Annotated in this window: 101 protein-coding genes, 2 tRNA genes and 1 riboswitch (1 of these 104 running past the window's edge); of the genes, 38 read left to right on the forward strand and 65 right to left on the reverse strand. The window is 72.2% G+C overall.

What is annotated here, in order from left to right; genetic code table 11:
* Positions 1-100: 100 nt before the first annotated feature.
* The 4 genes from AB0F77_RS00005 to AB0F77_RS00020 form a co-directional block, all read right to left on the reverse strand.
* On the reverse strand, positions 101-1,594 hold the full coding sequence (locus tag AB0F77_RS00005) for a glycoside hydrolase family 3 protein (protein ID WP_361938682.1): 1,494 nt from the start codon (positions 1,592-1,594) through the stop codon (positions 101-103).
* Between the two features lie 8 nt (positions 1,595-1,602).
* Positions 1,603-2,433 carry a carbohydrate ABC transporter permease gene (locus tag AB0F77_RS00010; protein WP_361938685.1) on the reverse strand — a complete coding sequence of 277 codons (831 nt, stop codon included), beginning with the start codon at positions 2,431-2,433 and terminating at the stop codon, positions 1,603-1,605.
* Positions 2,430-3,425, reverse strand: a complete 996-nt coding sequence (locus AB0F77_RS00015; RefSeq protein WP_361938688.1) for a sugar ABC transporter permease — start codon at positions 3,423-3,425, stop codon at positions 2,430-2,432. The genes AB0F77_RS00010 and AB0F77_RS00015 overlap by 4 nt, the downstream gene beginning before the upstream one ends.
* Before the next feature lie 86 nt (positions 3,426-3,511).
* Positions 3,512-4,789 (reverse strand): extracellular solute-binding protein, encoded by a 1,278-nt coding sequence (locus AB0F77_RS00020; RefSeq protein WP_361938691.1) that lies wholly within the window; start codon positions 4,787-4,789, stop codon positions 3,512-3,514.
* Between the two features lie 411 nt (positions 4,790-5,200).
* Between AB0F77_RS00020 and AB0F77_RS00025 the strand changes: the two genes are divergently transcribed.
* The 6 genes from AB0F77_RS00025 (at position 5,201) to AB0F77_RS00050 (ending at position 12,353) form a co-directional block, all read left to right on the forward strand.
* A complete protein-coding gene (locus tag AB0F77_RS00025) occupies positions 5,201-5,965 on the forward strand; it encodes a GntR family transcriptional regulator (RefSeq protein WP_361938694.1) in 765 nt (254 codons plus the stop codon).
* A gap of 231 nt (positions 5,966-6,196) precedes the next feature.
* A complete protein-coding gene (locus AB0F77_RS00030) occupies positions 6,197-6,466 on the forward strand; it encodes a DUF3311 domain-containing protein (RefSeq protein ID WP_361938697.1) in 270 nt (89 codons plus the stop codon).
* Positions 6,463-8,073, forward strand: a complete 1,611-nt coding sequence (gene mctP / locus AB0F77_RS00035; protein ID WP_361938699.1) for a monocarboxylate uptake permease MctP — start codon at positions 6,463-6,465, stop codon at positions 8,071-8,073. Before AB0F77_RS00030 ends, mctP begins: the two co-directional genes overlap by 4 nt.
* Before the next feature lie 92 nt (positions 8,074-8,165).
* Positions 8,166-8,672, forward strand: a complete 507-nt coding sequence (locus AB0F77_RS00040) for a GNAT family N-acetyltransferase (protein ID WP_361938702.1) — start codon at positions 8,166-8,168, stop codon at positions 8,670-8,672.
* Positions 8,673-8,714: 42 nt separating this feature from the next.
* A riboswitch (cobalamin riboswitch) is annotated at positions 8,715-8,849 on the forward strand.
* Positions 8,850-8,970: 121 nt separating this feature from the next.
* A complete protein-coding gene (locus tag AB0F77_RS00045) occupies positions 8,971-11,343 on the forward strand; it encodes a ribonucleoside-diphosphate reductase subunit alpha (RefSeq protein WP_361938705.1) in 2,373 nt (790 codons plus the stop codon).
* Positions 11,334-12,353 (forward strand): ribonucleotide-diphosphate reductase subunit beta, encoded by a 1,020-nt coding sequence (locus AB0F77_RS00050; RefSeq protein ID WP_361938709.1) that lies wholly within the window; start codon positions 11,334-11,336, stop codon positions 12,351-12,353. Before AB0F77_RS00045 ends, AB0F77_RS00050 begins: the two co-directional genes overlap by 10 nt.
* Here AB0F77_RS00050 and AB0F77_RS00055 read toward each other — a convergent pair.
* A complete protein-coding gene (locus tag AB0F77_RS00055) occupies positions 12,266-12,517 on the reverse strand; it encodes a hypothetical protein (protein ID WP_361938712.1) in 252 nt (83 codons plus the stop codon). The two genes, AB0F77_RS00050 and AB0F77_RS00055, sit on opposite strands and share 88 nt — an antisense overlap.
* Before the next feature lie 93 nt (positions 12,518-12,610).
* On the opposite strand from AB0F77_RS00055, the gene AB0F77_RS00060 reads away from it, so the two are divergent.
* The gene (locus AB0F77_RS00060; RefSeq protein WP_361938715.1) at positions 12,611-13,576 is read left to right on the forward strand and encodes a helix-turn-helix domain-containing protein; all 966 of its coding nucleotides are present in this window, start codon (positions 12,611-12,613) and stop codon (positions 13,574-13,576) included.
* A 38-nt stretch (positions 13,577-13,614) separates the two neighbouring features.
* On the opposite strand, the gene AB0F77_RS00065 is transcribed toward AB0F77_RS00060, so the two are convergent.
* The 10 genes from AB0F77_RS00065 to AB0F77_RS00110 all read right to left on the reverse strand — a co-directional run bounded on the left by AB0F77_RS00065 (position 13,615) and on the right by AB0F77_RS00110 (position 23,768).
* A complete protein-coding gene (locus tag AB0F77_RS00065) occupies positions 13,615-14,991 on the reverse strand; it encodes a cytochrome P450 (protein ID WP_361938719.1) in 1,377 nt (458 codons plus the stop codon).
* Entirely contained in the window at positions 14,988-16,073 is a 1,086-nt protein-coding gene (cyc1, locus tag AB0F77_RS00070; RefSeq protein WP_361938722.1) for an epi-isozizaene synthase, read from the reverse strand. Before cyc1 ends, AB0F77_RS00065 begins: the two co-directional genes overlap by 4 nt.
* Positions 16,074-16,346: 273 nt before the next feature.
* A complete protein-coding gene (gene def / locus AB0F77_RS00075; RefSeq protein ID WP_361938725.1) occupies positions 16,347-16,997 on the reverse strand; it encodes a peptide deformylase in 651 nt (216 codons plus the stop codon).
* 121 nt (positions 16,998-17,118) lie between these two features.
* On the reverse strand, positions 17,119-18,099 hold the full coding sequence (locus AB0F77_RS00080) for a hypothetical protein (RefSeq protein ID WP_361938728.1): 981 nt from the start codon (positions 18,097-18,099) through the stop codon (positions 17,119-17,121).
* 170 nt (positions 18,100-18,269) lie between these two features.
* A complete protein-coding gene (locus tag AB0F77_RS00085) occupies positions 18,270-19,631 on the reverse strand; it encodes an HD domain-containing protein (protein WP_361938731.1) in 1,362 nt (453 codons plus the stop codon).
* Positions 19,628-20,932 (reverse strand): HD-GYP domain-containing protein, encoded by a 1,305-nt coding sequence (locus tag AB0F77_RS00090; RefSeq protein ID WP_361938734.1) that lies wholly within the window; start codon positions 20,930-20,932, stop codon positions 19,628-19,630. The genes AB0F77_RS00085 and AB0F77_RS00090 overlap by 4 nt, the downstream gene beginning before the upstream one ends.
* Positions 20,933-21,056: 124 nt before the next feature.
* A complete protein-coding gene (gene rsrA / locus AB0F77_RS00095) occupies positions 21,057-21,368 on the reverse strand; it encodes a mycothiol system anti-sigma-R factor (RefSeq protein ID WP_361938737.1) in 312 nt (103 codons plus the stop codon).
* Complete coding sequence (sigR, locus tag AB0F77_RS00100) at positions 21,365-22,048, reverse strand: RNA polymerase sigma factor SigR (protein ID WP_361938740.1); 684 nt, start codon at positions 22,046-22,048, stop codon at positions 21,365-21,367. The genes rsrA and sigR overlap by 4 nt, the downstream gene beginning before the upstream one ends.
* Before the next feature lie 255 nt (positions 22,049-22,303).
* Entirely contained in the window at positions 22,304-22,951 is a 648-nt protein-coding gene (locus AB0F77_RS00105) for an alpha/beta family hydrolase (protein WP_361938743.1), read from the reverse strand.
* Position 22,952: 1 nt separating this feature from the next.
* Positions 22,953-23,768, reverse strand: coding sequence for an SOS response-associated peptidase (locus tag AB0F77_RS00110; RefSeq protein ID WP_361938746.1), 816 nt, complete (start codon positions 23,766-23,768; stop codon positions 22,953-22,955).
* A gap of 49 nt (positions 23,769-23,817) precedes the next feature.
* Here AB0F77_RS00110 and AB0F77_RS00115 point away from each other — a divergent pair, with 49 nt between their 5' ends.
* The 4 genes from AB0F77_RS00115 (at position 23,818) to AB0F77_RS00130 (ending at position 27,305) form a co-directional block, all read left to right on the forward strand.
* A complete protein-coding gene (locus AB0F77_RS00115) occupies positions 23,818-24,537 on the forward strand; it encodes a M50 family metallopeptidase (RefSeq protein ID WP_361938749.1) in 720 nt (239 codons plus the stop codon).
* Positions 24,538-24,546: 9 nt separating this feature from the next.
* Complete coding sequence (gene aroA / locus AB0F77_RS00120; protein WP_361938752.1) at positions 24,547-25,884, forward strand: 3-phosphoshikimate 1-carboxyvinyltransferase; 1,338 nt, start codon at positions 24,547-24,549, stop codon at positions 25,882-25,884.
* A gap of 10 nt (positions 25,885-25,894) precedes the next feature.
* Entirely contained in the window at positions 25,895-26,905 is a 1,011-nt protein-coding gene (rsgA, locus tag AB0F77_RS00125) for a ribosome small subunit-dependent GTPase A (protein ID WP_361938756.1), read from the forward strand.
* A gap of 76 nt (positions 26,906-26,981) precedes the next feature.
* Positions 26,982-27,305: a multidrug efflux SMR transporter gene (locus AB0F77_RS00130; protein WP_361938759.1), complete on the forward strand. Its 324-nt coding sequence runs from the start codon at positions 26,982-26,984 to the stop codon at positions 27,303-27,305.
* An 83-nt stretch (positions 27,306-27,388) separates the two neighbouring features.
* Here the strand turns inward: AB0F77_RS00130 and AB0F77_RS00135 are convergent, their stop codons facing one another.
* The gene (locus AB0F77_RS00135; RefSeq protein ID WP_361938762.1) at positions 27,389-28,000 is read right to left on the reverse strand and encodes a TetR/AcrR family transcriptional regulator; all 612 of its coding nucleotides are present in this window, start codon (positions 27,998-28,000) and stop codon (positions 27,389-27,391) included.
* A gap of 184 nt (positions 28,001-28,184) precedes the next feature.
* Here AB0F77_RS00135 and hisN point away from each other — a divergent pair, with 184 nt between their 5' ends.
* A complete protein-coding gene (hisN, locus tag AB0F77_RS00140; RefSeq protein ID WP_361938765.1) occupies positions 28,185-28,985 on the forward strand; it encodes a histidinol-phosphatase in 801 nt (266 codons plus the stop codon).
* Positions 28,986-29,134: 149 nt separating this feature from the next.
* A complete protein-coding gene (locus tag AB0F77_RS00145; protein ID WP_361938768.1) occupies positions 29,135-29,527 on the forward strand; it encodes a CBS domain-containing protein in 393 nt (130 codons plus the stop codon).
* A gap of 120 nt (positions 29,528-29,647) precedes the next feature.
* Here AB0F77_RS00145 and AB0F77_RS00150 read toward each other — a convergent pair whose 3' ends face one another.
* Positions 29,648-31,102 (reverse strand): catalase, encoded by a 1,455-nt coding sequence (locus tag AB0F77_RS00150; RefSeq protein ID WP_361938771.1) that lies wholly within the window; start codon positions 31,100-31,102, stop codon positions 29,648-29,650.
* 146 nt (positions 31,103-31,248) lie between these two features.
* Between AB0F77_RS00150 and AB0F77_RS00155 the strand changes: the two genes are divergently transcribed.
* Positions 31,249-31,665 (forward strand): Fur family transcriptional regulator, encoded by a 417-nt coding sequence (locus tag AB0F77_RS00155; protein ID WP_361938774.1) that lies wholly within the window; start codon positions 31,249-31,251, stop codon positions 31,663-31,665.
* A gap of 136 nt (positions 31,666-31,801) precedes the next feature.
* Here the strand turns inward: AB0F77_RS00155 and AB0F77_RS00160 are convergent.
* The 4 genes from AB0F77_RS00160 to AB0F77_RS00175 form a co-directional block, all read right to left on the reverse strand.
* Positions 31,802-31,875, reverse strand: a tRNA-Met gene (locus AB0F77_RS00160).
* 185 nt (positions 31,876-32,060) lie between these two features.
* Complete coding sequence (locus tag AB0F77_RS00165; protein ID WP_361938777.1) at positions 32,061-33,881, reverse strand: tetratricopeptide repeat protein; 1,821 nt, start codon at positions 33,879-33,881, stop codon at positions 32,061-32,063.
* A 223-nt stretch (positions 33,882-34,104) separates the two neighbouring features.
* Positions 34,105-34,178, reverse strand: a tRNA-Met gene (locus tag AB0F77_RS00170).
* Between the two features lie 55 nt (positions 34,179-34,233).
* On the reverse strand, positions 34,234-37,233 hold the full coding sequence (locus tag AB0F77_RS00175; protein ID WP_361939631.1) for a UPF0182 family protein: 3,000 nt from the start codon (positions 37,231-37,233) through the stop codon (positions 34,234-34,236).
* Positions 37,234-37,406: 173 nt separating this feature from the next.
* Here AB0F77_RS00175 and AB0F77_RS00180 point away from each other — a divergent pair, with 173 nt between their 5' ends.
* The gene (locus AB0F77_RS00180; RefSeq protein ID WP_361938781.1) at positions 37,407-37,949 is read left to right on the forward strand and encodes a PPA1309 family protein; all 543 of its coding nucleotides are present in this window, start codon (positions 37,407-37,409) and stop codon (positions 37,947-37,949) included.
* Positions 37,950-38,030: 81 nt separating this feature from the next.
* Here AB0F77_RS00180 and AB0F77_RS00185 read toward each other — a convergent pair whose 3' ends face one another.
* From AB0F77_RS00185 to AB0F77_RS00200, 4 genes are all read right to left on the reverse strand, one after another.
* Positions 38,031-39,125, reverse strand: coding sequence for a PDZ domain-containing protein (locus tag AB0F77_RS00185; protein ID WP_361938784.1), 1,095 nt, complete (start codon positions 39,123-39,125; stop codon positions 38,031-38,033).
* A 51-nt stretch (positions 39,126-39,176) separates the two neighbouring features.
* Positions 39,177-39,359, reverse strand: coding sequence for a hypothetical protein (locus tag AB0F77_RS00190; RefSeq protein WP_361939678.1), 183 nt, complete (start codon positions 39,357-39,359; stop codon positions 39,177-39,179).
* Positions 39,360-39,465: 106 nt separating this feature from the next.
* Positions 39,466-39,927, reverse strand: a complete 462-nt coding sequence (locus AB0F77_RS00195) for a molybdenum cofactor biosynthesis protein MoaE (RefSeq protein ID WP_361938787.1) — start codon at positions 39,925-39,927, stop codon at positions 39,466-39,468.
* Between the two features lie 217 nt (positions 39,928-40,144).
* Positions 40,145-41,257 carry an SDR family oxidoreductase gene (locus tag AB0F77_RS00200; RefSeq protein WP_361938790.1) on the reverse strand — a complete coding sequence of 371 codons (1,113 nt, stop codon included), beginning with the start codon at positions 41,255-41,257 and terminating at the stop codon, positions 40,145-40,147.
* A gap of 192 nt (positions 41,258-41,449) precedes the next feature.
* Between AB0F77_RS00200 and AB0F77_RS00205 the strand changes: the two genes are divergently transcribed.
* Together AB0F77_RS00205 and AB0F77_RS00210 are read left to right on the forward strand one after the other, a co-directional pair.
* Positions 41,450-42,907 (forward strand): zinc-dependent metalloprotease, encoded by a 1,458-nt coding sequence (locus AB0F77_RS00205; protein WP_361938793.1) that lies wholly within the window; start codon positions 41,450-41,452, stop codon positions 42,905-42,907.
* Complete coding sequence (locus AB0F77_RS00210; protein WP_361938796.1) at positions 42,904-43,425, forward strand: NUDIX hydrolase; 522 nt, start codon at positions 42,904-42,906, stop codon at positions 43,423-43,425. The genes AB0F77_RS00205 and AB0F77_RS00210 overlap by 4 nt, the downstream gene beginning before the upstream one ends.
* A gap of 57 nt (positions 43,426-43,482) precedes the next feature.
* On the opposite strand, the gene AB0F77_RS00215 is transcribed toward AB0F77_RS00210, so the two are convergent.
* The 4 genes from AB0F77_RS00215 to AB0F77_RS00230 all read right to left on the reverse strand — a co-directional run bounded on the left by AB0F77_RS00215 (position 43,483) and on the right by AB0F77_RS00230 (position 47,386).
* On the reverse strand, positions 43,483-44,238 hold the full coding sequence (locus tag AB0F77_RS00215; protein ID WP_361938799.1) for an AIM24 family protein: 756 nt from the start codon (positions 44,236-44,238) through the stop codon (positions 43,483-43,485).
* 17 nt (positions 44,239-44,255) lie between these two features.
* A complete protein-coding gene (locus AB0F77_RS00220; protein ID WP_361938802.1) occupies positions 44,256-44,936 on the reverse strand; it encodes an AIM24 family protein in 681 nt (226 codons plus the stop codon).
* 11 nt (positions 44,937-44,947) lie between these two features.
* Positions 44,948-46,627: a TerD family protein gene (locus AB0F77_RS00225; RefSeq protein WP_361938805.1), complete on the reverse strand. Its 1,680-nt coding sequence runs from the start codon at positions 46,625-46,627 to the stop codon at positions 44,948-44,950.
* Between the two features lie 159 nt (positions 46,628-46,786).
* Entirely contained in the window at positions 46,787-47,386 is a 600-nt protein-coding gene (locus tag AB0F77_RS00230) for a M48 family metallopeptidase (protein ID WP_361938808.1), read from the reverse strand.
* A gap of 239 nt (positions 47,387-47,625) precedes the next feature.
* On the opposite strand from AB0F77_RS00230, the gene AB0F77_RS00235 reads away from it, so the two are divergent.
* Entirely contained in the window at positions 47,626-48,843 is a 1,218-nt protein-coding gene (locus AB0F77_RS00235; RefSeq protein WP_361938811.1) for a TOMM precursor leader peptide-binding protein, read from the forward strand.
* Positions 48,836-50,209: an AarF/UbiB family protein gene (locus tag AB0F77_RS00240; RefSeq protein WP_361938814.1), complete on the forward strand. Its 1,374-nt coding sequence runs from the start codon at positions 48,836-48,838 to the stop codon at positions 50,207-50,209. The genes AB0F77_RS00235 and AB0F77_RS00240 overlap by 8 nt, the downstream gene beginning before the upstream one ends.
* 132 nt (positions 50,210-50,341) lie before the next feature.
* Here the strand turns inward: AB0F77_RS00240 and AB0F77_RS00245 are convergent, their stop codons facing one another.
* The 4 genes from AB0F77_RS00245 to AB0F77_RS00260 form a co-directional block, all read right to left on the reverse strand.
* Positions 50,342-50,665, reverse strand: a complete 324-nt coding sequence (locus AB0F77_RS00245; RefSeq protein WP_361938817.1) for a hypothetical protein — start codon at positions 50,663-50,665, stop codon at positions 50,342-50,344.
* The gene (locus tag AB0F77_RS00250; protein ID WP_361938819.1) at positions 50,662-51,030 is read right to left on the reverse strand and encodes a WhiB family transcriptional regulator; all 369 of its coding nucleotides are present in this window, start codon (positions 51,028-51,030) and stop codon (positions 50,662-50,664) included. Before AB0F77_RS00250 ends, AB0F77_RS00245 begins: the two co-directional genes overlap by 4 nt.
* Positions 51,031-51,205: 175 nt before the next feature.
* Positions 51,206-51,526: a hypothetical protein gene (locus AB0F77_RS00255; protein WP_361938822.1), complete on the reverse strand. Its 321-nt coding sequence runs from the start codon at positions 51,524-51,526 to the stop codon at positions 51,206-51,208.
* Positions 51,527-51,688: 162 nt separating this feature from the next.
* Entirely contained in the window at positions 51,689-53,887 is a 2,199-nt protein-coding gene (locus AB0F77_RS00260) for an ATP-dependent DNA helicase UvrD2 (protein ID WP_361938825.1), read from the reverse strand.
* A gap of 183 nt (positions 53,888-54,070) precedes the next feature.
* Between AB0F77_RS00260 and AB0F77_RS00265 the strand changes: the two genes are divergently transcribed.
* Positions 54,071-54,313, forward strand: coding sequence for a mycoredoxin (locus AB0F77_RS00265; RefSeq protein WP_361938828.1), 243 nt, complete (start codon positions 54,071-54,073; stop codon positions 54,311-54,313).
* Between the two features lie 99 nt (positions 54,314-54,412).
* Here the strand turns inward: AB0F77_RS00265 and nudC are convergent, their stop codons facing one another.
* From nudC to AB0F77_RS00290, 5 genes are all read right to left on the reverse strand, one after another.
* A complete protein-coding gene (gene nudC / locus AB0F77_RS00270; RefSeq protein WP_361938831.1) occupies positions 54,413-55,357 on the reverse strand; it encodes an NAD(+) diphosphatase in 945 nt (314 codons plus the stop codon).
* Between the two features lie 154 nt (positions 55,358-55,511).
* Positions 55,512-56,915 carry a dipeptidase gene (locus AB0F77_RS00275; RefSeq protein ID WP_361938834.1) on the reverse strand — a complete coding sequence of 468 codons (1,404 nt, stop codon included), beginning with the start codon at positions 56,913-56,915 and terminating at the stop codon, positions 55,512-55,514.
* A 9-nt stretch (positions 56,916-56,924) separates the two neighbouring features.
* On the reverse strand, positions 56,925-60,395 hold the full coding sequence (locus AB0F77_RS00280) for an ATP-dependent DNA helicase (protein ID WP_361938837.1): 3,471 nt from the start codon (positions 60,393-60,395) through the stop codon (positions 56,925-56,927).
* 90 nt (positions 60,396-60,485) lie between these two features.
* Complete coding sequence (locus tag AB0F77_RS00285; RefSeq protein ID WP_361938840.1) at positions 60,486-63,788, reverse strand: ATP-dependent DNA helicase; 3,303 nt, start codon at positions 63,786-63,788, stop codon at positions 60,486-60,488.
* Between the two features lie 301 nt (positions 63,789-64,089).
* On the reverse strand, positions 64,090-64,473 hold the full coding sequence (locus AB0F77_RS00290; protein WP_361938843.1) for an MGMT family protein: 384 nt from the start codon (positions 64,471-64,473) through the stop codon (positions 64,090-64,092).
* A gap of 186 nt (positions 64,474-64,659) precedes the next feature.
* Between AB0F77_RS00290 and AB0F77_RS00295 the strand changes: the two genes are divergently transcribed.
* The 3 genes from AB0F77_RS00295 (at position 64,660) to AB0F77_RS00305 (ending at position 70,713) form a co-directional block, all read left to right on the forward strand.
* Positions 64,660-67,404 carry a lysylphosphatidylglycerol synthase domain-containing protein gene (locus AB0F77_RS00295; protein WP_361938846.1) on the forward strand — a complete coding sequence of 915 codons (2,745 nt, stop codon included), beginning with the start codon at positions 64,660-64,662 and terminating at the stop codon, positions 67,402-67,404.
* A 72-nt stretch (positions 67,405-67,476) separates the two neighbouring features.
* Positions 67,477-69,015, forward strand: a complete 1,539-nt coding sequence (locus tag AB0F77_RS00300) for an alpha/beta hydrolase (protein WP_361938849.1) — start codon at positions 67,477-67,479, stop codon at positions 69,013-69,015.
* A gap of 135 nt (positions 69,016-69,150) precedes the next feature.
* Positions 69,151-70,713 (forward strand): alpha/beta hydrolase, encoded by a 1,563-nt coding sequence (locus tag AB0F77_RS00305; RefSeq protein ID WP_361938852.1) that lies wholly within the window; start codon positions 69,151-69,153, stop codon positions 70,711-70,713.
* Between the two features lie 89 nt (positions 70,714-70,802).
* Here AB0F77_RS00305 and moeZ read toward each other — a convergent pair whose 3' ends face one another.
* The 12 genes from moeZ to AB0F77_RS00365 form a co-directional block, all read right to left on the reverse strand.
* Entirely contained in the window at positions 70,803-71,981 is a 1,179-nt protein-coding gene (gene moeZ / locus AB0F77_RS00310) for an adenylyltransferase/sulfurtransferase MoeZ (protein ID WP_361938855.1), read from the reverse strand.
* Between the two features lie 63 nt (positions 71,982-72,044).
* Positions 72,045-72,812, reverse strand: a complete 768-nt coding sequence (locus AB0F77_RS00315; protein WP_361938858.1) for a spherulation-specific family 4 protein — start codon at positions 72,810-72,812, stop codon at positions 72,045-72,047.
* Positions 72,800-73,759 (reverse strand): NAD-dependent epimerase/dehydratase family protein, encoded by a 960-nt coding sequence (locus AB0F77_RS00320; protein ID WP_361938861.1) that lies wholly within the window; start codon positions 73,757-73,759, stop codon positions 72,800-72,802. The genes AB0F77_RS00315 and AB0F77_RS00320 overlap by 13 nt, the downstream gene beginning before the upstream one ends.
* A 184-nt stretch (positions 73,760-73,943) precedes the next feature.
* On the reverse strand, positions 73,944-75,086 hold the full coding sequence (locus tag AB0F77_RS00325; RefSeq protein WP_361939634.1) for a hypothetical protein: 1,143 nt from the start codon (positions 75,084-75,086) through the stop codon (positions 73,944-73,946).
* Between the two features lie 260 nt (positions 75,087-75,346).
* On the reverse strand, positions 75,347-77,239 hold the full coding sequence (locus AB0F77_RS00330) for a DUF3492 domain-containing protein (RefSeq protein ID WP_361938864.1): 1,893 nt from the start codon (positions 77,237-77,239) through the stop codon (positions 75,347-75,349).
* Positions 77,240-77,355: 116 nt separating this feature from the next.
* A complete protein-coding gene (locus tag AB0F77_RS00335; RefSeq protein ID WP_361938868.1) occupies positions 77,356-78,966 on the reverse strand; it encodes an ABC transporter ATP-binding protein in 1,611 nt (536 codons plus the stop codon).
* Positions 78,963-79,961 (reverse strand): ABC transporter permease, encoded by a 999-nt coding sequence (locus AB0F77_RS00340; protein WP_361938871.1) that lies wholly within the window; start codon positions 79,959-79,961, stop codon positions 78,963-78,965. Before AB0F77_RS00340 ends, AB0F77_RS00335 begins: the two co-directional genes overlap by 4 nt.
* Positions 79,958-81,055 (reverse strand): ABC transporter permease, encoded by a 1,098-nt coding sequence (locus tag AB0F77_RS00345; protein ID WP_361938874.1) that lies wholly within the window; start codon positions 81,053-81,055, stop codon positions 79,958-79,960. The genes AB0F77_RS00340 and AB0F77_RS00345 overlap by 4 nt, the downstream gene beginning before the upstream one ends.
* 91 nt (positions 81,056-81,146) lie before the next feature.
* Positions 81,147-82,865: an ABC transporter substrate-binding protein gene (locus AB0F77_RS00350; protein ID WP_361938877.1), complete on the reverse strand. Its 1,719-nt coding sequence runs from the start codon at positions 82,863-82,865 to the stop codon at positions 81,147-81,149.
* 193 nt (positions 82,866-83,058) lie between these two features.
* The gene (locus tag AB0F77_RS00355) at positions 83,059-83,154 is read right to left on the reverse strand and encodes an Ms4533A family Cys-rich leader peptide (protein ID WP_361938880.1); all 96 of its coding nucleotides are present in this window, start codon (positions 83,152-83,154) and stop codon (positions 83,059-83,061) included.
* Positions 83,155-83,210: 56 nt separating this feature from the next.
* Positions 83,211-84,866, reverse strand: a complete 1,656-nt coding sequence (locus AB0F77_RS00360; protein WP_361938883.1) for a DUF3152 domain-containing protein — start codon at positions 84,864-84,866, stop codon at positions 83,211-83,213.
* An 8-nt stretch (positions 84,867-84,874) separates the two neighbouring features.
* Complete coding sequence (locus AB0F77_RS00365; protein ID WP_361938887.1) at positions 84,875-85,948, reverse strand: alpha/beta hydrolase; 1,074 nt, start codon at positions 85,946-85,948, stop codon at positions 84,875-84,877.
* A gap of 197 nt (positions 85,949-86,145) precedes the next feature.
* Between AB0F77_RS00365 and AB0F77_RS00370 the strand changes: the two genes are divergently transcribed.
* The 4 genes from AB0F77_RS00370 (at position 86,146) to AB0F77_RS00385 (ending at position 88,022) form a co-directional block, all read left to right on the forward strand.
* Positions 86,146-86,370, forward strand: a complete 225-nt coding sequence (locus tag AB0F77_RS00370) for a hypothetical protein (protein WP_361938890.1) — start codon at positions 86,146-86,148, stop codon at positions 86,368-86,370.
* 167 nt (positions 86,371-86,537) lie between these two features.
* Positions 86,538-87,182, forward strand: coding sequence for a TetR/AcrR family transcriptional regulator (locus AB0F77_RS00375; protein WP_361938893.1), 645 nt, complete (start codon positions 86,538-86,540; stop codon positions 87,180-87,182).
* Between the two features lie 144 nt (positions 87,183-87,326).
* Positions 87,327-87,554 carry a DUF3107 domain-containing protein gene (locus tag AB0F77_RS00380; RefSeq protein ID WP_361938896.1) on the forward strand — a complete coding sequence of 76 codons (228 nt, stop codon included), beginning with the start codon at positions 87,327-87,329 and terminating at the stop codon, positions 87,552-87,554.
* Positions 87,555-87,755: 201 nt separating this feature from the next.
* Complete coding sequence (locus tag AB0F77_RS00385; RefSeq protein ID WP_361938899.1) at positions 87,756-88,022, forward strand: hypothetical protein; 267 nt, start codon at positions 87,756-87,758, stop codon at positions 88,020-88,022.
* Positions 88,023-88,138: 116 nt separating this feature from the next.
* Here the strand turns inward: AB0F77_RS00385 and AB0F77_RS00390 are convergent, their stop codons facing one another.
* Positions 88,139-88,894: a ferritin-like fold-containing protein gene (locus AB0F77_RS00390; RefSeq protein WP_361938902.1), complete on the reverse strand. Its 756-nt coding sequence runs from the start codon at positions 88,892-88,894 to the stop codon at positions 88,139-88,141.
* 467 nt (positions 88,895-89,361) lie between these two features.
* On the opposite strand from AB0F77_RS00390, the gene AB0F77_RS00395 reads away from it, so the two are divergent.
* Entirely contained in the window at positions 89,362-92,028 is a 2,667-nt protein-coding gene (locus tag AB0F77_RS00395; RefSeq protein ID WP_361939637.1) for a DEAD/DEAH box helicase, read from the forward strand.
* A 247-nt stretch (positions 92,029-92,275) separates the two neighbouring features.
* Positions 92,276-93,169: an alpha/beta hydrolase gene (locus tag AB0F77_RS00400; protein ID WP_361938905.1), complete on the forward strand. Its 894-nt coding sequence runs from the start codon at positions 92,276-92,278 to the stop codon at positions 93,167-93,169.
* A gap of 17 nt (positions 93,170-93,186) precedes the next feature.
* Here the strand turns inward: AB0F77_RS00400 and AB0F77_RS00405 are convergent, their stop codons facing one another.
* Positions 93,187-94,080: an NYN domain-containing protein gene (locus AB0F77_RS00405; RefSeq protein WP_361938908.1), complete on the reverse strand. Its 894-nt coding sequence runs from the start codon at positions 94,078-94,080 to the stop codon at positions 93,187-93,189.
* A gap of 171 nt (positions 94,081-94,251) precedes the next feature.
* Here AB0F77_RS00405 and AB0F77_RS00410 point away from each other — a divergent pair, with 171 nt between their 5' ends.
* Positions 94,252-94,404, forward strand: a complete 153-nt coding sequence (locus tag AB0F77_RS00410) for a hypothetical protein (protein WP_361938911.1) — start codon at positions 94,252-94,254, stop codon at positions 94,402-94,404.
* Between the two features lie 142 nt (positions 94,405-94,546).
* Here the strand turns inward: AB0F77_RS00410 and AB0F77_RS00415 are convergent, their stop codons facing one another.
* The 4 genes from AB0F77_RS00415 to AB0F77_RS00430 all read right to left on the reverse strand — a co-directional run bounded on the left by AB0F77_RS00415 (position 94,547) and on the right by AB0F77_RS00430 (position 97,630).
* Complete coding sequence (locus AB0F77_RS00415; protein WP_361938914.1) at positions 94,547-95,152, reverse strand: MarC family protein; 606 nt, start codon at positions 95,150-95,152, stop codon at positions 94,547-94,549.
* A gap of 56 nt (positions 95,153-95,208) precedes the next feature.
* Positions 95,209-96,066, reverse strand: a complete 858-nt coding sequence (locus tag AB0F77_RS00420; protein ID WP_361938917.1) for a PHP domain-containing protein — start codon at positions 96,064-96,066, stop codon at positions 95,209-95,211.
* Between the two features lie 141 nt (positions 96,067-96,207).
* Positions 96,208-96,849 (reverse strand): DUF6758 family protein, encoded by a 642-nt coding sequence (locus tag AB0F77_RS00425; RefSeq protein WP_361938920.1) that lies wholly within the window; start codon positions 96,847-96,849, stop codon positions 96,208-96,210.
* 196 nt (positions 96,850-97,045) lie between these two features.
* On the reverse strand, positions 97,046-97,630 hold the full coding sequence (locus AB0F77_RS00430) for a suppressor of fused domain protein (protein WP_361938923.1): 585 nt from the start codon (positions 97,628-97,630) through the stop codon (positions 97,046-97,048).
* A gap of 499 nt (positions 97,631-98,129) precedes the next feature.
* Between AB0F77_RS00430 and AB0F77_RS00435 the strand changes: the two genes are divergently transcribed.
* Together AB0F77_RS00435 and AB0F77_RS00440 are read left to right on the forward strand one after the other, a co-directional pair.
* Positions 98,130-99,263 carry a magnesium and cobalt transport protein CorA gene (locus tag AB0F77_RS00435; RefSeq protein ID WP_361938926.1) on the forward strand — a complete coding sequence of 378 codons (1,134 nt, stop codon included), beginning with the start codon at positions 98,130-98,132 and terminating at the stop codon, positions 99,261-99,263.
* A 42-nt stretch (positions 99,264-99,305) separates the two neighbouring features.
* A complete protein-coding gene (locus AB0F77_RS00440; protein ID WP_361938929.1) occupies positions 99,306-99,803 on the forward strand; it encodes a hypothetical protein in 498 nt (165 codons plus the stop codon).
* A gap of 101 nt (positions 99,804-99,904) precedes the next feature.
* Here AB0F77_RS00440 and AB0F77_RS00445 read toward each other — a convergent pair whose 3' ends face one another.
* Positions 99,905-100,645, reverse strand: coding sequence for a hypothetical protein (locus tag AB0F77_RS00445; RefSeq protein WP_361938932.1), 741 nt, complete (start codon positions 100,643-100,645; stop codon positions 99,905-99,907).
* A gap of 199 nt (positions 100,646-100,844) precedes the next feature.
* On the opposite strand from AB0F77_RS00445, the gene AB0F77_RS00450 reads away from it, so the two are divergent.
* From AB0F77_RS00450 to AB0F77_RS00460, 3 genes are all read left to right on the forward strand, one after another.
* Positions 100,845-102,155: a CBS domain-containing protein gene (locus AB0F77_RS00450; RefSeq protein WP_361938935.1), complete on the forward strand. Its 1,311-nt coding sequence runs from the start codon at positions 100,845-100,847 to the stop codon at positions 102,153-102,155.
* A complete protein-coding gene (locus tag AB0F77_RS00455) occupies positions 102,145-102,732 on the forward strand; it encodes a DUF1003 domain-containing protein (RefSeq protein WP_361938938.1) in 588 nt (195 codons plus the stop codon). The genes AB0F77_RS00450 and AB0F77_RS00455 overlap by 11 nt, the downstream gene beginning before the upstream one ends.
* A gap of 119 nt (positions 102,733-102,851) precedes the next feature.
* A complete protein-coding gene (locus tag AB0F77_RS00460) occupies positions 102,852-103,985 on the forward strand; it encodes an Mrp/NBP35 family ATP-binding protein (RefSeq protein ID WP_361938941.1) in 1,134 nt (377 codons plus the stop codon).
* Positions 103,986-104,045: 60 nt separating this feature from the next.
* On the opposite strand, the gene AB0F77_RS00465 is transcribed toward AB0F77_RS00460, so the two are convergent.
* The 5 genes from AB0F77_RS00465 to sigE all read right to left on the reverse strand — a co-directional run bounded on the left by AB0F77_RS00465 (position 104,046) and on the right by sigE (position 109,168).
* The gene (locus tag AB0F77_RS00465) at positions 104,046-104,720 is read right to left on the reverse strand and encodes a hypothetical protein (RefSeq protein WP_361938944.1); all 675 of its coding nucleotides are present in this window, start codon (positions 104,718-104,720) and stop codon (positions 104,046-104,048) included.
* 263 nt (positions 104,721-104,983) lie between these two features.
* On the reverse strand, positions 104,984-105,442 hold the full coding sequence (locus AB0F77_RS00470; protein ID WP_361938947.1) for a sec-independent translocase: 459 nt from the start codon (positions 105,440-105,442) through the stop codon (positions 104,984-104,986).
* Between the two features lie 130 nt (positions 105,443-105,572).
* On the reverse strand, positions 105,573-107,375 hold the full coding sequence (locus AB0F77_RS00475) for a trypsin-like peptidase domain-containing protein (protein ID WP_361938950.1): 1,803 nt from the start codon (positions 107,373-107,375) through the stop codon (positions 105,573-105,575).
* A 135-nt stretch (positions 107,376-107,510) separates the two neighbouring features.
* A complete protein-coding gene (locus AB0F77_RS00480; protein WP_361938953.1) occupies positions 107,511-108,458 on the reverse strand; it encodes an anti-sigma factor in 948 nt (315 codons plus the stop codon).
* Positions 108,455-109,168: an RNA polymerase sigma factor SigE gene (gene sigE, locus AB0F77_RS00485; protein ID WP_361938956.1), complete on the reverse strand. Its 714-nt coding sequence runs from the start codon at positions 109,166-109,168 to the stop codon at positions 108,455-108,457. The genes AB0F77_RS00480 and sigE overlap by 4 nt, the downstream gene beginning before the upstream one ends.
* 234 nt (positions 109,169-109,402) lie before the next feature.
* Between sigE and AB0F77_RS00490 the strand changes: the two genes are divergently transcribed.
* On the forward strand, positions 109,403-110,101 hold the full coding sequence (locus AB0F77_RS00490; protein WP_361939640.1) for an O-methyltransferase: 699 nt from the start codon (positions 109,403-109,405) through the stop codon (positions 110,099-110,101).
* A 90-nt stretch (positions 110,102-110,191) separates the two neighbouring features.
* Here the strand turns inward: AB0F77_RS00490 and AB0F77_RS00495 are convergent, their stop codons facing one another.
* On the reverse strand, positions 110,192-110,359 hold the full coding sequence (locus AB0F77_RS00495) for a DUF3117 domain-containing protein (RefSeq protein WP_018544333.1): 168 nt from the start codon (positions 110,357-110,359) through the stop codon (positions 110,192-110,194).
* Positions 110,360-110,755: 396 nt separating this feature from the next.
* Here AB0F77_RS00495 and AB0F77_RS00500 point away from each other — a divergent pair, with 396 nt between their 5' ends.
* Positions 110,756-111,559 (forward strand): enoyl-CoA hydratase-related protein, encoded by an 804-nt coding sequence (locus AB0F77_RS00500; RefSeq protein ID WP_361938959.1) that lies wholly within the window; start codon positions 110,756-110,758, stop codon positions 111,557-111,559.
* 86 nt (positions 111,560-111,645) lie between these two features.
* Here the strand turns inward: AB0F77_RS00500 and AB0F77_RS00505 are convergent, their stop codons facing one another.
* Together AB0F77_RS00505 and AB0F77_RS00510 are read right to left on the reverse strand one after the other, a co-directional pair.
* Positions 111,646-112,236, reverse strand: coding sequence for a DNA-3-methyladenine glycosylase I (locus tag AB0F77_RS00505; RefSeq protein WP_361938962.1), 591 nt, complete (start codon positions 112,234-112,236; stop codon positions 111,646-111,648).
* Positions 112,233-112,586: a DivIVA domain-containing protein gene (locus AB0F77_RS00510; RefSeq protein ID WP_361938964.1), complete on the reverse strand. Its 354-nt coding sequence runs from the start codon at positions 112,584-112,586 to the stop codon at positions 112,233-112,235. The genes AB0F77_RS00505 and AB0F77_RS00510 overlap by 4 nt, the downstream gene beginning before the upstream one ends.
* Positions 112,587-112,711: 125 nt before the next feature.
* Here AB0F77_RS00510 and folP point away from each other — a divergent pair, with 125 nt between their 5' ends.
* Positions 112,712-113,303 carry the 5' portion of a dihydropteroate synthase gene (folP, locus tag AB0F77_RS00515; protein WP_361938967.1) on the forward strand. It continues 269 nt past the right edge of the window, so only the first 592 of its 861 coding nucleotides appear in the window; it begins with the start codon at positions 112,712-112,714; the stop codon falls past the right edge of the window.

A 113,303-nucleotide genomic window follows, 5' to 3' on the forward strand; every position in this document is an offset into this window, starting at 1 on the left:
GGGGGGGGGGGGGGTTTTGTGGGGCACCCCCCCCCCCGGGGGGCGGGCCGGGGGCCCCCCGGGGCCCCCCCCCCCCCCCTTCCGCCGTTCCGCGGACCCGCTACCCGGCCGCCGTGACCGCTTCCGCCGCCGCCAGGGCGCAGACGCGGGCCGCGCCGTGGGTGACGACGTGGAGGGCTCCGCGGGGCGGCGACTGGGGGACGCCCATCTCCACCACGACGGTGTCGGGACGGGCCGCCAGGAGCGTGTCGAGGGCCCTCTCCATCCAGGGGTGCCGGTGCTCGTCGCGGACGACGGCGACCACACGCCGCTCCCCCGCGGCGGTCAGCGCCTCCTGGCCCGCCGTGTCCCCGGTGAAGCTGCCCGTCTCGGTGCCGGGCAGCAGCCGGTTCAGCTCGGCGCCGACGCCCCAGGGGGTCTCGTCGCCGACGGCGATGTTGGCGACCGGGGTGAGGGCGGCGACGTACGGCGGCGCGGTCACGGGCGCGTACGCCGCGCCCCGCGTCACGCGCAGCGCCCGCCGGGCGGCGAGGAGTCCGATGTCCGCGCGCCCGCCGGGCGGGGGCGTGTCGCGGCCGGCGGACGCCGTCCACCGGGCCAGTGCGCGGACCCGCTCGGCCGCGTCCGCCAGCCGTTCCTCCGGGAGGTCGCCCGCGCGGACCGCGCCGACGAGGGCGTCCCGGAGGCGGTCGACCGTCGCCTCGTCGCACAGCCCGCCGCCCACGCAGATCGCGTCGGCGCCGGCCGCGAGGGCGAGCACGCTGCCGCGTTCGATGCCGTACGTCGCCGCGATCGCCCGCATCTCCATGCCGTCGGTCACGATCAGGCCGTCGTAGCCCAGTTCGCCGCGCAGCAGGTCGGTGAGGATCGGCCGGGACAGGGTGGCGGGGTGGTCGGGGTCGAGGGCGGGGACGAGGATGTGCGCGCTCATCACCGCCCGTGAGCCGGCGGCGACGGCCGCGCGGAAGGGGGCCAGTTCCCGGGCCCGGAGCACGTCGACGGGCACGTCGATGCGCGGCAGGGCGAGGTGGGAGTCGACGGCCGTGTCGCCGTGGCCGGGGAAGTGCTTGGCGCAGGCCGCCACCCCGGCCGACTGGAGGCCGGTGACGTAGGCCGCGGTGTGGCGGGCGACGAGGTCGGGGTCGGCGCCGAAGGAGCGCACGCCGATGACCGGGTTGGCGGGGTCGGAGTTGACGTCGGCGGAGGGGGCCCAGTCGAAGTTGACCCCGCAGGCGGCAAGGCGGCGGCCGAGTTCGAGGGCGACCTCGCGGGTCAGCTCCACGTCGTCCACGGCGCCCAGGGCGTGGTTGCCGGGGAAGGACGAGCCGGTGCGCACCTCCATGCGCGTGACGTCGCCACCCTCCTCGTCGATCGCGACCAGGACGTCGTCCCGTTCCGCGCGCAGCCGGGCGGTGAGGGCGGCGACCTGCTCGGGCGAGGCGACGTTGCGCCCGAACAGCCCGACGGTGGCCAGTCCCGCACCGAGCCGCCGCAGCACCCAGTCCGGGGGCGTGGTGCCGGTGAACCCGGGCTGGAGCACGGCGAGGGCGTCCCGGGTGAGGGCGTCCCCGGCGCGCCGCGCGGTCGTGTCCATCGGCCGGGTCATCCCTTCACTGCACCGGAGACCAGGCCGCTGACGGCCCTGCGCTGGAGGAAGACGAAGAGGACCAGGATCGGGACGGCGAACAGGGAGGAGGCCGCCATGGTCGCCCCCCAGTCGTCGCCGAAGGCGGTCCTGAAGCTGGACAGCCAGAGCGGGAGGGTCTGCGACGGGGCTTCCTTGTTGAGGATCAGGACCAGCGGGAACTCGTTCCAGGCGGTGATGAAGCCGAACAGCGAGGTCGACATGAGACCGGGCGCGAGCAGCGGCAGGATGACACGGCGGAACGCCTGAACACGGGTGCAGCCGTCGACCATCGCGGCCTCCTCCAGTTCCCTCGGCACCGCGGCGACGAAGCCGCGCAGCGTGAGGATCGTGAAGGGCAGGATCATCATCATGTAGAAGACCGTGAGCGGGACGAGGCTGTTGAGCAGCGAGGCGTCCCGCACGATCATGTACATCGCGATGATCATGACTTCCCAGGGGGCCATCTGGGCGATCATGAATCCGATGATGAACCCGCGCCGCCCCCTGAACCGCATCCGCGCCAGCGCGAAGGAGCCGGCGAGGGCGATGACCAGGGAGAACACGACCGCGAGGATCGTGACGGTCAGCGAGTTGCCGACGTACGTCCAGAAGTGGTCGACGCCGGTCGCCTTCTTGAAGTGCTCGAAGGTGATGTCCGTCGGGAACCAGACCGGGGTGTCCGAGATGATGTCGCCGGTCGGCTTGAAGGCCGTGGCGAACATCCAGTAGACGGGGAAGACGAAGCCGGCGAACAGCACGACGGCGGTGACGTTGGGCCAGACGCGGCCCATGAGCGTGCGCCTCACAGCGCGGCCTCCTCTTCGCTCTCCTGCTTGAGCACGATCCTGAGGTAGTGGGCGGTGAGACCGAGCAGGATCAGGATGGTCAGGACGGCGATCGCCGCGCCCATGCCGTAGTGCTGGTTGCCGACGCCCTCGACGTAGGCGTAGACGGGCAGGATCTCCGTGAGCCGGTCGGGGCCGCCGGCGTTGATGGTGAAGACCTGGACGAACGCCTTGAAGACCCAGATGATCTCCAGGAAGGTCGTCGCGTAGAGGAAGGGCCGCAGGAAGGGCAGGGTCACGGTGGTGAAGCTCTGCCACGCGCCCGCGCCGTCCAGGGCCGCCGCCTCGTACAGCTCGTCGGGGATCGTGGTGGTGGCCGCGAACAGGTTGATCGCGACGAAGGGTATCGACTGCCACACGATCAGCACGGTGACGACGAAGAAGGTCGCCATCTGGCTGCTGGTCCAGCTGTAGTCGGCCATGGAGTGCCAGCCGAACTTGTCCAGCACGTAGTTGACGACACCGAAGCGCTGGGCGAACAGCCACTGGTAGACGGTCGTGGCGGCGACCACGGGCATGGCCCAGGCGAGCACGAGCCCGATCATCAGGGTGACCCGCATGCGCCGGCCGAGACGGGCGAGCAGCAGTCCGACCAGACCGCCCAGAATCATGATCAGGACGACGTTGACCGCCGTGAACAGGATCGACCGGAGGGTGACGCGCCAGAAGTCCTCACCGGTGAGGACCTCCTTGTAGTTGTCGACGCCGTTCCACTCGGTGACGTGCTGGATCAGCTGCCCCATGTTGAGGTTCTGGAAGGACAGCAGCCCGTCCTTCACCAGCGGCCAGCCGAGCAGCAGCACCGTGGCTGCGCAGGCCGGCAGGAGCAGGAGGTACGGGGCGAACGCGCCGGCACGCGACGCGGCTCTCGGTGTCGGCCCGCCGGACCCCGCGTCGCCCGGCTTGCGGACGTCCGTCGGCTCGGAGGGCGGCCGTTCGGTCTGCACGGTCATGCTCGCCATCTCTTTCTCGACCTACGCGTGGGGGCCGGGGCACGGGGCCGCGGAGGCCCGGTACCCCGGCGTGAGCACGGGCGCGGTTACTGCTGCTGCGCCAGCCGCTTGTTGAACTCGGCCTCGACCTGCTTGGCGGCCTCGGCGGGCGACTTGCCGTTCAGAACGGCGGTCATGTAGGTCTTCACCGGGTTGGGCGCGTTCTCGACCGCGGCCCACTCCGGGATCAGGGGCGTGGTGCCACCGCCGGCGACGGCGGGGGCGGCTGCCTCCGCGGCGGCGTTGCCCGCGAGGTTGGTCTGGAGCGACTCCTTGTTCGGGATGACGCCGTTCTGCTTGGCGAGTTCGCCCTCGTACTGGTCGGAGAGCGCGACCTTCAGGAACTCCTTGGCGAGCGCCTGCTTCTTGCTGCCCGCGGCGACGGCGAGGTTGGAGCCGCCGAGGAAGACGCCCTCGGGCTTGTCGGCCGTGGCGCCGGGGATGGTGAAGTAGCCGACGTCCTTCTCGATCTTCGGGTTGGCCGCGATGGCCGTACCGGCCTCCCAGCCCATGCCGATGATCGCGCCGACGTTGCCCTTGGCGAAGACCTCGCCCTGCTGCGGGGTGGCCTCGTCCTTGTCCTTGGGGGCCTTGGACAGCGCCTGGAACTTCTTGTAGGTCTCCATGGCGGCGGCGACCTTCGGGTCGGCCAGGTTGGAGACGTACTTGTCGCCCTCCTTCTTGACCAGTTCACCGCCCTCGCCGATGGTCAGACCGACGAAGTGGTACCAGTTCTGGCCCGGCAGGTAGATGGGCTCGGCCTTGGTCTTGGAGCCGATCTGCTGGAGGTCCGCGTAGAACTCGTCGCGGGTCTTGGGCAGGTCCTTGATGCCGGCGTCGGCCCAGACCTTCTTGTTGTAGATCACGACGCGGTTGGCGAAGTACCAGGGCGCGGCGTACTGCTTGCCGTCGAACACGGAGGAGTTGTTGAGGGACTGCGTCCAGTCGGCGCCGATGGAGGACTTGAGGTCCGCCAGGTCGGCCAGGCCGCCGGTCTTGGCGTAGGCGGGGGTCTGCGTGTTGCCGATCTCGAAGACGTCCGGCGGGTTCTCCTCCGACAGGGCGGTGGTCAGCTTCTGCTGGATGCCGTTCCACTGCTGGATCTCGAACTTGACCTTGGCCTGGGTCTTCTTCTCGAAGGCCGCCTGCACGTCCTTCTGCCACTGGTCCGGCGAGGAGCCGTCCATCACCCAGACCGTGAGCGTCTGTCCCTTGTAGCCGTCCGCCCCCGCCTTGCTGCCGCCGTCGTCGTCACCGCTTCCGCACGCCGCGATGGAGACCATCATGCCCGCGATACCGATCGCGGCTGTCAGCTTGCGCTTCACGCCACCCTCCTCAGGGATGCCACAATCCCCCCTGCCTCCCCGCGGCGACCGTGAACGCGTCGTACCGCCCATGGGGCCGGGACCTGGACCAATGGTGTAGACCAGTAGGGGGAGCTTGGCCCAGACCAATAGGACTGTCAAGGGTGTTCAACCGGGCTCCTCTCCTCCGTGATGGGACCGAGATATGCAGGGACCTTTCATTCACCAAGTGACAGATCGGACGCACCAGTTGGGCACGTATCACCGCCCAGCGGGTGGACCTATGGACTAGACCAACCCGGGTCGCGACGGTATACAGAGGAGATCAAGGAGCGTGCGGGTGGCGTCCGCCACACCAAGCCGTGCCACGATGTGAGCCCTGGCCGACGCGAGGTCGGCCGCTGTCGGCACCCGGAGCCGGGAAGGCGGAGCATGAGCACCGACGTCAGCAGTGCGGAGAACGAGGGTGGGGCGACCGTCCGTACCGCGCGCGTGCCCAAGTACTACCGTCTGAAGAAGCACCTGCTCGACATGACGGAGACCCAGGCGCCCGGCACCCCGGTCCCGCCGGAGCGCACGCTCGCCGCCGAGTTCGACACCTCGCGCACCACCGTCCGCCAGGCCCTCCAGGAACTCGTCGTCGAGGGCCGCCTCGAACGCATCCAGGGCAAGGGCACCTTCGTCGCCAAGCCCAAGGTCTCCCAGGCGCTCCAGCTCACCTCCTACACCGAGGACATGCGCGCCCAGGGCCTGGAGCCCACCTCGCAACTCCTGGACATCGGGTACATCACCGCGGACGAACGGCTCGCCGCGCTCCTCGACATCACCGCCGGCGGCCGGGTGCTGCGCATCGAGCGGCTGCGCATGGCGAACGCCGAGCCCATGGCCATCGAGACCACGCACCTGTCGGCCAAGCGCTTCCCCGCGCTGCGCCGCAGCCTCGTGAAGTACACGTCCCTCTACACCGCCCTCGCCGAGGTGTACGACATCCATCTCGCCGAGGCCGAGGAGACCATCGAGACCTCGCTGGCCACACCGCGCGAGGCCGGCCTGCTGGGCACCGACGTGGGTCTGCCGATGCTGATGCTCTCCCGGCACTCCCTGGACCGCGGGGGCAACCCGGTCGAATGGGTGCGCTCGGTGTACCGCGGCGACCGCTACAAATTCGTCGCGCGCCTCAAGCGGCCCCAGGACTGAGCCAGGGCGGCCCGGGGCCGGGCCCGAACGCCCCGGGCCCGGACCGGAGCGCCGCCGGCCGCACTCGCACGAGGTCACGGTCCGGAAATGGCTCGTACGAGGTCACGGTCCGGGAAGGGGATGTCTCCGTTCGGGAGAGATATTCCGAAGGGGTCTTCCGTTTCGTTGACACCGTCACCTACATTGCCTGCGCATTACACCAGGTGATCAGCGAGGGGACGGAGCCTAGGCATGTCAGATGCGCCTGAAGTGAAACCACCGGTCGTGACACCGGTCCGCGTAGTGATCGCCCTGTGTCTCGTAGCGCCCTTCGTGGCGATGCTCTGGGTGGGCTCCTACGCCAAGACGGACCCCACGTTCATCGGGATCCCGTTCTTCTACTGGTACCAGATGCTCTGGGTGCTGATCTCCACCGCGCTCACGATGATCGCCTACCAGCTCTGGCAGCGTGACCAGCGCGGCCGTGGCCGCACGGCGTCGAAGGGCGGTGCGTCCGAGTGAAGGACGGCGTGAACGGCGTCGCGCTCGGCGTCTTCATCTTCTTCTTCGTGGCCGTCACGGTCATGGGCTTCCTGGCCGCGCGCTGGCGCAGGGCCGACAACGAGCACAGCCTCGACGAATGGGGCCTGGGCGGACGGTCGTTCGGCACCTGGGTCACCTGGTTCCTGCTCGGCGGCGACCTCTACACGGCGTACACCTTCGTGGCCGTCCCCGCGGCGATCTACGCGGCGGGCGCCTCCGGCTTCTTCGCGGTCCCGTACACCATCCTGATCTATCCCCTGATCTTCACGTTCCTGCCCCGGCTGTGGTCGGTGTCGCACCGGCACGGGTACGTGACGCCGTCGGACTTCGTGCGCGGCCGGTTCGGCTCGAAGGGGCTGTCGCTGGCGGTGGCCCTCACCGGCATCCTCGCGACCATGCCGTACATCGCGCTCCAGCTCGTGGGCATCCAGGCGGTGCTCGACGTGATGGGCGTGGGCGGCGGCGAGAACACCAACTGGTTCGTCAAGGACCTGCCGCTGCTGATCGCGTTCGGCGTGCTGGCCGCGTACACCTACTCCTCGGGTCTGCGGGCGCCCGCGCTGATCGCGTTCGTCAAGGACACGCTGATCTACATCGTCATCGCCGTCGCGATCATCTACATCCCGATCAAGCTCGGCGGCTTCGACGACATCTTCGCCAGGGCGAACGACAAGTTCACCGCGGCGGGGGCGGGCGCGGTCGTCACGCCCCCGGGCGGCCAGTGGACGTACGCCACGCTGGCGCTCGGCTCGGCGCTCGCGCTGTTCATGTACCCGCACTCGATCACCGCCACGCTGTCCTCGCGCAGCCGTGAGGTGATCCGCCGCAACACCACGATCCTGCCGCTGTACTCCCTGATGCTGGGCCTCCTCGGCCTGCTGGGCTTCATGGCGATCGCGGCGGGCGTCAAGGTGCAGAACGGGCAGCTGGCCATCCCGCAGCTGTTCGAGAACATGTTCCCGGACTGGTTCGCGGGTGTGGCGTTCGCGGCCATCGGCATCGGTGCGCTGGTGCCGGCGGCGATCATGTCGATCGCGGCGGCGAACCTGTTCACCCGCAACATCTACAAGGACTTCATCAAGCCGGACGCCACGCCCGCGCAGGAGACCAGGGTCTCCAAGCTGGTCTCCCTGCTGGTGAAGGTGGGCGCGCTGGTCTTCGTCCTGACCATGGACAAGACGGTCGCGATCAACTTCCAGCTGCTGGGCGGCATCTGGATCCTGCAGACGTTCCCGGCCCTGGTCGGCGGCCTGTTCACCCGGTGGTTCCACCGCTGGGCGCTGCTCGCGGGCTGGGCGGTCGGCATGGTGTACGGCACGGTCGCCGCGTACGGGGTGGCCTCGCCGACGCAGAAGCACTTCGGCGGCTCCTCGAAGGAGATCCCCGGCATCGGCGAGATCGGCTACATCGGTCTCACCGCGTTCGTCCTGAACGTCGTCGTCTCGGTGGTCCTGACCTTCGTCCTGCGCGCGGCCAAGGCCCCCGAGGGCATCGACGAGACGAAGCCGGAGGACTACACGGCCGACGCGGGCGACGCGGGCGTCGCGGTGGAACTCCCGCCGGCCACTGCGGGCACCTCCCACTGACACCCGGTAGAGGGCACGAGCACCCCACGACGGGCCGCCGAGAGCGACAAAATCGGCGGCCCGTCGTCCTGTCCGCCCGCACACTCGGTGCCATGGACTTCTCGATCCGCACCGCCGTCCCCGGCGACTACGCACCCCTGGGCGAGATCACCGCCCGCGCCTATCTCCACGACGGCCTCCTCGACTTCGGCGAGAGCGACGCGTACCTCGACGAGCTGCGGAACGTGGCCGGGCGCGCGGCGTCCGCGGACGTCCTGGTGGCCGTGGCCGACGGACACGTGCTGGGCGGAGTCACCTTCGTGGCGGCCGGCGGCCCCATGGCCGACATCGCCCGTCCCGGCGAGGCCGAGATACGGATGCTCGCGGTCGACCACGCCGCCCGCGGCCGGGGCGTCGGGGAGGCGCTCGTACGCGCGTGTGTCGAACGGGCGCGGGGCGTCGGAGGGTGCGGGCGGGTCGTGCTGTCCACTCAGCGGTCCATGCGCGCCGCCCACCGTGTCTACGCGCGCCTGGGTTTCGTGCGTACGCCCGAGCGCGACTGGAACCCCCTGCCGGAGCTCGACGACCTCACTCTGCTCACCTATGAGTTGACGCTCTGAGACCGGGACGACACAACATCTAGGGGTGGCTGCGCGGGGCAGCACAAGATGTATGCTCTTGCTCGCTGTCGCCGCAGGGGAATCCGGTGCGAATCCGGAACTGTCCCGCAACGGTGTACTTGCGTGTTTCCGCACGCCTGTTCAGTCCGAGGACCTGCCGACAGCGCGCCCGGCCGTCCGGTCCGGGTGCCCTGACGTCCGGGCCTCGTGGAATGGGCCGGCGGATGCGACGCCGTGTGCGCTCGTGTGCGTCCCCCTGCCCCCGTGAGGCCCCGTGCCGAGCGAGGGAGAGCCCCACGTGACCATCGCGCCAGCAGACCCGGTCTCAGCCACCGGAGTGACCGCCCCGGCCCCGGAGGCCGACGGCCCCGGCAGCGCCCTGCTGCGGACCCTGACCGAGCTGACCGCCGACCTCCCCGACGCCGACCCCGGCCGGGTCGCCGCCGCCGCGCTGCGCGGCCGGTCGGCCCACGCGGACGGGGCGGAGCTGCGGGAGCTGGCCACGGAGGCGGCCGCCGGCCTCATCTCCGAGGACCCCGCCTACTCCCGGCTCGCCGCCCGCCTGCTGGCCATCGGCATCCGCGCCGAGGCCGCCTCGCAGGGTGTCACCTCGTTCACCGGGTCGGTCGCCGCGGGCCACCGCGAGGGGCTGATCGCCGACCGCACCGCCGCGTTCGTCCGGCTGCACGCCGAGCGCCTGGACGCGCTGATCGACCGGGACGGCGACGACCGCTTCGGCTACTTCGGCCTGCGCACCCTGTACAGCCGCTACCTGCTGCGCCACCCCCACACCCGCAAGGTCGTCGAGACGCCCCAGCACTTCATGCTGCGCGTCGCCGCCGGCCTCGCCGAGGACGACACCGGCCGGGCCGTCGACGAGGTGGCCGCGCTCTACGGCCTGATGAGCCGCCTCGACTACCTGCCCTCCTCCCCCACCCTGTTCAACTCCGGCACCCGGCACCCCCAGATGTCGTCCTGCTACCTCCTCGACTCCCCGAAGGACGAGCTGGACTCCCTCTACGACCGCTACCACCAGGTGGCCCGCCTCTCGAAGCACGCGGGCGGCATCGGCATCGCCTACTCCCGCGTCCGCTCGCGCGGTTCCCTGATCCGCGGCACCAACGGGCACTCCAACGGCATCGTCCCGTTCCTGAAGACCCTGGACGCCTCGGTGGCCGCCGTGAACCAGGGCGGTCGGCGCAAGGGGGCCGCCGCCGTCTACCTGGAGACCTGGCACTCCGACATCGAGGAGTTCCTGGAGCTGCGCGACAACACCGGCGAGGACGCCCGCCGCACGCACAACCTCAACCTCGCGCACTGGATCCCGGACGAGTTCATGCGCCGGGTCGACACCGACGGGCAGTGGTCGCTGTTCTCCCCGTCGGACGTGCCCGAACTGGTCGATCTGTGGGGCGAGGAGTTCGACACCGCGTACCGGTCCGCCGAGGCCCGCGGGCTCGCGAAGAAGACCCTGCCGGCCCGCGAGCTGTACGGCCGCATGATGCGCACCCTCGCCCAGACCGGCAACGGCTGGATGACCTTCAAGGACGCCGCCAACCGCACCGCCAACCAGACGGCGACGCCGGGCCACGTCGTCCACTCCTCCAACCTCTGCACGGAGATCCTGGAGGTCACGGACGACGGGGAGACGGCGGTCTGCAACCTCGGCTCGGTGAACCTGGGCGCGTTCGTCGTGGACGGGGACATCGACTGGGAGCGCCTGGACGACACGGTCCGCACCGCCGTCACCTTCCTCGACCGGGTCGTGGACATCAACTTCTACCCGACCGAGCAGGCGGGCCGCTCCAACGCCAAGTGGCGGCCGGTCGGCCTCGGGGCGATGGGCCTCCAGGACGTCTTCTTCAAGCTGCGGCTGCCCTTCGACTCGCCCGGTGCCAGGGATCTGTCCACGCGGATCGCCGAGCGGATCATGCTCGCCGCGTACGAGGCGTCCGCCGACCTCGCCGAGCGGAGCGGCGCGCTCCCGGCCTGGGAGAAGACCCGCACGGCCCGGGGCGTCCTGCACCCCGACCACTACGGCGTCGAACCCGCCTGGCCCGAGCGCTGGGCGGCCCTGCGCGAGCGGATCGCCGTGACGGGCCTGCGCAACTCCCTGCTGCTCGCGATCGCCCCGACCGCCACCATCGCGTCCATCGCGGGCGTGTACGAGTGCATCGAGCCCCAGGTCTCCAACCTGTTCAAGCGCGAGACGCTGTCCGGCGAGTTCCTCCAGGTCAACTCGTACCTGGTGCGGGACCTCAAGGAGCTGGGCGTCTGGGACGCCCGCACCCGCGAGGCGCTGCGCGAGTCCAACGGCTCGGTGCGGGACTTCACCTGGATCCCGGCGGACGTGCGCGCCCTGTACCGCACGGCGTGGGAGATCCCGCAGCGCGGCCTGATCGACATGGCGGCGGCCCGCACCCCGTACCTGGACCAGTCGCAGTCGCTGAACCTCTTCATGGAGACGCCGACCATCGGCAAGCTCTCCTCGATGTACGCGTACGCCTGGAAGTCCGGTCTGAAGACGACGTACTACCTGCGCTCGCGCCCGGCGACCCGCATCGCCCGCGCCGCGCGCGCCCAGGCCCCGATCCCCGTGCAGCAGATCGCCGACCCCGACGCGGTCGCCTGCTCCCTCGAAAACCCCGAGTCCTGCGAGGCATGCCAGTGACCACCCGCGACACCCGTCTGCTCGACCCCGGCTTCGAGCTGACGCTGCGCCCCATGCGCTACCCGGACTTCTACGAGCGCTACCGGGACGCCATCAAGAACACCTGGACCGTCGAGGAGGTCGACCTCCACTCGGACGTCGCCGACCTGGCCAGGCTCACGCCCGCCGAACAGCATCTGATCGGCCGGCTGGTCGCGTTCTTCGCGACGGGCGACTCGATCGTGGCGAACAACCTGGTGCTCACCCTCTACAAGCACATCAACTCCCCCGAGGCGCGGCTCTACCTGAGCCGTCAGCTGTTCGAGGAGGCCGTCCACGTCCAGTTCTACCTGACGCTCCTGGACACCTACCTCCCCGACCCGGAGGACCGCGCCGCCGCGTTCGCCGCCGTGGAGAACATCCCGTCCATCCGGGAGAAGGCCGGGTTCTGCTTCCGGTGGATGGACTCGGTGGAGAAGCTGGACCGGCTGGAGTCCCGGGCCGACCGGCGCCGCTTCCTGCTCAACCTGATCTGCTTCGCCGCGTGCATCGAGGGCCTGTTCTTCTACGGCGCCTTCGCCTACGTCTACTGGTTCCGCAGCCGGGGCCTGCTGCACGGTCTGGCCACCGGCACCAACTGGGTGTTCCGCGACGAGACCATGCACATGTCCTTCGCCTTCGAGGTGGTCGACACCGTCCGCAAGGAGGAGCCGGACCTCTTCGACGACGAGCTGGGCCGACAGGTCACCGAGATGCTGAAGGAGGCCGTCGAGGCCGAGCTGCAGTTCGCGCGCGACCTGTGCGGCGACGGCCTCCCGGGCATGAACACCGACTCGATGCGCCAGTACCTGGAGTGCGTCGCCGACCAGCGCCTCACGCGGCTCGGCTTCGCCCCGGTGTACGGCTCGGAGAACCCCTTCTCCTTCATGGAGCTCCAGGGGGTTCAGGAGTTGACCAACTTCTTCGAGCGGCGTCCCTCGGCGTACCAGGTGGCGGTGGAGGGCACCGTCGACCTGGACGAGGACTTCTGATCCGTGGCCGCCCCCTCGTGCTCCCGCTCCCGCCGGGCCTCCTCGATCTGCCGGTCGATGCGCCGGTCGCGCACCACCCCGAGCAGCGAGGGGAGGGCCAGCAGGACGAGGATCGCGAGGACGGCGGCCATTCCGACGAGACCTTCGATCTGATTCGTGTTCATGGACACCACTGTCCTGCGGAACACTCCTTACCGTGAGTGGCAGGACTGCCGTATACCCTCGAATTGCTGCCAGCTCCGAGGCACACTGGGAGCATGCTGAAGAACGTGGCCGCCGTGCTGCTCGACGGTGTGCATCCCTTTGAACTCGGCGTGATCTGCGAGGTGTTCGGCATCGACCGCAGCGACGAGGGGCTGCCGGTGTACGACTTCGCCGTGGTCTCGGCGGAGGGCCCCACGCTCTCCACCCATGTCGGCGGGCTGACCGTCGCCACGCCGTACGGCCTCGAACGGCTGGAGGAGGCGGACCTGATCGCCGTCCCGGCCGGTGCCGAGTACGTCGTCCGGGACTATCCGCCCGAGCTGCTGGACGCCCTGGTCCGGGCGGTGGACCGCGGGGCCCGGGTGCTCAGCGTCTGCTCGGGGGTGTTTGTGCTCGGCGCCGCCGGGCTGCTCGACGGACGGCGGTGCAGCGTGCACTGGCGGCACGCGCGGGAGCTGGCCGTGCGTTGTCCGCGGGCGGTCGTCGAGCCCGACGTGCTCTACGTCGACGAGGACCCGGTGATCACCTCGGCGGGCACCGCCGCCGGCATCGACGCCTGTCTGCACATCGTGCGCAGGGAACAGGGCCCCGAGGTCGCCAACAAGATCGCCCGGCGGATGGTGGTGCCCCCGCACCGGGACGGCGGACAGGCCCAGTACATCGAGCGGCCGCTGCCCAAGGAGGCGTGCGACACCGTCGGCGAGGTCCTGGAGTGGATGCAGCGGCACCTCGACCGCGAGGTCACCGTCGAGCAGCTCGCCGCCCGTGCCCACATGGCGCCGCGCACCTTCGCGCGCCGCTTCCAGCAGGAGACCGGCACCACGCCCTACCGCTGGATCCTGCGCCAACGCGTGCTGCTGGCCCAGGACCTGCTGGAGGGCAGCGACGAGACGATGGACACGATCGCGGACCGCACCGGGTTCGGCACCGCGGCCGCGCTGCGCCACCAGTTCGTCCGGGCGCTCGGGACGACCCCGAACGCGTACCGGCGCACATTCCGGGGCCCGGAGGCCGCCTGAACGCGCGCCGGTGTCACCGCGCACCCCTCACTGCCCGCTCACCAGGGCAGGGGCTTCACCATCAGCCGGTTCGGACGGAGCGTGATGCCCACCCGGGGTTCGTCCTTCGACCCGGCGACCTGCTCGAAGCGGTACTTCGCGGAGAGCGCGGCCGTGATCAGGCTGAGCTGCGCCATCGAGAAGTGGTCGCTCGGGCACTTGCGGTTGCCGACGCTGAACGGGCTCATGGCGAACCTGGGCACGTCCTTGGCCCGTTCCGGCAGCCAGCGGTCGGGGTCGAACTCCAGGTTCTCCTCGTACGAGCGGGCGTCGCGCTGGATCGCGTAGGGGCTGTAGACGATGTCCGCCCCGGCCGGAATGCGATAGCCGCCCAGCTCGGTGTCGGTCACCGCGCGCCGCGTCAATATCCATACGGCCGGACGCAGCCGCATGGCCTCGACGATGACATTGTTCGTGTGTGTGAGCCCGCGGACGTGCTCGAATGCGACGGGTCGGCCACCGGTCACGGATTCGACCTCCGCGCGCACCCTCTCGGCGTGATCCGGATGTTCGGAGAGTGCCTGAAGCAACCACATGATGGTGGAAGCCACTGTTTCGCTGCCCGGGGTGAGTATCGCGACGACCTGGTCGTGGATCTCCTGTTCCCCGATGGGCTCGCCATTGTCGTCCTCCGCCTCCAGCAATGCCGTCAGCAAATCATCGGGCCTTTGGCCGGACGCCCGGCGTTCGGTGACGATCTCGTCGACGAGGAGATGCAGATCGGCCAGTGCCCGGTTGAATTCGCGGTTGGCCGGAAGGGGCAGTTTGTACAGCGGTCCGAGGGGGACCACCATGCGCCGGTACATGCCCCGGAAGACCGTGGCGAGCGCGACGCACAGCCGCTCGGCCCGCTCGTCCATGTACTGGCCGCGCAGCAGGCAGCGGGCGGCGATGCGCACGGCGACACGGAACGACTCGGAGGTGCAGTCGATGGTCTCGCCGGGCGTCCAGCGCTCGGTGAGCGCGTGTGCCTCCTCCTCCATGATCGGCCCGTAGGCGGGGATGGCGTCCAGCTTGAACGCGGGCTGGATGGTGCGCCGCTGCCGCCGGTGCAGCGGCCCGTTGGCGGTGGCCACGCCCTCCTTCCCGAGCAGGCCCTCCAGCGACTCCCAGACCGGTCCCGCCACGTGGTAGTCGGGGCTCAGCGCCAGCGCGCCGGTGAGCGCCGGGGCGGTGACGGCGTACACCGTCTTGGGGCCGAGCCTCAGACGTACGACGTCGCCGTGGTCGCGGAGCTGGGACATGAAGGCCAGCGGGTCGCCGGCCATCCTCCAGCCGTGGCCGAGGACGGGGACCCTGCCCCCCGCGAGGGGCGGTTCGCGCAGTTCCGTGGCCGTGTGCGGACCTGCGTCGGGCTGTGCGGACTCCACGGTCATTTCTCACCTGCCGCTTCGTTGTTGACGTACGGGGGCGTGGACCTGTCGTCCCAGCTGTCGACCATGTAACGGCCGGATTCGTGGTGGAACCAGTAGACGGAGCTGAACCAGTTCCGCATATTGGCGAGGCAGGCCCGTACGGCGTCGCTCAGTTCCTTTCCGCGGGGCGTGCCGTCGTCGAGTTCTCTCGCGAACTCCGTCAGATCGCGCTCCGCGTCGAGGAATTCTATGATGCATCTCTCGACGCGTCGCCTGACTTCCACGACGGCTTCCTCCAGATTCAGCCCCTCGTGCGCGATGAGGCTGATTCCGAGATTGTGTACTTCGTCCCCCGCTATTTCTTTCGGAAGTGAGCAGAGGTCGTTGTACCAGGCGGCGAATTCCTGACTCAACAGGGCCGGACGGCGATATGCCGGATGTTTGCGCACGGCGTCCGGTATTTCCGTACCCGCGCTCGGCTCCAGCAGGTCCGTCCAGATCCAGTGGGCGAAGGTCAGGCGCCGCAGGGCGAGGTACTCCTCGACCCCGGGGACACGGCGCTCGGTGCGGTTGCGGAACTCCCGGTCGTAGGCGTCGATCACGGTGTGGAAGTGCCGGGCGAACCGGTCGTTCCACGTCTGCGGCAGGAACGAGTACAGCCGCGTCACGCTGTCCGCGAAGGCCGCCACCAGGGGGTCCGTGTGGTGCAGATGGTGCCGTGGTGCGTCGAGTGCGATGTGGAGCCGCGTCTTCAGCCTGCGCCAGTCGTCCGCGCGGCCGTGCACGATGTCACGGTCGTGGCGGTCGTCCCAGACGAAGAACCACGCGCTGTAGTCGGCTATGGCCTGGAGGACGTCGTCGGGAGCGCCCAGGTAGTATCCCGCCATCAAGTCCGTGTAGCACAGGCCGTCGGCATATTCCGCTACCTTGTCCGCCGGCATGAGCCGCTTTTCGAGCAGCCAGTCCCGAGTTGTCTCCTGGAGCTGCGGCCAATAGGGATGCAGCTGCCGGGGAAACGCGGTCTCGATCACCGGGAGAGCTAGCGACGGTGGGACCGCCACCGTCGTCGGCGTCGATGTGGTGCCGTGTGGGAAAACATGCACGAACAAACCCCTCTCAGCCGCCAGGAACGCACGCCCCTCCCGTTGTGCCGGGCGTGCGCCGTTGCGTATCCCCGCACTCCCCATTCAGCACCACGACTGACCGCTCTGGGAACGGATTCGCTCCCTTCACTACCCCAAGATGCCGAGAAACCCCTCTTGTGTGACTGAATGACGATCACTTGGCATGCATATGGGATCGATTGTGCGAAGGACTGACGAACAACGCCTGGCAGGACCATTCCTGACCAGGCGTCACAGGAGTTGTCGTTCGTCTCAGTCGTTGGCGACGACCGGATAACGCGGCTCGTTCTCGGCCATCTGCCGCAGCGCGTCCTTGCGTTCCCGCTTGGACAGCCGGTCGATGTAGAGGTAGCCGTACAAGTGGTCCGTCTCGTGCTGGAGGCACCGCGCGAAGTAGCCCGTGCCGCGCACCTTGATCGGGTTGCCCTTCTCGTCCTGCCCGGTGACCTCGGCGTAGTCGGGGCGGGCGAGCGGGGCGTACGCCGTCGGCACCGAGAGGCAGCCCTCGTTGCTGTCGTCCAGCCGGCGCCGGTCGGCGGGCAGCTCGACCAGCTTCGGATTGCACACCACGCCCACGTGCCGGGCGCCCTCGTCGTCCTGGCAGTCGTAGACGAAGACCTTCAGGTCGACGCCGATCTGGTTGGCGGCCAGGCCCACGCCCTCGGCGGTGCGCTGGCTGGCGAACATGTCCGCGACCAGCTGCTCCAGCTTCGCGTCGAACTCGGTGACGTCCTTGCACTCCTTGTGCAGCACCGGGTTGCCGACGACGGTGATGGGACGCGAGGTGCCGCGCTCACGCCAGGCGCTCTCGCGCTCCTCCGTGTCCTGGGTGTCGATGACGAAGCCCTCGTCGTCCACGGGGAGCACGCCCGCGTGCTGCTGATCGGTGTCCTGCTGCGCCATGACCGACGTATGCCTTCCTGGAAAACCGGGGGTGATGTTGCTGATACAGGGTACGGGGAAGCGCCCGGTCGGGGTTGCGGGAACGGGGCGAACGGCCGGGACCCGCGGCGGGCGACGACGCCTAGCAGACCTCTTCCAGGTCCCGCCAGTCCCGGGAGTCCGGGCTGTCCGCGACCCATCCGTCCAGCAACCCGCGGACCAGGGAGGCAGGCGCGGCCACCCCGCACTCCCGCTCGGGCACCCACAGCTGCCCGTCCGTCCGGTGCCCGAGCGGCCCCGGATGCCCCGGCTCGCTGTGGTCGTGGGGATCGAGGTGCACCCCGCCGCCCTCGTCGGTCGGCATCCGTGACTCGGAGCACATCCGGCACAGCAGCCGCACGGACGACGACCAGTCCTCCGCGGCGAAACCGGCGTCCGCGGCGAGCTGCTCCAGCGCGTCCCGGTCGGCCTCGGTCGCCGCCTCCAGGAGCACCACCCAGGTGGGGACGGGCGAGGGCGCCCACAGCTCGATCTCGTCGAAGACGGGATAGGCGTGCCCGGCCGCGGTGGTGCGCTCGCCGTGCGGCACCCCGTCGTGCAGCACGACCTCGCCCCAGCGCCGCCCCGACGAGGGAAGCGGGATGGACAGCACCTCGATGCGCGCGGGATCGAGCCGACGGCCCCAGACGACCTCGGCCTCGCCCTCCGGGGACATCCGCACGGCCGCGCTGCCCAGCTCCATCCCGGTCGGCTCCCCGGCAGCGGTGGCGCCTCCCGGCACCCGCAGCCCGTACGCCTGCCAGGCACGGCGGGCCAGCGGCCAGTCCTGGAGCGCGGTGGCGGCGATGCCGACGTTCCACCAGTCGGGCGCCCCGGCCTCACGGTCGAGCAGGGCGACGGCACGCAGTCCGGCCGCGCGGGCCTGCTCCCAGTCGTGCCGGAACTTGTGCAGCAGCGCCAGGTTGAACCAGGACTCCGACAGCCAGGGTTCCAGGTCGGCGGCGCGGGTCAGCAGTTCGCCCGCGTCCTCGTACCGGCCGTCGCCGATGAGCGTGAACGCCCGGTCGGTGGCCTGCCGCCAGGAGGCGGAGGGCCGGTGCCGTCCCTTGCCGAAGATCCTCACGATTCCCGCCTGCCAGTTCCATTTCCGCTCAGTGGGCTGGCCTGTGCCCCCGGACACCCTCTCCCTCGCATCCAACCACGTACGCCGGGAGAGCCGCTCATTACCCATGGGTTACCCAACCAGGGCCCGGCTATTGCAGACCCGGCCGCGGTCCGCCCCGTCCGACGGTCTCATGCCTCGCTCCCCCGCAGCCAGAGCACCCGGGCCAGCGACTCCACGACCTCGGGCGCGTAGTCCCCGGCGGCGCCGAGGCGCAGCTCCTCCAGGGCCTTGAGCGACCCGCCGGGTCCGGCGTCCCTGGCCTTCTCCTCGTACGCGTTCACCGCCCGGACGATGCGCGCGGCCACCGGCTGCTCCGGGTACGGGTCGGCCTGGCTCTCCACGACCACGGCGACCGCGCGGTCCACGCCGGTCTGCCGGACGACGGCACCGCCGAGCAGCGCGATGCGCCGCTGCTCCGCCTCGGGCAGGACGGCGGTGGCGCCGGCCGGGACGGGGTCGACGAGGCTCAGCTGGCCGATGTCGTGCATGAGCGCCGCGTACTCCAGCACGGTCAGCTCGGCCCCGGACAGACCGAGGTCGCGGCCGACGGCCTGGCAGAGGGCGGCGACCCTGCGGGCGTGCCCGGCGGGGGTGCAGCCGGCCACCTCGGTGGCGCGGGCGAGGGAGGCGATGGTCTGCCGGTAGGTGGCGCGCACGGCGGCGTACCGGCGCAGCGAGAGCTGGGTGAGCAACAGCGGGAGGCAGAAGACGGGCAGCGCCCACAGGCCGACGACCCCGACGGCGAGCGCGGTGACCGCGCCGGTCGCGCCGACCGCGGACCCGATCCCGAGCAGGGCGCGCAGTTCGTCGCGCAGCAGCGGTCCGAACGGCCAGCGGGTGCGGGCGTGCGCGAGCACGGCGGCGAGCACGGCGTCGCACAGGGCGGTCAGGACGAGGAGCACGAGCAGCAGCAGGGCGTGGACGGTGCCGCCCCAGGCGTCGAACAGGCCCCGGGCGTACAGGGGTTGGAAGCAGACGGCGGCGAAGCCCACGGTGAGGACACGGCGGGCGAGGCGATCGGGCACGGCGGCCCGGCCGCGCCAGAGGTGCGGGACGTTGCCGAGCAGGGAGGCGACGAGGACGACGGTGACGACCTGCGCGGCCCCGCCGGCGTCGCCCAGCAGCGCGTACGACAGGGCGGCGGCGGTGCCGAGGGGCGCGCCCTCCCGGTCGGGGCCGTAGGTCGGGGCCGGGCCGCCCGACGGGTCGCCGCCGGCTCCTCCCCCGACCCCGCCGCCGACCCCAGCACTGGCCCCACCACCCACCCCGCCTGCCGATCCGGCACCGACACCCGCCGCCGCGGTGGAGCGGTCGGCGCCTCCGGGCAGGCTCAGTTCGCCGAAGGCGACGAGCGCCCCGAAGGCGAGCGCGACCCCGCCCCGCTCGACACCGTCCCAGAGGGTGAGGGCGACGGAGCCGGCCGCCAGCACGAGGGCGCAGCCGTGGACGGCCCGGAGCACGAGGGGGCGGCCGTGGACGGGGGCGGTCACCCGGGTGCCCCGGGGTGGCTGCTCACCGGCTCCGGCCCGGCGGGCGGGACGGGGGACTCGTCGGCGGTGACCTCCGGGTGCCAGCCGTCGCGGCGCAGGGCGCGGACGAGGGCGGTGACCATCCGGGGGTCGAACTGGGCGCCGGCGCAGCGTTCCAGTTCCGCGAGCGCGGTGGAAACGGGGCGGGCCCTGCTGTAGCAGCGGGTGGAGGTCATCGCGTCGAAGGCGTCGGCGACGGCCACGACCCGGGCGCATTCGGGGATCCGGCCGCCGGCGAGGCCGTAGGGGTAGCCGCTGCCGTCCAGCCGTTCGTGGTGGTGGAGGATCGCCGCCCGCGCCTCGCCGAGGAAGGAGATGCCGCGCACCATCTCGTGCCCGTACTCGGGGTGGAGTTCGATCACGCGCCGTTCCTCAGGCGTGAGGGGGCCGTCCTTGCGCAGCAGCCGGGTGGGCACGCCGAGCTTGCCGACGTCGTGCAGGATGCCGGCGAACCTGAGCACCTCGACGCGGTCGTCGTCCATGCCGAGTTCGCGGGCGATGAGCACGGAGGCCCGGCCGACGCGTTCGCTGTGGCCGCGGGTGTAGCCGTCCTTGATGTCGACGGCCTGCACGAGCGCGCGGATGGTGGCCTGGTGGGCGGCCCGTTCCCGGTGGTACTGCGCGAACACCCACCAGGACACGCACATGGGCAGCAGGACGAGCAGCGCGGCGACGGGGCCGTACGGGCTGCGCCACAGCACGGCCATCATCAGTCCGGCGAGTCCGTGCGCGCCGATCGGGGCGAGGGAGCGGGGCAGCAGTCCGCGCCAGGCCCGGCGCACCGGAACCCGTTCGGCGAGCGCGCGGATGCCGCCGTCGAGGGCGGTCAGGACCAGGCAGAACGCGAGCACGCCGGCCCCGGCGGGCACAAGCGCGTAGGGGAAGTCACAGGCGGTGACGGTATGTCGGCCGCCGAGCGCCCCGTGCGCACGCGCCGCGGCCCCCACCGCGAGCGACAGCTGCGCGGCCCGCCAGATCCGGCGCACCGGCCGCGTCCGCGCGCCGCCCGCGAGGAGGGCGCCCGGCAGCGGTACGAGGGCCGCGGCGGGCGGTGACAACAGGAAGGCGCCGGCCAGCAGGACCGGGTGGAAGGTGCCGCCGAGGCGCCGCCGGACGACGTGCTCGCAGGCCGCGTAGAGCGCGGCGAGCGACGCGACCTCCCACCAGGGGGTGCGGAGGCCGGGCAGGGACAGCAGCGAGGTCAGGGCGAGGAGGGCGACACCGGCGACGTACACGCGTGCCCGCGCCGGAACCGACTCCATCACGACCCTCCCCCGAACCGTCCCCGTCCAGGCTCCGGAGCCTAGGGCGGTGGCCGGGGGGTGCGAGGGGCCATGACCCGGGGATTAGCACGTTCGGGTGAAGGTCACCGGGGACCGCGGCGGGTCAGGACTCCTGCGGAGTGGCCGGGGCCGCGGTCACGTCGTGCTCGGGGACGGTCTGGCCCGAGCGGATCAGGTCGATCCGCCCCATGACCTTGGAGCGCAGGTCGGTCGGCACGTCGTCGTGGCCGCAGCAGCGCTTGACGAGCTTCTTCACCGCCTGCTCCAGGCCGTACTTCTCCAGGCAGGGGGAGCACTCCTCGAAGTGGGTCCGGAACTTGTCGCGGTCGACGTCCGGCATCTCGCTGTCGAGGAACTCGTACAAATGATCGAGTACCTCACTGCAGTCCGTCTCGTGCGGCTCTCCGCAGCTCATGAGCCCGAGCCTTTCGCTTCGTTCGACTCTCCGGCGCCGGCGGGGACCAGCCCGCGCTCACGGGCGTAGTCCTCGAGCATGCCGCGCAGTTGACGGCGGCCCCGGTGCAGCCGGGACATCACCGTACCGATGGGTGTCCCCATGATGTCCGCGATCTCCTTGTAGGCAAAGCCCTCTACATCGGCGAGGTAGACGGCGATGCGGAATTCCTCGGGGATCGCCTGGAGGGCTTCCTTCACGTCCGAGTCGGGCAGGTGGTCGAGCGCCTGCGACTCGGCGGAGCGCAGACCGGTCGACATGTGCGACTCGGCACGCGCGAGCTGCCAGTCCTCGATCTCCTCGGCCGCACTGCGCTGGGGCTCGCGCTGCTTCTTGCGGTACGAGTTGATGAAGGTGTTGGTGAGGATGCGGTACAGCCACGCCTTGAGGTTGGTGCCCTCACGGAACTGGTGGAAGGACGCGTACGCCTTGGCATACGTCTCCTGCACCAGGTCCTCGGCGTCGGCCGGGTTGCGCGTCATGCGCAGCGCGGCCGAGTACATCTGGTCGAGGAACTCGAGCGCGTCCCGCTCGAAGCGCGCGCTGCGCTCCGTGCTGGACTCCGCGCCGGCGCCCTGGCCCTCGGGCAGCTCCGCCTGGCCGTTGTCGGTCCCTGCGTCGGTCCCAGTGACCGGACCCACCTCCTCAAGATCCCGGGCAGGACCGAAACCGGTCCCACTCGAATCGGAGGATAGAACACGACCCGTGCCCGCCGCCCCTCGAACGGGAGCGGTCTTGGCCGCGTGCAGCACCGTCCAGTCCAGGTCAGCACTGCTGCCGCGCCTCTGGCATGTGGTCGAACCCATGCGGCGGACTTCCTTCCCACGACGTCGGCGCCGGATCCCCGGCACTTCTGACACGCTCAACAGCGCCGCCGCCGTCCGCATTCCCGTCCGTCACCCGAGTGACGCGACCCACCGCACCACACCGCCGGTGACGATCTCCAGCGCCTCCTCCTGACCGACGGCGGCCCGCTTCGGCACGGCGAGACCGTGATCGGCGCCGGGCACCTCGACCAGTTCGTACGCCCCCTCGGGGAACTCCGCGGGCCTCCCGAACGGGTCGTTGCCGCCCTGGACGACGAGCGTGGGCACCCCGGCGCCGAGCAGTTCGTCCGCGCGGGACCTCTCCGGCCTGCCCGGCGGGTGCAGCGGGAAGCTCAGGGCGAGCACGGCCCGCGCGCCCAGCTCGGTCGCCGTGCGGCAGGCCACACGCGCGCCGGCGCTGCGGCCGCCGGAGATCACCGGCAGGCCCGGCTTCGCGAGCGCCGGCCAGATCCCGCGCCAGCCGGTGTCGAGGGTCTTCGGCGCGGGCGCCACCTTGCGGCCCGCCACCCGCCAGGGCTGCTCCACCAGCGCCACGCTCACCCCGTGCCCCGGCAGTACCGCGGCCAGTGCCCGCAGGTCGCGCGCCTCGATGCCGCCCCCGGCGCCGTGACCCACCGCCAGCACGAACCGGGGCCGCCGCGCCGGGTGCCAGGTCACACGGGCGTCGCCCGCCTCCGTACCGACGGTCTCCGCGGTCACGCCGAACTCTGTGGTCACGTCAGAAGAGTGTGCCCTCTTCCGGCCCTTCCAGCTCCTTCAGCAGCTCCACGCCGTTGTTGCGGACGTTGCTGACGGCGGTGGAGACGGCGTACGCGCGCATCAGGCCGGGCGGCGGGGGTGCCAGCAGCGACCGCAGGTCCTCGACGTCGGTGCGCGCGGGGTCCAGCCAGGCGTCCCAGCGGTCCGGGGTGAGCATCAGGGGCATCCGGGGGTGGATGTCGGCGAGCGCGTGGGGGCCGTCGGCCGGGGAGACGGCCAGCGGGTCGGTCTCCGCCTCGGTGGTGATCACCGAGCAGGTGACCCACCACCCCTGCGGATGGTCGTCGGGCAGCGTGCGGTCCCGCCAGAACTCGTACAGGCCCGCCATCGCGAACACCGAGCCGTCGGCGGGCAGCACGAAGTACGGCTGCTTGCGGGGCCGCTTCTTCCTGCCCTCGACCTCCAGGTCCCGCTCCTGCGTGCCGGTGACCCACTCGTAGTAGCCGTCGGCGGGCAGGATGCAGCGCCGGGCGGCGAAGGCACGGCGGTAGGAGGGCTTCTCGTGCACGGTCTCCGCGCGCGCGTTGATCATCCGGGCGGCGCCCTCGGGCGACTTGGACCAGGACGGGACGAGCCCCCAGCGCAGCCTGCGCAGCTGCCGAACCGGTCGCGGGTCCTCGGCGTCTTTCACCGGACGGTCGAGAACGGCGTAGACCTCCTTGGTCGGGGCCACGTTGTAATCGGGCTCCAAGGTCTCCTCGGGTTCCCACTTCTCGACCCCGAAGATCCCCGAGAGGTCCTCGGGCCGACGACTCGCCGCATACCGTCCGCACATACGTGCCACACTGCCAGACTCCGAACGACCAGGGGAGCGACCACCGAAGATGCAGAGCACCGCCGACACCGCGCTGCCCGACCTCTGGGACCGGCTCTGGGGCGCCCAGCCCGATCCCGACCTCTGGGTGGTCCTCGCCACGCTGGCGGCGGCGCTCGTCGTGGTCGTCCCGCACGGACCGTGGCGGGTGTCGCGCAACGCCGTCACCATCGCCCACGAGGGCGGTCACGGGCTGGTCGCCCTGCTCTCCGGCCGGCAGCTGACCGGCATACGCCTGCACTCCGACACCAGTGGCCTCACCGTCAGCCGGGGCAAGCCGCACGGCCTCGGCATGATCCTGACGGCCGCCGCCGGCTACACCGCACCCCCGCTGCTCGGCCTCGGCGGCGCCGCGCTGCTGGCCACCGGCCACATCACGCTGCTGCTGTGGGTGGCCACCCTGCTGCTGCTCGCGATGCTCGTGATGATCCGCAACGCCTACGGCGCACTGACGGTGATCCTCACGGGCGGCGCGTTCCTCCTGGTGTCCTGGCTGGCCGGCCCCCAGGTGCAGGCGGCGTTCGCGTACGCGGTGGTGTGGTTCCTGCTCCTCGGCGGCGTCCGCCCGGCCTTCGAACTCCAGGCCAAGCGCTCCCGCGGCGGCGCGGGCGACTCGGACGCGGACCAGCTGTCCCGGCTGACGCACGTCCCGGCGGGCCTGTGGCTGTTCCTGTTCCACGCGGTGTCGCTGTGCTCCCTCATAGGCGGCGGGCGCTGGCTCCTGGAATAAAGTGGCCCCATGGTCCCGAACCCCGCCCACACCGCCCTCTGGCCCGCCCCGCACGCGAGCGGAGCCGTCGACGCGACGGTCCACGTGCCCGGGTCCAAGTCGGTCACCAACCGTGCCCTCGTCCTCTCCGCCCTCGCCTCCGAGCCCGGCTGGCTGCGCCGCCCGCTGCGCTCCCGCGACACCCTGCTGATGGCCGGCGCCCTGCGCGCGATGGGCGTCGCCATCGAGGAGACCGTGTCGTCGAGCTCCTCCGGCGCGGGCCCCGACGGCGCCGGCGAGGCATGGCGCGTCCTGCCCACCGGTCTGTCCGGCCCGGCCACCATCGACGTGGGCAACGCCGGCACCGTGATGCGCTTCGTGCCCCCGGTCGCCGCGCTGGCCGACGGCCCCGTCCGCTTCGACGGCGACCCCCGGTCGTACGAGCGTCCCCTGCACGGCGTGATCGACGCCCTGCGCGCGCTCGGTGCCCGCATCGACGACGACGGCCGCGGCGCGCTGCCGCTGACCGTGCACGGCGGCGGCGCCCTGGACGGCGGTCCGGTGTCGATCGACGCGTCCTCGTCGTCGCAGTTCGTGAGCGCCCTGCTGCTGTCCGCCCCCCGTTTCAACCAGGGCGTCGAGGTCCGGCACACCGGTGCCACACTGCCGTCGATGCCGCACATCCGGATGACCGTCGACATGCTGCGCGCGGTCGGTGCCCAGGTGGACACCCCGGAGTCGGGCGGCGAGCCGAACGTCTGGCGGGTCACGCCGGGCGCGCTGCTCGGCCGTGACCTGACCATCGAGCCGGACCTGTCCAACGCGCAGCCCTTCCTGGCGGCGGCCCTGGTCACGGGCGGCAAGGTGACCATCCCCGACTGGCCCGCGCGCACCACCCAGCCCGGTGACCGGCTGCGGGAGATCTTCACCGAAATGGGCGGTTCCTGCGAGCTGACCGAGTACGGACTGGAGTTCACCGGTTCGGGTGCGGTCCACGGCATCGACGTCGACCTCGGCGACGTCGGCGAGCTGACCCCCGGCATCGCCGCGGTGGCCGCCCTCGCCGACTCCCCCTCGACGCTGCGCGGGGTCGCGCACCTGCGGCTGCACGAGACGGACCGGCTCGCCGCGCTCACCAAGGAGATCAACGGGCTGGGCGGCGACGTGACGGAGACCGCCGACGGTCTGCACATCCGTCCGCGCCGGCTGCACGGCGGGGTCTTCCACACCTACGACGACCACCGCATGGCGACGGCCGGGGCGATCCTCGGCCTCGTGGTGGAGGACGTGCAGATCGAGAACGTGGCGACGACCGCGAAGACCCTGCCCGACTTCCCCGACATGTGGACCGGGATGCTCGGGGCGTAGGGGTCCACCGATGCGCCGCTACGGCAAGCACACCGACGAGGACGACATCCGCAGCCGCCCCAACCGCAAGGGCAACCGGCCGCGCACCCACATCCGGCCCAAGCACGAGGACGCGGCCGAGGGCCTGGTCCTCACCGTCGACCGGGGCCGGCTGACCTGCCTCGTCGACGACGTCACGCTCATGGCGATGAAGGCCCGTGAGCTGGGTCGCAAGGCGGCGGTGGTCGGCGACCGGGTCGCGCTCGTCGGCGACCTGTCCGGCAAGAAGGACACACTCGCGCGCATCGTCCGCATCGAGGAGCGGACGTCGGTGCTGCGGCGCACCGCCGACGACGACGACCCGTACGAGCGGGTCGTCGTCGCCAACGCCGACCAGCTCGCCATCGTCACCGCCCTCGCCGACCCCGAGCCCCGCCCCCGGCTGATCGACCGCTGTCTGGTCGCGGCCTACGACGGCGGTCTCACCCCGCTCCTCGTCATGACCAAGTCGGACCTGGCGTCGCCGGACAAGCTGTTGGAGCTGTACGGCGACCTCGACATCCCGTTCGTCGTCACCAGCCGCGAGGAGCTGGAGAACGGCGACGCGGCCGACCGGGTGCGCGCGCACCTGGACGGCAAGGTCACCGCGTTCGTGGGCCACTCGGGCGTCGGCAAGACCACGCTGGTCAACGCGCTCGTGCCGCGGGACCGGCGCCGTACGACGGGCCATGTGAACGCGGTGACGGGACGCGGGCGCCACACGACGACGTCCGCGCTGGCGCTGCCGCTGAGCGACGACGGCGGCTGGGTGGTCGACACCCCGGGCGTACGGTCCTTCGGGCTCGCGCACATCGATCCGTCCCGTGTGATCCACGCCTTCCCCGACCTGGAGCCCGGCACGGCCGACTGCCCGCGCGCGTGCAGCCACGACGAGCCGGACTGCGCGCTCGACACGTGGGTCGCCGAGGGCCACGCGGACCCGGCGCGGCTGTACTCGCTGCGCCGGCTGCTGGCCACTCGGGAGCGCCGGGAAGGCGACTGACCTCCGCGTTGTTTGCACCGGTGCGGCAGTGGCAAGTGCATAATCGCACCGAGCCGGACATACGGGAGGACAGCACATGGCGTGGCTGCTGGTCATCGTGGCGGGGCTCCTCGAGACCGGATTCGCGGTGTGCCTCAAGCTCTCGCACGGCTTCACCAGGATCTGGCCGACGGTCGCGTTCAGCTGCTTCGCCCTCGGCAGCTTCGGTCTGCTCACCCTGGCGCTGAAGAAGCTGGACGTCGGCCCCGCCTACGCGGTGTGGACCGGCATCGGCGCGGCGGGCACCGCGATCTACGGCATGATCTTCCTCGGCGACCTGGTCTCGACCCTGAAGATCGTGTCGATCAGCCTGGTCATCATCGGCGTGATCGGCCTCCAACTGTCGGGCTCCGCGCACTGACTCCCGCGCGCCCCGGGCCGGTTGTCCTCGGTCCGGTTCGCTTCGGACCGGCTCTCCTCGTCCGGCCGGAACTCCGCGTGCGCTCAGACCGGTTGGCGGTACAGGGCGCCGCGCACCAGGTCCGCGACGCCGCCGTCGGCCGGGGGCGCGGCCACGCAGGACAGGGCGAGGCGCACGACGACTTCGCAGGAGCGGGTCAGGTCGGAGGTGTCGCCGCGGACGACGGTGCCGGGGGCCGAGAGGACGGCGACGGCCCGGTCCCGCACGATCTGGACGAAGTCGCCGGGTGACGGCAGCGGCCCGTCCGCCCGGCGCTGCGCCGGCACGGCGGAGGAGGACGGGACCGCCGACAGGGGCGGCGCGGGCAGGCGATCGTTCCAGAATCCGGTGAGCATGGCGCGGACCAGCGCGCTGTCCCGGGCCGCGGCGGCGGTCCACTCGGCGGCGGCGGTGAGCCGGTCGCGCGGGTCGCTGTAGCCGGTGAGGGCGCGTTCGACGCCCGCGAGGAAGCCGTCGGCCTCGCGTCTGACCAGGGCCCGCGCGAGCCCGTCCTTGCTGCCGAACTCGTTGTAGAGCGTCTGCCGGGACACTCCGGCCGCCGCGGCCACGTCCACCATCCGCACGGCGGACCACGGCCGGCGAGCGAGCGCCGTGTACGCGGCGTCCAAGAGGGATTCCCGGGCACCAGGCATCATCGCCTCCCTGGGGCGAGCAGCTCTGCGCCCAGATTTGACGCCCCCCGACCGACTGTCAAGGCCCCTTGCACCCCCTGGGGGTCACCTTTCGGCCGCGCTCCCGGACGGTCGGCGGCCGCCTCCGCCGGAGGCGCGCGGGGCGCCCTTGTGGCCCCGTGGCCGTCGCGCCCGATAGCGTTTCCGCATGGCCGACTACCTTGATGACCTCCGTCTCGCCCACGTACTCGCGGACGCGGCCGACGCCGCCACCATGGAGCGGTTCAAGGCCCTCGACCTCAAGGTCGAGACCAAGCCGGACATGACCCCCGTGACCGAGGCGGACAAGGCGGCCGAGGAACTCATCCGCGGCCACCTCCAGCGGGCCCGCCCGCGGGACGCGATCCTCGGTGAGGAGTACGGCATCGAGGGCACGGGCCCCCGCCGCTGGGTGATCGACCCGATCGACGGCACGAAGAACTATGTGCGTGGCGTGCCCGTATGGGCCACCCTGATCTCCCTGATGGAGGCGGCCGAGGGCGGCTACCGGCCGGTCGTCGGCCTCGTCTCCGCCCCCGCCCTGGGCCGCCGCTGGTGGGCCGCACAGGGGCACGGGGCGTTCACGGGCCGCAGCCTGACGTCCGCGGGCCGCATCCACGTCTCGGGCGTCGAGCGGCTGGCGGACGCGTCCTTCGCCTACTCCTCGCTGTCCGGCTGGGAGGAGCAGGGCCGCCTCGACGGCTTCCTGGATCTGACCCGCCAGGTGTGGCGCACGCGCGCGTACGGCGACTTCTGGCCGTACATGATGGTCGCCGAGGGCTCGGTCGACATGTGCGCGGAGCCGGAGCTGTCCCTGTGGGACATGGCCGCCAACGCGATCATCGTCACGGAGGCGGGCGGCACGTTCACCGGCCTCGACGGCCGTCCCGGCCCGCACAGCGGCAACGCCGCCGCGTCCAACGGCGCGCTGCACGACGAGTTGCTGGGGTACCTCAACCAGCGCTACTGAGCTCCGCGGGAGGCCCGTGCGCGCCGCCGCGGAGCGGCGCGCGCCCTCTTGTTGACCCTGGCTTTGCCTGCCACTCTGATAGGACCCTCACTTGTGAACTTGTGAATTCCTGCACTAGCTCAGGAATGCGTAGGAGGTGGCACCCGACCATGCTCGTCCGCGACGCCATGACCACGGTGGTCCTCACCATCGGCCCCGCTCACACCCTCCGCCAGGCGGCCGCCCTGATGTCGGCCCGCCGCGTCGGCGCGGCGATCGTCCTCGATCCCGACGCCGGCGGCATCGGCATCCTCACCGAACGCGACGTCCTCAACTCCGTGGGCCTGGGTCAGAACCCGGACACGGAACACGCCCACGCCCACACCACCAACGACGTCGTGTTCGCGGCCCCGACCTGGACCCTGGAGGAGGCGGCCGGCGCGATGGCGCACGGCGGCTTCCGGCACCTGATCGTGCTGGACCGCGGCGAACCCGCCGGGATCGTCTCGGTCCGCGACATCATCCGCTGCTGGGCCCCGGCCCGCCAGCACGTCCCGGCCTGAGCACACCGGAACGCGCCGGCCCGGGGCACACCAGCGGGTACCGGCGAGGGCACACCGGTGGGCCGGGCCCCCGAGGGGACCCGGCCCACCCGCCACGACAAGCGGTCCAGTGCTGGAGTGTCAGCCGCGCAGGGCCTGGACCGCGGCCTCCAGCCGCTTGCCGAAGTCGGCGTCCGCCGTGCGGAAGTTGTCGATCGCCCGCTCGGCGATGTCGTCGCGCGAGACCTTGGCGATGAAGCCGGACAGGTTGTCGATCAGCCGGCCCTTCTCGTCCTCGGACATCAGCCGGTAGAGGTCACCGGCCTGCACGAAGTCGTTGTCCTCGGCGTGCGCCGGCGCCTCGTGGTTGCCGGTGCCGGCCGTGAAGTCCGCGGTCGGCCGCCACAGCGGCCGGTCCGTCTGGAACGGGCCGCCGAAGCTGTTCGGCTCGTAGTTCTTCGCCCCGCCCTGGCGCCCGTCGTAGAGGAAGCCGTCACGGGAGTGGGTGCGCGCCTCGGTGGCGTGCGGACGGTTCACCGGCAGCTGGTCGGCGTTGATGCCGACGCGGTAGCGGTGCGCGTCGCCGTACGCGAACAGGCGGCCCTGGAGCATCTTGTCCGGGGAGGGCCCGATGCCCGGCACGAAGTGCGCGGGGCTGAAGATGCTCTGCTCGACCTCGGCGAAGACGTTCCCCGGGTTGCGGTTCAGCTCCAGCTTGCCGATCTCGATCGGCGGGTAGTCCGCGTGCGGCCACACCTTGGTGAGGTCGAACGGGTTGAAGCGGTAGGCCGCCGCGTCCGCCGCCGGCATGATCTGCACCTGCACGGTCCAGGTCGGGAAGTCACCGCGCTCGATGGCCTCGCGCAGGTCGCGCTGGTGGGAGTCGGGGTCCTCGCCGGCGAGCCCGTTGGCCTCGGCCTGGGTGAGGTTCTTGATCCCCTGGTCGGTCTTGAAGTGGTACTTGACCCAGAAGACCTCGCCGGCCTCGTTGTTCCACTGGTAGGTGTGCGAGCCGTAGCCGTTCATGTGGCGGTACGACGCCGGGATGCCGCGATCGCCGAACAGCCAGGTCACCTGGTGCGTGGACTCGGGCGACAGGCCCCAGAAGTCCCAGACGTTGTCCGCCTCCTGGCTGCCCGTGTACGGGTCGCGCTTCTGCGTGTGGATGAAGTCCGGGAACTTGATGGCGTCCTTGACGAAGAACACCGGGGTGTTGTTGCCGACGAGGTCGTAGTTGCCCTCCTCGGTGTAGAACTTCAGCGCCCAGCCGCGGGGGTCGCGCACGGCGTCCGCGGAGCCCAGGTTGCCGGCCACCGTCGAGAAGCGCAGGAACGTCTCGGTCCGCTTGCCGACCTCGGAGAGGAACGCGGCGCGGGTGTACGGGGTGACGTCCGCGGTCACCGTGAAGGTGCCGTAGGCCCCGGCGCCGCGGGCGTGCACCACGCGCTCCGGGATGCGCTCCCGGTTGAAGTGGGCCAGCTTCTCCAGGAGGAGCTGGTCCTGCACGAGCACAGGGCCGCCGACGCCCGCGGTCTCGCTGTTCTGGTTGTCGGCGACCGGAGCACCGGCCTCCGTGGTGAGCGGTCCCTGCGTCACGTGCGCCTCCTGAGGTCACTTCAGACCAAATCTGTTACTTGGCCAGAGCCATAGCTGATCCTACATTGGACTTAATCCAAGTCAAGCTGGACTCCAAAGTCACACCTGTTCGGAGTAAGGCCGCGTGAGCTGGTAGTCTTGGACGTATGAGTGACCTTCTGGAGCGACTGCGCGGACGTGGATGGCGGATGACCGCGCAGCGGCGCGTCGTGGCCGAGGTCCTCGACGGCGAGCATGTGCACCTCACGGCCGACGAGGTCCATGCGCGGGCCGTCGCCAAGCTGCCCGAGATCTCCCGGGCCACCGTCTACAACACGCTGGGCGAGCTGGTCACCCTGGGCGAGGTCCTGGAGGTGGCCACGGACAAGCGCGCGAAGCGGTACGACCCGAACGCGCACCGTCCGCACCACCACCTGGTCTGCGCCCGCTGCGGCTCGATCCGGGACGTCCACCCGACGGGGAACCCGCTCGCCGACCTCCCCGACACCGAACGCTTCGGCTTCACGGTCTCGGACGTCGAGGTCACCTACCGCGGCCTGTGCCCGGACTGCGCCGCCGCGTAGACGAACGCACCGAAGCCCCCCGCGCCTCACCTTCCGGGCGCGGGGGGCTTTTTTCGCGCACCCACCGCACGAACACCCGGGGACACAAACACCGAGGGCCGGAACCCATCTCTGGATTCCGGCCCTCGGCCTTCAGTAGCGGGGACAGGATTTGAACCTGCGACCTCTGGGTTATGAGCCCAGCGAGCTACCGAGCTGCTCCACCCCGCGTCGATGAACGCAACATTACGTCAGCGACGCGACAAGAGGCAAATCAATAAGAAACCCCAGCTCACGACGGAGCCGGAGGCGGTCACCGCGCCCGAGACGCACGCCCCCACCCACCCCTGTCGGTCACTTCTCTCCCTACCGAGACGGGTGGGTGGGTGGGAAAGATCGTCGCCCCAAGCGGAGCGTCACGCCGACAGTTCCTCCCGCAGCGCGTCCCGCAGCCTCTCCGCCCGCCCGGAGACCTCCGCCGGTCCGAGCGTCACCGCCCGCTCGGCCCACCGCTGCCCCTCGACGAGCTCCCCACGACGCGCGTACACGAGGGCGAGCCGCAACGCCGCCCGCCCGTGCCCCGCGTCAGCGGCCCGCGTCCACCACACCGCCGCCTCCGGCTCGCTCCCCTCCCGCGCCAGCAGCAGCCCCAGATTGAACGCCCCGTTCCGCGACCCGGCCTCCGCCGCCGCCCGGTACCACCGCGCCGCCTCCACGACGTCGCCCCGCGCCGCCGCGAGCATCCCCACCCGCACCTGCGCCCGCCGGTGCCCCTGCGTAGCCGCCCGCTCGTACCACTCCTCGCACTCCGTCTTCGTGTGCAGCGACTCCCCGAGCTCGTGCTCGGAGACCGGGGGCCGCCGGGAGTCGAGCACGGTGGCCAGCCGGTACGCCGCCTCCGCGTTCCCGGCCCCCGCCGCGCGCCGCAGGTGCCGCTCCGCCGCCAGCTCGTCCCGCTCCCGCAACCGCGCGATCCCGACCTGCAGCGCCGCCTCGGTGTGCCCGGCCGCCGCCGCCCGCTCGTAGCAGCGCAGCGCCACCGCGTGCTCGCCCCGCCCGGCGTAGAGGATGCCGAGGTTGAACGCGGCGTCCACGCTCCCCGCCTCCGCCGCCTTGGAGAACCACGGCTCCGCCCCGGACGTGTCGCCGACCTGGAGCAGCAGGATCGCCAGCGCGTTGGCCGCCTCCCGGTGCCCGGCGTACGCCGCCCGCCGGTACCACTGCTCGGCCTGTGCGATCCGCCCCTGCTCGGCACAGAGCAGCCCCAGGTTGTACGCCCCGTTGTCGTCCCCGGCGGTCAGCGCGGCCCGGTACCACCGCTCGGCGGTCTGCGGCTCGCCGCGCTCGGCGTGCAGCGCGCCCAGCGCGTTCGCGGCGTTGCCGTCCCCGTCCTGGGCGGCCCTGAGCCACCACACGGCCGCGCTCTCGGTGTCCCCGGCGTCGCGCAGCAGGAACCCGAGCGCACAGGCGGCCCGCGCCTCACCGTCCTTGGCTGAGGTCAGATACCAGCGCCCGGCCTCCTTCAGCTCGCCCCGCCGCTCCAGGATCGCCCCGAGGTGCAGCGCGGCCCGCCGGTGCCCGCGCGCGGCGGCCTGCCGGTACCACTGCTCGGCCTCCACGGGCGCCGCCCCCTCGTACGCCTCGGTCCCGGCACCCCGGTCGAGCGCCCGCGCGAGCCGGTACGCCGCCTCCCGGTGCCCCCGCTCGGCGGCGGCCCGCATCCACTGCTCGGCGGCGGAGTCCCCGCGGTGCTCCAGCAGGTCGGCAAGGGCGTACGCGCCCAGCGCATGCCCTTGTTCTGCGGACTGGCGCAGCCAGTACTCGGCGGCCGGTTCGTCCCCGCGCTCCCGGTGGTGGCGGCCCAGGGCGTGCGCGGCGGGCGCGGAACCGGCGACGGCGGCGATCCGCCACCAGCCGGCGGCCTCCTCGGGATAGCCCCGCTGGTGCAGCAGGACACCGAGGTTGTTGGCGGCGGCGCGGTCACCGGCGGCGGTGGCGGCACGCAGATGGGGTTCGGCTCCGTCGAGGTCGCCGCGGCGCAGCAGCATGGCCCCGACGACGCTCATCGCCTCGGTGTCGCCCGCCTCGGCGGCGAGTCTCTGGCGTGCCTCCTCGGCGGCATCGCCCGTTTCGTCCTGGTCCGAAGTCTGCGCAAAACCGAAAGAGAGCGCATTGCCGGAAGGCTGCGCAAAACGCCCTGTCTCCAACAGACTTGCCTTGTCCCCCATAACGTCCATCGTCGCACCACCCGCAACCTCGGTACACCCGGTATACCGCAGCCCGGGAGGTCACTTCAGCGTTTTGTCGACATGCCCACAGAACGACAAGTCAAACACGGGAGCACCAACTCCCCACGGCGGCGCGGCGACCCACACGGCCGGTACATGCGTTCGTCGCCCGTCCGTCGCCCGCACACCACGAAGGCCCGGATCCCTGGAGGATCCGGGCCTTCGCGATCAGTAGCGGGGACAGGATTTGAACCTGCGACCTCTGGGTTATGAGCCCAGCGAGCTACCGAGCTGCTCCACCCCGCGCCGTTGTGTGCCAACCGTATCACGGCGCGGGGTGGTGTTGATCAACGACGGCGGATCATCCGCCGTCCCCGCCCGGACTCCCGCTCGGGCTCGGGCTGTTGCCGGGGCTGGGGCTGCCGCCCTGACCGGGGCTCTTGCCCGCGCTCGGGGTGCCCGCCTTGTCGCCGTTCTTGCCGCCGGCGGACTTGTCGGCCGCGGCCTGGGCGTCCTCGGCCCGCTTGAGCGCGGCCTCCAGGTCGCTCTGCGCCTTGGCGTACGCCTCCCAGTCGGGCTTCTTCAGCGCCTCCTGACCGGCGTCGAACGCCTTCTGCGCGTCCTTCAGCGCCTGCTGAACGGTCGGATTGCTGCTGGTCGGGGGCGGGTTGTCCGTCCCGGTGTCCCCCGGTGGCGTACCGGTGTCGGCGGCTGTCCCGAAGACCTTGTCGAGCGCCTCGTCCAGCGTGTTCTCGAACGCCGTGGTGCCGCCGTACGTCACGAGCACCTTACGCAGCAGGGGGTACTTGAGGCCGCCGCCGCGGACGTAGACCGGCTCCGCGTAGAGCAGGCCCCCGTCGAGGGGAACGGTCAGCAGATTGCCGTACTCGATCTCGGAGTCGCCGCCTCTGATGAGCCGGACGAACTCGGCGATGTTCTGCTGCGAGTTGGAGTTGAACTGGCTCTGCACCTGTTTGGGACCGTCGACGGTTCTGCTCGTCGGCAGCTTCAGGATTCTGATCTGCCCGTAGTCGCTGGTGCCGGCCTCGGAGTCGACGGCCATGAACGCGCTCAGGTTGTCACGGCCGTTGGGCGTGAACGTCGTCGTCAGCGAGAACGCCTGCGCCTTCTGGTCGGGCATCTTCATGCTGAGGTAGTACGGCGGCACCGCGTTGCCCGACTTGTTGGTCGGGTCGTCGGGCACCTGCCACACCTCGCTGCCGGTGAGGAACGTCTGCGCGTCCGTGACGTGGTAGCGGGTGAGCAGTTCACGCTGGACCTTGTAGAGGTCCTGCGGGTACCGGAGGTGGGACATCAGCGCGGACGAGATGTCGCTCTTCGGCTCGACCGTGCCCGGGAACGCCTTCATCCAGGTCTTGAGGACCGGGTCCTTGGTGTCCCACTGGTAGAGCTTGACCTGGCCGGTGTACGCGTCGACGGTCGCCTTCACCGAGTTGCGGATGTAGTTGACCTGGTTCTGCTGGGCCACCACCGCGCGTGAGTTGTTCGCCGCGGTCAGCGAGTCCGCCGTCGTGTCGCCGAGCGTCGTGCGCGACGAGTACGGGTAGCCGTTCGACGTCGTGTAGGCGTCGACGATCCACTGGATACGGCCGTCCACGACCGCCGGATAGGCGTCGCCGTCGATGGTCAGCCACGGGGCGACCGCCTCGACGCGCTCCTTGGGCGTGCGGTTGTAGAGGATCCGCGAACCCTCGCCGATCGCGCCGGAGTAGAGGATCTGCGGCTCGTTGAACGCCACCGCGTACGCGGCCCGGTTGATCGGGCTGGCCAGGTTGACGCCGCTCTTGCCCTGGTAGCTGGTGGTCTTCTCACCGTTGTCGTCGGAGTAGTCGATCTCCTTCTGGGGACCGCCGACGATCGAGTACTCGGTGGTCTTCTCGCCGTAGTAGACCTGCTGCTGGTACGTCCCCAGGTCGCCCGACGACGGCAGGTCGGACTCGGTGAAGACGGGCGTGCCGTTCTTGGCGTCGGACTCGGTGCCCTTCGCCGCGACCACGCCGTACCCGTGGGTGTAGCGGAAGTGGTCGTTGATCCAGTTCTTCTTGGGGATGCCGTCGAGGTTCAGCTCGCGCAGACCGATGACCGTGTCCTGGACCTTGCCGTCCTTGGTGTAGCGGTCGACGTCCAGGTTGGTCGGGAACGAGTAGTAGTTCTTCATCTGCTGGAGCTGCTGGAACGTCGGCGAGACGATGTTCGGATCCATGATCCGGATGCTCGCCGCCCTGTCGACGTCGTCACGCAGCTGCGTCTTGTCCGCCGCCGCGCTCTTGCCCTCGTACTCCGAGACCTTGGCGTCCGCGATGCCGTACGCCTCGCGCGTGGCCTTGATGTTCTTCTCGACGTACGGCGCTTCCTTGGCCTGCTCGTTGGGCTGGACCTGGAACTTCTGGACGATCGCCGGGTACAGGCCGCCGATGAGGATGGCGGAGAGCACCATCAGGCCGAAGCCGATGACGGGCAGCTGCCAGGTGCGCCGCCACAGGGTGGCGAAGAACAGCAGGGCGCAGATGACCGCGATGCAGAACAGGATGGTCTTCGCGGGCAGATAGGCGTTCGCGTCGACGTAGCGCAGGCCCGTCCAGTTGCCGGTGGCCTTGAAGTCGCTGGACTTCACCGCCAGCCCGTACCGGTCGAGCCAGTAGGCGACCGCCTTCAGGGCGACGAAGACGCCGATCAGCACCGACAGATGCCCGGTGGCCGCGGCCGTGGCGCGCGCGCCGGGGCTGGTGACGCGCAGCCCGCCGTACAGGTAGTGCGTCAGGGCGGCGGCGATCACCGACAGGATCGCGGCGGCGAAGCCGAACCCGAGCAGGAAGCGGTACCAGGGCAGGTCGAAGGCGTAGAAGGAGACGTCCAGATGGAACTGGGGGTCCTTCTCGTGGAAGGGCACGCCGTTGACCCACATCAGCCAGGTCCGCCACTGGCTCGACGCGGACGCGCCGGCGATCAGCCCCACCAGGGCGGTGATGCCGAACAGCATCCACTTCTTGTACGGCGCGATGCCCATGCGGTAGCGGTCGAGGCTCTGCTGCTCCATGGACATGGCGCTCAGCGGCGGCCGCATCCGGTGGGCGAGCCAGATGTTGAAGCCGACCGCGGCCGCCATGAGCAGGCCGAAGACGAAGAAGAGGCCGATCTTGGTCCACAACGTGGTGGTGAACACCGACGAGTAGTGCACCGACCGGTACCACAGCCAGTCCGTCCAGAAGCCCGCGAACATGGTGAACGCCATGCCGAGGACGGCGAGGACGCCCAGTGTCATGAGCAGGGTCCGGACGCGCCGGGACGGTCGTCCCGTTCTGATCCGTGGCCCCGTCGGGCCTCCGCCGCGGTCCGGCATCTGGAAAGCCAAGGTGCCACCTCGAAGTTCGCTGTTGGTTCGCTGTCGTTGCGTCAGGCCCCGGATTCCGTGGACCGTACGGTGAGCCCCGTGATCGGGGCCCACACCTATGCAACTTACTCACCGTTTACTCGGTTCCCGATTCCGCCCATGAACGAGGCAGGATTGTGACCATGTCCAACACTCCCATGGCAGCGAACCCCCTCACCCGGGCCGTACTCGAGATCGACGAGTACGTCTCCGGCCTCGGCTGGGACCAGCCCGCTCGCCTCTTCGCCCTCGTAGACACCGCCCGGCTGCGGACCCAGGAACCCTCGCTCGCGGCCCAGCTCGGCCTGGAGGGCGAGTCCGAGACCTCGGGTCTCACCCCGATCGAGCAGGACGAGATCCCCGCGGACAAGCCGCTCGACGAGTTCCTCGGCACCATCGCCTGGCCCGACGCGGTCGTCGGCTGCGCGCTCACGGTGGAGCGGCTGATGCTGCCGCCGTCCGCCGAGTCCCAGGTTCCGGACGGTCTCGACGAGGCAGGGCTGGCGAAGTGGGTGGCGAACCACCCCGAGCGCCAGGAGGTCCGTATGACGGTCGCCGTCCTGCGTGACGGTGCCCGCGACGCGGCCCTGCGGCTGCGCGAGAAGGACACCCCGACCGAGGTCCTCACGGGCCCGGACCTGGTGCCGGGCCTCGCGGAGGCGCTCACGGCGACCTTCGAGGACTGAGCCCTTCCCGCACCCCGTACAACGGCGCTGGGGCGCCCCCGGTTCCCGGAGGGCGCCCCAGCCGTGTCACGGACCGTGTGTTCAGCTCGTCGTGCACTTCGGCAGGGCCGCGGTGTCCCCGGAGCGGATGTCCTTGAGGGCGTCCAGGGCGTCGCCGATCGTCTTCACCTTGACCAGGGTCAGCCCGCCCGGGGTGTCCTCGGCGGCGGCCGCGCAGTTGTCCGCGGGGGTCAGGAAGTACTTGGCCCCCTTGCTGCGCGCGCCGACGGTCTTCATCTCGACGCCGCCGATCGGGCCGACGGTGCCGTCGTCGTCGATGGTGCCGGTGCCGGCGACGAACTTGCCACCGGTGAGGTTGCCCGGGGTGAGCTTGTCGTAGATGCCGAGCGAGAACATCAGGCCGGCGCTCGGGCCGCCGACGTCGGCGAGCTTGATGTCGATGCTGAACGGGAAGGTGTGGTCGGTCCCGGCGGAGATGCCGACGATGGCGCGCTTGGCGCCGGAGTCGTCGGAGGCGGCGGTGGTGATCCGCACCTCGCGCGTCGCGGTCGGCGTCCGGTTCTCCTTCTCGGCGGCGGCCTGCTCCTTCGCCGGGATGATCGTGAACACGACGGGCTGGCCGGGCTTGTGCTTGGTGACCAGCTTGGCGACGTCGGCGGGCTGCTTCACGGCCGTGCCGTCCACCGTCTTGATCACGTCGCCGGCGTGCAGCCGGCCCTGCGCCGGTGAGTCCTTGACGACGGTGGAGACGATCACCCATGACTTCACCGGGATGCCCAGCTCCTTCAGGGCGGCGACCTTGGCGCTCTCCTGGGACTGGCTGAACTCCTCGGCGTTCTCCTGGGTGGACTGCTCCTCGGTCTTCCCGTCGGGGTAGAGCGTGTCGTGCGGCACGATCTTGTTGTCGTGCGAGAGCCAGCCGTAGACGGCCTCGACGATGTTCATCCGGTAGTCGGCGCTGGTGACGCGGACGGTCGTCATGTTGAGGTGCCCGGACGTGGCGTACGTCTTGTGCCCGGAGATCTGCAGCACCGGCTCACCACCGTGCTCGGCGAGTGTGTTCACCGTGGGCCCCGGGGACATCTCCGCGTACGGCACGGGGATGAGCACTCCCGCGCACAGGAGCGCGATCAGCATCAAGGTGGAGGCGAGCATCGTCGCGGTGCGGCGTGGCATGGGGTCGACAGTACGGGACGTGTCTGTCAGCACACCGTCAGGGCACCCCCGTCAGGTGCGGGAGGGGGGCTTCTCCATGGCGGCGCGGAAACGGGCGTAGCCGTCCAGCTCGGGGCCGTCGCCGCGGATCTTGCGGGTCCGGTTGGCCCAGCCGCCCCACAGGCCCGCGCCTATCGCGGCGATCAGCGGAATCATCAACCAGGCGAGCACCGCCATGCCGACCTCCCGTCCCATGCGCGCCCTGCGCGTCGGCGACTGACTGATCAGCAGATTAGCCAGTCGCACTGACAACGCTCACGGCAGGGGTGCGGTTACGCAACCGGGATTCCGGCGTCGGACGTCAGCAGGCGCCGACCCATTCCTCGGTGCCGTCGGAGAACGTCTGGTGCTTCCAGATGGGAACTTCGTGCTTGAGGTCGTCGATCAGCTTCCGGCACGCCTCGAACGCCTCTCCGCGGTGCGGACACGACACCGCGACGACGACCGCGAGATCCCCGACCCGCAGATCCCCCACACGGTGGACGGCGGCCAGCGCGCGGACGGGATGTTCGGCGACGACCTTCTCGGCGACGCGCCGCAGCTCGGCCTCGGCGGTGGGGTGGCTGGAGTAGGACAGCCGGTCCACGTCCGCACCGGAGTCGTGGTTGCGCACGGTGCCGACGAACAGGGCGGTGCCGCCCGCCGCGTCGTCGCCCACGGCCTTGAACACCTCGTCGACGGAGAGCGGGGTCTCCCGGATGCCGAGCAGCACGATGGGCTCCTGCGCGGCCTGCTCACCGGGATGTTCACGAGTGGGTGCCATGCCCCCATCGTGCCCCACACCCCCGACATCCCGGAATACCGCTCACGCGCGGGAACGATCACGGCCCCCACGCAACCCACGGAGCCGGACTCACGACCCCTCGCGACCACTCTCGACCAACCGAGTCGGGTGGTGGATGGGCCAGGGACGGGGGTCCGGGGGCGCAGCCCCCGCGAGGCCGCCTGCGACGAGGGGCGCCCGAACCACCGGCCGAACGTCAGATGCGGCGCCGAGCCTTCCGCGCGCGTCGCACCACCGCCGCCGCCCCGAGCAACGCGACCGTCGCCCCCGCGGCCCCCGCAGCCGTCGCGTCCTTCCGCCCCAGCCGCCGCCCGGCGACCGTGTGCCGCCCCGAGACCTCCTCCAGCAGCTCGGCGAGGACCTCCTCGTTGGTCCACCTGGGCCGCCACCCGGCGTCGTGCAGCCGGCTCCCGCTGACCACCCAGGGGTACATCGTGTAGGCGAGGTCCCCCGCGGGCGACGGCGTGAGCCCGATCCGGTGCAGCCTGGCCGCCGCGCCCAGCGCGACCGCCGACGGCAGTTCCATCCGCCGGATCCCGCTCAGCTCCTCGACCTCCTCCTGCTCCAGCCACCCGTCGCAGCCCACGGCGAGTTCCCCGTCGACCTTCTCCAGCACGGCGTACTCCAGCGCCCCGCACAGATCCTCGACGTGGCAGAACTGCCATGCGGGCCGCGACCCGGCGACGACGAGCAGACGCGGGGACTCGAAGTACCTGGTCAGTGCCGTGTCGGTGCCCCCGACGAGCACCGCCGGACGCACCACGGTGACGTTCAGTCCCGGATGCGCCCGCGGCGCCCGTCGCGCCAGCCGCTCGATCTCCAGCAGGTCCCCCACGCCCGTGGCCTCCGCCGTGGCGCGCAGCTCCGCGTCCTCCGACAGCGGCAGCTCGTTGTCCGGCAGCGCCCCGTAGACCATCGCGGAGGTGCACAGCACCACCCGGTGCACCCCGGCAGCCGCCGCGGCGGTCAGCACGGTCTGCGTCCCCCGTACGTTGTAGGCCGTTCGGGCGGCCGGGTCCGTCTCCAGATCGAGGTCCAGCGCCAGGTGCACCACCACGTCCGCGCCTCGCAGCCGCTCCGCGATCGCCGGATCCCGCACGTCGAGGACGTGCCACTGGGCCGCCGTGCACTCCCCGCGCCGCTCGTCGATGGCGACGACCCGCTTGATCTCCCCGGACGCGGCCAGCCTCTCCGTGAGCAGCGCGCCGATGCCGCGCGCGGCGCCGGTGACCGCGACGACGGGCCCGCGGGTCGCGGGTGGGGTTGAATGGTTTCGCGCTGCGCGAACCTGAGGGTCTGGGGAACTCACCGGGCGTCTCCAGAGGTTGTCTTCAGTACGGGCGCGTGTGACGCGTACGTACCAGGTGGCATCCATCCTGCCGCAGGCCGAGAGTCGGCGAAGCACCGAGGCCCGATCGGGTCCTGGTGTCTACGCTGGGTGGTGTTGTCGGGCAGCCGCGCCGCCGGAGAGAACCGGTGGCCTTACCAGCCGAGGAATCCCGTGAGTGACACCCCATTCGGATTCGGCCTTCCGCCGGAGGAGCCGGACGACGGCGACGAGGGCAAGAAGAAGGACCAGGAGAGCGGTGGTGGGCAGGGACCGGCCAACCCGTTCGGTTTCGGAGCGCCCGGAGCCGGCGGCTTCGGCGGCCCCGGCGCCGACAATCCGCTCGCAGCCATGTTCGGTTCGCTGAACCCCACCGACCTGGGCGCCGCGTTCCAGCAGCTCGGCCAGATGCTCTCCTACGAGGGCGGCCCGGTGAACTGGGACATGGCCAAGCAGATCGCCCGCCAGACGGTCTCCCAGGGCACCCCTGACGGCGTCAAGGACGCGAGCGTCGGCCCCGCCGAGCGCACCGCCGTCCAGGAGGCCGTGCGCCTCGCCGACCTGTGGCTGGACGACGCGACGTCCCTGCCGTCCGGCGCGGGCTCCGCCGTGGCGTGGTCCCGCGCGGAGTGGGTCGAGGCCACTCTTCCTGCCTGGAAGGAGCTGGTCGACCCGGTCGCCGAGCGTGTCGGCGCGGCCATGGGCGACGTCCTGCCGGAGGAGATGCAGGCCATGGCGGGCCCGCTGATCGGCATGATGCGCTCGATGGGCGGCGCCATGTTCGGCACGCAGATCGGGCAGGCCGTCGGTGTGCTCGCGGGCGAGGTCGTCGGCTCGACCGACATCGGCCTGCCGCTCGGCCCCGCCGGCCGGGCCGCGCTGCTGCCGGCCAATGTCGAGTCCTTCGGCAAGGACCTGGGCGTCCCGAAGGAGGAGGTGCGGCTGTACCTCGCCCTGCGCGAGGCCGCCCACCAGCGCCTGTTCTCGCACGTGCCGTGGCTGCGCTCGCACCTGTTCGGCGCGGTCGACGGGTACGCGCGCGGGATCAAGGTCGACACGGCCAAGCTGGAGGACGTGGTCGGCCAGTTCGACCCGCAGAACCCGGAACAGCTCCAGGACGCCCTTCAGCAGGGCATGTTCCAGCCGGAGGACACGCCCGAGCAGAAGGCCGCCCTGGCGCGGCTGGAGACGGCTCTGGCGCTCGTCGAGGGCTGGGTCGACGCGGTGGTCCACGCGGCCGCGAAGCCGCGTCTGTCGTCCGCCGACGCGCTGCGCGAGACGCTGCGCCGCCGCCGCGCGACAGGCGGTCCCGCGGAGCAGACGTTCGCCACGCTGATCGGTCTGGAGCTGCGCCCACGCCGTCTGCGGGACGCCTCCCGGCTGTGGGCCTCGCTCACGGACGCGCGCGGTGTGGACGGCCGGGACGCCCTGTGGGCCCACCCGGACATGCTGCCGACGGCCACCGACCTGGACGACCCGGACGGCTTCGTGCACCGCGAGCAGCTCGACTTCTCCGAGCTGGACAAGCTGCTGGGCGAGGCGGCGGACGGTTCCGCCGGCAAGCCGGACCTGCGCAAGAAGGACCAGGACGGCCGGGCCGACGAGGGCGACAAGGGCGACGACACCGAGTGAGCCTGTACGACGACACGGTCCTCGTGCTGAAGGGCTACGAGGACCAGGACGAGCTGCGCCAGGCGTACCTGGACCACCTCGCGGCGCACCCGGACGGGGTCTGGAAGGCGTGCGGGGCCGGTCATGTCACGGCGAGCGCCCTGGTGATCGACCCCGCGCGCGGCCGGGTGCTGCTGACCCTGCACAAGAAGCTGCGCATGTGGCTCCAGATGGGCGGGCACTGCGAGCCGGGCGATCCGACGCTCGCGGCGGCGGCCCTGCGGGAGGCGACGGAGGAGTCCGGCATCGCGGGTCTGACCCTGCTCCCGGGCGGTCCGGTGCGACTGGACCGGCATCCGATCCCGCCGCCGTGCCACTGGCACTTCGACGTCGAGTACGCCGCGCTGGCGCCCCCGGACGCGGAGCACACGGTCAGTGACGAGTCCCTGGACGTGCGCTGGTTCCCGTACGACGAGGTGGCGGACGTCGCGGACGACTCGGTCGTACGGCTGCTGAAGGCCACGCTCGCCCGGCTGTGACGGTGGTGCGGGGCGCCCACCCCGGGCGGACGCCCCGCACGTCGCTTTCCCGGACGCTCAGCTCCAGACGTTGCCCTGGTTCTGTCCCCGCGCCCCGTGCTGGCCCATGCCGAACTGCGCGGCGAGGCCCTGGCCGATCTGGGCGTGCTGCGGCGGCAGCAACTCGCTGGGCTGGACGAGCGCGTAGCCGCTGCCCATGAAGCTCAGCTCCCAGCCCTCTCCGGTGTTGCCTCGCCGCCGCCACACCCCGGAGGAGTGCGTCTGTGCCTGCATCTGCACCCGCAGACCGGTCGACCAGGCGACGATCGCGTCGGCGTCACAGTTGACGTACTTGTCGGGCGTGACCTGCATCATCAGCGGGGCGCCCGAGGTCATCAGGGCGACCTTGCCCTGCCCGGTGATGTTGAGCTGGTACTTCCCGGACCCCGAGATGCCGTACAGGCTGTCGACGGCGACGACCTCGTGGTGCAGCGAGGAGTCCATGGCGAGGACGTAGGCGCTGTCGACGGTGAGGCCGTCCGGCTCGACGTCGACGACATGGACGTACTGCGCGAGGTTGGCGAGGTAGACCGTGCCCTGCCCGTGGCAGCGCATGAGGTCCAGGCCCTCTCCCGTGTACGCCCGCGCGCGGGACTGGCTGTTGCTGCGGTACTCGGCGTCGAACTCGACGAGGCCCTGGTAGGCGACCATGGTGCCCTTGCGGGCGAGGAGGTCGTCGTGGCCTGCGAGGGTGATCCGCAGCATCTGCTTGTTCTGCAGGCTCCAGCGTTCCTGGGTCTGCTGGTCGTTGAAGGCGAAAAGCGGGCTCTGCATGGCTCTCTGGCTCCCCCTCAGCCCCGGACCCGGAGGCGGTCGGTGCTGTCCTCGCTGGGCTGGACGACGACGATGCCCTGGCCGGAGAAGGCCATCTGGTACGCCTCGCCGCTGCCCCGGCCGATCAGTGACTGCGCCTTGAAGCTGCGCTTGCCCTTCACCTTGAGGTTCGGGGACCAGGCGACGAGCGCGTCCGGGTCGACGTAGGTCTCGTCCTCGCCGCCGCCGCAGTCGACGACGATCGGCTTGCCCCGGGAGGTCAGCGCGACCCAGCCCTGTCCGGAGATCCTGGTGTTCCACAGGCCCTGCCCGGCGAACTTCGCCAGTCCCTTGACCCGTTCGACGCCCCAGGTGAGGTGGGCGTCGAAGGCGAGCAGGTTGGTGGCGTTGACCGAGATGCCGTCGCCGTTGAGGTTGATGACGACCACGTTCGCGCCGTAGTCGGCGAGGTAGAGCAGGCCGTCGCCGGAGCACTTCATCAGGGGCGCGCCCTCGCCGGTGGCCCAGTCGCGGGCGATCTGGCGCACGGCCGGCGGGTTGGGCTCGTACTGGATGAAGCCCTCGTAGGCGACCATCGACCCCACGCGCGCGAGGAGGTCGTTCCCGGTCTGCATGGCGACCTTCAGCATGTGGTCGCCGTGGTTGTCCATGCGGGCGGCGACGGGTGCGGGGGCGTAGCCCGCGAGCGGCTGGTTCATGACGGGCTCCCTCAGACCTCGTACGGCTGGACGACGATGAAGTTGCCGGGCGCTCCCCGGAACTGGAGGTTGATGCTCTCCCCGGTGTCGCCCGGGTAGGCGTTGCGGCGCATGCGGACCTGGCTGGAGACGATCACCTGGGAGGCCGCCGACCAGGCGACGACCGCGTTGCAGTCGGCGAAGGTGGTGGGCGTGACGGGCAGGACGACGGGCGTGCCGTGCGTCTTGACGACGACCGTGCCGGTGCCCTGGAACTGCATGGTGAACAGGGCGCCCCCGGGGATGCCGTGTCCCTCGATGCGGCGGACCTCGTACTGGAGGCTCTCGTCGAAGGCGAGGACGTTCTCGGCGGAGACGCAGATCGCGTCGCCCTGGAGCTCGACGGGGTGGAGGTGCGTGGCCTCCTCGGCGAGGAAGACCTGGCCCTGGCCGGTGCAGCGCATCAGCTGCATCTCCTGGCCGGTGGCGTTGCCCACGATCCGTCCGGCGAACCCGGCGCCCTTGTAGCTGAAGTCGACCTTGCCCTGGTAGAGCACCATGCTGCCCTGCCGGGCGAGCACCGGCTGGCCGCCGATGCCGAGGTCGACACGGATCAGCTTGGAGTTCTGCTGGGTCCAGCGCTGGCCGGTGGGCGTCTCCTTGAACTTCTGGAGCGCGGCGCCCACTCCGGCGCCCTGGGGCGCTCCCTGAGGCACGCCGTAGCCGGGGGTCTGCTGGCCGGGGACCTGTCCGAACGGCGGCTGCTGGCCGTATCCGGGAGGCGCGGGCGGCTGGCCGTAGCCGGCCGGCGGCGCCGGGGGCTGGCCGTAACCGGGGGGCATGGGTGCGCTCGGGGCGCCGGGCTGGCCGCCGTACGACTGCTGGGGCTGCCCGTAGGGCGCGGGTGCGGGGGCCGGGGGCGGCACCTGGCCGCCGGGCGGCGGGGTGAGGGGCGCGATGACGGTCGGCGCGCCGTGCATGGTGGGGGCGGGTGCCGGGGGCGCGGGGGCTCCCGGTGGCGGTGCGAAGCCCTGGACGGCGGGTGCGGGCGGCGGGGTGGGGGCGGTCGGAGCCGCGGGAGCCGCCGGGGCGCCGAAGGCGGGCGGGGCGGCGGACCGGGCGGGCGGGGCGAAGCCCGGAGCGGTACCGGCCGGCTGCTGCTGCGGGGCGGGCGCGGGCTCCTCCTCCGCCACCTCGCCGCCGAAGTTCTTCAGCAGCGCTTCGAGGCCGCCGTCGAAGCCCTGTCCGACGGCCGCGAACCGCCAGACGTCCTTGAGGTAGAAGTCGCCGAGCATGACGGCGCGCTCGGTGGAGAACTCCGCGCCGCTGAAGGGGTACCGGGCCACCTCCTCGCCGCCGGCCACGATGCGCAGGTATCCGGGGCCGACCTGTGACATCTGCCCGGCGCCGTCGACGGTCGCGGTGAAGGACAGCTTCTGGATCCGCGGCGGGATCCGGTCGAGCGTGATCCGGAAGGACTCGGTGTCGCCCGCCTGGGCGCCCAGCAGCTGGATGGACTCCTCGGGGGACTTCGGCTGGTTGAAGAACACGAAGTACCGGTCGTCCGAGAGACGTTCGTCGGCGTCCAGTCCGAAGCAGCTGATGTCGAAGGTCAGTCCGGGCGCGGAGATCTGTACGCCTACGTACAGATCCGTGCCCGCCGTGAGGTCACTGATCCGGGCCTTGTGGCCGCGTTGGAATTCCCTGGCCATGCGTAACGACCGTCCCCCATCCCGATGTGAGTGCGTCGCGTCAGGCTAACGGCTAACTCCGACATCGGACCAAGTCGGTACAGACCCGGTACACAACCGTTCAGCGGCCCCGAGAACGGCACCCGACGCGGTGTGGCGGACGGTGTCCGGCCGCGGCGGTCATTCGTCGTCCGCCTCGAACGGCGGTGGCAACCGGTCGGCCGCAACCACTCCTTCGAGGTAGCCGCGGGCCCGTTCGGTGCGCGGATACGCGTCGAGCAGTTGCCAGAACCGGGGGCCGTGGCCCGGCACCAGCAGATGCGCGAGTTCGTGGCAGAGCACGTAGTCGACGACGTACTCGGGCATGCCCTGGAGCCGGTGCGAGAGCCGGATGCTGCCCTCGGCCGGGGTGCAGGAGCCCCAGCGGGTGTTCTGGTTGGTGACCCAGCGCACCGAGGCGGGCCGGGCCCGGCCGTCGAAGTACTGGGCGGAGAGCCGCGCGGCACGCTCGGCGAGTTCGCTGTCGCCGCCCAGCGACCGTTTGCTCTCCTGGGCGGCCAGCTTGTCGAGCATGACGGTCACCCAGCGCTGCTCCTCCGCCTCGGACATCCGGGCGGGGATGAGCACGATGGTGCGATCGCCCTCGCGGTACGCGGAGACCGTCCGGCGGCGCCGGGAACTCCTGCGGACCTCGATCGCGCTCGCCCCGGAGCCGCTCTGCGGCTGGCTCGTCGTACTGCGCTGTGTCTTTCCGGCGCGGTGCAGTGGGTCGGCGGGCACGCCCCGACGTTACCCGGTGCACATGGGGGAAGTCCCGGCTCCGGGACGGTTCGGTGCTGATCCGGTATCTCACGATCGATTCGTACGACGATCATCCACCGCCTGTGGGCAACTTTCGGCACCGGATCGCGGCGGCGGGCATGCTGGCAGTCGCCGGGCGGGATGCGACCGATTCCCCCGGCGGACCACCGATGTCCCGGAACGATGTCCCGGAACACCCATGTCGACGGGGGGCTGTCATGCATCCGCAGGTGAAGCCCGCGCTCAGGCGCGGCTGGCGCGACCTCAACACCGTGCAGTTCGGGATGACACCGGCGCACGCGCTGACGCTCGGCCCGATGGACACGGCGACGGGCAGCTTCCTGGACCTGCTCAACGGCACGCGCGGGGTTCCGCTGCTGCGGGAGGAGGGACGGCGGATGGACCTGCCCGACGGCCATGTCGACCTCCTGGTGCGGCGGCTGGCCCGGGCGGGACTGCTCGACGACGCGCGGGGCGGGGGCCCGGCCGCGGACGCGCTGCGGGAGAAGAAGGACGTCCTGGACCGGCTGCGCCCGGACCTGGCGTCGCTCTCCCTGGTCTCGTCCGAGCCGGGTGGCGCGATCGGCCGGCTCGCGGCCCGCCGTCGGCTGCGCGTCCAGGTGAGGGGTGCCGGCCGGGTCGGTGCGCTGCTGGCCTCGGTGCTGTCGGGCGCGGGCGTCGGCGAGGTCGACGTGCGGGACGTCGGCCGGGTCGAACCGTGGGACGTCGCACCGGGCGGGCTGCCCGCCGGGTCGGTGGGCGAGCGCCGGGACGAGGCCGCGCGCAGGGCCGTGCGCGCGGCGGCCCCGGAGCGCCCACCACGCGGCGCGGGCCACGGTTCAGGGCGGCACGACGGCGACCCCGGGTTCTCCCTGGTCGTCCTCGCCCCGCGGGACGATGTCGTCGTGCACACCCCGGACCCCTTCGCCGCCGACCCGCTCATGGAGTCGGGAACGCCCCATCTGTACGCGGGTGTCGTGGAGGGGACCGGGATCGTGGGCCCCCTGGTCCTGCCCGGCGGGACGAGCTGCGCGGGCTGTCTCCACCAGGACCGCACGGACCGGGACCCGGCCTGGCCCCGGCTGGTCGCCCAGTGGCGTTCCGGGAGGTCGCGCACCGTGGCACCCTGCGACATGGCACTGGCGACAACGGTCGCCGGGCTCGCGGCGGCCCACGCCCTGGCCTTCCTCGACGGGGAGTCGCCGTCGACCGCGGGCGCCCGCTGGGAGGTGTCCCTGCCCCATCTGAACTGGCACGCGCGACCGGTCTGGCCGCATCCCGCATGCTCCTGCGGGGCGGCGGAGAAGGCTAAAGGGGAACACTCCTCAACGGACGCGGAGCCGCACGAGACAATGGCGGTGCAACGGCCGTCGACGGAGCGACCACGCACGGCAGACGCGGCTCGGCCGGCTGGGACTTGGAGGGCGCATGTCTGATCTTCCCCGCAAGGCGGTCACCCGGACCGCCAAGCTCGCCGCGCTCCCGCTCGGCTTCGCCGGCCGGGCCACCTGGGGCCTGGGCAAGCGGATCGTGGGCGAGTCCGCGGAGATCGTCGGCCGCGAGCTGCAACAGCGGACCGCGGATCAGTTGTTCAAGGTCCTCGGGGAGCTGAAGGGCGGCGCGATGAAGTTCGGGCAGGCCCTGTCCGTCTTCGAGTCGGCGCTGCCCGAGGAGGTCGCGGGCCCCTACCGGGCGGCCCTGACGAAGCTCCAGGACGCGGCGCCGCCCATGCCGACCCGCACCGTGCACGCGGTGCTGGAGGAACAGCTCGGCACGAACTGGCAGGAGCTGTTCACCGAGTTCGAGGACAAGCCCGCGGCGGCGGCCTCGATCGGCCAGGTGCACCGGGCGGTGTGGCACGACGGCCGTGAGGTCGCGGTCAAGGTGCAGTACCCGGGCGCGGGTGACGCCCTGCTGTCCGACCTCACCCAACTCAGCCGCTTCGCCCGGCTGTTGGGCCCCCTCATCCCGGGCATGGACGTCAAGCCGCTGATCGCCGAACTCCGCGACCGCGTCTCGGAGGAGCTGGACTACGGCCTGGAGGCGCAGGCCCAGCAGGCCCACGCGGAGGAGTTCGCGGACGATCCGGACATCGCGGTCCCCGCGGTGGTGCACCAGTGCGAGCGGGTGCTCGTCACCGAGTGGATCGACGGCGTCCCGCTCTCGGAGATCATCACCGACGGCACCGCCGAACAGCGCGACCGCGCCGGCCAGCTCCTGGCCCTCTTCCTCTTCTCGGGCCCGGCCCGCACCGGCCTGCTGCACGCGGACCCGCATCCGGGCAACTTCCGTCTGCTGCCCGGCGGCCCGAAGGGCGAGGACGACTGGCGGCTCGGCGTCCTGGACTTCGGCACGGTCGACCGCCTCCCCGGCGGCCTGCCGGAACCGATCGGCGAGGCCCTGCGGATGACGCTGGACGGCGAGGCCGAGGCGGTCTACGAGATGCTCCGGGCCGAGGGCTTCGTCAAGGAATCGATAGAGCTGGACCCGGACGCGGTGCTCGACTATCTGCTGCCGATCATCGAGCCGGCCCTGGTGGACGAGTTCACCTTCACCCGCTCCTGGATGCGCAGCCAGGCGGCCCGCATCGGCGATCCCCGCTCCCCCGCCTACCAGCTGGGCAAGCAGCTCAACCTGCCCCCGGCCTATCTGCTGATACACCGGGTGACCCTGAGCACCATCGGCGTGCTGTGCCAGCTGGGCGCGACGGTGCGGCTGCGGCAGGAACTGGAGGAGTGGCTTCCGGGCTTCGTCCCGGAGGTGGAAGCGGTGGACGAGGAGGAGTCGGCGGAGCCTGCGTGAGACCGGCCCGACCGGGGACCTGCCCGGGCCGGTGCCAACGCGCCGCGGGGGCCGGTCCGTTCGGACGGACCGGCCCCCGCGGGGAAGTCGTCGCCCCCCGTCTCGGGGGGCCACCGCTTCAGGTGTGGTCGGTCACTGCATGACCGCCATGGCGAGTGCCCGGCGGGCGCGCAGCGACGCGCGCTCCGCACGGCGCTGCATCCGGCGAGCGGTCGCCAGGCGCACGGCCCGGCGCTCCCGCTCCGCCTCGTGCAGCCTGTCGTGCATATGCGCACGAGCCAGGGCTTCTGGGATGAGTTGCATCTCTCGGGTCCTGTTCTGACGCGAGTCGGTCGCGCCACTGGTGGTGACGTATGGGGTCGCGGAGCCTGCGGGCTCGCTGGTGGACGGCTTCATCGGGGCCTGCTTCGTGGGGTCGTGCGTGACGGGGCGATCGATGGTTCCTGTGATGTTCATGCCGTGACCGGGTTCTTGCGCGGGCGGCCACGCGGCCGCTTCCGGGCGACGACAACACCCTGGACGAACAGTTCGCCGCCCCAGACGCCCCAGGGCTCACGCCGCTCCTTGGCGCCGGCGAGGCAGGCCTCGATCAGCGGGCAGGTGCGGCAGAGGGACTTGGCGTACTCGACGTCGGCCGGGGTCTCGGCGAAGAAGACCTCCGGGTCGTAGGAACGGCAGGGGACGGGTACGCCGAGGTTCTCGATGGCGTCGTCGAGCGCGGTGAGCGCCGTGAGCGGGGTCAAGGTGGAGTCCTCCGTGAGGCCGGGCGGGGGGATCGTCTCGGAAGGCGGGACGGACGGGGCGTGCGCTTCGAGTTGCACGGATCGTCTTCCTCGTCTGGTCGTTCCGGTCGGGTGGGACCGGGTGGCGGCTGGTACCGGGTTGTTCTCTTGTCCCGAGGCCCCTTCGCCCGTTGTCCAAGTTCCTGGACAAACAGAAGGGCCGCGGATCCCGGGTGGGGTTCCGCGGCCCTGAAGGCGCCGGCCTGATCGACGATCAGGCTGGATCACTCCAGGGGTCTGGCCCACGGAAGGCCCACATCAGGTGGTGCTGCGTCGTCTGCTTCCGGCTTCCGGCACCGGCTGCCGTAAAGGCATAGGCCTGCGCCTGTGCCGCTACTGCTTCCAGTGCCTCGGTCGGTCGCTCATTGCGCTCACGGACGGGAAGGACCGCGAGGGAAACGGAGGACTCCGAACGCACGGCGGGAACACCGGACAGACCGGTGCCCGGGACAGAGGCGCCGAGCGTGCACAGGGAGACGGCCGAGCGATCGCTCGTTTTGGCCGTGCCGATGGTGCTGATGTCGATGCTGATCACTGGACTCGCCTCCTCTCGGCGTCTCTGGGACTGGGGGTGAGCCAGTCCGTTCGGATATGCAAGTACAACACGGAATCGGTGCCTCCGAGAAGGCCGCCGCTTCCGTGCCTAGAACCTATGGGGATTGCCGGGGCATGCGCAAACTATTTTTGCGACGAGTTCTCAAAGACCCTCACCGGCGCCTTCGACACCCTCCCCACCTGCGCAGATGGCCAGAACTTCGGCCCCGTACCGGTTGAGCTTGCGCACGCCGACGCCGGGGATGCGGGCCAGCTCGGCGTCGTCCTCGGGGGCGGTCTCGGCGATGGCGATGAGGGTCTTGTCGGTGAACACGCAGAAGGCCGGCTGTCCGCTGCGCCGGGCCTGCTCGGCGCGCCAGTCGCGCAGCCGCTCGTAGAGGCCCTCGTCCATGTCGGAGGGGCAGTCCTCGCAGCGCATCAGTTTCATCTCGCCGGCGTCGGTGAGCGTGCGCCCGCACACCCGGCAGCGGGCGGGGGTGCGCTGTGCCCGCCGGGGCGCGGCGACACCCGCGACCGCCCGGCCGCGCTCGATGCCGCCGGAGGCAGCGGCGGCCGCGCGGCCGACGGCACCCGTGGAGCCGGGGCGCAGTCCGTCGAGGAAGCGGCTCGGTCTCCGGTTGGCCCGGCCGCCCGGGGCCCGGGTGAGCGCCCAGGAGACATGGAGGCGTTCTCTCGCCCGGGTCACGCCGACGTAAAGGAGACGGCGCTCCTCCTCGATCTGTTCGTCGGTCCTGGCGTAGGTGATCGGCATCATGCCCTCGGCCACGCCGACGAGGAAGACGACGTCCCACTCCAGGCCCTTGGCGGAGTGCAGCGAGGCCAGGGTGACGCCCTGGACGGTGGGGGCGTGCTGGGCATTGGCCCGCTCGTCGAGTTCGGCGACGAAGTCGGACAGGGTGGCGCCGGCGCGGGCGGCGGCGAAGTCGTGGGCGAGGTTGGCCAGCGCGGCCAGCGACTCCCAGCGTTCCCTGACGGCGCCGGAACCGGCCGGGGGTTCGCCGGTCCAGCCCTCCCCCGACAGGACGGCGCGCACCTGGGAGGGCAGGTCCACGGCGTCGTCCAGGAGGGAGTCGTTGCCGCCGAAGCGGGCGGCGCCGCGCAGGGCGACGCCGGCCTTGCGGACCTCGGGGCGGTCGAAGAACCGCTCGGCGCCGCGCAGCTGGTAGGGGACTCCGGCGTCGGCGAGGGCCTGTTCGTAGGTCTCGGACTGGGAGTTCGTGCGAAACAGGACCGCGATCTCGGCGGCCGGGACGCCCGAGTCGATCAGCTCGCGGATGCGGCGGGCGGCCCCCTCGGCCTCGGCGGGCTCGTCGCCGTACTCGGTGTAGACGGGTTCGGGGCCCGGCTCCCGCTGGGAGACGAGTTCCAGGCGGTGGTCGGCGGCGCGGCCGTGGGCCTGGGCGAGCAGGCCGTTGGCGAGGCGGACGACCTGGGGGGTGGAGCGGTAGTCGCGGACCAGCTTGACGACGGTGGCGCCGGGGTGGCGGACGCGGAAGTCGAGGAGGTGGTCGGGGGTGGCGCCGGTGAAGGAGTAGATGGTCTGGCTGGCGTCGCCGACGACGCACAGGCTGTCCCGCTCGCCGAGCCACAGTTCGAGGAGGCGCTGCTGGAGGGGGCTGACGTCCTGGTACTCGTCGACCACGAAGTGCTGGTACTGGGAGCGGACCTGTTCGGTGATGTCGTGCCGGTCCTGGAGGATCGCGACGGTCAGCAGCAGGACGTCCTCGAAGTCGATGACGGCGCGGTCGCGCTTGAGGTCCTCGTACACCGAGTAGACCTGGGCGATCTCGGCCGGGTCCCGGGGGGCCTCGCGGCCCGCCTTGACGGCGGCGAGGGGATAGTCGGCGGGGACGGTCTGGGTGACCTTGGACCATTCGATCTCGGCGGTGACGTCGCGCAGCTCGCCCCGGTCGAGGCGGATGCGGCAGGCGGCGGCCGCGTCGGCGACGAGCTGGATCTTGCGGTCGACGAGCCGGGGCATGGAGCCGCCGACCGCCTTCGGCCAGAAGTACTGGAGCTGGCGCAGGGCCGCGGAGTGGAAGGTGCGGGCCTGGACGCCGTAGGCGCCGAGCTGGCGCAGCCGGCCGCGCATCTCTCCCGCGGCGCGGTTGGTGAAGGTGACGGCGAGCACGCTGGAGGGCTGGAGGATGCCCGCGCGGACTCCGTAGGCGATGCGGTGGGTGATGGCCCGCGTCTTGCCCGTACCGGCGCCGGCCAGCACGCACACCGGGCCGTGCAGGGCGGTCGCCACCTCGCGCTGCTCGGGGTCGAGCCCTTCGAGCACCGCGTCGGCGGAGTCCGGTACCCGCGGGAAGAGGGTGGAGTGCGTTGCTGCTGTCACACCGCCATGCTGCCAGGTCGCCCGGGACGGCTGTGCCGGTTGTCCACAGGGACGGCCTCGCGGTCGTACTGATGCGGCAGGCGTCCCGGCGGCGGCGCATACCCCCCTCGGGAATGGCGGCCGGGCCGTGTGCGTTCATCGACTGGACGTCCTTCACCGACCTGCCTAAGGAGCGCGAGAGACATGCAGGGCACCGTGACGATGTACAGCACGACCTGGTGCGGCTACTGCCGTCGGCTGAAGAGCCAGATGGACCGCGAGGGCATCGCGTACAGCGAGATCAACATCGAGCAGGACCCGGAGTCCGCGGCGTTCGTGGAGAAGGCGAACGGCGGCAACCAGACGGTTCCCACGGTGCTCTTCGCGGACGGTTCGACGCTCACGAACCCGTCGCTGGCGCAGGTGAAGGAGAAGATCGGCGCGTGAGGCGCGGGGCCGGCCGGCCCCGTTCCGCGTTCGGCGAGAGGCGGTCCCCGAGGTGTTCGGGGGCCGCCTCTCCTCATGCCGGGGTTCGCCGGTGGAGCCTCAGACGAAGCTCCGGGTGGGCAGCGGCTTGCCGTACCACAGCTCGATGAGGCGGGCGGCGATGGAGATGCCGTAGGGGGGCAGCACCTCACCGGACTCGAAGGCCGCGCGCAGTTCCTCGCGGGAGAACCAGCGGGCCTCGTGGATCTCGTCGCCGTCGACGTCGATCTCCGTCGAGGTGGCGTGCGCCATGAACCCGAGCATCAGGCTGGACGGGAACGGCCAGGGCTGGCTGGCGACGTACTCGACGGGGCCGACGGTGATGCCGGCCTCCTCGGAAACCTCGCGGCGCACCGCCTGCTCGATGGACTCGCCGGGCTCCACGAATCCGGCGAGCGTCGAGAAGCGGCCCTCGGGCCAGTGGACCTGGCGGCCGAGGAGGATGCGGTCGTCCTGGTCGGTGACGGCCATGATCACCGCGGGGTCGGTGCGCGGGTAGTGCTCCGCGCCGCAGGCGGGGCAGCGGCGGATGTGCCCGGCGGCGGCGATGACCGTGCGTTCACCGCAGCGGGAGCAGAAGCGGTGGGTGCGCTGCCAGTTCTCCAGGCCGACGGCGTGCACCATGAGGCCGATGTCGCGGGCGGACAGGAGCAGTCCGGCCTCGCGCAGGCCCGCCGCGCGGGCGGACTGGTCGATGCGGCCGGGCAGGGCGTCCTTCTGGAGCGCGAAGTAGCTGACGCCCTCCTCGTCGGTGCCGAGGAAGTAGCGGTGTGCCTCGGTGAGCGGGGCCTCGAAGGAGGGGGTCATGACGAGTTCGGTGCGCCCGTCGGGCGTCTCGTCGATCAGGACCTGGCCGCCGGAGACCACGAAGCAGCGGGTCTTGGGGTGGCTCCACGCCGCGGCGAGCCAGGCTTCGTCCAGGCGGTGGTGGGCGGCCCGGTCGACGCCGCTCGGGGCGGTGAGCGAGATGGGACGGTCGGCGGTGTGGTCGGTCCAGGTGGTCACGGGTGCTTCCAACTCCCCCAGTGCAACGGTTTGTTTCGGTGGGTGGTTCGGCGGGTCGTAGGGGCGGGAGGGGACCGGGGCGGGCGCGGGCTGACCGTGCGGGGCGGTGCTTCCAGTGTGCCCCGCGCGCGGCGGGCGTCCGAGCGGCGCCGGATCAGGGGGCACGGCGCCAGTTCAGGGCGAGGTCGTCCCACAGGTAGGCGGTGGTCTCGACGCCCTTGAGGAGCAGGTCGAGTTCCACCTTCTCGTCGGGGGCGTGCCAGCCGTCGGAGGGGACGGAGATGCCGAGGAACAGGACGGGGGCGCCGAGGACCTCCTGGAGGTCGGCGGCGGGTCCGGAGCCGCCCTCGCGGGTGTGGCGGACCGGGGTCTGGAAGGCGCGGCCCATGGCGCGGGTCACGGACTGGAGGGCGGGGTGGTCGAGGGGGGTGAGGCAGGGCCGTGTGGCCGCGCCGAAGACGATCTCGCAGCGGATGCCCGCGGGCACCCGGTCGGCGGCCCACGCGCGGACGGCCTTCTCGATGTGGTCGGGGTCCTGTCCGGCGACGAGCCGGAAGGACAGCTTGACCAGGGCGGAGGACGGGATGATCGTCTTGCTGCCGGGGCCCTGGTAGCCGCCGCCGATGCCGTTGACCTCGGCGGTGGGGCGGGCCCAGATGCGCTCCAGGGTGGTGTGTCCGGCCTCGCCATGCGTGGCGTGCGACCTGGCGGTCTCCAGCCACTGCCGTTCGTCGAAGGGCAGCTCGGCGAAGAGGGCGCGTTCCCGGTCGGTGAGGTCGACGACACCGTCGTAGAAGCCGGGGATCGCGACCCGCGCGTGGTCGTCGTGCAGGGCGGCGACGAGGCGGGCCGCCGCGGTCGCGGGGTTGGGCACCGCGCCGCCGAAGGAGCCGGAGTGGATGTCCTGGTCGGGGCCCTGCAGCCGGATCTCGCACTCGGCGAGGCCGCGCATGCCGGTGCAGACGGTGGGGGTGTCCGCGGACCACATGCCGGTGTCGGAGACGATCACGGCGTCGGTGGCGAGCCGGTCGGCGTGCTCCTCGACGAGGGCCCGGAAGTGCGGGGAGCCGGACTCCTCCTCGCCCTCGACGAGCAGCTTCAGGTGCACGGCGGGGGCGGTGCGGCCGGTGGCGGCGAGATGGGCGCGGACGCCGAGTGTGTGGAAGAACACCTGGCCCTTGTCGTCGGCAGCCCCGCGCGCGTAGAGGCGTCCGTCCCGCACGACGGGCTCGAAGGGGTCACTGGCCCAGCCGTCCTCGCGGGCGGCGGGCTGGACGTCGTGGTGGCCGTAGACGAGGACCGTGGGGGCCTCGGGGTCGCCGGCGGGCCACTCGGCGAAGACGGCCGGGGCGCCCGCGGTCTCCCAGACCTCGGTGACCGGGAAGCCGGTCTCCGCGAGCTTGGTGGCGAGCCAGTCGGCGCTGCGGCGGACATCGGGCGCGTGGTCGGGCTGGGCCGACACGGAGGGGATGCGCAGCCATGCGGCGAGATCGTCGAGGAAGGCGGCACGGTGCTGCTCGATGTACGCGCGGACGGCGTTGTCCGGGGTCTGGCTCATGCTTCGAGCCTATCGGCCCGCGGGGACTTCCCGGTCGGGCGGTTCGTCACACTCGGTCTCCCCGGTGAGCAGGCGTTCGAGTGCGGGACGGTCGGGGAGGTCGGGGCGTACGACCTCGCCGGTGCGCACGTACAGGAAGGCGGCCGTGACCGATTCGGGCGGGACGCCCTCCTGTTCGGCCCAGGCGAGCCGGTACACCGCGAGCTGGAGCGGGTCCGCGGTGCGGGTGCGGCTGGTCTTCCAGTCGAGGATCTCGTACGTCGCCGTGTCGCCGTCGCCGGTCCGGTAGACGGCGTCGATGCGGCCCCGCACGACACGGCCGGCCAGGGTGAGCTGGACGGGGACCTCGACGCGGTGGGGGGTGCGGCGTGCGTACTCGGTGCGTTCGAACGCCTCCTTGAGGGCTTCGAGGTCGCGTTCGTCGGCGATCTCCGCGTCGGTGCCGGGCAGCTCGTCCGGCTCCAGCATCGGGAGCGTCAGCTCCTCGAAGCGTGCCTCCACCCACGCGTGAAAACGGGTGCCCCGGCGCGCGGCGGGTTGCGGGGGGCGCGGCATGGGACGCGCGAGTTCCTGGGCGAGCGCGTCCGGGTCCTCGGCCAGGCGCAGCAGCTGGGTGGCGCTGAGGGTGGCGGGCAGGGGGACGTCGGTGACGCTGCTGCGGACGCGCAGGAGTTCGTCGGTGAGGGCGTCGAGGTCACGGTCCCAGGAGGCGAGGGTGCGGGCCTCCTCGGGGGTGAGGGGTTCGTTCTCCGGTGCGGCGGGGCCGGTGACGTCCGGCGCGGTGGCGGGCGGCACGGTGGGGGCGCCCGCCTGGTGCGGGACCGTGGGACGGTCGGGGCTCCATTCGTCCCAGCCGGTGGGGTCCTCGACGTCGGGTTCGTCGCCGAAGGGGTCCTCGTCGTCGGGCGGCGGGGGCCAGTCGGGGTCGTCGTGGCTGTCGGCGTCGTGGACGGCGGGCGGGCGGACGGTCTCCTGGGAGGCGAGGGCGTCCAGGTGGGCGAGGACCGTCCTGGCGGCCTCACGGCGCCGCAGCAGGGCGTCGGCGTCGAGCGGCAGCGGCCACGCCTCGTCGCCGGTCGCGCGGTGCAGGGCGGGGTTCTCCTCGTCCTCCTCGGGGGCGTCCGCCCATGCCTCGATCTCGCCGTGTCCGGCGGCGCAGTGGTCGTGGAGGGCGAGCAGGAAGTCGGAGGGGCCGCGGGGCCGCTTCTGGGCGGGGCCCCACCAGTGGCCGGAGCCGAGGAGCAGGGAGCGGGGGCGGGTGAAGGTGACGTAGCCGAGGCGCAGCTCCTCGGTGTGCTGGTGCTCCTTCATGGCCTCGTGGAACGCCTTCATGCCCCGGGAGTCCCACGCGTGGACGTCGGGCAGGGTGTCGCTGTCGCCGCGCAGGGCGTGCGGCAGCGCCTTGGCCTGGGCGGTCCACTTCTCGCGGCCCTGGGCGCTGGGGAACGTGCCGGTGACCAGGCCGGGGACGGCGACGACGTCCCACTCCAGGCCCTTGGACCTGTGGGCGGTGAGCACCTTGACGGTGTTCTCGCCGCCGGGCAGGGCGTTGTCGAGGCCCTTCTCGTACTGCGCGGCGGTGCGCAGGAAGCCGAGGAAGGCCAGCAGGGTGGCCTCGCCGTCGCCCGCGGCGAAGGAGGCGGCGACGTCGAGGAAGTTGGACAGGGTCTCGCGGCGGCGGGCGGCGAGGGCGTGCGGGGACGCCGACAGTTCGATTTCGAGGCCGGTGACGGCGAGGACGCGGTGCAGGACGTCCATGAGCGGGTCGGACAGGGAGCGGCGCAGATCGCGCAGTTCGGTGGCGAGGCGGGCGAAGCGCACGCGCGCGTCGGACGAGAACGGCAGCCCGTCGTCGTCGCCCCGGCCGTCCATGGGGGTCTCCAGGAACGTGTCGAGGGCGTCGGCGAGCGAGATCACCTCGGCGGGGTCGACGCCTTCCACGGCTTCGGCGAGCCTGCGGTCCGGGTCCTCGTCGGCTCCCACGCGTGTGGGGGCCACGAGCAGGCGGGCGCGTCGGCCCAGGAGGGCGAGGTCGCGGGGGCCGATGCGCCAGCGCGGGCCGGTGAGCAGCCGGACCAGGGAGGCGTTGGCCCCGGGATCCTGGAGGACCTCGCAGACGGCGACGAGGTCGGCGACCTCGGGCAGGTGCAGCAGTCCGGAGAGGCCGACGACCTCGACGGGGACGTCCCGGGCGACCAGGGCGCCCTGGATCTCGGCGAAGTCGCCGGCCGTGCGGCACAGGACGGCGATCTCGCCGGGTGCCTTCCCGGTGCGCACCAGGTGCGCGATCGAGTCGGCGATCCAGTCGATCTCCTCCGCGTGGGTGGGCAGCAGGGCGCAGCGGACGATGCCGTCGCGTTCGGCGCCCGGGGCCGGGCGCAGCGCCTCCACTCCCGCGTGCAGGGCGCGCAGGGGGGCGGCGAGGCCGTTGGCCAGGTCCAGGAGGCGACCGCCGCTGCGGCGGTTCTCGCTCAGGGACTGGCGGGTGGCGGGGCCGCCGTCGGCGCGGGCGAAGTGCTCGGGGAAGTCGTCGAGGTTGGCGACGGATGCGCCGCGCCAGCCGTAGATGGCCTGGCAGGGGTCGCCGACGGCGGTGACGGGGTGGCCGGTGCCGTCGCCGAACAGGCCCGCGAGCAGGACGCGCTGGGCGACGGACGTGTCCTGGTACTCGTCGAGGAGCACCACGCGGAACTCGTCGCGCAGGACGCGCCCCACCTCCGGGACGCGGGCGAGCCGCGCGGACAGGGCGATCTGGTCGCCGAAGTCGAGCAGGTCGCGTTCGCGTTTGGCCGCGCGGTAGCGCAGGACGAGGTCGGCGAGTTCGCGGCGGGCGGCGGCCGTCTCGGGGACCTTGCGCAGGTCGGCGTTGCTGAGCCGGGTCCCTTCCAGGGTGTGCAGCAGTCCGGCGTCCCAGGTGCGCAGGTCCTCGGGGCGTACGAGGTGTTCGGACAGCTCGGCGTCGAGGGCGAGCAGGTCGCTGACGAGGTCGGCGAAGGAGCGGGTGAGCGCCGGGTAGGGGCCGGGCGCCTCGCGCAGCACACGCGCGGCGAGCTGGAAGCGGGTGGCGTCGGCGAGGAGGCGGGAGGACGGTTCCAGTCCGATGCGCAGCCCGTGGTCGGTGAGCATGCGGCCCGCGAAGGCGTGGTACGTGGAGATCACCGGTTCGCCGGGCGGGTCGTCCGGGTCGATGACGTCGGGGTCGGTGACGCCGGCCTTGACCAGTGCCTTGCGGACGCGTTCGGCGAGTTCGCCGGCCGCCTTGTTGGTGAAGGTCAGGCCGAGGACCTGTTCGGGGGCGACCTGTCCGGTGCCGACGAGCCACACCACGCGGGCCGCCATGACGGTCGTCTTGCCCGAGCCCGCGCCGGCCACGATCACCTGCGGGGCGGGCGGCGCGGTGATGCAGGCCGTCTGCTCCGGGGTGAACGGGATGCCGAGGAGCTCCTTGAGCTGCTCGGGGTCGGTGATGCGGGGGCGCATGGTCACGAGGCTAGCGGCGGCCACCGACAGCCCGTCCGGCCGGGCGGCCGGGCCCGGTGCGGCACGGGTCGGCGGCCGGGGTGCGGCGGGTCACTCGACGACGTGCCGGCCCTCGGGGCGTGCGCTGCACGAGGCCCGGAAGGCGCAGTGCGCGCAGTGCTGGCCGGTGGTGGGCGTGAACCGTTCGTCGAGGACCTTGCCCGCCGCGGTGGCCAGCAGATCGCCGACCCACTCCCCCTCCAGGGGCTCCTGGGCCTGCACCTTGGGCAGGGTCTCGCCGCCGTCCTTCCGCGCGGCGCCCTGCCGCAGCTGCACGAGTTCGGCGCCGCCGGGTTCGGGGCGTACGCCGTCGAAGGCGTCGTCGACGGCGCCCTCGCGGACGGCGAGCTGGTAGACGGCCAGCTGGGGGTGGCGGGCCACCTCGGCCGAGCTGGGCGCTTGTTTGCCGGTCTTGAAGTCGACGACGTAGGCGCGGCCCCCGGCGTTCGCCTCGACGCGGTCCATCTGGCCGCGGACGCGGACCTCGTAGTCGCCCGCTTCGAGGGTGACGTCGAAGTCGTGCTCGCTGGCGACCGGGGTGCGCCCGGTGCGGTCCATGACGTGCCACTTCAGGAAGCGTTCGAGCGCCACGCGCGCGGTGGCCTTCTCCTGCTCCGACTTCCAGGGCGCGTCGAAGGCGAGCGCGTTCCACACCGATTCCAGGCGTTCCATCAGGACGGCGAGGTCGGCGGGGGTGCGTCCGGAGGCGACCTCGTCGGCGAGGACGTGGACCACGTTGCCGAAGCCCTGGGCGGCGGTGGCGGGCGCGTCGGCCTTGACCTCGCGGCCGAGGAACCACTGCAGGGAGCAGGTGTTGGCGAGCTGGTCGAGGGCGCTGCCGGACAGCACGACGGGCTGGTCGCGGTCGCGCAGCGGCACCTTGTTCTCGGTCGGGTCGTCCATGCCCCACCAGCGGTAGGGGTGGGCGGAGGGCACCAGGGGGCGGCCGTCCTCGTCGGCGAGCGCGGCGAGGCGGGCCAGGCGGCGGGCGGCCGCCTCGCGCAGCGTCGCGGACGCGCGCGGGTCGACGGTCGTGGCGCGCAGCTCGGCGACCAGCGCGGCCACGGACAGGGGGCGGCGGGGGCGGCCGGTGACGTCCTGGGGTTCGACGCCGAGTTCGGTGAGGAACCGGGAGGGCTGGTCGCCGTCGTCCGCGGGGGCCTTCACGGCGGTGACGACGAGGCGTTCCCGCGCGCGTGTGGCGGCGACGTAGAACAGGCGGCGCTCCTCGGCGAGCAGCGCGCCGGGGGTGAGCGGTTCGGCGAGTCCGTCACGGCCGATCCGGTCGGCCTCCAGGAGGGAGCCGCGGCGGCGCAGGTCCGGCCAGAGCCCTTCCTGGACGCCCGCGACGACGACCAGGCGCCATTCGAGGCCCTTGGCGCGGTGCGCGGTCATCAGGCGGACGGCGTCGGGGCGGACGGCCCGCCGGGTGAGCGTGTCGGCGGCGATGTCCTCGGCGTCGACCTCCTCAAGGAAGTTCAGGGCGCCCCGTCCTCCGGTGCGCTCCTCCGCGCGCGCGGCGGTCGCGAACAGGGCGCACACGGCGTCGAGGTCGCGGTCGGCGTTGCGGCCCGCAGCGCCGCCGCGCCGGGAGAGCCGTTCCAGGCGGGAGGGCCACGGTGTGCCGTTCCACAGGGCCCACAGGGCCTCCTCGGCCGTGCCGCCGCCGGCGAGGCCCTCGCGGGCCTTCCGGAGCAGGCCGCCGAGGCGCTGGGCGCCGCGCGCGTAGGCGGGGTCGTGGGCGACCAGCCGCTCCGGTTCGGCGAGGGCCCGCGCGAGCAGGTCGTCGGAGGGCGGCGGCAGCGGGTTGCCGCCGGCCCGTTCCTCCTCACGCAGGGCGCGGCCGAGGCGGCGCAGGTCGGCGGCGTCCATGCCGGCGAGCGGCGAGGTGAGCAGGGTGAGCGCGGTCTCGGTGTCGAGCCACGAGGTGTCCGGGGCGGGCTCGTCGCGCGCGGGGCGGGCGGCTTCCGCCGTGGCGACCGCCCGCAGCGCGGTGAGCAGGGGGGCGACGGCGGGTTCGTGGCGCAGGGGCAGGTCGTCGCCGTCGATGTCCAGGGGCACGCCCGCGGCGGTGAGGGCGCGGCGGACGGCGGGGATGCGGGCTCCCGCGCGGACCAGGACGGCCATGTCGCTCCAGGGGACGCCGTCCTCAAGGTGCGCCCGGCGCAGGACGTCGGCGACGTGCTCCAGCTCCGCGCCGGGGCTGGGGTAGGTGTGCACGTCGACGCGGCCGCCGTCCCGCACGGGGGCGAGGTCGCGGTGGGCGCGGACCTTGTCGGCGGGCAGCCGGGTCAGGGTCATCCGCCGGGTGAGCAGCCGGGTGGCGGACAGCAGGTCGGCGCCGGAGCGGCGGGAGGTGCCCAGGACCTCGACGGGGGCCGGGCTGCCGTCCACGCGCGGGAAGGCGGCGGGGAAGTCCAGGATGCCGTTCACGTCGGCGCCCCGGAACGTGTAGATCGACTGGTCGGGGTCGCCGAGGGCCACCAGGGTCCGGCCGCCGCCCGCCAGGGCGTGCAGGAGGCGGACCTGGGCCGGGTCGGTGTCCTGGTACTCGTCGACGTACACGGCGTCGTAGCGGGCGGCCAGGTCGGCGGCGACCTCGGGGCGGTGGGCCAGCAGCACGGCGCGGTGGACGAGTTCGGCGTAGTCGAGCACGCCCTGGAGGTCGAGCACGTCCAGGTACTCGGCGAGGAAGGCGGCCGCGGCCCGCCAGTCGGGGCGGCCGATGCGGCGGGCGAAGGCGTCCAGGGCGCCGGGGCCGAGGCCCAGCTCCCGGCTGCGGGCGAGGACCGCGCGGACCTCGTCGGCGAAGCCCCGGGTGGTCAGGCAGGCGCGCAGCTCGTCCGGCCAGCGCACATGGGTCAGTCCGAGCCGCTCCAGCTCCGGCTCACCGGCGAGCAGTTCGCGGACGGTCACGTCCTGCTCGGGGCCGGAGAGCAGGCGCAGGGGCTCCGCGAACAGTTCGCTGTCCTGGTGGGCGCGGACCAGGGCGTAGCAGTACGAGTGGAAGGTGGTCGCCCGGGGGGCGCGGGCGGCGCCGACGCGCCGGGCCATGCGGTCGCGCAGTTCGACGGCGGCCTTGCGGCTGAAGGTGAGCACGAGGACGCGCTCGGGGTCCGCGCGGGCGGCGATCCGGGCGGCGACGGACTCGACGAGTGTGGTGGTCTTGCCGGTGCCGGGTCCGGCGAGCACCAGGAGCGGGCCGGTGCGGTGGTCAACCACCGCGCGCTGGGCGGCGTCCAGACGAGGGGGGACGGCTTCGGCCGGCGGGGTCCGCACCAGCCGGTAGGCGCCACGGTTCCCCTGCCGCACCCGGTGGTGCGGAAGGTGCCCGGTGGAGGAAGGGAAGCTCACGTGGTTCGCCGGTCCTGGTGCTGGTGCTCGGGGCTGTCTCGGTCGGCGCGCGGCGCCGGGGGCGGTCGGGTGACGGGTACGCGGGCCGTCGTACGGGAAGGGCGGTGACCGCGGGGTGGGCGGGACACGCACCGACGCTACGCCGTCGCCTCGGACGGAAGCAGGGCTTCGGCCTGTTCCCTCCCGGCGCACGCGGCACGCGCGTCCCACGCTTCTCGAACGTACGGCATGCCACGGGCGTCCCCCGTGTCACCCGTACGGGCCACGGGTTCCCCTCGGAGCCCTCCGATGGCGGAAGCTGTCAGGTGTGACCCTCCGCGTCCTCGCCGTCCCACCGCGCGCGCCGCATGTCGATCCGCGGCAGGTGGCCCTCGGCGGCTCTGCTCGCCTCCCTCAGCGGGGTGCCCTCCGCGCGGTACTGATCGAGCGCCCGCAGCTCGTGCCCCGGGAGGAGCACCCCGTCGGAGCGCACCACGCGCCACCACGGGACGGCGCCCCCGTAGAGGGCCATCACCCGGCCGACCTGGCGCGGGCCGCCCTCCCCCAGCCACTCGGCGACGTCGCCGTACGTCATGACCCGGCCGGGCGGGACGCGCTCGGCGACGTCGAGGACCCGCTCGGCGTACTCCGGCAGCGCGTCGGCGGGGCGCTCCTCGGTGTCCTCCGGAAGCCTCTGCTCGCTCATTCGACCCATCCTGCCCCACCTGACCGACAACGTGACGCCCCCGGCGCCGCGGCTCTCCCTCGCCCTCCGGCGGCGCTTCGGGCAGACTGTGCGCCCCCGCAGGTGCACCCTGGCACCCCTGTGTGTCGGTGGGGCATGCCACCATCGTGCGGGCGGTGACCGGTGATACGAGATCAAGAAGAGACGATGAACGAGCAGGGCGTGCACCCCGACGGCGGGGAGGGCACCTCTGACGCAGCGGCGCGCCCGGACACCGCCGGTCCCGAGACGAAGCGGCCCGCGGGGGAGGACTCCGGGGCCCGGCCGCCCGTGCCGGACGACGACTGCGGGGAGGACCAGCACACCGACGAGGTGGAGGGTGACGAACCCCTCCTGCCCGCGCGTGTGCACCGTCCCCCGGACCTGATGCGGCTGCTGGTGGGCCTGCTCGCCATCGGTGTGCTGCTCGCCGTCGCAGCCTTCGCCCACGGCACCACCTCGGGCCTCGAACAGGACATCAACAAGGGCACGGGACAGGCGCCCGACCTGCTCATCAAGATCGCGGGGCTGGCGTCCAGCATCGCGATCCTGCTGGTACCGGTCGCGTTCGCCATCGAGCGGCTGATCAAACGGGACGGGCTGCGCATCGCCGACGGCGTGCTCGCGGCGGTCCTCGCCCACGGGGTGACACTGGCCACGGACCTGTGGGTGGCCCGGGCCGCCCCGCACTCCATCCAGGAGGCGCTCACCCAGCCCTCCCCCGGCGACATCCACGCCCTGACCGATCCGGTGCACGGCTATCTGGCACCCGTCATCGCCTACATGACGGCCGTCGGCATGTCCCGCAGACCGCGCTGGCGGGCCGTGCTGTGGATCGTGCTGCTGCTCGACGCGTTCTCCATGCTGGTCACGGGCTACACGACACCGTTCTCGATCATCCTGACGGTGCTCATCGGCTGGACCGTCGCCTACGGGACGCTGTACGCGGTCGGCTCGCCCAACGTGCGGCCCACGGGACGGACCCTGCTCGCCGGTCTGCGGCACGTCGGCTTCCACCCGGTCGGCGCGGCCCGCGAGGAGATCGCCGACACCGAGAACGGCGACCGCGGCCGGCGCTACTTCGTGACCCTGGAGGACGGCCCGCCCCTGGACGTCACCGTCGTCGACCGGGAGCAGCAGGCCCAGGGGTTCTTCTACCGCGCGTGGCGCAACCTGACCCTGCGCGGGTTCGCCACGCGCAGCAGCCTCCAGTCGCTGCGCCAGGCCCTGGAGCAGGAGGCGCTGCTGGCCTACGCGGCCATCGCGGCCGGCGCCAACGCGCCCAAGCTGATCGCGACCTCCGAGCTGGGCCCCGACGCCGTCATGCTCGTCTACGAGCACACCGGCGGGCGCACCCTGGACTCGCTGGCGGACGAGGAGATCACGGACGATCTGCTGCACCACACCTGGCACCAGGTGCGGGCGCTGCAGTCCCGGCGCATCGCGCACCGCAGGCTCGCGGGCGACGCGATACTGGTGGATCGTTCCGGCGCGGTGATCCTCACCGATCTGCGCGGCGGCGAGATCGCGGCCGGTGACCTGCTGCTGCGCATGGACGTCGCCCAGCTGGTCACCACGCTCGGGCTGCGGGTCGGCGCCGAACGGGCGGTGGCCTCGGCGGTCGGTGTCCTCGGTCCCGACGCCGTCGCCGACTGTCTGCCGATGCTCCAGCCGATCGCCCTGACACGCTCCACGCGCGGGACGCTGCGCAGGCTCGCCCGCGAACGGGCCCAGCGCGAGCGCGACGCCGTGATCGAGGCCTCCCGGCAGGCGAAGCTCGCCCGCATCGCGGAGGCGTCGGAGGACACCAGGCCCGCCCTGGAGAACCCCGACAAGAAGACGGTGCGCGCCGAGCAGCGGGCCGAGAAGCGGGCGATCGACGAGGCGCTGGAGGAGGCCCGCGAGGAGGACCTGCTCACCCAGATCCGGCACCAGGTGCTGCGCATCAGGCCGCAGGCCCCCGTCGAGCCGGCCCGTCTGGAGCGTGTGCGTCCGCGCACGCTGATCAGCTTCATCGCCGGCGCCATCGGCGCGTACTTCCTGCTGACGCAGCTCACGCACATCGAGTTCGGCACGCTGTTCTCGCAGGCCCAGTGGGGCTGGGTGATCGCCGCGGTGCTGTTCTCGGCGCTCAGCTACGTCGCCGCGGCCATGGCGCTGCTGGGGTTCGTGCCCGAGCGGGTGCCGTTCCTGCGGACCATCGCGGCACAGGTCGCCGGGTCGTTCGTGAAGATCGTGGCGCCGGCCGCCGTCGGCGGGGTGGCCCTCAACACACGCTTCCTCCAGCGCTCCGGCGTGCGCCCCGGGCTCGCGGTGGCGAGCGTGGGTGCCTCGCAATTGTTCGGGCTGGGCTGCCACATCCTGATGCTGCTGTCCTTCGGCTATCTGACCGGCACGGAGAAGACGCCGTCGCTGTCGCCGTCCCGCACGGTCATCGCGGGCCTGCTGACGGTCGCGGTGCTGGTCCTCGTGGTGACGTCGGTGCCGTTCCTGCGGAAGTTCCTCGTCACACGCGTGAGGTCGCTGTTCGCGGGGGTCGTCCCGCGCATGCTCGACGTGCTCCAGCGGCCGCAGAAGCTCGTCACCGGCATCGGCGGGATGCTGCTGCTCACGGCCTGCTTCGTGATGTGCCTGGACGCGTCGATCCGCGCGTTCGGCGACGACTCGACGTCCCTGAGCATCGCGAGCGTCGCGGTCGTCTTCCTCGCCGGCAACGCCCTCGGCTCCGCCGCGCCGACGCCGGGCGGCGTGGGCGCGGTCGAGGCCACCCTGACCGTCGGACTGATCGCCGTCGGCCTCCCCAAGGAGGTCGCCGCACCGGCCGTCCTGCTGTTCCGCCTGCTCACGCTGTGGATCCCGGTGCTCCCTGGCTGGCTCGCCTTCAACCACCTCACACGCAAGGGCGCGCTCTAGGGGGCCTGGGGCCCGTACCTCTTACGGCCCATGCCCCGAGCGGGCTGACGTGCGCGACCGCAGGATGGATTCATGCCGAAGCCATCGCGGATCCGCGCCGCCCTGACTGCTGCCGCCGTGCTGTCCGCCCTGCTCGCGGGCTGCGGGAGCGACACCGGCGACGGGGATCTGACGGCCCAGGAACTCGACTGGAAGGACTGCCCGGCCCCGTCCGAGGCGGAGGGCGGCGGCAGCGCCCCCTCGCCGCTGCCGGGCGGCACCCCCTGGCAGTGCGCCACCATGAAGGCACCGCTCGACTGGGGTGACCCCAAGGGCGACACCATCGGGATCGCCCTGATCCGGGCCAGGGCGAGCGGACCGGCGGACCGGCGGATCGGCTCGCTGATCTTCAACTTCGGCGGACCCGGCGGCAGCGGCGTCACCACGCTGCCCGCCTTCGGCGAGGACTACGCGAAGCTGCGCACCCGCTACGACCTGGTCAGCTTCGACCCGCGCGGGGTCGGCCGCAGCGACCCCGTCGAATGCGAGAGCAACGCGCAGCTCGACGTGTTCTTCCAGCAGGACGCGACGCCCGACGACAGCGCGGAACGCACCCAGCTCGTGGACCGCACCAGGCGGTTCAACTCGGCCTGCGAGAAGAACTCCGAAGCGGTCCTGCCGCATGTGCGCACCACCGACGCCGCCCGCGACATGGACCTGATGCGCCAGGTGCTCGGCGACGACAAGCTGCACTACTTCGGCATCTCCTACGGCACCGAACTCGGCGGCGTCTACGCCCACCTGTTCCCGAAGCGGGTGGGCCGGGCCGTCTTCGACGCGGTCGTCGACCCCACGCAGAACCCCGAGCAGAGCTCGCTGGGCCAGGCCAAGGGCTTCCAGCTCGCGCTCGACAACTTCGCCGAGGACTGCACGTCGAAGACGACCGACTGCCCGATCGGCGACACCCCGCAGGACGTCAAGGACCGCATCGCGAAGCTGCTCGCGGACCTGGAGAAGAAGCCGATCCCCGGCATCTTCCCGCGTGATCTGACCCAGACCGCCGCGACCAACGGCATCGCGCAGTCGCTGTACTCGAAGGACTTCTGGGAGTACCTCACCGAGGGCCTGGAGGAGGCGTACGACGGCGACGGCAGGATTCTGATGCTGCTGTCCGACTCGATGAACGGCCGTAGCGAGAACGGCGAGTACAGCAACATCACGGCGGCGAACGTGGCCATCAACTGCGCCGACGAGAAACCCCGTTACACACCCGCCTTCGTCCAGGAGAGGCTGCCCGAGTTCCGCGCCGCCTCCCCGCTGTTCGGGGACTTCCTGGCCTGGGGCATGATCAGCTGCACCGACTGGGCGGTGCCCGGCGCGGCCGACCACCCCGACGTGAGCGCGCCCGGCGCGGCGCCGATCCTCGTCGTCGGCAACACCGGCGACCCGGCGACTCCGTACGAGGGCGCGCGCAGGATGGTGGAAGCGCTCGGCAAGGGGGTCGGCGTGGAGCTGACGTACAAGGGGCAGGGGCACGGCTCGTACGACAGCAAGAACAAGTGCGTGCAGGGTGCCGTGGACGGCTATCTGCTGGACGGGAAGGTGCCCGCGGCGGGCAAGGTCTGCTCCTGAACCACCCCGCCTGCCCGATGAAACCGCAGGTCAAAGGGTTATCCACAGGCCGTCACGGGCTGGGTCCGGTCCGCATACCATGGCCTGACCGCTTTCCGCTGACCGATGTGCGGAGGGCCTGTGAGGGGGGTGTGCATGTCGCGATTCGCACGGTGGACGACCGCGGTCGCCGCGGTGGCGCTGCTGGCCGGGTGCGGGGGCGGCCCGTCCGGTGCGGGCGGCTCGGGCGGAGGCGGGGACAAGGGCGGGAACCGGTCGGACGCCTCGTCGGCGCCGCCCGCCGGCCAACCGTCCGTCACCCTGCCCGCGTCGCTCACCTCGCAGAAGCCGGACTGGGGCCGCTGCAAGGGCACGGCCGACTCGCCCGCGCCGGACGGCAGTTGGCAGTGCGCGACGATCAAGGCGCCACTGGACTGGAACAAGCCGGAAGGCGAGACCATCGAGCTCGCGCTGATCCGTTCCCGTGCGACCGGCGGCGACCGCCTCGGATCGCTCCTCTTCAACTTCGGCGGGCCGGGCGGCTCGGGAGTGTCGACCCTGCCCTACTACGCGGACACGGCGTCCGAACTCCACCGGCGCTACGACCTGGTGAGCTGGGACCCGCGCGGAGTCGGCGCGAGCGAGGGGCTGCGCTGCCGCGACGACCGGGACATCCGGGCGGCCGAGACGGTCGACGCGACGCCGGACACCCCGGCCGAGGAGCGGGCGTACTTCCAGGACGCCACCGGCATGGCCAAGGGCTGCGAGCGGGCCGCCGGACCGCTGCTGGCCCATGTCTCGACGACCGACACGGCCCGCGACATGGACCTGATGCGCCAGGTCCTCGGCGACGACGAGCTGCACTACTTCGGCATCTCCTACGGCACCGAACTCGGCGGCGTCTACGCCCACCTGTTCCCCCGGAACGTCGGCCGGCTGGTCCTCGACGCGGTGGTCGACCCGACCGCCGACACGGTGGGCCACGCCGAGAACCAGGCCAGGGGCTTCCAACGGGCCCTGGACGACTACCTCAGGTCGACGGGCCAGGACCCCGAGCAGGGCTCCCGGAAGATCGCCGCGATGCTGGATCGGCTGGACGCCCACCCGCTGCCCACCTCGTCCGGCCGCAAGCTCACCCAGACCCTCGCGGTCACCGGCATCGTCCTCCCCCTCTACAGCAGGACGAGCTGGCCGCAGCTGACCGATGCCCTGAAGTCGGCGCAGGACGGCGACGGTTCACGGCTGCTGTCGCTGGCCGACGACTACAACGAGCGGGACTCCTCGGGCCACTACGGCACGTCGGCCCACTCGCAACGGGCCATATCGTGTCTGGACGACAAGCAGCGGCCCACGCTGGAGGCGACGAAGGCGCTGCTGCCCCGATTCGAGCGGATCTCGCCGGTGTTCGGGGACTTCCTCGGCTGGGACACGGCCGGATGGTGCCACGACTGGCCGGTGGCCGGGCAGTACGACACCCCGGAAGTGAGCGCGCCGGGTGCGGCACCGGTCCTGGTGGTCGGCAACACCAGGGACCCGGCGACCCCGTACGAGGGGGCCCGCAGGATGGCCGACGAACTGGGCAAGGGCGTCGGTGTGGAGCTGACCTGGAAGGGCGAGGGCCACGGGGCGTACGGCAACGGGAACGACTGCGTGGACTCGACGGTCGACGCCTATCTGCTGAAGGGGACGGTGCCGGAGGACGGCAAGGTCTGCTCGTAGCGCCCCCGCCCGGTCCCGGCCCCCGGGCAGCGGAGAGGGGCCCGGCACACAGGGTGCCGAGCCCCTCGGGGACCCGGGAAGGAGCGGGTCTAGTAGACCGGCTTGCTCGGCTCGATCTGGTTGACCCAGCCGATGACGCCGCCGCCGACGTGCACGGCGTCGGAGAAGCCCGCGGACTTCAGGACGGCGAGGACCTCCGCACTGCGGACACCCGTCTTGCAATGCAGGACGATCTTCTTGTCCTGCGGCAGGATCTCCAGGGCGGTGCCCATCAGGAACTCGTTCTTCGGGATCAGCTTGGCGCCCGGGATGGAGACGATCTCGTACTCGTTCGGCTCGCGGACGTCGATGATCTCGATGTTCTCACCGTCGTCGATCCACTCCTTGAGCTGCTTGGGAGTGATCGTCGAGTCGGCGGCCGCCGCCTGGGCCTCCTCGGAGACGACGCCGCAGAAGGCCTCGTAGTCGATGAGCTCGGTGACGGTCGGGTTCTCGCCGCAGACCGCGCAGTCGGGGTCCTTGCGGACCTTGACCTGGCGGTACTGCATCTCCAGGGCGTCGTAGATCATCAGTCGGCCGACCAGCGGTTCGCCGGTGCCGGTGAGGACCTTGATCGCCTCGGTGACCTGGATGGAGCCGATGGACGCGCACAGCACGCCCAGGACGCCGCCCTCGGCGCAGGAGGGAACCATGCCGGGGGGCGGGGGCTCCGGGTAGAGGCAGCGGTAGCAGGGACCGTGCTCGGACCAGAAGACGGACGCCTGGCCGTCGAAGCGGTAGATCGAGCCCCATACATAGGGCTTGTTGAGCAGCACGCAGGCGTCGTTGACCAGGTAGCGGGTCGCGAAGTTGTCCGTGCCGTCGACGATCAGGTCGTACTGGCTGAAGATGTCCATCACGTTGTCGGCCTCGAGCCGCTCCTCGTGAAGGATCACGTTCACGTACGGGTTGATGCCCTTGACGCTGTCACGCGCGGACTCGGCCTTGGAGCGGCCGATGTCGGCCTGGCTGTGGATGATCTGGCGCTGGAGGTTCGACTCGTCGACCTCGTCGAACTCCACGATGCCGAGCGTGCCGACGCCCGCGGCGGCCAGGTACATCAGCGCCGGCGAGCCCAGGCCGCCGGCGCCCACGCAGAGCACCTTCGCGTTCTTCAGCCGCTTCTGCCCGTCCATCCCGACATCGGGGATGATCAGGTGGCGGGAGTACCTGCGGACCTCGTCTACGGTGAGCTCGGAAGCCGGCTCGACCAGGGGTGGCAGCGACACGGGGACTCCGTTGGTCGGTCGATCACTACAGATGTTCTACCGGTAACACTGCCATGGCCATCTTCATTCCGAGACACCCGTTCCGACTCGCGAGACGATGTCGTCCCAGTAGCCGGGCATGGTCTCCCAGGGGTCGCTCCGGCCACCCCGGCCGCCCCGGTCGGTGCGGTCGGTGCGGTCGGTGAACCAGATGGTGGCGGCGCCCTGCCAGCGCGCGATGCGCAGCGCCTCGTCGAGATGGCGACGGGGCACGCCGTGCACGAAGTGGCAGAAGCGGTCCGGCGGATGGTCGGCGGTCCAGTCGGCGGCCTGCGACCAGCGGTACTCGGACCAGGGGCCGGAGAAGGTCACGATCTGGTCGGCGTTCTCGGCGTAGCCGGCGTGGGGATGGCGGCCGTGGCCGAGCACGATGTGGACGCCGTCACGCAGGCCGCGCAGCCCGGTGATGGCGCGGCGTATCTCCGGGAGGTCGCCGCGCTCGGTGGGGCAGCGGTCCAGCAGGAAGCCGTCGACGCGGTACCAGTCGACGTAGCGCTGCGCGTCGGCCAGCAGGTCGCGCACGGGCCGGGCGCCGTAGGTGGTGTCGAGGTGGCCGAGGACGCGGATGCCCGCGTTGCTCAGCCGGCCCGCCGCCTCCAGGCAGTGCGGGTCGGGCCGGATGCCGGGGCCGTCGGCGACGTTGAGGACGACCCAGTGCAGGGGGGTGCCGGGGCGGGTGAGTCCGGCCCATTCGTCGGGGGCGACGAGGGGGTGGGCGTAGCCGGGGATGCCGAACGCGGTGCCGTGTCCGGTGCTCGTGCTGCCCGGTCGGGTGCTGGTCAGATGCGGCATGCCGCCTCCATCCAGATGTCGGCGAGGGATTCCTCCAGGTTGATCCGGGGCCGCCAGCCGAGCCGGTCGCGGGCGGTGCGCACATCGGCCTGCTGCCAGCTGCCGCAGCCGTCCGGGTACGGGAACGCGACCGGGGCGCCGTGGTCGGAGTCGCCGCGGGGATGGCCGAGGGGCACCCGCAACGGGCCGGGAGGGCCGTCGAGTTCGTGCAGGGCGCCGCCGTATCCGGCGACCCGGGCGAGGACGACGGCGGCGTCGCGCAGGCGGACGGCGCGGCCGGAACCGATGTTGATGACGCCCTGTGCGGCGGAGAGGGAGGCCGCGTGCACGGCGCGGGCGACGTCGCGGACGTCGACGAAGTCCCGCTGGGCGCCCAGGCCGCCGAGCTTGAGTTCGCCGTCGCCGGACTGCATGGCGCGGCGCATGGCCTCGGCGAGCCGGCCGAGCGGGGAGCCGGCGGGGGTGCCGGGTCCGGCGGGCGAGAACACTCGCAGGACGACGGCGTCCAGTCCGGAGCCGAGGACCAGTTCGGTGGCGGCGAGCTTGCTGACGCCGTACGGACCGCCGGGGCGGGGCACGGCGTCCTCGGCCGTGGAGGAGCCGGGCTGGCTCGGGCCGTACTCGGCGCCGCAGCCGATCTGCACGAGCCGGGCGCCGCAGCCGCTGCGGCGCAGGGCCTCGCAGACGGTGGCGACGGCGACGGTGTTGTGCCGGGTGAGTTCGCGGGCCCCACCGCGGGTGGCGCCCGCGCAGTTGACGACGACGCCGGGGTGGACCGCGTCGAGGAAGCGGGTGAGCGCGCCGGGGCTGCCGCTGGCGAGGTCGAAGCGGACGTCGGCGTCGTCGCCGCGGCCGAGTGCGGTGAGCTGGACGGCCGGGTCGGCGAGCAGGCGGTCGGCGACGAAGCGGCCGAGGTACCCGTTGGCTCCGATCAGCAGGACCCTCATCGGGCGGCTCCCGGGGTGTGCGCACCGGTCGCTCCGGTGGCTCCGGATGCTCCGGGACGGGAGGTGGTCATCTGGTCTTCTCCTTCAGAAGGGTGATGCGGTTGCCTCCGGCGGTGGCGCCGGCGCCTGCGGCGGGGGGTGGGCTGGTGGGGCGGGCGTGCCGTGCGCGGCGGCGGGGCGGGTCTTATGTCCGTCCGGCCGCGGGCGCGTGGGCGGAGGCCCGGGTCAGGGTGCGGGTCGCGTGGTACAGCAGCGTCAGGGCCGCCGCAGCGCAGGCGAGCGCGGGGACGCTTCCGGCGCCCCAGGCGTCCACGAGGACCTGGACCGGGACGGCCAGGGAGGAGCACCCCGGGAGGCGGCCGATGAGGACCAGGGCGGGTGCCAGGACCTCGGCGCCGGCGGCCGTGGCGAGCGCGACGGAGGCCGGGCGGGGCAGGTGGTGGACGGTCAGCAGGCGGGCGAGCAGGAGGAGGGCGCCCAGGGCGAGGGTGGCGGGGTGGGCGGCGGGTTCGTCGAGGACGGCGGCGGTCGCGGCGGTGAGGGCCGCGAGGGCGCCGAGGTACAGGGCGAACGTGCCGAGCAGCACGGGGCGCACGGCGGCGGAGAACTCCTCCAGGCCGCGGCTGGAGCCGAGCCTGCGGTGGGCGTGTGTGAGGAAGAGGTGGGCGCACCAGGCCGCCGGGACGCAGCCGAGGGCGAGGGCCAGGACGGGTGCGGTGGCCAGGGGCCAGGGGCCGTCGGGGCTGCCGTCGGGCAGGTCGTCGGGGCCGCCGGTCAGGACGGCCCGGAGCAGGCCGTCGCCGAGCAGGGCGTAGGTGATCAGGCACCAGGTCCACGCGTGGGTGGGCGTGGTGGGGCGCCGTCCCCGCGGGCCGGCGGTCGGGGCGAGGGGGCCGCGGCGCAGGAGTGCGCGCACGGCGAGGCTCACGACGAGGACGCCGGCGGCTGCCACGGCGAGGCGGGTGCGGCCGTGGGTGAGGTGCAGGCCGGTCACGGCGGCGGCGCACAGCACACCGGGGAGGAGGGCGAGCAGGGCCCAGTCGGCGCGGGCGCGGGGCGCGGTGGCCGGTTCGGCGTGGGGGTGCGGGTCGTTGTCGCGGGGGGCGCGGGCGTACATCTCCTCGGCGAGGGAGAAGACGTCGCGGTGCCGGAAGCGGGTGGCGGTGCGGTCGGTGACCCCGTGCGCCTCAAGTCCGGCGGCGATCTCCAGCGCGTCCACGGCCCGTTCGCACAGGTCGCGGTGGCGGTGCATCAGTGCCTTGACGGGGTCGGCGGCGCCTCGTCGGCCGGCGCTCCCGCGACCCCGTCCCGCGCGGGCCGCCGCCATGTCGCTGCCGGGGGCGGCGGGGACGCCGGGATCGACGTGCGGCACGGTGGTCCCGGTCGCGGCGGTCCCGGTCGCGGCGTCCGGCTCGCCGAACGCCCCCGGCTCACCGGGCTCGCCCCGTTCCCCCGACGCCCCCGGCTCACCGGGCTCGCCCCGTTCCCCCGACTCCCCCGGCTCCCCCGGCAGCCACTCCTCCGAGCGTTCGTCCCAGGCGTCGGCGCCGACCGGGACTCCGGCGTGGTCGAGTCTGCCCGGGCCGGTCATCGGGCTCCCTCCGTGGACGCCGTGGAGGTCTCGGCCGCCGTGGACGTCACGGACGTGGCCCGTACCGGTGTGTCGGAGGTCCGGCCGGGGCCGCCGCGGGCGACGACGCGGGTCGTGGAGCCGGTCCAGCGGCCGGGGATGTGGGCCTCGGCGGGCGCGGCGAACGGCAGGGGCTCACCGGTGTCGTCGAGGACGACGCGGCGGACCGGGGAGTGCGCGACGATCTCCAGGTAAATGCCGTGAAATGCCGTGACGTTCTGCTCGACGGTGAACAGTTCGAGTGCTCGGGCGCGTGCGGCGGCGCCCAGTCGCTCGCGGCGCTCCGGGTCGCGCATCAGCGCCACGCAGGACTCGGCGAGCGCCCGGGGATTGCGCGGCGGCACGACGAGCCCCGTGCCGCCGATGACCTCCACCACCGCGCCGACGTCCGTGGACACGGTCGCCCGGGCGCAGAGCATGGCCTCGACGAGGCTGATCGGGAAGCCCTCGACGACGCTCGACAGGACGACGAGGGCGCCCGAGGCGTAGGCGTCGGCGACGGTCGGCGCCTCGGGGCCCCCGATCTCCTCGAAGGAGACGGGGTTGTCGCCGACGGCGTGGACGCCCTCGGCCTCGTCCGGGAAGAGCTGTGCCGCGAGCGCCCGGCAGTGGCCGAGGTAGGCGTGCCCCTCGGGGCCCACGGGGGCGCCGAGGATACGCAGCCGGGTCCTGGGCTCCGCCCTGCGGATCTCGGCGAAGGCGTGCAGCAGCGACATGAGGTCCTTGGCCGGCTCGACCCGGCCGACCCATACGAGGGTGTCCGGGTCGCCCCGGTCGGCGGACTCGCCGACCTCGGCGAAGCGGGCGGCCTCCATGCCCGGGTGGACGGTGCGGATCTTGTCGCGGTCGGCGCCGCAGCGCTCCTGCCAGCGGCGGGCGTGGGCGTTGCCGGGGGTGACCACGGCGGCCCGCCGGTAGATCTCGCCGGCGAGCAGCCGGTGGAAGGCGGCGAGCGGGGCCCGGACCGACGGGGTGTCGGCTCCGGCACTCCCGCCCCCGCCCCCGCCCCCACCCCCACCGACACCAGCGGCACCGGCACCGGCGCCCGCCCCACCCCCGGCACCCACCCCGGACGCGAGGTAGTGCGAGCGCAGTTGCACGCCGTACTCGGTCACCAGCAGGGGCACACCGCAGAAGTGACGGGCGAGCAGTCCGGGCAGGGCCGCGGGACCGCCGGCCGTCGCGTGGCACAGGTCGGCGGCGCCGAGGGCGTCGTCCTCGTACCAGTCGAGGGAGAGGGGGCGCAGGGCGCGTTCGAGGCGCGCGGCGACGGTGAGGAGTTCGGGCACACGTGCCTCGCGCGCGGGCCGTGGGGCCCCGGGGGCGCGGCAGGCGTGTTCCAGGGCGCGCACGGCGGTCTCGGAGCGGAGGGCTCCGCCGAGTCCGCCTTCGTCGCGGGCGAGGTCGGCGAGGCCGTACAGCCCATTGGCGAAACGGTCCGCCTGGTCGTCGGGCCCGGCGCAGAGGGCCTCGGCGAGTTCCCGGTAGCAGGCGGCGAAGCGCCGGCGCGCGCGGCGTCCGTATGCCGCGCCGTCGTCCTCCGCGGTCCAGAGGGGAGCCGTCCGCACTCGGCCGACCTGCGGCGGGAGGGGGACCAGGCCCTCGCTCTCCTGGCGCGGGCTGCGGCTGAGCGCGTAGATGTCGAACTCGTGCTGCCCGAGCCCGCGTACGAGCCGGTCGCACCAGAGTCCGGTGTCACCGCTCACATACGGATAGCCACCCTCCGTAAGCAGTCCGATGCGCACGTGTGCACCCCCGATCTCCCGTATGGGGAGCCGCCGTTGTCCCGGCGGCTCGCAGCGGGACGAAGGTATGCGGACAAGGGGGTGGCGCGACGGACGGTTGTCCATCGCGCCACCGGAAGGGGTGAACGGTCGTAACTTTCCCGCACGGTTGACGTTCCGTCGCGCTAGGAGATCGCACGTTCACGGATGGTCATGTCCCGCGCGGGACGGGCGGCATGCTCCTACGCCGCCGACAGCTCCCGCCGCGCGGCCCGCCGCAGGGCGGCGACCCCCGGGTCGAGGGCGGGCACGGCGGCCAGCAGTTCCTTGGTGTAGGGGTCCTGCGGGGAGTCGTACACCGTGTCGGCGGGGCCCTCCTCGACGATCCGGCCCTTGCGCATCACCGCGACCCGGTCGCTGACCTGGCGGACCACGGCGAGGTCGTGCGCGACGAAGACCAGCGCCAGCCCGAGTTCCTTCTGCAACTCGCCGAGCAGCGCGACGACCTGGGCCTGTGTGGTGACGTCCAGGGCGGAGACGGGCTCGTCGCACACGATGACGCGCGGGTCGGCGGCGAGCGCCCGCGCGATGCCCACGCGCTGGCGCTGTCCGCCGCTGAACTCGTGCGGATAGCGGTCGTAGTGCGCGCCGTCGAGGCCCACGCGCTCCAGCAGTTCCCGCACGCGTCGCCCGATCCGCTCCTCGTCCCGCCCGTGCTCGCCGGGGGCGGCGCCCCGCGCGCGCAGCGGGTCGGCGATGGACTCGCCCACGCTGCGGCGGGGGTTGAGGGAGGAGACGGGGTCCTGGAAGACCATCTGGACGGACGGGTCCACACCGGTGTGCGGCCGTCCGTCGTAGCGGATCGTGCCCGCCGTCGGCTCCAGCAGGCCGACCAGCATGCGGCCCAGGGTGGTCTTGCCGCTGCCGCTCTCGCCCACGACGCCCAGGGTCTCGCCCCGGCGGACGGTCAGCGAGACGTCGTCCACGGCAGCGAACGCCCGTTTCCCGCGGCCGAACTCGCGCCGCAGCCCGGTCGCCTCCAGGACGACCTCGTCGGTCGCCCGGGAGTCGGCGCGCGGGGCGTCCACGCGCGGGACGGCGGCGAGGAGTTCACGGGTGTACGCCGAGGCGGGCGCGGTGAGGACCGTGCCGACCCCGCCGTGCTCGACGGTGCGGCCGTGCCGCATGACCAGGACCTCGTCGACGCTCTCGGCGGCGACACCCACGTCGTGGGTGACGAGCAGCAGACCGGTGCCGGTCTCCTCGCGCAGTCCGTGCAGCAGGTCGAGGATCTGGGCCTGCACGGTCACGTCGAGGGCGGTGGTCGGCTCGTCGGCGATGAGCAGGTCGGGTTCGCAGGCGAGCGCCATGGCGATCAGGGCGCGCTGGCGCATGCCGCCGCTGAACTCGTGCGGCCGGGAGCGGGAGCGCCGCGCGGCGTCCGGGATGCCGACCCGGTCGAGGACCTCGACGGCCCGCGCGCGGGCGGCCCGGCGCGAGACTCGCGTGTGCACCCGGTGGACCTCGGCGATCTGATCGCCGATCGCGTAGTACGGGTCGAGCGCGGACAGCGGGTCCTGGAAGACCATGGCGGCCTTGGCCCCGCGCAGCCGCCGCAGCTCCTCGTCGGAGGCGGCCTGGACGTCGATGCCGGCGACCAGGACCGAGCCGGTGACCCGGGCGCCGGTGCCGCGGTGCAGCCCGAGCAGCGCGGAGGCGACCGTGGACTTGCCGGAGCCGGACTCGCCGACCAGGGCGAGCGCGGCGCCCCGCTCCAGCCGGAACGACAGCGCGTCCACGGCCCGCAGGGACCCGAACTCGACGGTCAGGTCCGTGACTTCCACCAGGCTCATACGAGTACCACCCGTCGGTCGGCCACCGCGTACAGCACGTCCGCGACGGCGTTGGCGATGACCACGAAGAAGCCGATGACCAGGACCATGCCGACGACCACCGGGAGGTCGACGACGGTCACGGCGTGGACCAGTTCCTGGCCGATGCCGGGCAGTCCGAAGAGGGTCTCGGTGAGGACGGCGCCGCCGACCGCCGCGCCGAAGTCGTTGGCGTTGAGGGCGATCACGGGGGCGAGCGCGCCGCGCAGGGCGTGCCGACCGACGATGGACCGCTCGCCGACGCCGTAGGCGCGGAAGGTGCGGATGTGGTCCTCGGCGAGGGTCTCCAGCATCGACGCCCGGGTCATCCGGGCGAAGTAGGCCGCTTCGGCGAGCGCGAGGCTGAGCCAGGGCAGCAGCAGGTTCCAGGCCCACTGCTCGGGGTCGTCGGAGAAGGCGACGTACTGCGGGAAGGGCAGCAGTTCGAGCTGGCCGCAGACCACGATCATCAGGACGAGGCCGACGACGAAGACGGGCGTGGCGATGCCCGCGAGGGTGATGCCGGTCAGCGCGCGCTCGGTGAAGCGGCCGCGCCGCCAGGCGGAGAGCACGCCGGTGCCGACGCCGAGCAGGAGCCACAGCACCATGGCGCCGAACACCAGCGAGAGGCTGACGGGCAGCTTGGTCAGGATGATCTGCGTGACCTGCTGGTCGCTCTGGTAGGACAGGCCCAGGCAGGGCGCGGAGCAGTGCGCGACGGAGGTGCCGGTCGAGTAGTCCTGGCCGACGACGATGCCCTCCAGGAAGTGCCAGTAGCGCAGGTACAGCGGGTCGTCGAGGCGCAGTTGCTGGGCGACCTGGTGCACCTGTTCCGGCGAGCAGCGCGGACCGCAGGTGATCTGGGCGACGTTGCCGGGGGTGGCGTAGAAGACGACGTAGATGATCATCGAGATGGCGAACAGGGTGATGAGGGCGCCGAGGACCCGGCGCAGCGCGAAACCGCCGAAGCCGCTCATACGGCGCCCTCCTTGCGGACCGCGATGTCGGTCCCGGTGTCGACCCCGGTGCCAGTGCCAGTGCCAGTGCCGGTGCCAGTGCCAGTGCCGGTGCCGGTCGCGCCGGCCCTGGCCTCGCGCCTGCGGCCCGTGCCGACGCGCAGCCGGGAGGCGGCGCGCGGGTCGAGGGCGGTGCGCACCCCGTCGCCGAGCACGGTGAGGGCGAGCACGGTCACGAAGAGGGCGCCCGCGGGCAGCAGCAGGTACTGCGGCGCCGCCGAGTACCAGATGTTGGCCGCGGTGAGCATCTCGCCCCAGGACGGGGTCGGGGGCTTGACGCCGACCCCGAGGAAGGACAGGGCGGCCTCGATGGTGATGTTGCCGGGGATAAGGAGCGCGGCGTAGGTGATGACGGGCGCGGCCAGGCCGGGCAGGAGTTCGCGGCGGGCGATCCGCCAGGCGCCCCAGCCGCTGAGCCGGGCGGCGGCGACGTAGTCGAGTTCCTTGAGGGTGAGGGTCTGGGCGCGGGCGATCTTGGCGATGGTGCCCCAGGCGACCAGGCCGATGACCAGCGAGACGAGCACGGGCCGCGGGAAGCCGCTGGGCACGATCGCCAGCAGCGCCAGCGCCATGATCATCAGCGGCATGGCGACGATGATGTCGGTGGCGCGGCTGAGCACCTGGTCGAGCCAGCGGTTGCCGAGCCCGGCCGCGACGCCGACGACGACACCGATGACGACCTGGACGAGGGTCGCGGCGAGGGCGACGCCCAGGGAGACGCGCGCCCCGTAGACGAGCCGGGCGAACAGGTCGCGTCCGGTCTGCGGTTCCACGCCGAGCCAGTGGTCTGCGCCGAGGCCCCCGAAGGAGCCGATCGGCACGCCGCCGCGCGCGGAGTCGACGAGGGCGGGGTGGTAGGTGGTCGGGTCCTGGCCCTCAAGGGCGGTGAGCAGCGGCGCGGCGAGCGCGACCAGGACGAGCAGCGCGACGACTCCCGCCGCGACGAGGGCGGCGGGCTGCGCGCGCAGCCGCCGCCAGAACTGACGGGCGCCGGAGGCCGCCGGGACGGAGGTGTCCGTCCCGGCGGCCGGGGCGACGGGCACGGCCTCGCTCATGACGCACGGACCGCCGTGGCCGCGTGCCCGGCCGTCGTGCGGGGGCGCCGGATGATCACGGTCGACTGCCTGGTCGTGGGGATCGTCACGGCTACTTGACCGCGACCTGCGAGATGTCGAGCACACCGGTCCAGTCGCTGATCACGATGTTCTTGACGTCCTTGCCGTACAGGCGCTTGTAGACGGGGTGGAACAGCGGCACGGTCAGGGCCTGCTCGCCGATCTTCTTGTCCAGGGCGCCCCAGCGCGCGGCGGCGGCGTCGAGGTCGGTCAGCTTGTTGATCGCGTCGATCTCGTTGTTGACGGACGCGTCGTTCAGCTGGCCGTTGTTGAAGTTGGACCCGTCCTTGACGATCTGGCGGCCGTCGAAGATCGGGGCGAGGAACGGGCCGCCGGAGGGCCAGTCGGCGCCCCAGCCGGAGAGGAAGAAGCCGGGCTCGGCCTTCACGTCGTGGATCTTGTCCCGGTAGTCGTTGTTCTCCAGGCCCTGGAGCTTGACCGTGATGCCGGCCTTCTTGAGCGCGTCCTGGATGGCGGTCGCGATCTCCGGGCTGGTCGCGAAGTCCTTGGCGTTGGAGTGGGTCAGCGTCACGGTCAGGCCGTTCTTGTACCCGGCCTCGGCCAGCAGTTCCTTGGCCTTGGCGGCGTTGCCGGACGCGCCCGCCGGGAAGAGGTCGTACGGCGTGTAGCCGAAGGACTTCTGGTTCGGCAGGAAGGTGGTGGCGGGCTCGGCGAGGGCGGAGCCGCCGGCCGCGTTGACGACGGACGAGCGGTCGACGGCGTACGAGATCGCCTGCCGCACCTTGGGGTTGTCGAACGGCTTCACCTTCGGGTTGAAGGAGATGTAGTTCGTGTAGCCGAAGTGGCCGGTGCCCACGCGCGCGGCCAGCGCCTTGTCGCCGGTCACCTTGGCGAGTTCGGCCGGGCCGAGGTTGGTGTCGGTGGTGACCGCGGCGGCGTCCGCGCCCTGGGAGGCGGAGAGCCGCTGGTTGATCACGGAGGAGTCGAGGCCGGAGCGTACGTCGACGGTGTCCGGGTACGCCTTGCGCTCGTCGTCCGTCGCCGCGGACCAGTTGGGGTTGCGCTCCAGGACGAGGTGCTCGCCGTCGTTCTCGTTGTTGACGACCTTGTACGGGCCGGACGAGACCGGGTGCTCCTCGTACTCGGTGCCCGTGTCCTTGGCCTTCGGGACGGGCGTGAACTGGGTCTGCGTGGCGAGGAAGGGGAACTCGCCCTCGGGCTTGTTCAGGTGGAAGACGATGGTGCGCTCGTCCGGCGTCTCGATCGCCGCGAGGCCCTTCTTGTCCTTGTACGGCCCCTGGTAGTCGGCCGCGCCGGCCAGCCAGTCCCGCAGGTAGGGGGCGCCGCCGGAGAGCTCGGGGGCGAAGGAGCGCTCGATGCCGTACTTGATGTCGGCCGAGGTGATCGGCGTGCCGTCCTCGTACTTGAGGCCCTGCTTCAGGGTGTACGTCCAGACGGTCGCGTCCTTGTTGGGGCGCCCGGTGTCGGTGGCCAGGTCGGGGACGACCTTGGAGCCCTCCGCGCCGTTCTCGCGGTTGCGCGTGGTGAGCGTGCGGAAGACGAGGGAGGGGACGTTGCCGCCGCCGGAGGTGTAGAGACGGGCGGGGTCGAAGTCCGTCTGGGGCTGGGAGTTCAGGACCGTGAGGGTGCCGCCCTTGTGGGGTGCGGAGTCGCCGGTGGAGCCCTTGGCATCGTTGTCCTTCGGGCCGCAGGCGGCGGCGCCCGCTGCCACGAACAGGCCCACGGATGCCGCTGCCACACGGCGCGCTATGACGGACGATTGACGCATGGGTTGAACGACCTCTCGAGGTTGCTCTCGGATCCGGCGTCTCGCAGGCTTCTCGCATGGCGAGACGGAGGGACGAGGAGTGAGACGAATATGAACAGACGTCTGCCTCGGCGGTGGGTCACCCGGAAAGCCGTGGCGGAGCCACGGCGGAGGTGGGGAAGGAAGGGTGCGACGCGCACGCCGGAGGCGGGCGTCAGCGACAGTGGATGTCAGCCACGCAGAGCGCGGTCACGCCGATGAGCGCCAGCTCGATGGCGGCGCTGTGCGTGACGGAAGGACTGGACCACATGGAAAGAAATATGAACGCACATTCCGCCTGATGTCAAAGCGCCCCGGGCCCGGTTGTCAACTCTTCGGATAGGGCCAGGGGTTGGGCAGGCAGTGGATTCCGTCGTGGTCGAGGAACTTGGTCTGCTGCTGCATGACCGGGGCCAGGGCTCCGTCCTTGTCACAGGTGACGTGGTTGTGCCCGAGGCGGTGTCCGACCTCGTGGTTGATCAGCATCTGTCGGTAGGAGTGAATCTCGTCACCATAGGTCGTGGACCCCTGCGCCCATCGGTAGGCGTTGATCATCACGCGCTCGGTGGAGGCCGAATCGCAGGAGACGTTGTCCTCGGTGGTGTCGAGGCCGGACTTGGCGCACCAGTCGGCGGTGGTGCCGGGGCTGGCCAGCGTGATGACGAAGTCGGGCTCACCGGACGAGACGCGCTCGAAGGTGAGGGCGCCGCCGTGGGCCCAGCTGCGGGGGTCGTTCAGCGTCTTCTGCACGGTCTGGGCGAAGAGTTCGCCGTCGAGGCCGAGCCCACGCTCGACGTCCACGCGGTAGGTGTACTTGCGCCCCTTGCCGGGCGCCTTGTCGAAACCGGGGACCGCGTCGAACCTGCCCGAGCCCTTGAGGTCGGCGGCCAGGGGGTACTTGCGGTCCATCTTCTGCTCGTAGGTCAGCGGGACCGCGGCGGGCGCCGAGGGGGGCGTGCGGCCGTCGCCGCGGGAGGCGTAGCCGTGGGTGTCACGGGCCTGGTCGGCCGCGGTGGACCGCGCCTGCGTGTCGGAGTCGTCGTGGTCGCGGGCGACCTGTCCGGCGACGATCACCGCGAGCACGGTGGTGACGGCGGCGGCCGCGATCCCGGTGAAGGCACGGCTCTTGCCCTTGGCCTCGGCGGGCGGGTCGGTGGGCGGCGCGTCGTCGCCGACACCGACGTGCACGGTGCCGGCACCGGCGCCGGGCATGGGGCTGTACGACTCGACACGCTGTCTGCCGATTCCCGGCCGGGGGGCGAGGACGTCGAGATCGCGTGCGGTCTCGTCGAAGGCGTCGAGGTACTCCTGCCGGGGCGTCGGGGCGACCCCGTGCCGCGACCGGGGCGCGTCCGCGCGGGAGCTCCCGCCGGCACCGCCCCACTCCCCCCAGCCGCCCCCGGCTTCCCGCTGCTCGGGATGCGCCCCGCGCGCTCGGTCCCCGATTCCCGTGCGGGGGATGCCATGAGGGGGCGTACCGAACAGAGGCACCCCACGCGCGGGCGTGCCGTCGGAGAAACGAGCGCCCCCACCCGGCGCCGCTCCGCCCCCGAGCGTCGGGACACCACGCGCGGGCGTGCCGTCGGGGAAGCGGCGGGCCCCCGCGGGCGGCGTGGCGTCGGCCGATCGCGGTATCCCGCGGCCGGGCGTGTCGTCCGGCGTCCGGGGCACTCCCCGCGCGGGGGTCCCGTCGGGGAACCCGAACCCGCCCCGCCCCGGTGTCCCGCCCTCGACCCTCGGCACGCCGTGCGCGGGCGTGCCGTCGGGGAGGGGGGTGCGTTGGCCCGGGAGGAAGGGGGAACGGCCGGGGGCGGGGCCCGTCGTGTCACCGCTCAGGCCCTCGCGCGGCAGGGGTTCACGGCGTGGGAGGGCGCCGCGCCCGCGCGTGGCGCCGCCGGGGGCGTCCGTCCCCGCGTCCCGTCCCGACGTTATGCCCGCGGCCTCGCCCTTGGGGGCGGGGCCGCGGCGGCTGTGGCGTCCCACGTCGCCCCTCAGCTCCCTGCGGCCGTATCCGCATCCGCACTCGTGCCTCCGGAGGCGGCCGACCCCTCTCGGGTCACGGCACCGCCACCGCTCGCACCAGCATCCCCCGTATCCCGCGAATACTCCAACTCCCCGGTGTCCGCGAGGAGTTCCCGGAAGGCGTCGGCGACCGTCCCCGGGTACTCCATCATCGCGACGTGCCCGGCGTTCGGCAGGGACAGCAGCCGGGAGTCACGGAAGGACCGCGCGGCCCTGCCGGCCATGCGGTAGCCGACGAGCTGGTCCCGGCCGCCGTAGATCAGCAGCGTCGGGGCGAGCACCCGCTCGGCCTGCCGCCACAGCCCGTGCTGCCCGCCCAGCGTGTACGCGTTCACCAGTCCGCGCGCGGAACGCGCCATCGCGTCCCAGAAGTACGGCAGGCGCAGACGCCGTTCCAGCTCCTCCACCGCGTGCCCGAACGCCTCGGGCGTGACCCGTCCCGGATCGCCGTAGCACAGCGCCATCACCCCGCGGACCCGCTGCTCGGCCGTCCAGTCCCGGCTGAAGCGGGTGAACAGCGAGACCACCCCCGGCACCCCCAGCAGCGCCGTGGGCAGGGCGGTGCGTTGCACGCGCAGCTCCGGCAGGGCGGGCGAAATGAGCGTGAGCGTGCGCACGAGGTCGGGCCTGACGGCGGACACCCGCGTGGCGACCGCGCCGCCCAGCGAGTTCCCGAAGAGGTGGACGGGGCCGCGCCCGGCCGCGTCCAGATGGCGGATCACCGCGCGCGCGTGCCCGGTGAGGGAGTAGTCGCCGTCGTCCGGGGGCGGGGAGTCGCCGAAGCCCGGCAGGTCGACCGCCTCGCCGTCGACGTCGCCCTCCAGCTCCCGCATCAGTGTCGACCAGTTCTGTGAGGAGCCGCCGAGCCCGTGCACGTACAGCGCGGGCGGCAGTCCCTCGCGCGCGGGTGGGCGCGAGCGGATCGACAGCGTGACCCCGGGCAGCCCCACCGACCGCAACCGCTCGCCCTCCGCGACCCTGACGGGCGCCACCCTCGGCAGAACACTGACGGCCGACACGAACGGCAACTCGGTCGAAGACATGCGGCAATGTTACGAGACGATCACGCCCCGCTCCTTGTGTTCGCCGTCACAGATTGCCGTCCCCGGTCCGGGCGAGCCGCGAGGAGAAGGCGGCCCGATGTCATAGCGTCCGGTTCGGGTGTCTCCTACGCTCGTACAGAGGGCACCCGTATTGGCCCCTGCTTCTTCCGGGGACGTCCGCAGGAAGGGAGCCCGCCATGGCCTACGACCCCACCGATCCCGACACCTTCCAGGAGCCCGGGGCGCAGGACGCCGCGGAAATCGGCGTGGAAGCGCCCGAGGGCGACACCGCCGAGCAGTTGGCGGACCTCTCGCAGGACCGCGACGACCCGCTGACCGGCGTCGATCCGGACCGCGCGAACGAGGCCGACCTCCTCGAACAGGCCCGTGTCGTCTCCCTCGACGAGGACGACTACCGCTGAACTCCGCGCGCGGGACGGGGGTGAGCTGCCCCGTTCCGGAAGTTCTGTGCGGCTTTCGCCACCGTCCGCCACGTGAAATTCTGCGCTCGCACCGCGCACACCACGGTTACCGAAAAGTACGATGGCCGCGCGGCGCACACCGCACGTGGACGATTTTGGGAGGCGGCGTGACAGCCATCGAGCAGACAGAGGCGGCACGCCCGCGGGGCACGCGCCTGCCGCGCCGAGCCCGACGGAACCAGCTGCTGGGCGCCGCCCAGGAGGTCTTCGTGGCGCAGGGCTACCACGCGGCGGCGATGGACGACATCGCCGAGCGCGCGGGCGTCAGCAAGCCCGTGCTCTACCAGCACTTCCCGGGTAAGCTCGACCTCTACCTCGCGCTGCTGGACCAGCACTGCGAGTCGCTGATCGGGGCGGTCCGCAGCGCGCTGGAGTCGACGACGGACAACAAGCAGCGCGTCCGGGCCACCATGGACGCCTACTTCGCGTACGTCGAGGACGACGGCGGCGCCTTCCGCCTGGTCTTCGAATCGGACCTGACCAACGAGCCGGCGGTGCGCGAGCGCGTCGACAAGGTCACCACCGAGTGCGCGGAGGCCATCTGCGACGTCATCGCCGAGGACACGGGCCTGTCCCGCGCCGAGTCGATGCTGCTCGCGTCCGGTCTCGGCGGGCTCGCCCAGGTCGTCGCGCGCTCCTGGCTGCACAGTGACCGCAGCGTGCCGCGCGACCAGGCGGTGCAGTTGCTGGCGTCGCTGGCGTGGCGGGGCATCGCCGGATTCCCGATGCTGGGCATCGAACAGGCGCACTGAGACGGCGCCCTCCGGGATTGTTCCCCTCCGCTGTTCGCTCCTGGCGTTCTCGGCCGGAGCGTGTTCGTCCCCTCACCGGGCTAATGTGTGCTGGGTACGGCGCGGAAGGTCGCGCACTTCACTGACCGTCGGAGGGACATAGCCGTGGAGGTCAAGATCGGCGTGCAGCACGCGCCCCGCGAGATCGTTCTGGAGAGCGGTCAGAGCGCGGAGGACGTCGAGCGCGTGGTGGCCGAGGCGCTCGCCGGTAAGACGCAGCTGCTGAGCCTTGAGGACGAGCGCGGCCGCAAGATCCTGGTCCCCGCGGACCGGCTGGCGTACGTGGAGCTCGGCGAGCCGACCGTCCGCAAGGTGGGCTTCAGCGCGCTCTAGTCCGTACGGCGGATGTCGTACGCGCCCGACGCGCACACCGGAAGGGCCCCGAGGCCGTGAGCCACGGGGCCCTTCCGCGTGTTCGGGCGGTTCACAACAGGGACATAAGTCGTCCACAGGGGAGGATTGGATTCCGCAGGTCACGGGTAAGACGCGCTACGACCGCGAAGCGCAGCCCGGCCGTGTGGGAGGGACCCCGTCATGATCCTCGAAGCTCTCGGCTCCGCGCTGGTCGGTCTGCTGCTGGCCTGGGCGGCGGTGCACCGGCTGGCGCACCGGCTGCCCACCCGTGTCCTGGTGTTCGGCACGGGCGTGGCCGGAGCCCTCTTCGGGGACTTCGTCACCCGCAGCGCGCTGGGCCCCGGCTCGGCCGCGATCAACCTCCTGGGCGCGGCGGTCGTCTCCGCCGCCTCCCTGTCCCTGCTGCTCCGCCCGACGGGCCGCCTGCGCCGATCAGCCACGGCCTGACACGCGCCCACCGCGTCCCGCAAGGGTCACCGCACCTCGGGTCCCGGGGGCGACGGGGGCCCGACGGGACGCCCCGCAGGCCCCGTGGGCCCCGTAGAGGGCAGAGAGGTGAGAGGTCAGGCCGCGAGGCCCAGGGCCGCCATCCGCTTCGTGTGGGCCTCGGTGATGCGGGAGAACATGCGGCCGACCTCGGCGAGGTCGAAGCCGTCCGCGACCCCGCCGACGAGCATCGTGGACAGCGCGTCCCGGTCGGCGACGACCCGCTGGGACTGCGACAGGGCCTCGCCCATCAGACGCCGCGCCCACAGGGCGAGCCGGCCACCCACCCGCGGCTCGGCGTCGATCGCCGCGCGCACCTTCTCGACGGCGAAGCCCGCGTGGCCGGTGTCGTCGAGCACGGCCAGCACCAGCTCGCGCGTGTCGGAGTCGAGGTGGGCGGCGACCTCCCGGTAGAAGTCGCTGGCGATCGAGTCGCCCACGTACGCCTTGACCAGGCCCTCCAGCCAGTCCGACGGCGCCGTCTGCTTGTGGAAGCCGTCCAGGGCCGCGACGAACGGCTCCATCGCCAGGGTCGGCTCCTCACCGATCTCGGTGAGACGGTCGCGCAGCCGTTCGAAGTGGTGGAACTCGGCCGAGGCCATCTTGGCCAGCTCCGCCTTGTCGGCCAGCGTGGGCGCCAGCTTGGCGTCCTCCGCGAGCCGCTCGAACGCCGCCAGTTCGCCGTACGCGAGCGCGCCGAGCAGGTCGACCACCGCGGCGCGGTACTGCGGGTCGGCCGCGGCCGTGGCCCAGTCCCGGGCGGCGACCCCGGTACGCCGGGGGGAGTCGGCGGAGGCTTGGTCAGGCTTGTCAGAGCTCGTCATGGAGCGCACAATAGTCGGCTCTTAGCCCCTCTGAAGCCCCTGGTCAACCACTGTGACGACGACTACGTGACCAAATCGGCCATCGCGTGTGCGCGAATCCGGGGTATGGTGGTAATGAGCCTGCTGAGTACGTAGACGTGTCTCGACAGGCCGCACGTATGAGGATGCCCGGTCGGTGGCCCGATCGGCTCCGACCCGACAGCCCTCACGGCCGTACGGCACTCGCGTACGACAACCGGGGGGACCCTCAGCGGTTCGAGCGCTAGAGCGTCGGCAGTGGTCCCGTGTCTTACGGCTCGCCCGTAGGGCCGCCGACGTCCCCGGCACGGTTCGACACGACCCCCGCGCTCGCCTCGCACCGCGTACACAGAAGAGGCAGCACCCTGACTACGACGTTTCGAGAACTCGGAATCCTTCCCGAGACCGCCGAGGCCCTGGAGGCCGTCGGCATCGTCAATCCCTTCCCCATCCAGGAGATGACCCTCCCCGTCGCCCTCTCCGGCACGGACGTCATCGGCCAGGCCAAGACCGGCACCGGCAAGACGCTCGGCTTCGGCCTCCCGCTCCTGGAGCGCGTCACCGTCCCCGCCGACGTCGAGGCCGGGCGCGCGGTTCCCGAGGCACTGACCGACGCGCCGCAGGCGCTTGTCGTCGTCCCCACGCGCGAGCTGTGCACCCAGGTCACCAACGACCTCCAGACCGCGGGCAAGGTGCGCAACGTGCGCGTCACCGCGATCTACGGCGGCCGGGCCTACGAGCCCCAGGTCGAGGCCCTGAGGAAGGGCGTCGACGTGGTCGTCGGCACCCCGGGCCGGCTGCTCGACCTCGCCGGCCAGAAGAAGCTCGACCTGCGGTACGTGAAGTGCCTGGTGCTCGACGAGGCCGACGAGATGCTCGACCTGGGCTTCCTGCCCGACGTCGAGAAGATCATCAACATGCTCCCGGCCAAGCGCCAGACGATGCTGTTCTCGGCCACGATGCCGGGCGCGGTCATCGGCCTCGCCCGCCGCTACATGTCCCGGCCCACGCACATCCGTGCCACGGCGCCGGACGACGAGGGCGCGACGGTCGCGAACATCAAGCAGTTCGTGTACCGCGGGCACTCCATGGACAAGCCGGAGATGATCGCGCGCATCCTCCAGGCCGACGGCCGCGCGCTCGCGATGATCTTCTGCCGGACCAAGCGCACGGCCGCGGACATCGCGGAGCAGCTGGAGCGCCGCGGGTTCGCCTCCGGCGCGGTCCACGGCGACCTCGGCCAGGGCGCGCGCGAGCAGGCGCTGCGCGCGTTCCGCAACGGCAAGGTGGACGTGCTGGTGTGCACCGACGTCGCCGCGCGCGGCATCGACGTCGAGGGCGTGACCCACGTCATCAACTACCAGTCCCCCGAGGACGAGAAGACGTATCTGCACCGCATCGGCCGTACGGGCCGCGCGGGCGCGTCGGGTACGGCGATCACGTTCGTCGACTGGGACGACATCCCGCGCTGGCAGCTGATCAACAAGGCGCTGGAGCTGGACTTCAACGACCCGGTGGAGACGTACTCCACCTCCCCGCACCTGTTCTCGGACCTCGGCATCCCCGCGGGCACCAAGGGCGTCCTGCCGCGCTCGGAGCGCACGCGCGCCGGGCTGGACGCGGAGGTGCTGGAGGACCTGGGCGAGACCGGTGGCCGCGGGGCCCGCGGTCGTGGTGGCCGGGGCGGTCGCGGCGGCGAGGCACGGCCCGCCGAGCGTGAGCGCGAGAGCGCGCGGGCGGAGCGTACGCCGAGGCGTCGTCGCCGTACGCGCGGCGGGACACCGCTGGGCTCCGAGCCGGCCGCGACGGGGGCGCCCGCCGCGGAGCCGGTGACCGAGGAGACCCCGGCGACCCGTACTCCGCGTCGTCGCCGTCGCACCCGCGGCGGAGCGTCGGCCGAGGCACTGCCGACGGCGACCGGAACGACGGTGGAGCCCACGGAGGCGACGGTGGCCACGCCGGACGCCCCCGAGGGCTCCCGCCGCCGCCGGACGCGCCGCGCGGTGGAGCAGCCGGTGACCGCGGTCGAGACCGCGCAGCCGGTCACGCCCGTCGAGGCCACGGTGACGCCGGTGGAGCCCGCCGCGACGCCGGAGATCCTCGAAAGCGCGGAGGCGACGGCTGCTCCGGCGGCCAGGACCCGCCGCCGCACCCGGCGTTCGGCGGAGCAGCCGGTCACTCCGGTCGAGGCCGAGGCCACGGCCGTGGAGATCACGGAGCCGGCGGAGACGCCGGTTGCCGCGCCGCGTCGCCGCACCCGCCGTCCGGTGGAGGAGGCGGTCGCCCCGGTCGCGACCGAGACCGCGGTGACCGCGGTGGAGGAGGCGGTGGTCGCGGAGGCCCCGGTCGCCGCGCCGCGCCGCCGTACACGTAAGGCTGCCGCCGCCGCGGAGAGCGCGGTCGACACGGCCGAGGCCGTGGAGGCCAAGCCGCGGCGCACCCGGAAGACGGCGGCCACCGCCGACGTCGACGACGCCGCCCCCAAGGTCCGGCGCACCCGCAAGGCCGCCGCCGCGGCCGAGGCCGCGGTGGACACCGCCGAAGCCGCCGAGGCCGTCGAGGCCAAGCCGCGCCGTACGCGCAAGACCGCCGCCGCCGTCGAGACCACGGAGGTGGCGGAGACCGCGGAGACGGTGACCAAGCCGAAGCGCACCCGCAAGGCGGCCGTGGCCGCCGTGGAGCCCGCTAACGTCGTGGACACCGCCGAGGCCGTCGTGGAGGCCAAGCCGCGCCGGACCCGCAAGGCGACCGCCGCGGTGGAGACCGCCGAGGGCGTCGAGCCGGCCAAGCCGCGGCGTACGCGCAAGACCGCCGCTGCCGCCGAGGCCGCGGTGGACACCGCCGAAGCCGTGGACGCCGTGGAGGCCAAGCCCCGGCGCACCCGGAAGACGGCGGCCACCGCCGACGTCGACGACGCCGCCCCCAAGGTCCGGCGCACCCGGAAGGCCGTCGCCGAAACGGCCGAGATCCCGGCGCAGGCCAGCGAGGAGCCGGAGGTCAAGCCGAAGCGTCGCACCACGCGCAAGGCGACCACCTCCGTCGAGGTCACCGAGGCCGCCGGGACGACGCCCGAGCCGCGTCGCGCCCGCAAGGCCGTGGCAGCCGTGGAGGCCCCGGAGGTCTGATCCCCACCGGCAACACCCGCCCGGCCCGGCCCACTTCACCGTGGGACCGGGCCGTCGGCGTTTCCGACCCCACCCCACCACCCTCAGCCCACCCGCCAAGGCCCACGCCGCCGCCACACCCGCAACACCTGCGTCATCGGCGTCTCCACCGGTACACCCGCCGAAGCGCCCGCCAGGACACCCTGTCGTCCCCGCCCCGCCGCGGCCCGTCTCCCTCACCGCCCTCCGCTCCCGATAGCCTCTGCTCATGAGTAGGCCGCCTTCCTTCGTTCCGCCTGTCGGTGCTCGTGCCTATGCGTTGCGCACCGCGCGCGGGGAGTTCGCCGTCGTTGATGCCCCCGTCGCCGACGGAGTCGAACCGCGGGGCGTCGCGCTGCTCGTGCCCGGGTTCACCGGGAGCAAGGAGGACTTCAACCCGCTGCACCTGCCGCTGGCACGGCGCGGGTACCGGACCGTCGCCGTGGACGGGCGGGGACAGTTCGAGTCGGACGGCCCCGAGCACGACGAATCCGCCTACGCGCAGCAGGAGTTGGCGCGCGATCTGCTCGCCCAGGTGGAGGCGCTCGGCACCCCCGTGCATCTGATGGGCCACTCGCTCGGCGGCCAGGTCTCCCGCGCGGCCGTGCTCCTCGACCGCACCCCCGTCCACTCGCTGACCCTGATGGCCTCGGGCCCGGCGCAGATCTCGGCCTCCCAGCAGCAGCGAGTGAAGCTGCTGCGCGACGCCCTCGCCGTGATGTCGATGGCCGAAGTGTGGGACGCGATCCAGGCGATGGAGCCGCCGGAGGAGACGGAGACCGGGGAACTCGACGCCGGCCTGGACGACCGGGAGGATCTGCGGCGTCGCTGGCTGGGCAACAAGCCCGCCCAACTCATCGCCACCGGGCGTCAGTTGTGCACGGAACCGGACCGTGTCGCCGAACTCGCCGCGCTGCCGCTGCCGTTCCACGTGCTGTCGGGCTCGATGGACGACACCTGGCCGGTGGGCCTGCTGGACGAGATGGCCGTACGGCTCGGGGCGCGTCGGACGATCGTGGAGGACGCCCAGCACTCGCCCAACACCGATCAGCCGCTCGCGACGGCCACCGCACTGGCCGACTTCTGGGACGACACCGCGGGCTCCGAGGACACCGCGCGCTGATCGTCGGTACCGCGTCTTCAGTACTGCGTCTGAAGGTGCTCCCAGAAACCGTCCCGCAGCGCGCGGCGCAGGTCCGCCTGCCCGCGCAGGGAGTACTGGAGCAGTCCCTCGGCCTCGACGAGGAGGTCCTGGTCGACCGGGCCTGGGAGATAGGGGTGGCCGGGCAGCAGCTCGACCAGGGCTCCGCGACCCCGCGAGGACAGCCATTTCGCCGCGATCTGCGCGCCGACGAAACGAACGTCCTCGCGGCTGGGTCTGCTGGTCGTGGCGTCGTAGGCGGGGGCGGTCCGCCGGGAGACGTACGGCTTGAAGAAGTCGAGGTCGAAGGTGCGCTGGCTGTCGACCTCCCAGAGCAGCGGTTCCGCCTGGTTGCGCCCTTCGGGTGCCTCGATGCCCCAGAGGTGCACCCGGGCTCCGTACCCCTGGGCCGCCTCCACCGCCGACACCAGGTCCTCGTCGCCGCCGATGAGCGCCGCGTCGCTGATGGCGCGGTGGCGGGCCAGTGACTCCAGGTCGGTGCGGATGAGGGAGTCGACACCCTTCTGCTGGTTGTTGGCGTTGAGGTTGCCGAGGCGCACCTTGACGTCGGGGAGTTCGGCGATGGACTGCTGCTCGGCAGTGTGGATGCGGCGTCTCGCGCCGTCGTACCAGTACACCCGGAGCAGCCTGCTGTCCGCGAAGATCGTGCGGGCCCGGTCGATGAGCGCCTCGATCAGACCCTCCGCGTCAAGGTCGAAGGCCCGCCTGTCCTCCGTCCCGGCGATCAGTCGGCCCGCCGCCGCGTACACATAACCCGCGTCGACGAAGATCGCATGGGTCGAGGGCGTCTTCGCCACTTCGGCGAGCATGCGCTGAAGCAGCTCGTTCGTGTTGTCGATACGAGCCTGGAGGGCCGAGAGGTCTTCGTTCATCACCGCCATTGTCCCGGCGGTCACGCTGCGAACACAACCGGTCCCGGTCAGTCTCCTCAAGACCACTTACCGGTCGGTAATTAGACGTTCGAAAATTTTCTTTAGCGTAGGGAATGTTTGTAACACGCAGCCCGTTGACTGAAACGGAACAACGCGACGAAGGGAGAGGCCATGCGCTTCGAAATCATGCGACTCGACGAGGTCGACGGCACGACCGTGGACAGTACCGTCGTGGACGCCGCCTCCGTCAACCAGATCGTGCAGCAGGCCGCGGCCATAGGACAGCGGCTCTGGATCCGTCCGGCCGAGAACACCGCCTCCTGACCGGGGCGACGGACGACGACGTGACTGATGACTGACGACGACTGACGAGACAGACGCGGAACACCCGCAGTGGCTTCAGAGCCCCCGTACGGCACCGGCCGTACGGGGGCTCTGCGCGTACGGGGCCCTCGCGTGCCCGGTGTCAGCCGCCCCCGACCACCTGGGTGATCCCGTTGATGATCTGCTGCACGGCGATCGCGGAGAGCATCATGCCCGCGAGCCGGGTCACGAGGACCACACCGCCGTCCTTGATGACCCGGATGATCAGCAGCGAGTAGCGCATCACCAGCCACAGCACGACGTGGATGGCGAGGATGGCCACCCAGACCGACACCTGGGTGGCGACGCCGTGGGCCTTCTGCACGGCCAGGATGACCGACACGATGGCACCCGGGCCGGCCAGCAGGGGCATGCCCAGCGGGACGAGGGCGACGTTGACGTCCTTGGTCTGCTTGGGTTCGTCGGTCTTGCCGGTGAGCAGGTCGAGCGCGATCAGCAGGAGCAGCAGCCCGCCCGAGATCATCAGCGCGGGGACCGAGACGTGCAGGTAGCCCAGGATCTGATGGCCGAGCAGGCCGAAGACGGTGATCACACCACCGGCCACGCAGACGGCCTGGAGCGCCATCCGCCGCTGCACCTTGCCGGGGCGTCCCGCGGTCAGCGCGAGGAAGATCGGGGTGATCCCGGGGGGATCCATGATGACAAAAAGGGTCAGGAAGAGGGAGCCGAAGACGGCGACGTCGAACATGCTTGAAGGGCCTTGCGGAAAGAACGAGCAGGTGGAGGTGGGCGCGGGGGCGGGAGTCAGGCCCCGCCGGCCCCCGGCACCGGGAACGCCCCGGTGGCCCGCCGGGTGATCTCCCCGTACACCTCGGGGTCGGTCGTGCACGCGCCCAGCGTCACGGTCTTGCGGCTGCCGTGGTAGTCCGAGGAGCCCGTGACCAGCAGCCCCAGCTCGGCGGCGAGCCCGCGCAGCCGGGTCCGGGCGTCGGCGTCATGGTCGGTGTGGTCGACCTCGATGCCGTCGAGTCCGGCCGCGGCCATCTCGGCGATGGCGGACTCCGGTACGGTGCGGCCCCGCTTGGCGGCGGCCGGGTGCGCGAAGACGGTGACCCCGCCGGCCGCCTTGACCAGGCGGATCGCCTCGAAGGGGTCGGTCTCGTGCTTGGGGACGTAGGCGCGTCCGCCGTCGGCGAGCCACTCCTGTGTGAACGCGTCGCCGACGGTCGGCACGACACCGAGGTCGACGAGCGCGGAGGCGACGTGCGGGCGGCCGACGGAGCCGCCGGCGGCGATGCGGTCGACCTGCTCCCAGGTCACCGGCACACCCAGTTCGTTCAGCTTGGCGACCATGGCGCGGGCCCGGGGCACCCGGTCGTCCCGGACCAGCTCGCGTTCGGCGAGCAGGGCGGGCTCCTCCGGGTCGAAGAGGTAGGCCAGCAGGTGCATGGAGACGCCGTCGACGCGGCACGACAGTTCGGCGCCCGTGACCAGGGTCAGCCCCTCGGGGAGCGCGGCGACGGCCTCGGCGTAACCGCGGGAGGTGTCGTGATCGGTCAGCGCGACGACGTCCAGCCCGGCCGCGGCGGCGTTGCGCACCAGCTCGGCGGGGGTGTCCGTACCGTCGGACGCGGTGGAGTGGCAGTGCAGGTCGATACGCACGACACGACTCCAGACACCGACGATCAGAAAAGGACACCTAAGAATAACGGCACGCAGCGCCCCGAAGGGGCACGGGGAACCGCGCGACCGGCCCCCACCGGTCCGCGGCCGCGTCACCACCGGACCATGCCCCCCGGGGCGCTACGGCTGGAGCAAGCGCGGCGACAACGCCCCGCAGGGCACCAGGTCCAGTTCCGCACCCGCGTCCCGCAGGTCCGTGAGCACCAGCTCGTCGTACATGATCAGCCCGGTCTGCTCGGGCCACACCACCGCCCACAGCCACATCCCCAGCGCCTCGCCGGCGAACACCGCCCGGTCGTCGGGGGCGTCGGAGACGTGCCACAGCGGCGTCGGACGGCCGGCGGCGAGCACCTTGGCCTGGGGCGGTTTCTCGACGTTCATGCACGACCCGGGGTCGAGTCCGTCGATCCCCGCGTACCGCGCGCCCAGGCCGACGCCGAGTTCCTCCGCGACCAGGATCAGCTCACCCATGCCGCCCAGCGGGCCCGGCCCCGAACAGGCCACGGCCGTCGCGCGGCCCCCGCTGCGGTCGTCGCCCGCGGAGGCCACCCCGGTGAACAGCCAGCCGACGGGCAGCGGCCAGGGCATCCACACCGGCACCTGCGTGCGGTGCACGACCACGGTGAGTGCCTCGACGCTGGGCGGGATCACGGGCTGCAGCGGATGCACCGTCCCGTGCACGTCGCACTGCCAGGAATCGGCGAAGAGTCCGGGAGCCCTGACCCGGCCACCACACTTCGGGCAACTGGGTTCGCCCCTCATAGGGCCCCACGGTCCTACCCCCGTCCACTTACGTCAAGGACGATCACCCGACCGGACGACGTGACCCCGGGGAGCGACCTTCCCCGGCCGCCGGCGCGGACCCGTGGGCCGGGCCGGGACCGGGCGTCACCGTTCCCCAACCGGTGGGATCCGGACGGGTGTTGGTGAGTTCCGTCACCCGGCCGGCGGAAGGGCGTCAGTCGAGCGGGACCGTCGCGCGGGCCGGGTCGCGCAGGTCCGTCCCGTGCGCGAGCCAGCGTTCCTGGAGGGCCTGGGCGCCGTGCACCCGCTTCCACGCGGCCTCGTTGGGCGTCATCGGCAGCAGCGGCAGGAACCGTACGGCGTCCATCGGCTCGTCGAGCTCCAGGTCCTCGACCAGGCCGCCCGGTTCGCCCACCAGGACCGAGGTGAAGGGGGCCCCGGGCCACAGCGACTCACCGACGTCCAGTGAAGCGCCGGGAGCGACGACGACACCCTCGACCTGCGGGGACGCGCCGAGCACGGCCAGCGGGCGGAGCATCTTGTCGGTGTCGGCGAGCCCGGCGCGCACGGAGAGGACGAGTTCGGCGCGGGGGCCCTTCACGGGGTCGGCGAGCACCGCGGTGGGGTCCGCCATGGGGTGCGCGGACATCCCGAGCGTGGCGTAGCGGACGACGTCCCCCTCGTGGAAGCGGAGCACCTCGATGCGGTCCGTGCCGAGGAAGGTGACGGCGGCGCGCGCGTCCGGCCGGCCGAGCGCCGTGCTCAACCGTGCCTCGACAAGGGGGAGAACATCAACCATGCGGGGAGCATAGAACTCGTCAGTAGCGGGCAAAGCGGCGCCTTGACACTTCGGGCGGCTGCTACTCTGGGCCGGTGGTTCGGGACAGCGCACTGGGTTGACCCCAGGCCCCTGGGCCCTCCGACAGCACCGGAGGAGCCGCGATCGGGTCCCGACGCCGCTGGGACTCCCTTACGAGGGACCGGCCGGAGGAGGTGGGGCTGTCATGGATCGAAGTCGACCGTGCAGTACCACTCGCTCTTCCGGCCGTTGATGTAGTTGCTCCGGCTGGCCGCCACCTTCACGTCTGCTTCGTCATACGGAAGAGCGCTTCGTTTCGCTTTGCCTGATCTTTCTGATCCGCGTGATCTGACTCAGTAGCGAAAACGCCACCGCGACGGTGCGGTGCTCCCCGCTTTGTGGACGTGCCAAACATCCGCACTCAGGACGTCCTCATTCCGGGTAGTTCCACCCGCCGCATGCGGTCTTTCGCTGCCACTTGCGAAGGAGAGCCTGCCCCATGTCGATGATCCGTGACCTGCGTGCCGTGGTCCGTCCCTCCCGTCCGTCGCTGCGCAAGGGCGGACTGCGCGTGGACACCGGTGCCTACGACACGACGCGCGACCCCTCGACCCCGTCGGCCGTGGTCGACTGCGCCGTCTACCGCGACGGCGCCAGAGTGCAGAGCCCGGGACCGCTGACGCCGCACGAGGCGATGCGGCAGGTACGCCGTGACGGCGGCTTCGTGTGGATCGGCCTGCACGAGCCGACCGAGGCCGAATTCTCCGGGATCGCAAGCGAGTTCGGGCTGCACCCGCTGGCCGTCGAGGACGCCGTGCAGGCGCACCAGCGGCCGAAGCTGGAGCGGTACGACGACTCGCTGTTCACCGTGTTCAAGACCATCCACTACGTCGAGCACGACCGGCTCACCGCGAACAGCGAGGTCGTGGAGACCGGTGAGGTCATGTGCTTCACGGGCCGGGACTTCTTCATCACCGTCCGGCACGGCGGGCAGGGCTCGCTGCGGGCGCTGCGGCACCGGCTCCAGGACGACCCGGAGCTGCTCGCCAAGGGCCCCTCGGCGGTGCTGCACGCCATCGCCGACCACGTGGTCGACGGCTACATCGCGGTCGCCGACGCGGTGCAGGACGACATCGACGAGGTGGAGACGGAGGTCTTCTCGCCGGGGCGCCGGGGCGGGGTGTCGCGCGGTGTGGACTCGGCGCGGATCTACCAGCTCAAGCGTGAGGTGCTGGAGTTCAAGCGGGCGGTGTCGCCGCTGCTGCGGCCGATGCAGCTGCTGAGCGAGCGGCCGATGCGGCTGATCGACCCGGACATCCAGAAGTACTTCCGCGACGTCGCCGACCACCTGGCCCGGGTGCAGGAGCAGGTGATCGGGTTCGACGAACTGCTCAACTCCATCCTCCAGGCCAATCTGGCGCAGGCGTCGGTCGCGCAGAACGAGGACATGCGCAAGATCACGGCGTGGGCGGCGATCATCGCGGTGCCGACGATGGTGTGCGGTGTGTACGGGATGAACTTCAAGTACATGCCCGAGCTGCACTGGAAGTACGGCTACCCGGTGATCATGGGGATCACGGTCGCCCTCTGCCTCGGCATCCACCGCACGCTGAAGCGCAACGGCTGGCTCTGAGAACCGGGGCCGCGACGGGGGTCCGCTGGCTAGGCTGAGCGCATGACAAGTGAGCTCGTCGAGGAGGCCACGAAGAAGTCCGGCCTCGTGTGGGTCAGGGGTGCGGAGGCGCCGGCCGCGCGTTCGCTGTGGCACGTGTGGCACGAGGGCGCGGTGTGCCTGGTCGGTGACGGGCCCGGGGAGCAGCCGCTGCCCGGACTGGTCGACGGGGGCACCGCCGAGGTGACCGTGCGCAGCAAGGACAAGGGCGGCCGGCTGGTCGCCTGGACCGCGGCAGTGGCCGAGCTGGCGCCCGGGTCCGAGGAGTGGGAGGCGACGGTCGCCGAGCTGAAGGGCAAGCGGCTGAACGCGACGGACGGCGAGGCGATGCCGGACCGCTGGGCCCGGGAGTGCCGGGTGCTGCGGCTGACACCGACGGGTGTGACGGCACCGCTCCCCGACGACGCACAGTCCGCCCCGCCGCTCCCGACCCCGGCCACCACCCGCCGACCGGCCCCGGCGAACCTCCCCCGCCTCCTGGCCAGGCGCAGGAAGAAGTGACCGCGGGCTGACCGCCGCACCGCCGAACACCCCCGCAGCGGCCGAGTACCGCCGTCGCGGGGGTTTCTTCGTGGTGGCCGGTGACCGGTGACCACCGTCGCCTACGACGTGGGCAGTTGTTGGCCGTAGTCGACCGTTTCGTCCTTCGGGGGTTCCGGCACGTCGAACTGCTCGCCCCAGGCCGAGAAGCCGAGCGTCCCCGCCTTGCCGCCCCGCTCCAGCCGGAGCGGATAGGGCTTGCCCTCCAGGGAGACGTCCAGCGTGCCGCCCGAACCCCCGTCACCGGTGATGCGGATGGTGCGGGTACCCGACTGCGTGTGATGACCCCCGGTCGCCAGCTTGCCGTGCAGGGTCAGCAGACCGTCGAGGAGGGCGTCCTTGTCCGTGAAGCCGCTGAACTTCTGGTACGCCGGGTCCCCCTGCGGCACCTTCACGTACTTCCCGCTCAGCTTCTCCGCCGCCGAGGCCCCGCCGCCGTCGGCGTGGTTCCAGAACCCCGAGTCGGCCTTGAGGTACAGCTGCTCCCCGATCCGCAGCAGCCGGAACGACGCCCCCTTCGAGCTGACCGACCCGGTCCCCCCGTCGTCCTTCAGCCGCATGTCGAGCGTGTACGTGCGCCCGCTGGTCACCACGCTCCCCGACACCCGCACCGTCCCGGCCGCCTCCGCCGCGGCGCGCGAGGCCGACTGGATCTTCGCCGCGGGCAGCTTGCCGACGCCGTTGGTGCCGGCGTCCGGGTCCTCGCTGCACCCCGTGAGCACCGCCGCCCCCGTCACGACCAGTGCGCACGTCGCGGCCGACAGCGCGGCACGGCGGATTCGGACCGGGCGGGTGACAGTCACAGGCGGGGCTGCCTTTCTGACGGATCCTGAGCGGCGTACGGCAGCGTACCGGGGCCGCCCGCACCGGGCGGAGCCAGTCCGTCCGGACCGCTCACCAGGGCGTACCCGATCCGGACGGGCTAGCCTGAAGCCCACCGAGCGGGCAAATCGGAAAAGGAACGCGGTCAGCAGCAGTCCCGTAGGCAAAGGAAGCACTCCCATGGCAGCCGGCGCGCCCCGGATCTACGTCTCGCACCTCGCCGGCGTCGCCGTCTTCGATCCGAACGGCGACCAGGTGGGCCGGGTGCGGGACCTCGTCGTGATGCTGCGCGTGGGCCGCCGGGCCCCGCGGCTGCTCGGGCTGGTCGTCGAACTGTCCACGCGGCGCCGGATCTTCCTGCCCATGACCCGGGTGACCGGCGTCGACACCGGCCAGGTCATCACCACCGGCGTCCTCAACGTCCGCCGCTTCGAGCAGCGGCCCACCGAGCGGCTGGTCTTCGGGGAACTGCTCGACCGGCGGGTCACACTCGTCGAGACGGGCGAGGAGGTCACCGTCCTCGACCTCGCGGTGCAGCAGCTGCCGGCCCGCCGGGACTGGGAGATCGACCGGTGCTTCGTGCGCAAGGGCCGCAAGGGGGGCGCCTTCCGCCGCGCCAAGGGCGAGACGCTGACCGTGGAGTGGTCGGCGGTCACCGGGTTCTCGCTGGAGGAGCACGGGCAGGGCGCCGAGAACCTGCTCGCCACGTTCGAGCAACTGCGCCCCGTCGACCTCGCCAACGTCCTGCACCACCTGTCCGCCAAGCGCCGGGCCGAGGTCGCCGCCGCCCTCGACGACGACCGGCTCGCCGACGTGCTGGAGGAGCTGCCGGAGGACGACCAGATCGAGATCCTCGGCAAGCTGAAGGAGGAGCGCGCGGCGGACGTCCTGGAGGCCATGGACCCGGACGACGCGGCCGACCTGCTCGCCGAGCTGCCGGAGGCGGACAAGGAACGGCTGCTGGGCTTGATGGAGCCTTCCGACGCCGCCGACATGCGCCGGCTGATGTCGTACGAGGAGCACACGGCGGGCGGTCTGATGACCACCGAGCCGATCGTGCTGCGGCCGGACGCCACCGTCGCCGACGCCCTCGCCCGGGTCCGCAACCCCGACCTCTCCCCCGCCCTCGCCGCGCAGGTGTACGTGTGCCGGCCGCCCGACGAGACGCCGACGGGCAAGTACCTCGGCACGGTCCACTTCCAGCGGCTGCTGCGCGACCCGCCGTACACGCTGGTCAGCTCGCTCGTCGACGACGACCTCCAGACCCTCGCGCCGGACGCCGCGCTGCCGGTCGTCGCCGGGTTCTTCGCCGCGTACGACATGGTCGCCGCGCCCGTCGTCGACGAGGCCGGTGCGCTGCTGGGCGCGGTCACCGTGGACGACGTGCTCGACCACATGCTGCCGGAGGACTGGCGGGAGACGGAGTACCACCTGGATCAGGGGGACCAGGGGGACGCTGTCGGCGAGGGGGCGAGCACGCATGGCGCCTGAGCGCGAGACGGTCACCGCCCGCGAACGCACCCCGACCGGTGCCACGGCCGCCCCCAGGCCGCGCACCCCCCGTCTGGACCAGCCGCGTCCGCCCCGGCGCCGGCTGCTGCCCGAGTGGGACCCGGACGCCTTCGGACGGCTGTCGGAGAAGATCGCGCGCTTCCTCGGCACCGGACGGTTCATCGTCTGGATGACGGTCGTCATCATCCTGTGGGTGCTGTGGAACATCGCGGCGCCGGCCGGGTTGCGCTTCGACCAGTACCCGTTCATCTTCCTGACGCTGATGCTGTCGCTCCAGGCGTCCTACGCGGCCCCGCTGATCCTGCTCGCGCAGAACCGGCAGGACGACCGCGACCGGGTCAACCTGGAGCAGGACCGCAAGCAGAACGAGCGGTCGATCGCCGACACCGAGTATCTGACCCGCGAGATCGCGGCGCTGCGCACGGGGCTCGGCGAGGTGGCGACCCGCGACTGGATGCGCTCGGAGTTCCAGGACCTGCTCAAGGAGGTGGAGGACCGGCGCCGCCACGACGGACACCTGCCGCTCCCGGCGGAACGGCCAGAGCGGCCCGAGTGATCGGAGTGGCCGGAGCGGCCGGAGCGGCCCCCGTGATCCGGACGGCCGCCGGGGCGTGACGCAGAAGTCCGGTGACAGGGCTTTCCGTGGGCCCGGAGGGTCGCCGTACCATCGTGGTTATGGCTACGGAAGACGCGGTGCGCGAGGCACTGGCGACGGTGAACGACCCGGAGATCAACCGACCCATCACCGAACTGGGGATGGTCAAATCGGTGGAGATCGGGGCGGACGGGGCGGTCGCGGTCACCGTGTACCTGACGGTCTCCGGCTGCCCGATGCGCGAGACCATCACGCGGCGGGTGACCGATGCGGTCTCCCGGGTCGAGGGCGTGACCGGCGTCGACGTGACGCTGGACGTGATGAGCGACGAACAGCGCAGAGAACTGGCGAGCGCGCTCCGCGGCGGCCAGGCCGAACGCGAGGTCCCCTTCGCCAAGCCCGGCAACCTGACCCGGGTCTACGCGGTCGCCTCCGGCAAGGGCGGCGTCGGCAAGTCCTCGGTGACGGTGAACCTGGCGGCGGCGATGGCGGCCGACGGTCTGAAGGTCGGTGTCGTGGACGCCGACATCTACGGCCACAGCGTGCCGCGCATGCTCGGCGCGGACGGGCGGCCCACCCAGGTCGAGAACATGATCATGCCGCCGGCGGCGAACGGTGTGAAGGTCATCTCGATCGGCATGTTCACCCCGGGCAACGCCCCGGTCGTCTGGCGCGGTCCGATGCTCCACCGGGCACTCCAGCAGTTCCTGGCGGACGTGTACTGGGGCGACCTGGACGTCCTGCTGCTCGACCTGCCGCCCGGCACCGGCGACATCGCCATCTCGGTCGCCCAACTGGTCCCCAACGCCGAGATCCTGGTCGTGACGACGCCTCAGCAGGCGGCGGCCGAGGTCGCCGAGCGCGCGGGTTCCATCGCCGTGCAGACGCACCAGAAGATCGTCGGCGTCGTCGAGAACATGTCGGGCCTGCCCTGCCCGCACTGCGGCGAGATGGTCGACGTCTTCGGCACGGGCGGCGGTCAGACCGTCGCCGACGGCCTGACCCGCACCACGGGCGCCACGGTCCCGGTCCTCGGCAGCATCCCGATCGACGTCCGCCTCCGTGAGGGCGGCGACGAGGGCAAGCCGGTGGTCCTGACCGACCCCGACTCCCCCGCGGGCACGGCCCTGCGCGCCATCGCGGGCAAGCTGGGTGGCCGTCAGCGCGGCCTCTCGGGCCTGTCCCTGGGGCTCACGCCGAAGAACAAGTTCTGAGGCTCCGCACGGCACCACCGGCGAAGGGGCGCCACGACACCCGTCGGCGCCCCTCGTTCGTCACTCGTACGCGGCGATGTCCTTGACCACCGCGAACCCGAGCCCGTACGCGCTCATCCCCCTCCCGTACGCCCCCACGTGCACCCCCGCCTGCGTGGACCCGGCGAGCACCCACCCGAACTCCGACTCCCGGTAGTGGAAGGACGTGGGCACGCCGTCCACCGGCAGCGACAGCGTCGACCACTCCGGCCCCGACAGGTCGTCGGCCAGCTCCCACGCCGTCTCGGTCTGCTGCTCCAGCCAGTCGTCGCGCAGGCTGTGGTCCATCTGGCCGGGCCAGGTGAAGGACAGCAGCCCCACACCCGCCAGCCAGGCCGCGGAGGACACCGACGTGGCCTCCAGGACACCTGTGCCGTCGGGGCTGCGCCGTACGGGGTTGGCCGCGACGGTGACCACGGCGGCGAACTTCTCGCGGGGGTCGTTCGCGGCGGCGGCCACCACGTGCTCGTTGCGCACCGAGGGCTCGTCGCCGTGTCCGATCGCCCCGTGCTCGACGGTCCCGTCGGCCGCCGTACCCACCTGCATCAGCCAGCGCGGCCCCGTGAACGCCTCGTCGAGGCCGTACCAAGGGAAGGGCGCCAGCAGGTAGCCGTCGACCGTACGCCGGGCGGAGGGGAACTGTCGTCCGCCCTCCGCGCCGGGCGCCTGCGCGACCGCCCCACTTGTCGTCTCCATGTGCCCGGACGCCTCCTCGCTCTCGTCGGATCGGGCGGCCCGCCCCCCTTCGGGCGTACTCGTCCGGTCCGCACAACAACTCGGCAGCATATCCACACCGCTTCGGGCCGCCACGAAAGCGAACGGTGCGTGGGTCGTGAGGACGGCCGATTCCGGGTGCACGGAGGGCCGGTTCCCGGTGCACGACGGGCGTACGGCGTATGAAACGCGTCACGTCCCGGTGCGCGGGCGCACCGGGACGTGCAGTTCAGGGCCCTACCGGCTCAGGTGGCGTCCGCGTCGAAGGGCGGCCGGTCGTCCTTTCCGGACTCCTCGGGCTTCTTCGTCATGTCGATACGGCCACCCGGGGTGGACCCGGACGCCGAAGGGGACGACGCCGACGACGAGGACGAGTCGCCGTCGCGGCTGTGGACGGCGTCCGTGACCTCCGCCATCTCCTTCTTCAGGTCGAAGCCGTTGCGGAGTTCCTTGAGCCCCAGTTCGTCGCCGTCCATCTGCTTGCGGATGAACGTCCTGGGGTTGAGGTCCTCGAACTCGAAGTCCTTGAACTCCGGGCCGAGTTCCTGGCGGATGTCCTGCTTGGCGTTCTCCGAGAACTCTCGGATCTTCCGGACCGTGCGCATCACGTCCTGGATGACCTTCGGGAGCTTGTCCGGACCGAAGACGAGAACGGCGAGCACGACGAGCGTCACCAGTTCGAGCGGTCCTATGTCATTGAACACCTGAAGCTCCTTGCGATGTCCTCGGTCCTCGGCCCTCAGTGGTGTGGTGCGGGTGGTTCCGTGGTCCGGGCCGGGTCCACGGTACCCGGCGTTCCTGTCCGACCGGTACTGTCCCGAGGTGAGGTTTCTGTCAGTTCTGGTCGGACGAGCCCAGTACCAGTGACACCCGCCGCTCGTGGCCCGCGCGCTCGACGGTCAGGCCGAGGCGGTCGCCGGGGCGGTGGGCACGGGTCCTGACGATCAGTTCCTCGCCCGAGTGGACGCGCCGGCCGTCGACCTCCGTGATGACGTCGCCGGACTTGAGGCCGGCCCGGTCGCCGGGTCCGCCCACGGTCACCGCGGGGCCGCCGTCGCCGCCCCTGCTGCCGATGCGGGCGCCGTCGCCGTCGTAGTTCATGTCGAGGGTGACGCCGATCACCGGGTGGGTGGCCCGGCCGTCGTTGATCAGTTCCTCGGCGACGCGTTTGGCCTGGTTGACGGGTATGGCGAAGCCGAGGCCGATGGAGCCGGCCTGGCCGCCCTCCGTCTCGGCGGCGTCGTCGGCGGAGCGGATGGCCGAGTTGACGCCGACGACACGGGCCCTGGCGTCGAGCAGGGGGCCGCCGGAGTTGCCGGGGTTGATGGGCGCGTCGGTCTGCAACGCGTCCACGTACGACACGTCGCTGCCGTTGTTGTCGCCGCCGGACGTGATGGGGCGTTCCTTGGCGCTGATGATCCCGGAGGTGACGGTGTTGGCGAGGTCGAAGGGGGCGCCGATGGCCACCACCGGGTCGCCGACCTGGACGTTGTCGGAGTTGCCGAGGGGCAGGGGGGTGAGGCCGCGGACGCCCTTGACCCGGACGACGGCGAGGTCGTAGCCGCTGTCCCGGCCGACGACCTCGGCCGGTGCGGTGTCGCCGCCGCTGAAGGTGATCGTGATGTCGCCGCCGGGGCCCGCCGGTTCGACGACGTGGTTGTTGGTGAGGATGTGGCCGCGGGTGTCGAGGACGAAGCCGGTGCCGGTGCCCTGTTCGCGGCGGCCGGTGACGTGCAGGGTGACGACGCTGGGCAGGGCGCGGGCGGCGATCCCGGCGACGCTGTCGGCGGGCCGCCCCGACGGCTCCTTCCCGGCCTGGGGCAACTCCACGGTCCCCACGCCCCCGTTGCGCTCCAGATACGACCCCACGAACCCCCCGCCGACGCCGGACACGACCGCGACGACCAACACACCCCCCACGACCGCCTTCCAGCCCCTACGCCGCCGCCCGCCCAGACCCGGCCCGACAGCCCCGGTCCGCTGAAGAGCCCCCGACGCACCCCAGGGGTCATAACGCCCCCAGGGGTCGGCGTCGGCCGGAGGCACCGTCGGCGTCGGCTCGTCGGTTGTCGGGTCGGGCGCGGGCGCGGGTGCTGCTTTCTGGGGTGGGACAGGGGCGGTCGGCCGGGGTGGTTGCGGCGGTGGTGCGTCCGTGTCCCCGGCGGGAGCCGCCGCGGGGTGCTGGACCGGTGGGGCGGGGGCCCAGGGGCCCGGTCGGCCGTAGGGCGGGGTGCCGTAGGGGTCGGGGTCGTGCAGCGGCCTCGTCCGCTCGCCCACCGCCGGACCGGCGGGGAGGTCGTCGCTCACCGGCCCGGCGACGGGCAGGGCCAACTCGAAGTCCCCGCCCCCGGGTTCGGCAGCACCGCGCGGGACGGCGTCCGCCGAGCGCGCGTCCGGCACGGGCGCCGCGGCATCCCGCGTCGCACCCTCCGGACCCCGCCCGCCGGCCTCGGCCGCGTCGGCCGTCCCCGGCGCCACGGCGTCGTGGACGGCACCGCCACCGTCAGGCACGGGCGGATCGGCCTTCCCCGGCTCCCCGGCCGTCGTAGGCGCGCCGACGGCGTCCACCGCCGCCTCCGGGTTCCGCTCGGTGTCCTCGGGGGACGGCAGTCCGTCCGTCGGGTTCCCCTCGTTCATGTTCTCCCCAGCGCCGGTCGTGGCCCGGCACACCGGCGGGGTCACGGAACGTCTCCTCCGTGCCCGCGACGCAGTCCCGGCGCACGGCCCGCACAGGATTCAACCAGGTTCGCGGAGGCGTCGCGCGGGGCCCGGTCAGGGAGCCGGGTACGAGGTGGGGGTGACGGTCGTGTCGGGGACGGGCGCGGCGAGCAGACCGGACGCGGGGACCTGGGGAGCGGTCGTCCACGCGGTCAGGGCGATCGGCGGGTCGGTGTTCAGCGGACGTATCAGCGGGGACATCGCTGCGGCGCCGGCCATGACCGGCGTGGTCAGCGAGGTCGCGACCTGGTGCGCCCCGCCCGCCGCGGACATCCCGGGCAGCAGCGGCGCGGACACCGAGGTCGGCGCCGCCGGCAGCTGCCCCATCACCGTGCTCTGCGCGAGCAGGGGCGCGACCGAGCGGCGGCGCTGGCTGTCGGGTGCCGTCGCCCCGCTGGTGCCCGCCGTGCGCGCCGGGGTCACGTTGCTGCCCGTGCCCGAGCCGCCGCGGGCGTCCGCGGCGGAGTCGCCGGGGATGCCCGTGGTCACCCCGCCCAGGGCGACCGCGGCCAGCGAGACCGCCCCGGCGGCGACGAACGCGAACCGCATCCCGCGCGAGGCGGGGCGCTCGGCGTCCTGCCGCGCCACGGGGTGGATGCGGAAGCCGCGGTCGGCCGGCGCGGGCGCCCCCTGGGGGCGCACCGGCACGTAGGCGAACTCGAAGCGGTCGTCCTCGTCCGCGTCGAAGACCCCGGCGTCGCCGAGGAAGCCTCGACCGTCGAGCGGCGGGCCGCCGCCGTCCGTGTCACCGCCCCCCGGCAGGCCCTGGAGGCGGGCCAGGAAGCTCTCGGAGGGCGGCGGGGGCGCCGCCTCCGCGAAGACGTTCTTCAGCCGCCGCTGGGCGTCCGCCTCGGCCTTGCACTTGGCGCAGGTGGCCAGGTGGGCGAGGACGCGCTCACGCGACTCATGGCTCAGCTCCCCGTCCACCAGGGCGGAGAGCCGGTCTCCCAGATGCTGCTCTGCGAGGTGTCCCTCCGCAGGGTTCGGCCGTGATCCACTCACGCGGTCGCGCCCCCTCCTCCCAGAGCGGGAACGCGGGGCACGAAGGAGCGGCGCTCGGCGGCGCGCGCCTCCGGGGAGCGGTGCGCGAGGGCCTTGCGGAGCTGGGAGCGGCCGCGGTGGATGCGCGAGCGGACCGTGCCCAGCTTGACTCCGAGGGTCGCGGCGATCTCCTCGTACGACAGTCCTTCGATGTCGCACAGGACGACGGCGGCGCGGAACTCGGGTGCGAGGGTGTCGAGGGCCTGCTGGACGTCGGCGTCGAAGTGCGCGTCGTTGAACGCCTGCTGCGGGGTGGGCTCGCGGCTGGGCAGGCGCTCGGCCGCGTCCTCCCCGAGGGCGTCGAAGCGGATGCGCTGCTTGCGCCGGACCATGTCCAGGAACAGGTTGGTGGTGATGCGGTGCAGCCAGCCCTCGAACGTGCCCGGCGAGTAGGTCGACAGGGAGCGGAAGACCCGCACGAAGACCTCCTGGGTGAGGTCCTCGGCGTCGTGCTGGTTGCCCGTGAGGCGGTAGGCGAGCCGGTAGACGCGCCCGCTGTGCATGCTGACGATCTCCTCCCACGTGGGCGGAGTCCAGGTCTGCCCGTCCCCGTCGGTGGCGAAGGTCGCGGTCTGGGCCTCGCCGGCGGGGCCGGCGGTGTGGCTGGGGTCAGCAGCGGTGTCGTTCACGGATTTCGGCCTGCCTGCCGACCCGAGGAAGCGCCGCAGCACTCCTCCCCGGTCTCCGGGCGCGGCCGCACCTCCCCTGTCGGCTCTGGTGGTGTCCAGTGGAGCCCCTACCATAGCCACCTCGCCCGTTAGCTCCGGATAAGCGGTTTTACGAGAATTTGATCTGGGCTGACACGGCTCGTGGGCCTGCGTCAGCACTTGCTCGGCGTCCCGGTCCATCCCCTGTCCCCCGTCCTCTCACCGACTGGCGTCCCACCCCTGTAAACGCCCGGTCCCATCTGCGGGTTCCCGGCGCCAACGGATACAGTCACGCCCAGGCAACCACGGGGACAGGAGAGGGTCATTACCGGCAACCGGCAGACGAGCTGGGCGTTCGCCGACGCCTTTGTCGCCGAGGACGACGCGCTGCGCTGGGCCCGTGAGCGGGCTCGCGAGGCAGGGCTGCGCTCGGTGTCGCCCAGCACGGGCGCCGCGCTGCGGTTGCTGGCCGCCTCGGTGGACGCGAAGGCGGTCGCGGAGATCGGCACGGGCTGCGGCGTCTCCGGGATGCACCTGCTGTTCGGCATGCGGCCGGACGGGGTGCTGACCACGGTGGACTCCGAGCCCGAGCACCAGCAGTTCGCCCGGCAGGCGTTCCGGGCCTGCGGCTTCGCCAGCAACCGGGCCCGGTTCATCCCGGGCCGCGCCCTGGACGTGCTGCCGCGGCTCGCGGACGCGGGCTACGACCTGGTCTTCTGCGACGGCGACCGGCTGGAATATCTGGACTATCTAGCTGAATCGTTGCGTCTGCTACGGCCCGGCGGGCTGGTCGTGTTCGAGGGCGTCTTCACCAACGGGCGCACCGTCGACTCGGGTCCCCAGCCCACCGAGGTGCTGCGCGTGCGGGAGCTGCTGCGGACGGTGCGCGAGAACCAGGAGCTGACGCCGTCGCTGCTGCCGGTGGGCGACGGGCTGCTGTGCGCCGTCAAGCCCTGAGCCGTCGGGCCCCGAGAGGTCGCATCGAAAGCGGCTGCCCCGGTACCGCGTGCGGTACCGGGGCAGCCGAAGGATATGGTCGCTTCCGCGTCAGACGACGACCTTCTTGAGGGCGTCGCCGAGCGCTTCGGCCTCGTCAGGGGTCAGCTCGACGACGAGCCGACCGCCGCCTTCGAGCGGAACGCGCATGACGATGCCCCGCCCCTCCTTGGTCACCTCGAGCGGGCCATCGCCCGTCCGCGGCTTCATGGCCGCCATGCTCGTTCCCCTTCCTGAACCCAGCTCATCGTCAGCCGACGGCCCCTGGGAGGGCACGCGATCCCTCACGGGACACGCGACACCGGCATCGAACACATTGCTTCCCGGCCATTATCCCGCATCTCGGGACCCGATGACCAACATCAGTCGGCATCGCTTGGGCAACGCGCGCGAGCAAAACCACTCAATTCGGGGATGTGACTGCGATACTGCGCCGCCGCGCGGATCTCCCCCCTCGAATTCCGGTCGGCTTCCGGTCGGCTTCCGGTCGTCCTTTTCTTTGACGCAGGTCACACGTGCCCTCCGGGTCCCGGAAGGAGTTCTCCGCCATGCTGTGCTCCAGACACCGGCGTACCGCTCGGTACGTCCGGGCCGCGACACCGGAGGGGATGCGCCATGGCCGACACCGTGCTCTACGAGGTGGCCGACGGACTCGCCACGATCACGCTGAACCGCCCCGAGGCGATGAACGCGCTGAACATCGCCGCCAAGGCCGCCCTGCGGGACGCGGCGCGGGCCGCGGCCGACGACGACGCCGTACGGGCGGTGCTGCTGACCGCGGCGGGCGACCGGGCGTTCTGCGTGGGCCAGGACCTCAAGGAGCACGTCGGGCTGCTCGCGGCCGACCGGGAGACGGGCTCGCGCGACACGATGACCACGGTGAGCGAGCACTACAACCCGATCGTGCGGGCGCTCACCGGGGCGGCCAAGCCGGTCGTCGCCGCCGTGAACGGGGTCGCGGCCGGCGCGGGCCTCGGCTTCGCGCTCGCGGCGGACTACCGGTTGGTGGCCGACACCGCGTCCTTCAACACCTCCTTCGCCGGGGTCGCGCTGACCGCCGACTCCGGGATCTCGTGGACGCTGCCGCGGGTCGTCGGGCCCTCGCGCGCCACCGACCTGCTGCTGTTCCCCCGGACCATCGGCGCGCAGGAGGCGTACGACCTCGGGATCGCCAACCGGATCGTGCCGGCCGCCGAGCTGCGGACCGAGGCGGAGGGCGTCGCGCGGGCGCTCGCCGAGGGGCCGACGGTGGCGTACGCCGCGATCAAGGAGGCCGTGGCCTACGGGCTGACCCACACCCTGGACGAGACGCTCGCCAAGGAGGACGAGCTCCAGACCCGGGCGGGCACCTCAGAGGACCACACGATCGCGGTCGAGGCGTTCGTGAAGAAGCAGCGGCCGAGGTATCTGGGCCGGTGAGGTGATGACGGCCGCGGCGGGGCGGGCGCGGGAGGCGGTGGCGCCCCGGGCCCGTCCCACCCGGACGGGCGGGCGGGCGCGCCGCCTCAGTCGGCGGGCGTGCGTGCCACGCAGGCCCGCAGGTGGTCGTCGACCAGGCCGCACGCCTGCATCAGGGCGTACGCCGTGGTCGGGCCGACGAAGCGCAGGCCCCGCTTCTTCAGCTCCTTCGACAGGGCCGTCGACTCCGGGGTGATCGCGGGGACGTCGGACAGGGTCTCGGGGGCCGGGCGGGCGGCCCGGTCCGGGGCGTGGGACCAGATCAGGGCGTCCAGCTCGTCGGGCGCCCAGTCGGCGAGCACCCGCGCGTTGGCCAGCGTGGCGTCGATCTTCGCGCGGTTGCGGATGATGCCCGGGTCGGCGAGGAGGCGCGTGCGGTCGTCGTCGGTGAACGCCGCGACCTTCTCGATCCGGAAGTCCGCGAAGGCGGCGCGGAAGCCCGGGCGGCGGCGCAGGATCGTGATCCAGGACAGGCCCGACTGGAAGGCCTCCAGGCTGAGGCGCTCGAACAGGGCGTCGTCGCCGTGGACCGGGCGGCCCCACTCCTCGTCGTGGTACGCCACGTAGTCCTCCGTGGACAGCGCCCACGGGCAGCGCGGCAGGCCGTCCGGGCCGGTGACCGCGGCGCCGTCGCTCACTGGTGGTCCTCCGGGTGGGCGGGCTTGTCCAGCCGGACGTGCGCGGCGGACTGGGCGCCGGCCAGGGCGGACTCCAGGTCGGTGATCCGGGCGTCGCGCTCCGCGAGTTCCGCGGCGAGTCGGCCCAGGGCGTCGTCCACGTCCGCCATGCGGTAGCCGCGGACGGCGAGGGGGAAGCGCAGGCTCTCCACGTCCGCGCGGCCGACCGGGCGGTCCAGGGGCAGCGGGTCCGACAGGCGGTCCGGCGCGGCCTCCGGGAGGGGGGCGCTCTCGCCGCCGCCCACCACGGCGAGGGTCACCGCGGCGACCACCACGGCCAGCGCGACGACCAGGAACAAGAACATAACCATCGCTGGGTCCCCACGCTCGATGTGCTCGTTGTCGAAAGTGTCAGGGTCCGATCGTGCCATGCGACGCTGACAGTTAGGGTCGCAGGCGGCCGTAAGGCGGGACGCACGAGGAGAGGTCACAGTCGATGCTCAGGCTGGGCAGGCGGGAATTCGGGCCGCACGAGCAGGTGATCATGGCGATCGTGAACCGGACGCCGGACTCCTTCTACGACCAGGGCGCCACCTTCCGTGACGAGCCGGCGCTCGCCCGCGTGGAGCAGGCGGTGGCCGAGGGGGCGGCGATCGTCGACATCGGCGGGGTCAAGGCCGGGCCGGGGGACGAGGTCGGCGCCGAGGAGGAGGCGCGGCGCACGGTCGGGTTCGTGGCGGAGGTGCGGCGGCGGTTCCCGGACGTGGTGATCAGCGTGGACACCTGGCGGGCCGAGGTCGGCGAGGCGGTGTGCGAGGCCGGGGCGGACCTGCTGAACGACGCGTGGGGCGGGGTGGACCCGGGGCTCGCGGAGGTCGCGGCGCGGTACGGGGCGGGGCTGGTGTGCACCCACGCGGGCGGGGCGCAACCGCGGACCCGGCCGCACCGGGTGGAGTACGAGGACGTGATGGCGGACATCCTGCGGGTGACCGTGGGGCTCGCCGAGCGGGCGGTGGCGCTGGGGGTGCCGCGGGAGTCGGTGCTGATCGATCCCGGGCACGACTTCGGGAAGAACACGCGGCACAGCC

Origin of the sequence: Streptomyces sp. NPDC026672, assembly GCF_040638185.1 — a bacterium.
Taxonomy (GTDB): Bacteria; Actinomycetota; Actinomycetes; order Streptomycetales; family Streptomycetaceae; genus Streptomyces.

Excerpts from the sequence above, each read along its gene's own strand:
- AB0F77_RS00220 (WP_361938802.1), bottom strand. The coding sequence starts at position 44,936 with ATGAACCAGCCGCTCGCGGGCTACGCCCCCGCACCCGTCGCCGCCCGC.
- AB0F77_RS00185 (WP_361938784.1), bottom strand. The coding sequence starts at position 39,125 with ATGCCACGCCGCACCGCGACGATGCTCGCCTCCACCTTGATGCTGATC.
- AB0F77_RS00050 (WP_361938709.1), top strand. The coding sequence starts at position 11,334 with ATGCCAGTGACCACCCGCGACACCCGTCTGCTCGACCCCGGCTTCGAG.
- AB0F77_RS00015 (WP_361938688.1), bottom strand. The coding sequence starts at position 3,425 with ATGACCGTGCAGACCGAACGGCCGCCCTCCGAGCCGACGGACGTCCGC.
- AB0F77_RS00065 (WP_361938719.1), bottom strand. The coding sequence starts at position 14,991 with ATGACCGTGGAGTCCGCACAGCCCGACGCAGGTCCGCACACGGCCACG.
- AB0F77_RS00245 (WP_361938817.1), bottom strand. The coding sequence starts at position 50,665 with ATGAACATCACAGGAACCATCGATCGCCCCGTCACGCACGACCCCACG.
- AB0F77_RS00130 (WP_361938759.1), top strand. The coding sequence starts at position 26,982 with ATGGCGTGGCTGCTGGTCATCGTGGCGGGGCTCCTCGAGACCGGATTC.
- AB0F77_RS00370 (WP_361938890.1), top strand. The coding sequence starts at position 86,146 with ATGGCCTACGACCCCACCGATCCCGACACCTTCCAGGAGCCCGGGGCG.
- AB0F77_RS00290 (WP_361938843.1), bottom strand. The coding sequence starts at position 64,473 with ATGAGCGAGCAGAGGCTTCCGGAGGACACCGAGGAGCGCCCCGCCGAC.
- AB0F77_RS00405 (WP_361938908.1), bottom strand. The coding sequence starts at position 94,080 with ATGAACGAAGACCTCTCGGCCCTCCAGGCTCGTATCGACAACACGAAC.
- AB0F77_RS00305 (WP_361938852.1), top strand. The coding sequence starts at position 69,151 with ATGTCGCGATTCGCACGGTGGACGACCGCGGTCGCCGCGGTGGCGCTG.
- AB0F77_RS00175 (WP_361939631.1), bottom strand. The coding sequence starts at position 37,233 with ATGCCGGACCGCGGCGGAGGCCCGACGGGGCCACGGATCAGAACGGGA.
- AB0F77_RS00225 (WP_361938805.1), bottom strand. The coding sequence starts at position 46,627 with ATGGCCAGGGAATTCCAACGCGGCCACAAGGCCCGGATCAGTGACCTC.
- rsgA (WP_361938756.1), top strand. The coding sequence starts at position 25,895 with ATGCGCCGCTACGGCAAGCACACCGACGAGGACGACATCCGCAGCCGC.
- AB0F77_RS00340 (WP_361938871.1), bottom strand. The coding sequence starts at position 79,961 with ATGAGCGGCTTCGGCGGTTTCGCGCTGCGCCGGGTCCTCGGCGCCCTC.
- AB0F77_RS00195 (WP_361938787.1), bottom strand. The coding sequence starts at position 39,927 with ATGGCACCCACTCGTGAACATCCCGGTGAGCAGGCCGCGCAGGAGCCC.
- AB0F77_RS00110 (WP_361938746.1), bottom strand. The coding sequence starts at position 23,768 with ATGTGCGGACGGTATGCGGCGAGTCGTCGGCCCGAGGACCTCTCGGGG.
- AB0F77_RS00030 (WP_361938697.1), top strand. The coding sequence starts at position 6,197 with ATGTCAGATGCGCCTGAAGTGAAACCACCGGTCGTGACACCGGTCCGC.
- AB0F77_RS00275 (WP_361938834.1), bottom strand. The coding sequence starts at position 56,915 with ATGAGCCAGACCCCGGACAACGCCGTCCGCGCGTACATCGAGCAGCAC.
- AB0F77_RS00385 (WP_361938899.1), top strand. The coding sequence starts at position 87,756 with ATGATCCTCGAAGCTCTCGGCTCCGCGCTGGTCGGTCTGCTGCTGGCC.
- AB0F77_RS00475 (WP_361938950.1), bottom strand. The coding sequence starts at position 107,375 with ATGAACGAGGGGAACCCGACGGACGGACTGCCGTCCCCCGAGGACACC.
- AB0F77_RS00055 (WP_361938712.1), bottom strand. The coding sequence starts at position 12,517 with ATGAACACGAATCAGATCGAAGGTCTCGTCGGAATGGCCGCCGTCCTC.
- AB0F77_RS00325 (WP_361939634.1), bottom strand. The coding sequence starts at position 75,086 with ATGGCGGCGGCCCGCGCGGGACGGGGTCGCGGGAGCGCCGGCCGACGA.
- AB0F77_RS00180 (WP_361938781.1), top strand. The coding sequence starts at position 37,407 with ATGTCCAACACTCCCATGGCAGCGAACCCCCTCACCCGGGCCGTACTC.
- AB0F77_RS00410 (WP_361938911.1), top strand. The coding sequence starts at position 94,252 with ATGCGCTTCGAAATCATGCGACTCGACGAGGTCGACGGCACGACCGTG.
- AB0F77_RS00135 (WP_361938762.1), bottom strand. The coding sequence starts at position 28,000 with ATGATGCCTGGTGCCCGGGAATCCCTCTTGGACGCCGCGTACACGGCG.
- AB0F77_RS00090 (WP_361938734.1), bottom strand. The coding sequence starts at position 20,932 with ATGGAGTCGGTTCCGGCGCGGGCACGCGTGTACGTCGCCGGTGTCGCC.
- AB0F77_RS00060 (WP_361938715.1), top strand. The coding sequence starts at position 12,611 with ATGCTGAAGAACGTGGCCGCCGTGCTGCTCGACGGTGTGCATCCCTTT.
- AB0F77_RS00500 (WP_361938959.1), top strand. The coding sequence starts at position 110,756 with ATGGCCGACACCGTGCTCTACGAGGTGGCCGACGGACTCGCCACGATC.
- AB0F77_RS00435 (WP_361938926.1), top strand. The coding sequence starts at position 98,130 with ATGTCGATGATCCGTGACCTGCGTGCCGTGGTCCGTCCCTCCCGTCCG.
- AB0F77_RS00040 (WP_361938702.1), top strand. The coding sequence starts at position 8,166 with ATGGACTTCTCGATCCGCACCGCCGTCCCCGGCGACTACGCACCCCTG.
- AB0F77_RS00155 (WP_361938774.1), top strand. The coding sequence starts at position 31,249 with ATGAGTGACCTTCTGGAGCGACTGCGCGGACGTGGATGGCGGATGACC.
- AB0F77_RS00330 (WP_361938864.1), bottom strand. The coding sequence starts at position 77,239 with ATGGACAACCGTCCGTCGCGCCACCCCCTTGTCCGCATACCTTCGTCC.
- AB0F77_RS00425 (WP_361938920.1), bottom strand. The coding sequence starts at position 96,849 with ATGAGGGGCGAACCCAGTTGCCCGAAGTGTGGTGGCCGGGTCAGGGCT.
- AB0F77_RS00215 (WP_361938799.1), bottom strand. The coding sequence starts at position 44,238 with ATGCAGAGCCCGCTTTTCGCCTTCAACGACCAGCAGACCCAGGAACGC.
- hisN (WP_361938765.1), top strand. The coding sequence starts at position 28,185 with ATGGCCGACTACCTTGATGACCTCCGTCTCGCCCACGTACTCGCGGAC.
- AB0F77_RS00365 (WP_361938887.1), bottom strand. The coding sequence starts at position 85,948 with ATGTCTTCGACCGAGTTGCCGTTCGTGTCGGCCGTCAGTGTTCTGCCG.
- AB0F77_RS00240 (WP_361938814.1), top strand. The coding sequence starts at position 48,836 with ATGTCTGATCTTCCCCGCAAGGCGGTCACCCGGACCGCCAAGCTCGCC.
- AB0F77_RS00495 (WP_018544333.1), bottom strand. The coding sequence starts at position 110,359 with ATGGCGGCCATGAAGCCGCGGACGGGCGATGGCCCGCTCGAGGTGACC.
- AB0F77_RS00345 (WP_361938874.1), bottom strand. The coding sequence starts at position 81,055 with ATGAGCGAGGCCGTGCCCGTCGCCCCGGCCGCCGGGACGGACACCTCC.
- AB0F77_RS00165 (WP_361938777.1), bottom strand. The coding sequence starts at position 33,881 with ATGGACGTTATGGGGGACAAGGCAAGTCTGTTGGAGACAGGGCGTTTT.
- AB0F77_RS00280 (WP_361938837.1), bottom strand. The coding sequence starts at position 60,395 with ATGCGCCCCCGCATCACCGACCCCGAGCAGCTCAAGGAGCTCCTCGGC.
- AB0F77_RS00430 (WP_361938923.1), bottom strand. The coding sequence starts at position 97,630 with ATGGTTGATGTTCTCCCCCTTGTCGAGGCACGGTTGAGCACGGCGCTC.
- AB0F77_RS00415 (WP_361938914.1), bottom strand. The coding sequence starts at position 95,152 with ATGTTCGACGTCGCCGTCTTCGGCTCCCTCTTCCTGACCCTTTTTGTC.
- AB0F77_RS00455 (WP_361938938.1), top strand. The coding sequence starts at position 102,145 with ATGGCGCCTGAGCGCGAGACGGTCACCGCCCGCGAACGCACCCCGACC.
- AB0F77_RS00460 (WP_361938941.1), top strand. The coding sequence starts at position 102,852 with ATGGCTACGGAAGACGCGGTGCGCGAGGCACTGGCGACGGTGAACGAC.
- AB0F77_RS00450 (WP_361938935.1), top strand. The coding sequence starts at position 100,845 with ATGGCAGCCGGCGCGCCCCGGATCTACGTCTCGCACCTCGCCGGCGTC.
- AB0F77_RS00350 (WP_361938877.1), bottom strand. The coding sequence starts at position 82,865 with ATGCGTCAATCGTCCGTCATAGCGCGCCGTGTGGCAGCGGCATCCGTG.
- AB0F77_RS00115 (WP_361938749.1), top strand. The coding sequence starts at position 23,818 with ATGCAGAGCACCGCCGACACCGCGCTGCCCGACCTCTGGGACCGGCTC.
- AB0F77_RS00295 (WP_361938846.1), top strand. The coding sequence starts at position 64,660 with ATGAACGAGCAGGGCGTGCACCCCGACGGCGGGGAGGGCACCTCTGAC.
- AB0F77_RS00265 (WP_361938828.1), top strand. The coding sequence starts at position 54,071 with ATGCAGGGCACCGTGACGATGTACAGCACGACCTGGTGCGGCTACTGC.
- AB0F77_RS00335 (WP_361938868.1), bottom strand. The coding sequence starts at position 78,966 with ATGAGCCTGGTGGAAGTCACGGACCTGACCGTCGAGTTCGGGTCCCTG.
- rsrA (WP_361938737.1), bottom strand. The coding sequence starts at position 21,368 with ATGAGCTGCGGAGAGCCGCACGAGACGGACTGCAGTGAGGTACTCGAT.
- AB0F77_RS00145 (WP_361938768.1), top strand. The coding sequence starts at position 29,135 with ATGCTCGTCCGCGACGCCATGACCACGGTGGTCCTCACCATCGGCCCC.
- AB0F77_RS00235 (WP_361938811.1), top strand. The coding sequence starts at position 47,626 with ATGCATCCGCAGGTGAAGCCCGCGCTCAGGCGCGGCTGGCGCGACCTC.
- AB0F77_RS00440 (WP_361938929.1), top strand. The coding sequence starts at position 99,306 with ATGACAAGTGAGCTCGTCGAGGAGGCCACGAAGAAGTCCGGCCTCGTG.
- aroA (WP_361938752.1), top strand. The coding sequence starts at position 24,547 with ATGGTCCCGAACCCCGCCCACACCGCCCTCTGGCCCGCCCCGCACGCG.
- AB0F77_RS00005 (WP_361938682.1), bottom strand. The coding sequence starts at position 1,594 with ATGGACACGACCGCGCGGCGCGCCGGGGACGCCCTCACCCGGGACGCC.
- def (WP_361938725.1), bottom strand. The coding sequence starts at position 16,997 with ATGGCGCAGCAGGACACCGATCAGCAGCACGCGGGCGTGCTCCCCGTG.
- AB0F77_RS00315 (WP_361938858.1), bottom strand. The coding sequence starts at position 72,812 with ATGCCGCATCTGACCAGCACCCGACCGGGCAGCACGAGCACCGGACAC.
- AB0F77_RS00395 (WP_361939637.1), top strand. The coding sequence starts at position 89,362 with ATGACCCTCCCCGTCGCCCTCTCCGGCACGGACGTCATCGGCCAGGCC.
- AB0F77_RS00400 (WP_361938905.1), top strand. The coding sequence starts at position 92,276 with ATGAGTAGGCCGCCTTCCTTCGTTCCGCCTGTCGGTGCTCGTGCCTAT.
- AB0F77_RS00510 (WP_361938964.1), bottom strand. The coding sequence starts at position 112,586 with ATGGTTATGTTCTTGTTCCTGGTCGTCGCGCTGGCCGTGGTGGTCGCC.
- AB0F77_RS00320 (WP_361938861.1), bottom strand. The coding sequence starts at position 73,759 with ATGAGGGTCCTGCTGATCGGAGCCAACGGGTACCTCGGCCGCTTCGTC.
- AB0F77_RS00300 (WP_361938849.1), top strand. The coding sequence starts at position 67,477 with ATGCCGAAGCCATCGCGGATCCGCGCCGCCCTGACTGCTGCCGCCGTG.
- AB0F77_RS00355 (WP_361938880.1), bottom strand. The coding sequence starts at position 83,154 with ATGTGGTCCAGTCCTTCCGTCACGCACAGCGCCGCCATCGAGCTGGCG.
- AB0F77_RS00465 (WP_361938944.1), bottom strand. The coding sequence starts at position 104,720 with ATGGAGACGACAAGTGGGGCGGTCGCGCAGGCGCCCGGCGCGGAGGGC.
- AB0F77_RS00025 (WP_361938694.1), top strand. The coding sequence starts at position 5,201 with ATGAGCACCGACGTCAGCAGTGCGGAGAACGAGGGTGGGGCGACCGTC.
- AB0F77_RS00190 (WP_361939678.1), bottom strand. The coding sequence starts at position 39,359 with ATGGGACGGGAGGTCGGCATGGCGGTGCTCGCCTGGTTGATGATTCCG.